Raw genomic sequence first — 111299 nt, 5'->3', positions numbered from 1 at the left:
AGCACGATGACGAAGATGGCGAGCGGGATGTAGATGGTGACGACACGTCGCGGCAGGCTTTGGAGATAATTCATCCCGCCTTCGTCGCCGCGCTTGGAGGTGGTCGTCACTGCCATGGGAAACCCTTCCCGTCCGATGCACTCATCAATCTCGTCCTCCCTGCTGCCAGCGCCGGCGCTGCAGGCCGAAATAACTGAACAGGATGGCCGCCAGCAGGAACGGGATCATCGCCACGGCGATCGCCGCGCCTTCGCCGAGCTGGCCGCCGGAGATGCCGCGCTGGAAGGAGAGCGTCGCCATCAGATGGGTGGCATTCACCGGCCCGCCGCGCGTCAGCACGTAGATGAGCTGGAAGTCGGTGAAGGTGAACAGCACCGAGAAGGTCATGACGATGGCGATGATCGGCGTAAGGAGAGGCAGCGTGACATGGCGAAAGAGCTGCCAGCGATTCGCTCCATCCAGCGTCGCAGCTTCGTAGAGCGAGGGCGAAATGGTCTGCAGCCCGGCCAACAGGGTGATCGCGACGAAGGGGATGCCGCGCCAGACATTGGCGGCGATCACGGAGGCGCGCGCATTCGTGGGATCGCCGAGGAAGTTGATGCGTCCCTCGATCAGGCCGAGTTCCCGGAGCGCCCAGGAGATGATCGAGAACTGGGCGTCGTAGATCCACCAGAAGGCTATGGCCGAGAGCACGGTCGGCACGACCCACGGCAGGAGCACGGCGGCGCGGAAGAAGGATTTGAATGGGAGGTTCTGGTTGAGGATCAGGGCAAGCCACAGGCCAAGCCCGAATTTCAGCACCGAGGCGACGATCGTATAGAGCAGGGTATTGAAAACCGAGAGCCAGAACACGCTGTCCTGCCAAAGCAGCTCGTAATTCTCCAGCCCGATATAGATGCCGGGCCGGCCGATCCGTTCGTCGGTGAAGCCGAGCCACACGCCGAGTCCCAGCGGGTAGGTGAGAAAGAGGAGCAGCAGCACGGCTCCCGGCAGCATGAACCAGAAGCCCAGCCAGTTGTGACTGTTGGCCATGCGCGACAGCAACGACGTGCGCGGATGGGCGCTCGTCAATTCAGGGGCGGTGGACACCATCGAACCATCCCGTTTCTCTTGGCCTTAGGGATGTCTCGGCGGCGCGCCGGGCGCGCCGCCGAGGTCGATGTCAAACCCGATAATAACGGTTCGCCCGCTTCTCCGCCTCGGCGATCGCGTCTTCCGGGGAGGCTTGGCCGGTCACCGCTTTCGCGAACATGTCGACCAGCACGTAGTCGGCCATGGTCGCGGCCGAGGCATAGCCGAGCGGGCCGGCATAACCGTTCGGGCGCAGCGTTTCGGATGCCTTCGCATAGGGCGCATTGTTGGGATCGGCGCCCCACACCGGATTGTCGGCATAGGCCTTCAGCGTCTGGCAGCAATAGCCGGCCGAGGAAGTGATCCATTCCGCCATCTGCGGCTGCTCGAACATGAACTGCAAATAGGCCTGCGCGGCGTTCGGGTATTTGGTGTACTTGAAGATGACCGCGCTGGTCACCTGATAGAGCTCTACGGGCTTGCCCACGGGCCCGACAGGCAGGCTGGCGGTGCGGATATCCTTGGCGATTTCGGCGAGCTTCGGATCGTTCTTCGCCGAATAGTAGGCCGAGATGCCGTTGGCGATGACGGAGAGTTCGCCGGCGAGGAAGGCGCGGTTGTTGTTGACGTCGAGCCAGCTCTCCGTGCCCGGAATGAAGGTCTTGTAGAGCTCGATCGCGTAGTTCACCGCAGCCAGCGTTTCGGGGCTGTTGATCGCCACCTTGCCGTTCTCGTCGACCATCTTGCCGCCGTGGCTCCACAGTAGCCAATGGGCGTAGTTGTTGCCGTCGCCCACGCCGTGGCCGTGGGTGAAGCCGGCCGGATGCCCGTTCTTCTGCAGCGCTTTGCAGAGCTCGAGGAAGCTCGCCGTGTCCTTCGGAAATTCGGAGAAGCCGGCTTCCTTCACCCAGCTCTCGCGATAGACGATGGCGTTGCCGATCGTCGCGAGCGGCAGGCCGATCATGCGCCCGTCCTTGCTGGCATAATCCTTCGGCCCGTCATACCAGCCGCCATATTTGCCGGCGAGAAGATCGCCGAGTTCCGTCACGTCGAGCAGCTTGTCGGGATATTGATGCGGGTCGTCGAACCAGACGAGCATGATATCCGGCCCCGAGCCGACATTGGCCGCCACCGCAGCCTTGGGGCGGATGTCCTCCCAGCTCTCCTTGTCGACGCGCACTTCGACGCCGGTCGCTTCGGTGAAACGCTTGGTGTTGGCGAGCCACTGGTCTTCGTCGCCTTTCACGAAGGGCGACCAGCGCAGCAGGCGCAGGGTCGCGCCTTCCTCGGGCTTGTATTTGAGTTCCTGGGCAATTGCCGGGCCGGCGGCGAAGCGGCCGCCGACGGCGCCGGCGGCGGCCAAACCAGCCGCGGTCTGGAGAACGTCACGCCTTGTGAACTTCATGCTCTGCTTCCTCCTTCGATTATCGTCTTATCGTTGAATGCGCTCCCCGCGCGGCTCGGAGCTGGCCGCGTCTATCCTCGAAATCTTGGGGAATGGGCCGACGATCATGCCGCCCCGGCTTGATGCGCCCGGACCCCGGCGCCGACGACCGAAGATGACTGCGCCGTGGCTGCGTGCGGCGCAGTGGCGGTTCGCGCCTCGGCCGCGCCACATGAAATCCAGGCAGTGTCATTCGTCACTGGCGCCAAAACTCCTCCTTTCCGGAGGATGACTCCGGAAGTTCAGGCTGGACATCGTATGGAAACATGGCACGGCCGGCTGGCAATGCCAAGTTGAGCTTTGGGATCGGTGGTTGGGCCAGGCGCGACTGTGGTCCTTGCGCGGTGGTCAAAGGCCTGAGCAAGGACGCAATGATGGCCTTGACGCGTGGCGAAGCGTGACACTTGTCGACGCCAATGTGCTGCTGGACTTGGTGACCGACGACCCGAACCGGGCAGATTGGTCGATTGCGGGACTGGAGGCAGCTGCTCTTCGTGGACCGATACTGATCAACGATACCATCTTTGCGGAGCTCCCGGTCCGCTACGAAAGCCTCGAGGAGCTCGATGCTTTTCTCGATCGGGCAAGGAGTTGAAATCGCGGCCGTGCCCAGTTGCCGCTTCTCACTCGCGATCTAGGGAGGTACTGCGCTGATTATCCCGTCACCGTGAGCCTGGCGCCGCCTTTGCCAGCCACATTCCGACCAGCATCGCAGGTACGAAGGCGAGCGTTCCAGCCTGGGCAAGTCCGAGAGCGGTCAGGGCGGGGCCGGGACAGAAGCCGCCGAGCCCCCAGCCTATGCCGAACAGCGCCGGGCCGACGATGATGCCACTGTCTATTCCGACCTTCGTAGGCAGATGGAACTTGGCTCCCACGATCGGCTTGCCGCGTCTTAGCACCATTCGGTAGCCGATGAACGCCACCAGCACGGCGCCACCCATGACAAAGGCGAGCGAGGGATCCCAGGTGCCGAAGAGATCGAGGAAGTTCTGGACCTTGGCGGGATCTGCCATGCCCGACACGATCAGTCCGATCCCGAACAGGAGCCCAAGCAGCAGGTTGACCAGGAACGACATGCCTCAAGCTCCGATGGCGTGGCGGACAAGGAACACGGTGGCGAAGCCCGTGGACATGAAGACGAGCGTGGCGACCAACGATCGCAGCGAAAGGCGCGAAAGGCCGCAGACGCCGTGACCGCTGGTGCAGCCATTGCCGTAGACGGAGCCGAACCCGACGAGGAGGCCGGCCACGACCATCAGGGGAATGTTGGATGAAACCGTCTGCGTGATCTCACCGCCGGTGACCGTCGCGACCAACAGGGGCGCAGCGATCAAGCCGACGACAAAACCGAGCCGGGAGGTAAACGCACCGTCGCGATAGGGCGGCAGGAGCCGCCCTGCGATGCCGCTGATCCCGGCAATGCGGCCTTCCCAGGCCATGAGCAGCACGGCCGAAAGGCCGATCATGGCGCCCCCGACAAGGGACGCAAGGGGGGTGAACTCGGTCAATTGCGGATTTCCTGAGCGGAGGGTCTTAATGTTTGGCGGCGGCTTGCACGCTTTCGGCAGGCTCACAGAACATGCGGTACATGACGTCGATGAAGCCGGCGATGCGATCGTCGGCCAGGCGATAGAAGACGGACTTCGATTCCTTGCGGCCCTCGATGAAACCGGCTTCACGCAGTTCCGCAAGCTGCTGCGACAGGCCCGGCTGGCGAATATGGAGCGTATCCTCCAGATCGCGCACGGAACGTTCCCCGTCGACAAGAGCGCAGACGATCATCAGCCGCGTCGGGTTCGCCAGCTTCTTCAGGAATTCGGCGGCTTCCACGGCATTGTCGAGCATTTCCGAAACCGCAGCGGTGGGCGGGATCTTCATCGTCTACTCCCAGGCGGCGCCATCCAGCGCGTCGAGCGGGAATTTCAGATAGCGCTTGCCGTTCGCCTCGGGCTCGGGCAGGCGGCCGCCATCGATGTTCACCTGCAGCGCGTGCAGGATCAGTTTCGGCATCGGCAACGTCTTGTCGCGAGCTTCCCGCAGCACAACGTATTCGGCCTCGGTCTGGCACTTCGAGACATGTGAGTTCGTGTCCCTCTGCTCGGCGACTGTGCTTTCCCACCGTGCCTCGCGCCCATTCGGGCGGTAGTCATGGCCCGTGAAGACGCGCGTTGCGTCGGGCAGCGCCAGGATGTCCTGGATAGACTTCCAGAGCCTGCTGGCACTGCCGCCGGGAAAATCCGCCCGCGCCGTTCCGCTGTCGGGCATGAACAACGTGTCGTGCACGAAGGCGGCGTCGCCGATCACGTAAGTGATCGAGGCGAGCGTATGGCCGGGAGAGAACATGACCTTCGCCGGAAGAGATCCCACCAAAAAGCTCTCGCCAGCCGCGAACAGCTTGTCCCACTGCGAGCCGTCGGCCGGGAAGTCGGGCCAGCCGTAAATATCCTTCCACAGTTTCTGGACCTCGACGACCTTCTCACCGATGGCAGTCGGCGCGCCCGTCTTGTCCTTGAGATAGCGGGCGGCGGAGAAATGGTCGGCGTGCGGATGCGTGTCGAGGATCCATTGCACCGTCAGATCATTCGCCTTGACGAAATCGAGGATGGCGTCGGCGCTGCGCGTAGCGGTGCTGCCGGACTTCTCGTCGAAATCGAGGACAGGGTCTATGATGGCGCATTGATTGGTCGCGGGATCGGCCACGACGTACTGGACCGATCCGGAGCGCTTTTCGTAAAAACCCGTCACCAGCGGTACAATGGCAGCGAGCGTTGCATCGCTGGTCCGGCCCGTGCCTTCCCGGCGATCGCCTGCGCCGGGCGCTGCTTCGGGATCGGCCACTGTGGGCTGAGGCGAATTCCAGAACTTGTCCGAGGCCTTCTTCATTCTATCTACCCTCGCTGCATCTGCTTGTCAAAGTTAGCTAACATCGATTGCAAAAAAATGCAATCGAAATTCTGAAATTATTGCCCAGCTTGCCGTCGGTTTCGCAATTGCTTACGAAATCCACGGATCGTCGATAACGGAGGACCTCCATGCGTTGTCTCTTGCCGATCGCCTTCGGGCTTGCGCTTGTCTCGCCGGCGTTCGGCCAGACCGTCGACGCCGAGGGCGCGGCGCGCCTTTCACAGGATCTCTCGCGCTACATCGGGGCCGATGCCATCGCCAACAGAGTGGTGACCATCGCCCCGGAGGGGAATGCGTACCGGATCATGCTGGAGGTCAACATGCTCGCCGGACTGATCCCGCCCGAGGCGAAGGCCAAGGTCGACGTCGCGCCCTTCTCGGTGCTTGCCAAGCCGCTTGCCGACGGAAAATGGGACGTGAGCGGCGACGGGTTTCCCGCGGGCTCTTTCGAAGCTGACGGGCCGGAAGGCCGCCATTTCATGCAATGGTCGATCGCCGACGGGAAGTTCTCCGGCATTTACGATTCCGCGCTTGCGGCATTCCTCTCACTGGAGGGAACGCAGGGCGGCATGACCATGTCGTCCAGGGACCCCGAGCAGCAGATGCAGGCAAGCACCGGGCGCGGCGGTTTCAGCATGACGGGTGCAGCCTCGCCCGGAGGCGGTGTGGATGTCACCTTCAACCAGACGGCTGCGGATTTCATGCAGACCGTGCAGATCACCGGCGATGCCGGCGGGCCGAGCGTCCCCCTGACGGTCACGTCGGACAATCTGCAGATGGACGGCAATGCCCAAGGCTATCGCACGCGGGCATTGCTTGACCTCCTGGCCTTCGGCGTCGCCCATCCGGACAAGGGCAAGCTTGCCGCGAATGAGGCGGAGTTCAAGGACAGGCTTCTCGCCGCCCTGCCGGTCTGGAACAGGCTGGACAGCACCTATCGTTTCGACAATCTCAAGGTGGACACGCCGCTCGGCGCCTTTCTCGCGCAATCCATGACCGGTGGTTTCGGCATGGATGGCCTCGTGCAGAACGCTACGATCACTTACAAGCTCGGCATGGCCGGCATGACGATGCCCTTGAACGTGGTTCCTGCCTGGACCGTACCCTTGCTGCCGACGGATCTCGACCTCAATGTCAGCAGCGTCGGCTTCAATCTCGAAGCCGCCGCGCGCAAGGTGATCGACGGTCTCGATCTCAACCGTGATCCCATGTTGCCGGATGAAGTCGTCAACAGCATCGCGGCGGATTTCAAGACGAATCCTCCGAAAGTCGTCATCTCGCGCAGCACGGCGAGGAATGCCGACACGGAAGTGGCCGTGGAGGGCGAGGTGACTTTCCCCGCGGCCAAGCCGGAGGCGAACGTTACGGTCGAGATTGCTGGCTTCGACAAAATGATCGAGAAACTCCATGCCGCTTCGAAAAGTGAGCCGAAGATCGGGCAGTATCTACCGATGGCGCTGGTCGCCAAGGGGTTCGGCAAGGCCTTGCCTGACGGTCGCACGCAGTGGGTAGTACAGGCGAAAGCCGATGGATCGGTGAGCGTGAACGGCGTGCGGCTGAAAGGACCCGACTCCTCGTCAGAGGACGGGGCTCAGTAGATCTGTTTCGATTTGTGACCTTTTTTGATCGAGCCGAGACAATCAAGGGTTGCCATGGAGCGCGCGAGAGATAAACCGGAGCGGCACCTGGAGGATCGTTCTTGGAGCGCGTCACTTTCGCTTCATTGCGCAAGCGCGCCGTCACCCTCGCCGTCACTGGCCTTGGCGCGATTCTGGCCGGCGTGGCTTCGCTTTCCTATGCTCTCTATGAAGCCGCAAATCCCGAGCAACTGCCGGTAGTCGTCGCCGGGCAGCCGATCGATACGGGTCGGTGGACGGCCGTGCTGCGCGGTGCGACCTTCCACAAGGCCACGGCCGACGGCTCCACGAAAGACAAGCTTGCCGTGGACGTCGAGCTGACCAATCGTTCGGCCATGTCGAGCGGGACATTCTCGGATCTGTTCACCATCGAGCATCCGCCGGCGGGGCTTGAGAAGCCAGTCTTCCACCTGTGGCGAGACAAGGCGATCGCCGTCACTCTGGAGCCCGACATGCCCGAGCGGGTCGTGGCGATCTGGGAGTGGCCGGAAACGGCGCCTCCTCCCGCCGCGATACGCATCGACGTGGCCGGCCAGATCTACAAGCGACGGGACAACCTCTACGGAGCGCCGGGCTGGTTCGACCGCCCGCCCATAGCCTTGGTCGAACTGTCGGTCTCCACAGGCAAGGGAGATGGGGAGCAATGATCCGGACCGGGGCAAGGCTTCTGGGTTTCCTGGCGGCGGTCCTTATCCTTTATGGATTGCAGAGAACGATGCCAGGTTACGCCGAGATCACAGGGCCGATCGCCGTGACCGGCGGAATCGGCGACAAACTCTCGGCGCGTAACTTCGCTCTGACGGTCGACAAGGTCTCGCTGGCTCGTGAAATCACGGTCGAATCCTTCGGGCGCGAGCGGACCTACACCACGTCGGGTCTCTGGGCACTCGTGGAGGCGCGGGCGGAGGCTGGACGCGAAAGCGTGACGGTCATGGCCGCGCAGTGGCTTGCGCCGAATGGCGCGCGCTATCTCATGAGCGGTCGCCTTTCCAACATGCCCGGTGATATTTCGTCCGACCGGCTCGAGCCAGGGCTACCTCCACGCCAGGTGCTTCTCGTGTTCGAATTCCCGGAAGACCAGGCGAACGGGGCGACGCTCCTCGTGGCTCAAAATGCCTACACTCCGCTCGACAGCGAAATCCGGATCGTGATCGAACTCGACGAACCGCTCCTCGTCGCGAACTCCGCCCGGATTGCCAGGGACGGGGCCGACTGGCGGATGTCGATGCAATGACTGCACTTGCGCCAATGACGTCGCGCGAGCGGCGTACACGGTGGTGGTGCATCGGGACGCTCGTCCTCGTTCTTCCCGCTGCCGTGCTGCTCCATTCCTACGAGGGGGCGCTGGAATGGCGGAAAACCCTCGAGCTCGAGCCGGTCATCGCGCCCAGGGGTGGGAAGGCCTCCTATGCCGGAGCCGAATGGCGCCTGTCGGGCGTTTACAAACTTGCCGTCCCCGGCAAGCCTGCCGCCACGGTGCTAGCCGAAATCGAAGCGACGATTACCGATCCTGCTGTTTTTGCAGCCGGTGGCCCGTGCGAAGTCACGCTGACGGATTCCGAGGGCCGACGCTGGAAGCCATTATTCCTGGCCCCCAGGGCGCTTCGAGAGGCTCGGCCGCAGGTCTCCGACATGCCGTCGTGCAATGTGGCTTTTTCGAATGCGCCAAAAGCAGGGGATCGGATCGCGGTGGCCGAGACATTCACGATCCCGGCCGAACTCGACAGCCTGGATATCGTGATCGCGGTCATGGGCGAGCGCCCGGCCTATCTGCGACTGGAGTAGGTGCTGCCCCTCAGAGCGCAGTCCAGGACCGCCGCGAGCAGGCAGATGCGTAGCACATCGAGCAGAATACCCCCGTCGAGATCGCTCGGACTGCCGAGGAACAGCGTGATTGGGGAAGAGAGAAACTGCCACGTGGTGAGGTCGTGGGGCCCGATCAGCCGCGTCGCGCCGACCCAGGCCCATGCGCCGAGCCACGAGATCGCCTGGTAGGCGATCACGAAGGTGAACAAGGTCGCGATGCTGGCGCTCATCGTCAGCCGCACGCATTTCCACACCGGCGCATAGCGCGACCGATAGCCCGCTATGAAATGGCCGATGAAATCACCAGTCCATTTGCGCCAGCGCGACGCGGCCGCGCGGTCTTCCCTGGAGGGCTTTCCTGAAATCTCGTAGCCGTTGATGATCGCCGCCATCACGAGCCAGACCAACGGAAGCAGAGCGAAGAAAAAAAGGCTCTGCGCTTGGCTCCAGAAGTCCCGCTCGACGAGTTCGACCGGTGTGAAATCTCCGGCGGCGGCGGCCATGGAAACCAGCGATCCCCATGACTGCTCATCGCCTCCCAGGAAGCTGCCTGAGCTGAAAAATTCGATCAATTGATCCTTGAAGGTGCTGAGCGCGTAGAGGCCGATGAACACCCAACTTGCATCGCAGGCCACGACGAGGAAGCGCCAATAGGGCACCTTGACGCGATCGTTCAAGCGCTTTGCCATCCATCGGATCAGCCAGATCCCGGCAATCGAGTAGAAAACCCACCGCGAGCGGGCGAGATCGAGAAAGTTGGCGCTCTCGCCGAAAGGCGTGCGTGCAAGGGCGACGCGCGAATATTCGCGCACCGTGTCAGCGAGGAAACCCCAGGCGGCATAGTAGACGAAAAAGGGCAGGATCGCTGCCGCCGTGACGGCCAATAGCCGCCCTTCCGCCGCGCCTTTCTTCTCTGGCTCCGCTTGGGAAGCGTTGCCGCCGCTCAGCTCGGTGATGCCGGGCAGCGCCGGCCGCAGCACCGAAAACATTGTGACGATGACGGCAAGCTTTACGAGCACTATGAGCGACAGGATGACCATTCCGGCAAGGGCATTGCGCAAACCGGCGGTCACCGCGGCCTCCATCAGGAGATCCCTTGCGATGTAGCCGAACGCGGCGAGAAGCAGCAGTTGCGGCCAGTAACGCATTGCGAGGCAAACCGTAAGATTCAGCGGCCGCGAGACGTCCCCGATCATCGTCATCTGCTTGTGATACGATGACATACCGGTGGGCACAACCCTGAATGGTCTGGTTGGGTTCGGACCCTTCGTGTGCAAGCGGTGAACAAAACGGCTTGACTCCGGGGCGATTTCGCCGCGTATTTGTAAAGCGATTTACTAAAGCGATTTACCGGGTGGAGAATGGACCGACGGGAGATACGCGAGAAGGCCACGAGCCTGAAGGATGTCGCCAGCGCGGCCGGCGTTTCCGTCACGACCGTGTCGCGCCTGCTGAATGGTTCGTTGCTTCTGCCCGAGGACACCCGCAAGCGCATCGAGGATGCGATCCGCGATCTCAACTATCGCCCCAATCCGCATGCCCGCCGTCTCAGCCGCGGCCGCTCCGACACGATCGGGCTCGTCGTACCCGACATCGCCAATCCGTTCTTTGCCGCCTTCGTCGCGGCGGTCGAGGAAGAAGCCGACGGCCGGAGCCTGGCGCTCTCGCTTTTCGCCACGTTGAATCGCACGGGCCGCGAGGTTGCCTATCTCGAGCTTCTCGAGCGCAAGCATGTCGACGGACTGATCTTCGTCACCAACCATCCGGATGACGGAGAGCTGGCCGGGCTCATCAACCGGGTCGGCAAGGTGGTCGTGGTCGACGAGGACGTGCCGGCCGCCCATGCGCCGAAGCTCTTCTGCGACAATATCGAGGGAGGCTACCTCGCCGGCCGCCATCTGGGGGAACATGGTCATCACAAGGTGCTTTTCGTCGGTACCCCCGGAGAGATGTTGAGCGGCAGTCGTCGGCTCGAGGGGCTGCGCCGTGGCCTCGCCGGGCATTGGGGCGGGGGTGCGGCCATAACAAGCTATCGCGGCGCCTACACGATCGAGTTCGGCCGCGAAGCGGCGCAGCGCTTCCTCGCCGAGGGCATGCCCGCCACCGCGATCTTCGCCTCGTCCGACGAGATCACTATCGGGATGGTCGAGGTGTTCCGCGCCAGCGGGGTTTCCATCCCCGGCGACGTCTCGATCGTCGGCTTCGACGATGTCGCGCCGTTCCATCTTTTCGCGCCGCCGATTACCGCTATCCGTCAGCCCGTGCGGGCCATCGGAAAGCGTTCGCTGGCGCTGCTGGCCGAAACGAATTGGCAGGACCTGGCGTCGCCGGCGCCCGAGGAACTGATGCCAGTCGAGATCGTCGTGCGGGAATCCGTTGCCCCGCCCGCGAAGCGATAACGTGCAATGGAACAACCTTTCAGAGGACAATCGACATGACCTGGACGACCACACGCAGGATTTTCACCGCTGCCCTCGGCATCACGGCGCTCGGCATCTTTGGCGGGGCAGTCTCGCCCGTTCTCGCGCAGGACCAGAAGACCTATGCGCTGGTGCAGATCAACCAGCAGGCCCTGTTCTTCAATCAGATCAATGAAGGCGCGCAGAAGGCTGCCGATGCGGCCGGCGCCAAGCTGGTGATCTTCAACGCCAACAACGATCCGGCCGCCCAGAACAGCGCGATCGAGACCTACATCCAGCAGAAGGTCGACGGGCTGATCGTCGTTGCCATCGACGTCAACGGGATCATGCCTGCCGTCAAGCAGGCGGCCGACGCCGACATACCGGTCGTCGCTATCGACGCGATACTGCCCGAGGGCCCGCAAAAGGCGCAGGTCGGCGTCGACAACGCCAAGGCCGGCGCTGATATGGGCGCGCATTTCCTCGATTATGTGAAGACGAACATGGACGGCAAGGCGAAGATCGGCATCGTCGGCGCCTTGAACTCCTATATCCAGAATGTCCGCCAGAAGGGCTTCGAGGATGCAATCAAGGGCAAGGAGGGGATCGAGACGGTCGCCGTGGTCGACGGCCAGAACGTCCAGGACACGGCCCTTGCCGCGGCAGAGAACCTGATCACCGGCAATCCGGACATGAACGCGATCTACGCCACCGGCGAGCCGGCGTTGCTGGGCGCCGTCGCTGCCGTGGAAAGCCAGGGCAAGCAGGATCAGATCAAGATCTTCGGCTGGGATCTGACTGCGCAGGCCATTTCCGGCATCGACAAAGGTTATGTTGCGGCCGTCATCCAGCAGGACCCGGCCGGCATGGGAGAGGCGGCCGTCAAGGCGCTCGACACCATCATCGGGGGTGGCAGCGTCGAAGCCAACATCGCCGTGCCGGTCACGATCGTCACCAAGGACAACGTCGAACCATACCGGGCCGTCTTCAAATGATGGTGTCCAAGGCAGCCATGCCGGCCGGGGCTGAGGGCGCTTCCGCTCCCCAGCCTGCCGGCCGGCCCGGCGACGATGCCGCGCCGCGCGTGTCGTTGCGCGGCATCGTCAAGTCTTTCGGTTCGCATCAGGCTTTGCGCGGCGTCGATCTCGATATCCTGCCCGGCGAATGCCTGGGCCTCGTCGGAGACAACGCCGCCGGCAAATCGACGCTGACCAAGATCATTTCCGGCACCTACATCCCCGATGGCGGCACGATCAGCATAGAGGGTCGGCCGGTCGTGTTGTCCGGCCCCGCCGACGCGCGTGCCCGTAACATCGAGATGGTGTTCCAGGATCTCAGCCTGTGCGACCATATCGACGTGGTGGGCAACCTCTTCCTCGGGCGCGAGCGCACCAAGGGGCTGTTCCTCGACCGCCAGAGCATGATGGACGAGGCACGTTCCATGCTCGACGCGCTGGAGATCCGCATCCCCAGGCTCACCGCCAAGGTGGAGAAGCTGTCGGGCGGCCAGCGCCAGGCCATCGCTATCGCTCGCGCGGCAGCGTTCGACCCCAAGGTGCTCATCATGGACGAGCCCACCTCGGCGCTCGCCGTGGCGGAGGTGGAAGCCGTTCTCGCGCTGATCAATCGCGTCAAGGCGCGCGGCGTCGCGGTTATCCTCATCACACACCGGCTCCAGGATCTCTTCCGGGTCTGCGACCGCATCGCCGTCATGTATGAGGGGACCAAGGTCGCCGAACGCAATATCGGGGAGACGAACCTCGAAGACATCGTCAAGCTCATCGTCGGGGAGGGCGCCCACTGATGACCGCCTACACCGAAAGGGCGAAGGGCACGCCCCTGGCCGATTTCCTAGCTGAGAACGCTCAGATACTGTCGATCGCGATCTTCTTCCTGGCTTGCATCGTCTTCTTTTCCATAGGCACGAGCACCTTCTTCACGCTCGGCAATATCCTCAACATACTGCGCCAGGCCGCGCCCATCCTGATCGTCGCGGTGGCCATGACGCTGGTCATCATCACGGCCGGCATCGACCTGTCGGTCGGGTCTCAGGTGGCGTTGGTCAACGCGCTTGCCGCGATCTTGATGGCCGCGGGTTTCCCGTGGCCCGTGGCGGTGCTTGCCATGCTCGTGCTCGGGGCTCTGATGGGGCTGGGGCAGGGCTGGTTCATAGCATATCAGGGCGTGCCCGCCTTCATCGTCACGCTTGCCGGCCTGTCGATCCTGCGCGGCTTGGCGCTCTACCTGACCCAGGGCTATTCGATCCCGATCGAGAACGTGCCGGGTTTCTTCGCGCTGGGCCGCGGCGAAATCCTGGGCATTCCCGTTCCCGCACTGATTGCCGTGGCGATCGCCATCGTCGGTTATGTGGCGCTGCGCTCCACGCGTTACGGGCGCAGAGTGGTGGCGGTGGGCTCCAACATGGAGGCGGCGCGCCGGGTCGGAATGCCGGCTCGCTGGATCATCGCCTCGGTCTACATGGTCTCGGGCATCTCCTGCGCCATAGCCGGCCTGCTGATCGCGGCCCGCCTCGGTTCGGGCTCGTCCAATGCGGCGGTGGGCTTCGAGCTGCAGGTCATCGCGGCGGTCGTGCTCGGCGGCACTTCGTTGATGGGCGGTCGCGGCACGATCCTCGGCACCGTGCTCGGCACGCTTACCATCGCGGTGATCGGCAACGGCCTGATCCTCATGCACATCTCGCCCTTCTTTACGCAGATCGTGACCGGCGTGATCATCCTCGTCGCCATCTGGCTGAACACGCGCATCTTCAACGCCAAGTTCAGGCTGCCGGGCAGGCCGGGGGGCAAGGCGAAATGAGCGCCGCCCCGCTTTCGCCGGCGCATGTCCGCTCCGGCAGGGTCATGACGGTGGGTGGCCTCGTGCCGGCGGCCGATCTCGGCATGACGCTGATGCACGAGCACATCCTCAATGACTGCCGCTGCTGGTGGCACAAGCCCAAGGAGCCGGAGCGGCAATATCTGGCAGGCGGCTTCGTCTGTATGGAGATCCTATCGGAGCTCCGCCAGGATCCCTTCGTCAACAGGCACAACATCACGCTGGACGACGAAGCGCTGGCGGTGAAGGAACTCGGCCAGTTCGCCGCTGTTGGCGGCCGCACCGTCGTCGAACCGACATGCCAGGGTATCGGCCGAGATCCGCTCGCGCTGCGCCGGATCTCGGCGGCATCCGGTCTCAACATAGTGATGGGTGCCGGATATTACCTCGCGTCCTCCCACCCCGCGAAGGTGGCGGCGATGTCGTCCGACGACATCGCCGCCGAAATCGTGCGCGAGGCGGTCGAGGGCGTCGACGGCACGGATGTGAAGATCGGGCTGATCGGCGAGGTCGGCGTGTCCTCCGACTTCACGCAGAGCGAGCAGAAGTCGCTGCGTGGCGCCGCCCGCGCGCAGAAGCTGACCGGGCTGCCGCTGATGATACATCTGCCGGGGTGGTTCCGGCTCGGTCACAGGGTGCTCGATATGGTCGAGGAGGAAGGGGCGGACCTGCGCCATACGGTGCTCTGCCACATGAATCCGTCGCATGACGATTTCGCCTACCAGTCGTCGCTGGCGGCGCGTGGCGCCTTCATCGAGTACGACATGATCGGCATGGACTTCTTTTACGCCGACCAGCAGGTGCAATGTCCGAGCGACGAAGAGGCCGCGCGTGGGATCGCGCGCCTCATCGACGCCGGCTATCTCGATCGCATCCTCCTGTCGCACGACGTCTTCCTGAAGATGATGCTCACCCATTACGGGGGAAATGGATACGCATTCGTCCCCCGCCATTTTCTGCCACGGCTGAAACGCCACGGCATAGCGGACGCCGCGCTCGAGCGGCTGATGCACGACAATCCCCGTTCGGTCTTCGACGCGGCGGCCTGAAAGGCCGCCATCTGGCCAAGAACAGAAAGTGAGAAATCATATGTCCAAGAAAAAGGTTCTTCTCGTCGGTGAGAGCTGGATCAGCTCGGCCACCCATTACAAGGGCTTCGACCAGTTCGGCAGCGTCACCTTCCATCTCGGTGCGGAGCCGCTAGTGAAGGCGCTGAAGGACACGGAGTACGAGCTCACCTACATGCCGGCGCATGAGGCCGTGGAGAAGCTCCCCTTCGAGATGTCGGGGCTCGACGCCTACGACGCCATCATCCTCTCCGACATCGGCGCGAATTCCCTGCTGCTGCCGCCGGAAGTATGGCTGCATTCGCGCACCGTTCCGAACCGTTTGAAGCTCCTCAAAGCCTGGGTCGAGAAGGGCGGCGGCCTGCTGATGGTCGGCGGCTACTTCTCCTTCCAGGGCATCGACGGCAAGGCGCGCTGGCGCCGCACGCCCGTGGAGGACACGCTCCCCGTCACCTGTCTTCCCTATGACGACCGCGTGGAGATTCCGGAAGGCACTGTAGCGGAGCTCGTCGCAGCCGACCATCCCGTGATGGCCGGGCTGACCGGGGAGGCTTGGCCGCCTCTGCTCGGCGTCAACGAAGTCGAACTGCGCGCCGCTCCCAATGTCGAGCTGATCGCGCGCCTGCCCCAGGACCAGGGTGGCTTTCCGCTCCTGGTGCTCGGCGGCCATGGCAAGGGACGCACCGCAGCCTGGACCTCGGATATCGGTCCGCACTGGCTCTCTCCGGCCTTCTGCGCCTGGCAGGGTTACGGCAGGCTGTGGACGAACATCCTCGGTTGGCTGACGGAAGAACGGTAGGCGAGGTCAGCGTTGCGCCAGGATCGCGCTCATCTCCTCGACGCTCGGAAAGGCGCTCGACGTGCCCTTGCGCGAGACGGTGAGCGCGCTGGCCCTGGCTGCATGAAGGAGCGCCAACTCGTCGAGCCGAGTGCCGCGCAACAGCGCCGATGCCAACGCGACGCCCGTGAACGTGTCGCCCGCCCCGGTCGTGTCTACGGCGGTGGCCGGCGCGGCAGCAACCCGAATTGGGGCACTGCCGCTCCCGCCGAGCAGGGCGCCGCCGCTACCGAGCGTCAGTACCACCTCGCCCACGCCCTGGGCGTGGAGGACCGCGGCGGCGGCTTCTCTCTCCGCGCCGGTCAAGGCACGCGCTTCGCCGGCATTGAGGAAGGCTATGTCGACGAGCGGCCACAGAGCTGGGAAAGCGGGCCGCAGCGGCGATGGATTGAACACCGTCACCATGCCTCGGCCTCGCGCTTCGCGCAGCAGCGCCTTGGTGGTCGCTTCGCTCAGATTGCCCTGGAGGACGGCCATGTCTCCGGCCTCGGCCTGCGCAAGGGCGGCGAGCGCATCCGCGGGTCGAAGATTTTCCGCCGCGTCCGCCGTGGTGACAATGGCGTTCTCTCCGTCCGGTGTCGTGAATATGATGGAGAAGTCGGTGGCGTGGCCCGCCAGCCGGACCAATCGGCTTTGGACCGGCTCGGCGGCGAGCCGTTCGGCGATCGTCCCAGCGCGGAAGTCGTCGCCCACGGGCGCGACAAGGCTTGTCGGGAGGCCGCAGCGCGCCATGACGACCGCCTGGTTCGCGCCCTTGCCGCCGAGATCGCTGGATCCTTGCCGGCCGAAGATGGAGGCGCCGGCCGCCGGCCATTGATCGACCAGAATGGTCTCGTCGATCACTGCATTGCCGATGACATATGCGTGCATGAACACTCTTCCGAAGGACTTTGAAATGCAGGAAATCTCGGACAACACCGCCGGCGCCATAAGGGAAATATTCGGCCGCGACAAGGCGCTCATCGGGATGATCCATTGTCCGGCCTTCCCCGGCGCGCCACGCTACCGCGGTGCTGGCATGGCTTCCATCTACGACGCTTGCATGCGCGACGCGGAAGCCTTGATCGAAGGCGGGCTCCACGGCCTGATGATCGAGAACCACGGTGACATCCCCTTCTCCAAGCCCGAGGACATCGGCTGCGAGACGGCGGCCTTCATGTCGGTCGTCACCGACCGCATCGCACGCGCCACTGGCGTTCCGCTGGGGATCAACGTGCTTGCCAACGCGCCGATCCCGGCCTTCGCCATCGCCATGGCGGGCAGCGCGAAGTTCATCCGGGTAAATCAGTGGGCCAACGCCTATGTGGCGAACGAGGGTTTCATGGAAGGTCGCGCCGCGGAAGCCATGCGCTACCGTTCGCTGCTGCGCGCGGAGCACATCAAGGTCTTCGCCGACAGCCACGTCAAGCATGGCAGCCACGCCATCGTCGCCGACCGCTCGATCACCGAGCTTACGCGCGACCTCGCTTTCTTCGACGCCGACGCGGTGATCGCCACCGGTCAGCGGACGGGCAACGCCGCGACGATCGAGGAGATCGAGGAAATCGCCGCCGCGACCCACCTGCCGCTTCTGGTCGGCTCCGGCGTCGACAAGGCGAATGTCGTCGAGATCCTGAAGCGGACGAACGGCGTAATCGTCGCCTCGTCGCTGAAGGTGGGCGGGGTCTGGTGGAACCCGGTCGATATCGATCGCGTGCGGGCCTTTCGTGCGGCGGCCGAACCGGCGCTCGTGGCCTGACGACATGGCAGGAGACGAGATTGCCATCGACGCCGAGCGCTTCCTCGGCCGTCTCGACGCATTCGCGGCGATCGGCGCGACGCCGGCTGGCGGCGTCAACCGGCAGGCATTCTCGCCGGAAGATCGCCGTGCGCGCCGACTGCTGGCCGAACTTGCATCGGCCCGCGGCTTCAGTGTCCAACAGGACGCGATCGCGAATCTGTTCATCCGTCGGGAGGGTCGGGACGTCTCGCGGCCGCCTTTCCTGATCGGCAGCCATCTCGACAGCCAGCTGACCGGCGGCCGCTTCGACGGCGCGCTCGGCACCCTCGCGGCCTTCGAGGTGCTGGAGGCGATGGAGGATGCCGGCACCGAGACCGCCGTTCCGATCGAGGTTGTCGCCTGGGCGAACGAGGAAGGAAGCCACTATCAGCCGGGCTGCATGGGTTCGATGGCCTTCGTTTCCGGCACAATCCCTGAGGAATGGGCTTCCATGCGCGGCCATGACGGCAGCCTGTTCGCCGATGAATTGAAGGCGACGCTGGAGGCGTTGCCGCAGGCCGCGATGCGGCCTCTGGGTTTTCCGATAACCGGCTATATCGAGCTCCATATCGAGCAGGGTCCATCGCTGGAGCGGGAGGAGATCTCCATCGGCATCGTGGAAGGGATCCAAGGCACACGCTGGCTGGAAGTCACGATGACGGGACAGGCCGCTCATGCAGGCACCACCGCGCTCGCCTTCCGCCGCGACGCCATGGCCGCGACCGTCCACGCCCTCGACCGGCTCTACGCCGAGGTCATGCCGGGCGATGAGCGCGCCCGCTTCACGGTCGGCAAGCTGTCGGTTGCGCCGGGCGCGGTAAACGCCATTCCCGAACGGGTCGTCTTCACCGTCGACCTGCGCCATCCAGCAAGTGCTGAACTGGATCGGCTTGAAGGCCTCATCGAGAGCGCATGCGCCGAGGCCGCGACACAGTACGGATGTGTTTCGGCGCAACGCCGCATCTTCGACATGCCCCCGGCCATCTTTCCCAAGGCGTTGCTCGCCCATCTACGGGAAGCGGCCGATAGCCTCGGGTTTCGGTCGAAGCCGATGCTGTCCGGTGCCTTCCACGATGCACTCTTTGTCGCTCGCGTTGCGCCGGCGGCGATGATCTTCGTGCCCTGCCGGGATGGGCTCAGCCACAACGAAGCCGAGTATGTCGAGCCGCACCATGCGGTCGACGGCGCCCGGATGCTGCTCGCCTCGACGCTCAAGGTGATCGGAGGGTAGATCGATAGCCCAACGGTGAACGGTTAGCCGCCCCGCACGTGTCACGCCCCTCTGGCCTGCCGGCCATCTCCCCCACAAGGGGGGAGACTGGCGGCTTCTGCGTCGGCGATATTCCTGCAACGCCGGCGATTTGCGAAGGCCGACGAGACAGCCAATCTCCCTCCTTGTGGGGGAGATGGCCGGCAGGCCAGAGGGGGGTGCTGCGCCGGCATAGAAAGGATCAATTCTCCGAATGCTGTCTAAGCCGCATCCATCACGCGATCCGGCACGACAACCAGCTTGCCGACGAAATCCTTGGCGATGAAATCGGCCTGGGCTCGGTGGAAATCGGATAGCCGGTAGACGCCGCCGACCAGCGGGCGCAGCTTCTTCTCCTCGATGTAGCGCACGATGCGGCGAAAATCGCCACGGGTGCCCTGCGACGAGCCGTTCAACTGGAGCTGCTTGAGATACATGGTTCTGAGATCGAGCTGGACGACCGGGCCAGCTATCGCGCCCGCAGTGGTGTAGCGCCCTTCCGGTCGAAGGATTCGCAAGAGATCGTTGAACATGGCTCCGCCGACGAGATCGGCCACCACATCGATAGGTTCGCCTTTCGTTGCGTCATGCACGGCCGCCGGCAGGTCGGCCGTTCCGCGTGTGATGACGGCTTCCGCACCAATATCGAGCACCGCCTTTTCCTTGCCCTTGCCGACAATGGCGTAAGGGATCGCGCCCCGTGCTCGTGCAAGCTGGATGATGCCGGAGCCCACGCCTCCGGATGCGCCGGTAACGAGCACGCGCTCGCCGGCCTTGAGCGCAGCGCGCTCCAGCATCTGCTCGCCGGTCAGATAGGCACAGCAGAAGGTCGCGAGTTCGACGTCGGTTAGCTCGGTCGCGACGACATGGGCGTTCTCGGCTGGCAGGGCCATGTACTCGGCATAGCCGCCGTCGCGGCCATGACCCATATAGTCGATGTCGGCGAGACTGTCGTCGTCACGATTGTAGATGGAGAAGTCGACCATCACGCGCTCGCCGAGCCGCGAGGCCGGCACGCCGTCGCCGACGGCAACGATGCGGCCGACCGTGTCGGTTCCCTGGATGCGGGGGAAGCTGAGTGTGTTGCCCTGACGTCTCCAGGTCGAGACTGCGGCGGGATCTTCTTCGGTGCCGTAGGCCCCTTCGCGCACCCAGACATCGGTGTTGTTCATACCGCAGGCTGCGACCTCGATCAGCACCTCGCCCGCGGCGGGCGAGGGCACCGGGACATCGCGCCGATAGGCCAGCTTTTCCGGTCCGCCATGCCCGGTAAGCAGCACGGCGGCCATGACGGAGGGGACAGAAGATTGCGAAGCCATGTTCCTTACAGTCCTGCGAACACGCTCTTCACTGCGTCTGCCGTCTTGTCCACGATCACGTCGGCTTCCCCCTGTGTCAGGCAGAGCGGCGGGGCGAAGCCGAGGATGTCGCCTTGCGGCATGGCGCGGCCGATAACGCCTCGTTCGGCAAGCGCTGCGGCTATCTTCGGCCCGATCTTGTCGGCTGCGTCGAAGAAGATCCGGTCCTCCTTGTCGGCCACGAATTCCACCGCTGCCAACAGGCCATCGCCGCGAACCTCACCGACATGGGCGTGGTCGGCGAGTGCCGCGGTCAATCCGTTTCGGAAATAGGCGCCGGTCTCGCCGGCATTCCGCACGAGATCGAGCTCGTCGATGAGTTCGAGATTGGCGATGCCGGCAGCCGCGCAGATCGGATGCGCCGAATAGGTCCAGCCATGGCCGAGCGAGCCGAGCTTGTCCGAGCCTTCGACGAGAACCCGCCAGACCTTGTCCGAGACGATGACGCCGGAGAGCGGCGCATAGGCGGAAGTGAGGCCCTTGGCAATCGTGATGAGATCGGACTCCATGCCGTAGTGATCGGAGCCGAACATGGTGCCCAGGCGACCGAAGCCCGTCACGACTTCGTCGGCGACCAGCAGCACGTCGTACTTCTTGAGCACCGCCTGGATCTTCTGCCAATAGCCGGCGGGAGGCGGCACGATGCCGCCGGTGCCGAGCGCCGGTTCGCCGATAAAGGCGGCTACGGTCTCGGGTCCTTCGGCAAGGATCAGTTCCTCGAGCTTGTCGGCGCAATGCTGCGAAAACTGCTCTTCGCTCATCGAACGGTCGGCGCGACGGAAGTAGTAAGGGGCCTCCGTGTGGAGGATCGGCGCACGCGGCAGGTCGAAGGCATTGTGGAAGAGCTCCAGCCCGGTCAGCGACCCGGTCATGACGCCCGAGCCGTGATAGCCCCGCCAGCGCGAAATGATCTTCTTCTTCTCGGGGCGGCCAAGCACGTTGTTGTAGTACCAGATGAGCTTGATGTTGGTCTCGTTCGCGTCCGAGCCGGAGAGGCCGAAATAGACGCGGCTCATATTCTTCGGCGCGCGATCGATGATCATCTTCGCGAGCCGGATCGATGCCTCCGTGCCGTGCCCGACATAGGCGTGATAATAGGCGAGCTGGCTCGCCTGGGCAGCGATGGCATCCGCGATCTTCGTGCGGCCGTAACCGACATTTACGCAATAGAGACCGGCGAAGGCGTCGAGGCTGGTGCGGCCCTCGATATCGGTGACATAGACACCCTCGCCGCCCGCCATCACGCGGTTGGGCGCTTCGCCGCGCGCGTGCATGCCCATATGGGTCGAGGGGTGGAAGAAGTGGTCGCGATCCCAGGCGGCGAGTTCGTTCGAGCGGTCAGGCATGTCTTTACTCCAATGATCTGTTTCAGGCTGCGTCCAGGCAGAGATATTTGAGCTCGGTGAAGGCCTCGAGCCCATGACGGGAGCCTTCGCGGCCGAGGCCGGATTGCTTAATCCCGCCGAAGGGGATCGGCGCGCCGGTGATCTTCACGCGGTTGATCGCCACCATGCCGTAGTCGAGCGCCCGCCCCATGCGGAGCTGCCGCGCCCCGTTCTCGGTCACGACATAGGCGACGAGACCGTATTCGGTGTCGTTGGCGCGGGCAATTGCTTCATCCTCGCTGTCGAAGGGCGTAACGGCAGCGACGGGTCCGAAGGTTTCCTCGCGCATGATCAGCGCGGCCGGAGGAACGTCGGCGAGCAAGGTGGGCTCGAAGAACAGCGGGCCGGCGCTGTGCCGTTTGCCCCCGGCAAGGAGGCGCGCGCCGCGCGACAGGGCATCGGCCACATGCTCCTCGACCTTCTGGACAGCGCGCTCATGCATCAGCGGGCCGATCTCGCAGCCATCGACCAGGCCCGGAGCGACCGTCAGGGCCGCTATGCGGGCGGCGAATGCGCGGCAGAATTTGTCGTAGGCCGGACGCTCGACATAGATGCGGTTGGCGGCAAGGCAATCCTGGCCGGACGTGGCGAATTTGGCGTCTACCGCGATGCGTACCGCCTTTTCGATCTCGGCATCGGCGAAGACGATGAGCGGGGCATGTCCACCGAGTTCCATGACGAGCCGTTTCATGGAGGGGGCGCATTTGCCCGCGATCAGCCGGCCGATCTCCGTGGAGCCGGTGAAGCTCATCGCCCGCACACGCTCATCTTCGCACAGCCGGCCGACGATCGCTTCCGCCTGCCCGGTGACGACGTTGAAGACGCCGGAGGGCAGGCCGGCGCGCTCGCCGAGTTCGGCCAGCGCGAGCGCCGAGAGCGGTGTCTGGGAAGATGGGTGGGCGACGACGGTGCAGCCGGCGGCGAGCGCTGCTGCCGCCTTGCGTGTCAGCATGGCCGCAGGGAAGTTCCAGGGCGTGACGAGGCCGACGACGCCGAGCGGTTCGCGGCGCACGATCATCTCCGCATCGGGCAGGTGGCTGGTGACGCTCTCGGCATTCACCCGTTTCGCCTCCTCTGCGTACCACTCGACGAAGGACGCGGCATAGTCGATCTCGCCGTGCGCCTCTGCGAGCGGTTTGCCCTGTTCGAGCGTCATCAGAAGCGCCAGGTCCTCCTTGGCGGCGACGATCAGTTCGTACCATCTGCGCAGGAGCGCGGCGCGTTCCTGGGGGAGGGAGGCACGCCATTTCGGGAACGCGCGGAAAGCTGCATCGATGGCCCGGCCGGTTTCATCCTCTCCCAATGCGGCGACCCAGGCGACGCTTTCGCCGTTGGCGGGATCGCGCACCTCGAAGGTCCGACCTTCGGCGTCCGCGGTCCAGTGCCCGTCGACATAGGCGAGTTCGCGCAGCAGGCGACGGTCGGCCAGCCGGTCGAGCCCGTCGTCGCGGCGCGGCCTGGCGAAATGTGCGGACATGGGAACCTCCCGTTGGTTGTGGGAAGTCTAGGGGCCTTGCCGCGAGAAAGAGACTGTTTCGTCCGGTGCCGATGGATGGATTGGCTGAAGACCTGGCGGTTACCTAGAGAGATTCTCTAGGTGCCAACCAGTTCCGCCACCGGCAGGACGTGGTCCTCCTTCACCGCCTTGGTGACTATATAGGTGAAATAGCGGTCGATGCCGATCTCGCGCTGGAGCAGCGCGTCGACAAGGCGCTGGTAGGCATCGATGTCGGGCGTCATCACCTTGAGGATGTAGTCGACGCCGCCGCCCAGCGCCCAGCAGGCAACGATCTCCGGAATGTCGCGCACGGCCTTCTCGAACCGGTCGAAGTCGGCTTGCCGATGACTGCCGAGCGTCACCTCCATCAGCACGGTGGCGGCGGGCGCGATCTGCCGGATCGCGACGCGTGCATGATAGCCGGTGATGATTCCTGCCTTCTCGAGTTTCCGCAAGCGTAGCCAGCAGGGCGTCGGCGACAGGCCGACCTTTTCGGCGAGCGCCAGCTTGGTGATGCGTCCGTCGCGCTGGATCGCGTCGAGGATCTTGAGGTCGATCGAATCCAGCCTGATCGCCATCGGTCTTTCCATGATTGCGGTGCAATTCACCATGGCGCGGCAAGATTCCCATTGTCAATTGCACTGATTTTGATCTCAAATGAAATCATGACATTGTGGCGTCCCGATCCGAGTCTCATTCGGCGTCCGGCTTATCTTTCGCTGGCCGACCAGTTCGCGCGCGCGATCCATGACGGACGCCTGCCCAACGGGACGCGGCTGCCGACGCATCGGCGGCTCGCTGACGATCTGTCGCTTTCGGTCCAGACGGTGAGCCGCGCTTATGAGGAACTGATCCGCCGCGGCCTTGTGTCCGGCGAGATCGGCCGCGGCAGTTTCGTCCAGACGAGGCAACGCGAGCCGGAGCCGCCCTATCTTCCGGAGCGGCCCGGCGAAGTGATCGACCTGTCGATCCTGAAGCCGGTCTGCGAACCGATGCATCATGAGCGAATAAAGGGCGCTCTGGCCTGGCTGGCGGAAGCGCTGCCGTCGAGTGCCGCGCTCTCCTTCCGGCCGAATGTCATTTTTCCACGACATAGAGCCGTCGGGGTGGACTGGCTCAGGGAGTGCGGTTTGTCCGTCGCGCCCCAGAATATCAGCCTCACCAATGGCGCGACCGCCGGCATGACGGTGGCGCTGATGAGCGTCGCGCCGCCCGGATCGACCGTCGCGACCGAAGCTATCGGCCATCATACACTGGTACCGCTCGCCACCTATCTCGGCTTCAATCTGGAGGGATTGCCGATCGACGGGGACGGCATCGTGCCCGAGGCTTTGGACGAAGCGTGTCATCGCGCGGACATCCGGGCCGTCTTCGTCCAGCCTTCCGTGATCAATCCCACGGCAACGCTGATGAGCGCCGTGCGCCGCGAGGCGCTTGCCGAAGTCGCGCGTCGGCACGACATCGCCGTTATCGAGAACGACGTGCTCGGCCCGTTGGTGGAGGGGAGAGCTCCGCCGGTCGCGGCCTATGCCCCGGAGCGGACGCTCTACGTGACGAGCTTCACCAAGATCACCGTGCCGGGCCTGCGCATCGGCTATCTCGTGGCGCCGGACCGCTATGTTGCGGCGGTCGCCAACCGTCACCTGGTCTCCAACTGGATGGCGACCCCCATGGTCGCTGAAATCGCCTCGCGCTGGGTCGTCGACGGCACCGCCATGGAGTTGGTGCGATGGCAGCGCGAAGCCCTTTCGCGCCGGCATGATATCGCAGCGGAGATGCTGAAGGGCCTCAATTATCTCGCTCACCGCAGCGGCCTGCATGTATGGCTGCCGCTGCCCGATGACCGCACCGAGGAGGGGTTCGTCGCCCAGGCCCGGCTGCAGGGCGTGGCGATCGCGCCCGGCGTCTCGTTCCGGACGGGACAGACCCCGTGGCACCCGGCCGTGCGGATCTCGCTCGGCTCGACGACCGAGGGCGAACTGCGTAGCGGCCTGGGCACGGTTGCCCGGCTGTTGCAGGGAGATCCGGAGCCGCTGCTGCTAGCGATCTAAGCAGTTTCCGCAAAAGTGCCCCACGGTTTTGCGACGAGAACCTGCGACAACAAAAGAGCCTGAGTGGACATTCGCGGGGCAGCCCACGAATGTCTGCTTAGGTTCCGGACGCCTCGAACAGGCGGCGTCCGGAAATATTGTCATGATATTATTTTACCAATTGACATGATTTGCTGACTTCCCCATCGTCAGGGGCATGTCGGCCCCCATCATCGAAATCGACAGCATCACCAAAAGTTTCGGCGCCTTCAAGGTGCTGGACGGATTGTCGATGCAGGTCATGCCGGGTGAGAAGCTCGCGCTGATCGGTCCATCCGGCTCGGGCAAGACCACCATCCTGCGCATCCTGATGACCCTGGAGCGCATCGATGGCGGCCATATCCGCATCGACGGCGAGCAGCTCTATCATGTCGAGCGCGAGGGCAGTCTCGTCCCCGCCGACGAGGGCCATCTGACGCGCATGCGCCGCAAGATCGGCATGGTGTTCCAGCTCTTCAACCTGTTCCCGCACAAATGCGTGCTCGACAATGTCACGCTCGCGCCGATGCTGACCAAGGGCGTCCGGCGCGCCGATGCCGAGAAGCGGGCGATGGAGCTCCTCGATATGGTGGGGATGGCCGACAAGGCCAAGGCCATGCCGGCGCAGCTTTCCGGAGGGCAGAAGCAGCGCGTCGCGATCGCCCGCGCCCTGGCGCTTTCTCCGAAGATCATGCTGTTCGACGAGGTGACTTCCGCCCTCGATCCCGAACTGGTCGAGGAAGTGCTGAACGTCATGCGCAAGCTCGCGGCCGAGACCGACATGACCATGCTGCTCGTCACCCACGAAATGGGGTTTGCTCACGATTTCGCCGATCGCGTCCTGTTTTTCGATCGTGGCCGCATCGTCGAGGAAGGCAAGCCCGACGAGATTTTCCGCCATCCCAAGCAGGAACGAACACAGGCCTTCCTGCGCAAGATCATAGCGGCCGGACACCGGGTCTGATCGCCATGCCGCGGCGTGAGCGCCGCCAAGAGACAGTCTGGAAGAAACAGGAGGAGTTGGGAACATGAGGAAGCTTTTGGGAGTATTTGCCGGCGGGGCCGGCGCAGTCGCACTGGTCGCCGCCTTCCTTGCATCGGCGCCGAGCTCGGCCGACGACGACAAGCTCGAGCAGTTGAAGGCGCAGGGCTTTGCGCGCGTCGCAATCGCCAACGAGCCGCCCTTCACAGCCGTCGCCGCCGACGGCAAGGTCTCCGGCGCCGCGCCGGACGTGGCGCGTGAAGTCTTCAAGCGGCTTGGCGTGCCGGAGATCGTCGCTTCGATATCCGAATATGGCGCGATGATCCCCGGCCTTCAGGCGCGTCGCCACGACGTCGTGACCGCCGGCCTGTTCATGAAGCCGGAACGTTGCGCGGCGGTCGCCTATTCCGAGCCGGTTCTCTGCGACGCCGAAGCCTTCCTGCTGAAGAAGGGCAATCCGAAGGGCTTCAAGAGCTACGCCGACATCGCCAAGGATCCGTCTGCCACGATCGGCGCGCCGGGCGGCGGCACCGAGGAAAAGCTTGCGCTCGATGCCGGCGTGCCACGCGAGCGCGTGATCGTCGTTCCCGACGGCCAGAGCGGTTTGAAGATGGTCCAGGACGGGCGTATCGATGTCTATTCGCTGCCGGTCCTGTCGATCAACGACCTCGTCAAGAAGGCGAACGACCCGAACCTCGAGGTGATCGCTCCGGTGGTCGGCGCGCCCGTCTATTGCGACGGCGCCGCCTTCCGGAAAGGCGACGAGGCCCTGCGCGATGCCTTCGACGTGGAACTCGCCAAGCTGAAGGAGTCCGGCGAATTCGCGAAGATCATCGAGCCTTACGGCTTCTCTGCTGCGGCGGCGATGTCGACCACCCGCGAGAAACTCTGCGCCGCTCAGTAGCAAATGCCGTGACGTCCCGAGTTGCCGCTTACTGTCCTGCCGGACATCTCTCCTCGTGTGGCGGCGAGAGAAACACGGCCGTTTGGGTTTCGCCAGTCGCCGACGGTGGGCGATTGGCGAAGGCGAAGACGACATCGGTCTTCTCTCCGCGAGCGGCGAGAAGGTGCCGGCAGGCGGATAGGGGGCTGGCCCGAAGGGCAATCCCTATTGCCGCCGGTACAAGAACCAATCCTGCAAGCGGAAGGCATTTCACTCTATGACCCAATGGTCCGGCTATCTCGGCCTGATCCTGGACGGCGCGGTCGTGACGATCCAGCTCACGCTGATGGGCTGCGCGCTGGCCCTCGTCATGGCGTTCATAGCCGGGCTCGGAAGGCTGTCGCGCTTCTTCGTCGTGCGGTCGCTCGCGACCGCCTATATCGAATTCTTCCGCGGCACCTCCATCTTCGTCCAGTTGTTCTGGGCCTACTTCGTGCTGCCCTTCGCCGGCTTCGAGCTCACGCCTTTCCAGGCCGGCGTGCTGGCGCTCGGATTGAACGTCGGGGCCTATGGAGCCGAGGTGGTGCGCGGCGCGGTTCAATCGATCGGCAAGGAACAATATGAAGCCTGCGTGGCGCTCAATCTCGGCCGCTGGCAGTCGATGCGCCACGTCATCCTGCCGCAGGCGCTGCTTCTCATGATGCCGACCTTCGGCAACAACGCCATCGAGCTTCTCAAAGCCACGGCTGTGGTCTCGCTGATTTCGCTCACCGACATGACCTTCCAGGCGCAGGTCGTGCGCGCCCAGACCGGCAGCACGCTGGTGCCCTTCGCAACCATCCTGGTGCTCTATTTTCTCATGGCGCTCGCCATCTCCACGTCTATGCGCTGGCTGGAACGGCGCATGGCGCGGGGCATCGACGGGGTACGCGTTTAGCCATGGAGTGGGATTGGGAATTCGTCTGGCAGATCATGCCGACCCTGCTGCAGGGCGTGAAGATCACCATCCTCGCAACGGTCCTCGGCGCGGCACTTGCGGCCGTCATAGGCTTGGCGATCGCGCTTGCGCGCCGCTCGCCGAACAGGATGGTCTCGCGCAGCGTCAGCTTCTTCGCCGAGTTTATCCGCGGCACGCCGCTCCTCGTGCAGCTCTATTTCATCTTTTTCGTGCTGCCCGACATCGGCATCCTTTTGCCGCCGCTAGTGGCCGGCGTCATCGGCCTCGGCCTGCATTACGGAACCTACACGGCCGAGGTCTATCGCGCCGGCATCGAAAACGTGCCGCGCGGGCAATGGGAGGCTGCCAAAGCCTGCAATCTCAGCACGAACCAGACCTGGACGCGCATCATCCTGCCGCAGGCCATACCACCGATGATCCCCGCGCTCGCCAACTATTTCATCGCCATGTTCAAGGAGACACCGCTGCTTTCGGCCATCACCGTGCTCGAGTTGATGAACCAGGCCAAGAGCGTCGCCAACACCTACTATCGCTATGTCGAGCCGATGACGCTGGTCGGCGTGTTCTTCCTGATCATCAGCCTTTTCTCCGTCGGCCTGTTGCGCTGGCTGGAGCGCCGCTACGGAAAGATCGAACGGTAAGCCATGACGGAAATATGTCTCAACACGGCGCGGCCCCTCCTTGATGCGCGCCCGCTTCGAAAAAGGGTCGGGCTGGTCATTCTCGCGACCGACCATACGACCGAACCCGATTTCCAACGCATGGTGGCGAGCGAGCGGATCGGCGTCTATGTCGCGCGGATCTTCTATGCCAATCCGACGACGCCGGAGAACCTGCGCCGGATGCAGCCGGCCTTGACCGAAGGGGCCGCGCTGATCCTGCCCGGCGAGGATCTCGATGCGATCTGCTATTCCTGCAGCTCGGCTTCCGTCGTCATCGGCGACGAGGAGATCGCTGCCGCGATCGGGACGGCGAAGCCCGGCGTGCCCGTGGTGACGCCGACGCTCGCCGCAACGGCGGGCCTGAAAGCGCTCGGCGCGAAAAAAATCAGCATCCTCACGCCTTATACTGTCGAGACCAGCCGTCCGATGGCGGATTATTTCGCCGCGCGGGACTTCGACATAACCAGCTTCACCTGCCTCGGCTTCGAGGATGATCGCGAAATGGCGCGGATCGCACCGGCTTCCCTGGTCGAGCTTGCTCGCTCCGCAATAGCCCCCGACGCCGATGCGCTGTTCATTTCATGCACTGCGCTGCGGTCGGCTTCCGTTGCTGCCGCGATCGAGGAGGCGATCGGTCGACCGGTTGTCACCAGCAACCAGGCGACGGCGTGGAATTGCCTGCGCCTTTGCGGAGACGCCTCGCCACACCCTCGGTTCGGACGCCTGATGACGTTGCCGCTCGAGCGGAATTCGCCATGACCGCTGTCACGCTTCAGGACGTCGAGTCGGCGGCAGCCCGGATTTCTGCTCAGATCGTGCAGACGCAGACGGTGATGTCGCGCTCCCTGTCGGAAAGGATCGGCTTTCCCGTCCATCTCAAGATGGAGCATCGGCAGGCGACTGGCAGTTTCAAGCTGCGCGGCGCCTCGAATGCCGTCGCATCGCTGCCCGAAAGCACTCACGGCGTGGTCGCGGCCTCGACCGGCAATCACGGACGGGCGCTAGCCCATGCAGCCCGCCTCGAAGGCCTCCGCGCCGTTATTTGCATGTCGCGGCTGGTGCCGGGGAACAAGGTCGAGGAGATACGGCGTCTCGGCGCCGAGATCCGCATTGTCGGCAACAGCCAGGACGACGCCCAGGAGGAAGTGGAGAGGCTTGTCGAGGAAGAGGGGTTCGCCATGGTGCCGCCTTTCGATCACCCGGCCGTCATCGCCGGGCAGGGAACGCTCGGCCTGGAGATGCTCGAGGCCGTGCCTGATGTGGATACCGTCCTCGTGCCCCTGTCGGGTGGGGGGCTCGCCGCCGGCATTGCGGCGGCGGTGAAGGGGCTGCGGCCGCGGGCGAGGGTGGTCGGCGTCTCGATGGAACATGGCGCGGCGATGAAGGCAAGCCTGGACGCAGGAAAGCCGGTTCTGGTCGAAGAGGTGCCGACGCTCGCGGATTCGCTCGGCGGGGGCATCGGTCTCGATAACCGACTGACCTTTTCCATGTGCCGCAACCTCCTCGACGAAGTCGTGCTGCTGTCGGAAAGCGAGATCGCCGTCGGGATCCGCCACGCCTACGAAGCCGAACGCGAGGTTGTCGAGGGGGCAGGGGCGGTCGGCATAGGCGCGCTGCTTGCGCAGAAGATCCGGCCGGCCGGTCCGACCGTGGTGCTCGTTTCCGGCCGCAACATCGACATGGAGTTGCACCGGAAGGTCGTCTGTGGGGCGACGTCCCTGGAGGAGGAGCCGACGTCATGAGCGGGATGACGGTGATCACGGAAGCCGAATTGCGGGGGATCGTGAAGCTCGATCTGGACGCCGTCGCCTGTGTCGAGAACGCGTTCCGGGCCTTGGCGACGCTGCCCGTCGCTATGCCGCCGATCATGCGGCTCGACATCCCGGAACATCGCGGCGAGGTCGATGTGAAGACGGCTTATGTGCCGGGCCTCGATGGTTTTGCCGTGAAGATCAGTTCAGGCTTCTTCGATAATCCGAAGCTGGGCCTTCCCAGCGGCAACGGCATGATGATGCTCCTGTCCTCCAGGACGGGCGTCGTCGAGGCGGTTCTGCTCGACAATGGCTATTTGACCGACGTGCGGACCGCCGCGGCCGGCGCCGTGGCGGCAAAGTACCTGTCGCGAGAGGATGCCTCCGTTGCGGCCATCTTCGGCGCGGGTCTGCAGGCGCGGCTTCAGCTCGAGGCGCTGACGCTGGTACGCCCCATCGGGCAGGCGCGAATCTGGGCGCGGGACCTGAAGAAGGCTGCGACCGCGGCCGCTGAGCTGCGCGAGAAACTGGGAATTGCCGTCGAGGCCGCAACCGATCCTGGTCGCGCCGCTGCGGGGGCGGACATCGTGGTGACGACCACCCCATCGGAAAAGCCGCTTCTCCACGCGGTCGAGGCCGGCCAGCACGTGACGGCCATGGGGTCTGATGCCGAGCACAAGAACGAGATCGCACCGGCCGTCGTCAAGCGGGCCGACCTCTACGTGGCCGACAGCGTGAAACAGACGAGGCGGCTCGGCGAACTGCATCATGCCATCGCGGCCGGACTGATGCCGGCCGAAGCCGACGTCACCGAACTCGGCCAGGTGATAGCCGGATTGCGGCCAGGCCGCCTTGCCGCCAACGAAGTCACGCTGGCCGACCTCACCGGAACCGGGGTGCAGGACACCGCGATCGCCACGCTGGCGCGCGACCGGTCGAAAGCCGCCGGTGCCGGCACGACTTTTCAGAACTAGCCGCCGCAAGGCGGGAAACGAGGCCCCCCGAAATGACCATGCCCAATCTCAGATTCACGCGCGAGGAATATGCGGACCGCCTCGCCAAGACCCGGCGCGCCATGGCGGCGAAAGGCATCGAGCTGCTGATCGTCAGCGACCCCTCGAACATGGCATGGCTGACCGGTTATGACGGCTGGTCATTCTACGTCCACCAGGCTGTCATCGTGCCGCCGGACGGGGAGCCGGTCTGGTTCGGCCGTGGCCAGGATGCGGCAGGCGCTAGGCGCACGGCCTACCTCGCCCAGGACAACATCGTCGGCTACGCCGACCACTACGTGCAGTCGACCGAGCGGCATCCCATGGACTATCTGTCCGAGGTACTCGCCAATCGCGGGTGGAGCAGGCTGTCCATCGGCGTCGAGATGGACAACTACTGGTTTTCCGCGGCGGCTTTCGCATCCCTCCAGAGACATCTGCCCAACGTCCGCTTCAGCGACGCCACAGCATTGGTCAACTGGCAGCGCGCCGTGAAGAGCCAGACAGAGATCGACTACATGCGCAAGGCGGCGCGGATCGTGGAAGCCATGCACGCCCGCATCGTCGACAAGGTCGAGGTCGGCATGCGCAAATGCGATCTCGTTGCCGAAATCTACGATGCCGGCACGCGTGGCGTGGATGGGATCGGCGGGGACTATCCGGCGATCGTGCCGCTTCTGCCGTCGGGAGCCGACGCCTCCGCGCCGCACCTCACCTGGGACGACAAGCCGATGCGGGCGAACGAGGGCACCTTCTTCGAAATCGCCGGATGCTACAATCGCTACCATTGCCCGCTGTCGCGCACCGTCTTCCTGGGCAAGCCGACCCAGGCTTTTCTCGATGCCGAGAAGGCGACGCTGGAAGGCATGGAGGCCGGCCTGGCCGCGGCGAAACCCGGCAACACCTGCGAGGACATCGCCAATGCCTTCTTCGCGGTTCTGAAGAAATACGGCATCGTCAAGGACAACCGCACCGGCTATCCGATCGGCCTTTCCTATCCGCCGGACTGGGGCGAGCGGACCATGAGCTTGAGGCCCGGCGACCGCACGGAATTGAAGCCCGGCATGACCTTCCATTTCATGACGGGCCTATGGCTCGAGACGATGGGGCTCGAGATCACCGAGAGCATCCTGATCACCGAAACCGGTGTCGAATGCCTGGCCAACGTGCCGCGCCAGCTCTTCGTGAAGAACTGAGGCGATGATGTCGGCAAAGTCGCTTCGTCCGTCGCCGGTCGCGCCGACCGTCGATCTCGAACGGGAGGGCAAACGGCATGGCTTCCTGCGGCTTCCCTACAGCCGCGACGATTCCGCCTGGGGGTCTGTCATGATCCCCATCGCCGTCGTCAGAAACGGCAGCGGCCCCGTTGCTTTGCTCACGGGCGGCAACCATGGCGACGAATATGAGGGTCCGCTCGCGCTCTTCGACCTTGCCCGGACGCTGGATCCCCGACAGGTATCCGGCACGGTCATCATCGTGCCGGCGATGAACTATCCGGCCTTCCGAACTGGAACACGGACTTCGCCGATCGACAAAGGCAACATGAACCGCACCTTCCCCGGCCGGCCCGACGGAACCGTGACCGAGAAGATCGCCGACTACTTTCAGCGGGAACTCCTGCCGCGCGCCGACATCGTGCTCGATTTCCATTCCGGCGGCAGAACGCTCGATTTCGTGCCGTTTTGCGCGGCGCATATTCTTCCCGACAAGGCACAGGAGGCGAAAGCCTTCGCGGCGGTCGAGGCTTTCTCTGCGCCCTATTCCATGTCGATGCTGGAGATCGATGCCGTCGGCATGTTCGACACGGCGGCGGAAGAGATGGGCAAGGTATTCGTGACTACCGAACTCGGCGGCGGCGGAACGTCCCGTGCCGAGACGGTGCGGATCGCGCGCCGCGGTGCAGCCAACCTGCTGCGTCATGCAGGCATTCTGGAAGGCGAGGTCGAAAGGGAGCGGACACGCTGGCTCGACATGCCGTCGGGCGACTGTTTCTCCTTTGCGGAACATGATGGGATGATCGAGCCCATGGTGGATCTCGGCGGCGCGGTGGAGCGGGGGGAGGTCGTCGCGCGCATTCACGACATAACCCGCACCGGCGGCGAGCCACACGAGATCCGTGCCAAGCTTTCCGGGATGCTCGCCGCCCGCCATTTCCCCGGTCTGGTGAAGGCCGGCGATTGCGCGGCGGTGGTTGCGGTGATGCTCGATTGAAATCATCACTGGCGTGATGGATGACGGCACCGTGGCGCTGCCGTCGGCGGGACGGCTGAACGACAGTGGGCGGGTGAGGAGACGTAGTCGATGAACGCCCCAGCCCGTCCGCCCGTTTCAGTAGACATTGACGGCTCTTATGCCTGGCTTCGTCTTGCGGTTTCGGTGCTTCTGGCCACGATCGGCGGCGCCGGCATGTGGGCGGTTGTGGTCGTGCTGCCGGCGGTGCAGGAGGAATTCGGCGTCGACAGGGCCGATGCGACGCTACCCTACACGGCGACCATGGTCGGCTTCGCACTGGGCAATGTCTTCATGGGCCGGGCCGTCGATCGCTACGGCTACTGGCTGCCCGCGCTTGTCTCCTCGATCATGCTGGCGGGCGGTTTCCTGCTCGCTGCCCGGGCGTCGTCGATCACCGAATTCGGCATCGTCCAGGGCGTGTTGATCGGCACCGGCTGCTCGGCCATCTTCGGGCCGCTGATCGCCGACATCTCGCATTGGTTCGATCGCCGCCGCGGCCTCGCCGTGTCGTTGGCTGCATCGGGCAATTATCTGGCAGGAGCCGTATGGCCCGCCATCATGCCTTTCATCATGGCGGGCGGGGGCTGGCGCTTCACCTATGCGGCCATCGGCATCATCTGCCTGGTGACGATGGTGCCGCTGGTGCTGTTGCTGCGCCGCGCCGCTCCCATCGGCAAGACATCCGAGGCTGGTGTCCACCATGCTCCGCGCGTCATGCCATTCTCGCCGTCGGCCTTGCAGGGGCTGCTGATTGTCGCCGGCCTGAGCTGCTGCGTGGCCATGTCGATGCCGCAAGTCCACATCGTCGCTTATTGCATGGACCTTGGTTACGGCGTCGCACGCGGCTCGGAGATGCTGTCGATCATGCTGGCCGGCGGCGTCGTAAGCCGCATCGCGTCGGGTTTCATCGCCGACAGGATAGGCGCCGTGAAGACGTTGCTCATCGGATCGGCGCTGCAGGGCCTGTCTCTACTCTTCTACATCCCCTTCGACGGCCTTGCCTCGCTTTATGTCGTCTCTCTCGTCTTCGGGCTGTCGCAGGGCGGCATCGTGCCATGCTACGCGATCATCGTTCGCCAATATATGCCCGCCGCCGAGGCCGGCCGGCGCATCGGCCTTGTGATGATGGCGACGATCGTGGGCATGGCTTTGGGAGGCTGGATGTCGGGCTGGATCTATGACCAGACAGGCTCCTATGCGATCGCTTTCCTGAATGGCGTCGTCTGGAACGTGCTCAATCTCGCGGCGATCCTGCTCCTGTTCTGGCGCTCGCGTCCGACCCGCCCGGTTTTCGCGTAGGGTGGCGCGAGATTTGCGTTGACGCGTGGCATCGCCATCGAAGCATCGTGCCCGATGTGACCGAAACGATTGCTAAGATCCGGCCGCCGCCATATTGATGCTTTCGCCGACAAAGGCCGTCATCGAAACGGCGATTCCGCAGGACGACAATGTTGCGTTTTCTGTTCCGCCTCCTGGCCACGATCTCGCTGGCGATCGCTGTCGTCATGGCGGTGCTCGATGCGACACGCACCGTCGCGGCTTCGGCGCTGGTGATGACACCCCTCGTTGAAAGCTGGCTCGCGGTATCGCCGGACACGCTGGCGGCTGCCCGGAAGTTCACGGAGACGACGCTGCATCCGTTGCTGTGGGACCCGGTGATTGCCGGCATATTGCGGATGCCGGGCTTTGCCGTGTTTGGGGCGCTTGCATTGATCCTCTACGTGATCGGCCACCAGCCTGCGAGAAGGGCTGGACGTTTCGCGCCCGAAAGCTGAGGGCTCGGCCTCGCCGATCCCCGGATAAGACGAAGGGAGACTGCGCTATGTTTTTCCTGAGTGACATGCTGAACAGGAAGCTGCAGCTTCCCAAACCCGAGGAGGCGCTACCCGGCCGCGACCGCCCGATGCCGACTGCGTCAGAGCACTATGTCTCGAAACGGCCGTTGAAAGGTCCCTATCCCGACGGGCTCGAAACGGCGATGTTCGGCATGGGGTGCTTCTGGGGGGCGGAGCGCGTGTTCTGGCAAACCGAGGGCGTCTGGGTCACAGCGGTCGGTTATGCCGGCGGCTTCACGCCGAACCCGACCTATCAGGAAACGTGCACGGGCCTGACAGGTCATGCCGAAGTGGTTCTTGTCGTCTACGATCCCAAGATCGTGTCCTATCCCGATCTCCTGAAGATTTTCTGGGAAAGCCATGATCCGACGCAGGGTATGCGCCAAGGCAACGATGTCGGCACCACCTACCGGTCGGCGATCTACACGTTCGGACAAGCGGAGCACCAGGCGGCGCGTGCTTCGCGCGATGCTTACGAGACCGAGCTCCTTAAGGCCGGCCGCGGCCGAATCACTACGGAAATCGAGCCTACCCCCGTCTTCTACTTCGCGGAAGAAGATCACCAGCAGTATCTGGCCAAGAACCCCTATGGTTATTGCGGTCTGAAAGGCACCGGCGTTTCTTGTGCGATTCCGGAGTCGGCAGGAGCATGAGCAAGCGCGGTGCGTCGGTTTCTGAGCCGGGCGAAAAAGCCTTTTTGCTCAAGCAAGTGTCCCGACGGCTTTCCGACTAAAATTTGTGGCAAAGAAGAAACTGAGCAGGTGAAGCGTGGGGGAAGCCACGCTTCACCTGCTTAGATTACAGAACGTCGATCCACCTTTTCCGACAGGCCAAGATTCCGCGTGAATTTTGTTCGGCGGCGTGCAACATTGAACGCCATGAGCGGGGGAGAAAACCCTGCCATGGCCGCCGGCTAGCTGGGTATCGAGGCGGGCGCGGACGGCGTCCAACGGAAGACAACCGACAGGGTGTGGATCACATGAAGCGTATCGTACTCGGCCTTTTGGCCGCAACCGCAATGTCCGTCTCGGCATTCGCCGCGGACGTCAAGCCGGCGATCATCTACGATCTCGGCGGCAAGTTCGACAAATCCTTCAACGAAGCCGCGTTCAACGGCGCCGAGAAATTCAAGACCGAAACCGGCATCGAATACCGCGACTTCGAAATCCAGAACGACGCCCAGCGTGAGCAGGCGCTGCGCAAGTTCGCCGAGGACGGCAACAATCCGATCGTCGTCGTCGGGTTCTCCTGGGCACCGGCGTTGCAGAAGGCCGCGCCCGAGTTCCCCGACACCAAGTTCGCGATCATCGATACGAGTGTGGACGGGCCGAATATCCGCTCGATCGAATTCAAGGAGCATGAGGGCTCCTACCTCGTCGGTGTGCTTGCAGCGATGGCTTCGACATCCAAGAAGGTCGGCTTCGTCGGCGGCATGGATATTCCGCTGATCCGTAAGTTCGGCTGCGGTTATGTCGGCGGCGCCAAGGCGGCCGGCGCGACCGACGTCATCCAGAACATGACCGGCGACACGCCGGCGGCCTGGAACGACCCGACCAAGGGGGGCGAGATCGCCAAGTCGCAGATCGATCAGGGCGCGGATGTCATCTATGCAGCGGCCGGCGGCACCGGCGTCGGTGTGCTCCAGGCGGCGGCCGATGCGGGCAAGCTCGGGATCGGCGTCGATTCCAACCAGAACGGCCTGCAGCCCGGCAAGGTGCTGACCTCGATGCTGAAACGCGTCGACGTCGCCGTCTACAATGCGTTCAGCGATGCAAAGAACGATAAGTTCGAAGCCGGCAAGTACCATCTCGGGCTCGCCGAGGATGGCGTGGACTATGCCATGGACGAGCACAACAAGTCGCTCGTCACCGACGAGATGAAGGCGGCGGCGGAGAAGACCAAGGCCGACATCATCGCGGGAACCATCAAGGTCCACGATTACATGTCGGACAACGCCTGCCCATACTGATCTCAGGCAGGATACGCATGGAACCGCCGGCCCTAGAGCCGGCGGTTTCATTTCCGCCAGGAGGAGCATTGGCAGCCAAGCGGATCACTTGGCGCCGCACAAATGCGGCACAGGGGAAGACGCCGATTGTGACCGAGAACAAGATCTTGCGGATTGCCGCCATCGTCGTGCTGCTCCTGGCCGGCGTCTTCGCCGGTACTCAACTCGGCAAGATCGCGCCGCTGGTCGAGTGGTATCGCAACGACCTCGGCTTCTCCCTGGTGCTGATCGGCTGGCTGACGTCGATGATCGCCATCTTCGTCGCCCTTGTGGCTTTGCCCGCCGGCTGGGCCATCGAACTTGCCGGTATGCGGCGAAGCTTCGTCCTGGCATCCATGCTCCTGGTGGCCGGGGGCCTTGCCCTGGCCGTGCTCCAGGCGCCGACGGCCATACTTCTGGCGCGGATGGTGGAAGGCGTCGGCTATCTCGTCCTGGTCATCGCGATTCCCGCCATAGCGAGTGCCGTCGCTTTGCCGTCATGGCGGGCGCCGGTGCTTGCCGCCTGGGGTGGATTCGTACCGGTTGGGTTTGCCGCGGCGGATTTCCTGGCCGGCTGGGTTCTGCCGGCCGGACCGCAGATTTATCTGCTCTCGGCGACCGTCATCTTCGCGATTCTTGCCGGCATCGCGGCGGCGCTTCTTGCCCGCGTGCGGGACTGGCGGGAAGAGAAGGGTTCGTCCTCGGCCACAGCCACGGGCGATTCCTTCAGGGCAACGCTCAGCGGTCCGGTCATCCTGGTGGCTGTGGCCTTCGGCATCTATGTCGTCCTTTCCGTCGGCTTCTTCACCTTTATGCCCGCCTTCATCGCCAGCGGACGTTCGACCATCCTGTTCTCGGCCGGCATTGTGGCTCTGCTGGTTCCACTGGGAAACTTTGCGACCAGCGTGCTCGTCCGGGGGCGCGACGGACGCTTTGCGGCCATGCTCGCGGCCGGGGGCTTCGGGGTGACCGCGGCCGTGGCGGTCCCGGCCTTCGCCGCGGATGCAGCCATGCTGGCGACGGCTGCGATCATCCTCCTTGCCGTTTCGGGCGGTGTCACGGCGTCGGCCCTCTTCGCCAGCGTTCCCTTCATCGTGCCGCGCGCCGGTTCGGCCTCGGTGGCGATCGGGCTGATCGCGCAGACTGGAGGCTTCGCCACCGTCTTCGGACCGCCCCTTGCGGGTCATGTCATCGATGATCATGCATGGACTGGCTTTGGCTGGTTCATGGCCGCCTGGGCCGTGATCGGCATTGCGATCCTGACGCCTCTCCTCCTTCCGCGGCGTAGCGAGGTCGCTCGAGGCAAGCCTTTGTGAGCCTCACCAAAACCGGGCAGTCGCCAACCCTGCCAAGTAGCCTGCGACGCATGCGATGACCAGCAAGACGGTGATCTTCGGCGTGCTGAAGCCGGCGGCCCCGACGTCCGGCCTGGTCATGGTGGCAGGGGCGTGTCTGGCGGTGCGCATCTGCGGCAGTTCCCCGATGCGCGTCGCTATCGCGCGCCAGAATCCGGGCTCCACGGCGCGAGCCGGATTGAGGTCGAGCAGGTGCATGCGCTCGGCAACCCGCAACACGGCGTCGCGGAAGGCGGGATCGATCTCGAGATCGCGTTCCGCCCGCTGCCGATCGCCCTCCTCCATCAGGCCCAGCACGTAATTGCCGGCCCGCGCCATGAGGTCTGCCTCCCGCGTCATGGTCCTCCCCCAATTTTCGCATCGAATGTCCCAATTCCGATGCCCTGTCCCGGCCGCGACAATTACCAGTGCGGCGGTTTCGTCACCTCATGCGCCGGAGCGCTCTGCTCCTCCAGGGCCAGGAACCTGTCGGTAAGCGCATCGAGCTTCTTTTGCAGCCTTTCGATCACCTTCCATTGCTCGGCGATCTCGCCGGACAGTTCCTCGATGATCCTTTCTTGTTCGGCCGTGCGGATCTCCAGCGTCGTGAGGCGGTCTGCGGAAGAACTCATGAGCAGCACCTCCAAAGGGCAGCAAATGTCATGCCTAACGCATGTCTCCCGAAAGTGTGCAGCGGCTTCGGGAAAAAAGACATGCGCAAATCAAGAACCTACAGCGCGTCGCGTGAATCCTTTTTCACGCGACGCGCTGTAGGTCTTTGTTCGAAATTGACAAGCGGGAGGGGTTTTGTCGAGAGTGACCGGAAGGGCCGCGCCAATTGGCAAGGGGAAGGCGGCGTGCTACGTCATTTGACCAAACGATAAAAAATGGGAGCGGGGCCGACGCATGGCTGAGGCTGCGATCGAGCTTATCGGCATCAACAAAAGCTTCGGAGTGGTGCATGCCAACCGGGACATCCATCTGGAGATTCCGCGTGGCACCATCCACGGCATAATCGGTGAGAACGGCGCTGGCAAGTCCACGCTGATGTCGATTCTCTACGGCTTTTACCAGGCCGACAGCGGCGAGATAAAGGTCGGCGGCAAGCCGACGGCGATCAAGGTGCCCAATGACGCGATAGCGGTCGGAATCGGCATGGTGCACCAGCATTTCATGCTGGTCGAGAACTTCACCGTGTTGGAGAACGTCATCCTGGGCGCGGAAGGGGAGGCTCTTCTGAAGAGCTCCATCGCCAAGGCCCGCTCGGAGCTGCAGCGTCTGGAACGCGAATACGGCCTCGAGGTCAATCCGGACGCCATCATCGAGGAGCTTCCCGTCGGCCTGCAGCAGCGCGTGGAGATCCTCAAGGCGCTTTATCGTGGCGCGGAGATCCTCATCCTCGACGAGCCGACGGGCGTTCTGACGCCAGCCGAGGCCGACCATCTGTTCCGCATCCTTCGCCAGTTGAAGGAGCAGGGAAAGACGGTGGTGCTGATCACCCACAAATTGCGCGAGATCATGGCCATCACCGACAATGTGTCGGTGATGCGGCAGGGTGCAATGGTGGCGACCCGCCAGACCGCCAAGACCACGGTCGAGGAGCTCGCAGAGCTCATGGTCGGCCGCAGGGTCCTTCTGCGGGTGGAAAAGGGCGAGGCGCGCCCCGGCGCCGTCAAGCTCGCCGTCGATGGCCTGACGGTCGAGGATTCGCGCGGCGTCACCATGGTGAAGGACGTGTCCTTCGACGTGCGGGGCGGCGAGATCGTCGGCATTGCCGGCGTTGCCGGCAATGGCCAGTCCGAGCTGATCGAGGCGATCTCCGGCATCCGCAGGGCCGTTTCGGGCACGATCCTGCTTGACGGCAAGCCGATCGAGGTCGCAGGCCGTGCCGATCCGGGCGAGTTGCGCGATCGAGGTCTCGCCCATGTCCCGGAAGACCGCCATCATGTCGGGCTGGTGCTGGCTTTCGAAGAGCGGGAGAACTCCATCCTCGGCTATCACGATGATCCGAAATATCTGAGGGGACCGTTCCTCAATGCCGAGGCGATCCTCGCCGACGCCAAGGAGAAGATCGAGAAATACGATATCCGCCCCAGCAGCCCACGCCTCAAGACGGCCAATTTCTCAGGTGGCAACCAGCAGAAGATCGTGCTCGCTCGCGAGATGGAAACAGACCCTGGCGTCCTGGTCGTCGGACAACCGACACGCGGCGTCGATGTCGGAGCCATCGAATTCATCCACAAACGGCTGATCGCTATGCGCGACCAGGGCAAGGCGGTGCTGCTGGTGTCGGTCGAGCTCGATGAGATCCGCTCGCTCTCCGACCGCATCCTCGTGATGTTCGATGGTCGTATCGTCGGCGAGCGCGCGGCCGATGCGACCGAGGGGGAATTGGGTCTGCTGATGGCCGGAGTGGAACCTCGGGAGGCCGCCGAATGAGCACGCCTTACGCCAAGCTGCCGGCCTGGGCCGACTATGGCCTGATCCCGCTGATCAACCTCGCTGTGGCCTTCATCGTCGCGGGACTTGTAGTGCTTCTGGTCGGCGAGAACCCGCTGCGCGCCGCCGTCATTCTATTCGAAGGCGCTTTCGGCAGCGGCCAGAACATCGCCTATACCTTGTTCTACGCGACCAATTTCATCTTCACCGGCCTTGCCGTGGCGGTCGCCTTCCATGCCGGCCTGTTCAACATCGGCGGCGAGGGGCAGGCCTATATCAGCGGGCTGGGCGTAGGTCTGGTGGCGCTGAGCTTCGACGCCGTCTTCCCATGGTGGCTCACCTTCCCGATCGCCATTGTCGGCGCGGCCGCGACCGGGGCGCTGTGGGCGCTGATCCCGGCTTATCTGCAGGCCAAGCGCGGCTCGCACATCGTCATCACCACGATCATGTTCAACTTCATCGCCGCCAGCGTCATGGTCTACATGCTGGTGGACGTTTTGAAGCCGGCCGGCTCGCAAGCGCCGCAGACGCGCGACTTCCTGGCCGGCGCGCAACTGCCGAAGCTCAACTGGATGCTTGAAGCGCTCGGAATGTCGGTGCGCTCGGCGCCGCTCAACATCGCCTTTCTCCTGGCGCTCGTCATGGCGGTCCTTGTCTGGGCGCTGATCTGGCGCACCAGGCTCGGCTACGAGATCCGCACTTTCGGCTTCAGCCCGAAGGCGGCCCGGTATGCCGGCATCAGCGAGACCAAGATCATCATCGTCACCATGGTCATCTCGGGGGCTCTCGCCGGCATGATGGCGCTGAACCCGATCCTCGGCGACCAGCATCGCGTCGCCCTTGACTTCGTGTCGGGTGCCGGTTTCGTGGGCATCGCCGTAGCATTGATGGGACGCTCCCATCCCCTAGGCATCGTGCCGGCGGCGATCCTCTTCGGCATGCTCTACCAGGGCGGCGCCGAACTCGCCTTCGAGATGCCCAACATCAGCCGCGACATGATCGTCATCATCCAGGGTCTGGTCATCCTGTTCGCCGGGGCGCTGGAAAACATGTTTCGGCCGGCCGTCCAGACGGCTTTCGCCTCCCTCAGCCCGCGATCGGTGGGTATGCCGGCGGTGAAGGGAAGGGGCGCGTAGCATGGATGTCCTGGTCCAACTTCTCGACGCCACCATCCGGGTGTCGGTGCCGCTGTTGCTCGCCTGCCTTGCCGGGCTCTATTCGGAACGCGCCGGTATTTTCGACATAGGGCTCGAGGGCAAGATGCTGGCCGGCGCCTTCATCGGCGCGTCGGCCGCCGCCGTCACAGGCTCGGCCTGGCTGGGGCTCCTGGCGGCCATCCTCATCGCCACCTTCTTCGCGCTGGTCCACGGCTTCGCCTCGATCACCCATCGCGGCAACCAGATCGTCTCCGGCGTTGCCATCAACTTCATCGCTGCGGGATCGACCATCATCCTCGGGCAGGCCTGGTTCAGGCAGGGGGGGCGCACGCCGCCCCTGAGCGGCCCCGCCCGCTTCGAGGCGATCACGCTGCCTGGCGCCGAGGCGCTGCGCGGCGTGCCGGTCGTCGGCACGATCTATTCCGAGCTCATCTCCGGCCATTCGCTTCTGGTTTATATCGCCTTCCTGATGGTGCCCTTCACTTGGTGGGTGCTGTTCCGCACCCGTTTCGGCCTGAGGCTCCGGGCCGTCGGTGAGAACCCGGCGGCGGTCGACACGGCCGGCATCTCCGTGGCATGGCTGCGCTACCGCGCCGTGATCTGCACCGGCATCCTGACAGGTGTCGCAGGCGCCTATCTGGCCGTCGCGCAGAATGCCGGCTTCGTGAAGGACATGACCGCCGGCAAGGGCTTCATCGCGCTTGCGGCGCTCATCTTCTCAAAATGGCGGCCGGTGCCGGCGATGTTCGCCTGCCTGCTCTTCGGCTTCCTGGAGGCCGCGTCCATTCGTTTCCAGGGCATGCCCTGGCCGGTCATCGGTAAGGTGCCCGTACAGCTCATCAATGCGCTGCCCTTCATCCTCACGGTCATCCTGCTCGCCGGCTTCATCGGCAAGGCGATTCCGCCGCGCGCCGGCGGCGTGCCCTATGTGAAGGAGCGCTGAGCTGTCACGCGATCTCTTCGAGGCGGCCCGTGCCGCCATGGCCAAGGCCTATGCGCCCTATTCCAAGTTCCCCGTCGGTGCCGCGCTGCGCACGGAGGACGGCCGCATCTATTCCGGCTGCAACATCGAAGTCGCTTCCTATCCCGAGGGCTGGTGCGCAGAGACGACGGCTCTCGGCCATTACGTCATGGGCGGTGGCGGCAAGATCACGGAGATTGCGGTCGTGGCGGAACGGATGGCGCGCGTCACCCCGTGCGGCGGCTGTCGGCAACGGCTGGCGGAGTTCGCCGGCGCCGACGCGAAGCTCTATCTCTGCGACGAGACCGGGGTCGTCGAAACCGTGCCCATGGGCGCGATGCTGCCCTATGGCTTCGAAGGCGAGGTCCTGAAATGAAGGAAGCGATCGACAGGCTCGTCGAAAGGCTGGAGGGGCTGGCTCCAAAGACGGCTCTGGTCCTCGGTTCCGGCCTGGGCGGCCTGGTCGACGAGGTCGAGGGAGCCGAGCGCATTCCCTATTCGGAATTGCCCGGCTTTCCCCTAAGTGGCGTTACCGGCCATGCGGGTGCGGTCGTGGCAGGCCGCTTTGCCGGCGCGCCGATCCTGATGCTCGCGGGTCGCGCGCATTATTACGAGCATGGAAACGCCGCGGCCATGCGGCCGGCGCTGGAGGTGCTGGCGGGCATCGGCATCGACAAGCTGATCCTGACCAACGCCGCCGGCTCGCTGGAGCCCGAGATGCCGCCCGGCTCGATCATGCTCCTGACCGACCACATCAACTTCTCCGGTTCCAACCCGCTCTTCGACGAGCCGACCGATCGGCGCTTCGTCGGCCTGACGGAGGCTTATGACTTGACGATGCGGGCCGCGTTCGAGCGCGCTGCCGAGGCCACGGGAACGGAGCTTCACAAGGGCGTCTATATGTGGTTTTCCGGACCGTCCTTCGAGACGCCGGCGGAGATTCGCATGGCGCGCCTTCTCGGCGCGAACGCGGTGGGCATGTCGACCGTTCCCGAAGTGATTCTTGCCCGTTTTCTCGGCCTGCGGGTCTCCGCTTGCTCGGTCATCACCAATCTAGCGGCCGGCATGACCGGGGCGGAGCTCTCGCACCAGGAAACCAAGGACATGGCTCCGCTGGGTGGCGCCCGCCTCGCCACGGTTCTGCGCAAAATCTTCGCCGACGGCATGCTGGACTGATGCATGTCGCCCAAAAGTGTGCAGCGGTTTGGGCTTAACGACATGCCTAAAAAACAACAGCATAAAGCATATCGCGCGAATCCCAATTCGCGCGATATGCTTTAGGTCTGCCGTCATGCTCCCTCAGGAAACCATCCGCAGGAAGCGCGACGGCGAGCATCTCACTGCCGCGGAGATCGCGGAGTTCGTTGCCGGCATCGCTCCGGGGCGTATCACCGAAGGCCAGATGGCCGCGCTTGCCATGGCCGTCTTCTTCAACGGCATGAGCCGGGACGAGGCGGTGGCGCTGACACTCGCTATGCGCGATTCCGGCGACGTGCTCGACTGGTCGGACCTGCCGGGTCCGGTGACGGACAAGCATTCGACCGGTGGCGTCGGCGACAATGTCTCGCTGATGCTCGCCCCGATCGTCGCGGCTTGCGGCGCCTATGTGCCGATGATCTCCGGCCGCGGCCTCGGCCACACCGGCGGCACGCTGGACAAGATGGATTCCATTCCCGGTTATGTGAGCCAGCCGGACAATGCCCTGTTCCGCAACACCGTTCGAACCGTCGGCTGCGCCATCATCGGCCAGACCGCCGATCTGGCGCCGGCCGACAAGCGCTTCTATGCCGTCCGCGACGTGACGGCGACTGTGGAATCCGTGCCGCTCATCACCGCCTCCATCCTGTCGAAGAAGCTGGCTGCCGGGCTCCAGTCGCTGGTGCTCGACGTGAAGCTCGGCAATGGCGCCTTCATGGCGAGATCGCGTGACGCCGCGCAGTTGGCCACGAGCCTCGTCGAGGTGGCGAATGGAGCGGGCCTGAAGACGACGGCGCTGATCACCGGCATGAACGAACCGCTGGCGTCTGCCGCCGGCAATGCGCTCGAAGTCCGCAATGCTTTGGACTTCTTGACCGGAAGAGCGCGAGATCGCCGCCTGCTCGACGTCACGCTGGCGCTGGCGGCCGAGATGCTGGTGTCGGCGGGACTGGCAGGATCGAACAGGGAAGCGATGAAGCGGGCCGTCGCAGCGCTTGACAGCGGCAAGGCGGCCGAGATCTTCGGCCGGATGGTCTCCGCACTCGGCGGGCCAGCCGATCTCGTGGAGCGCGCCGACCAGCATCTCGGCAAGACCAAGGTGGAACATGCAGCGATCGCGAAGCGGGATGGCTTCGTGACCGGCATTTCAACCCGCGATATCGGTCTTGCCGTCGTGGCATTGGGTGGCGGCCGCACGCGGCCGGAGGATGCCGTCGATCCCGCGGTGGGGGTTACGGGATTCATGCCCGTCGGTGCGGAGATCAGAGCGGGGGAACCTTTGGCGATGGTTCATGCGCGCTCGCGGGACGAGGCGGAACAGGCGGCAGCCGTCATTCGTGATGCCTATACGATCAGCGAAGCGAAACCGCCTCTACAGAAAGCAGTGATCCGTCGCGTGGCGCTACGCTGAGGCTGGCGCACCAGCCGCTACTGCACCATCACGAGCGTGCCGTTCTTGATCTCGAACTTCCCCAATCGATTGAGGAAGTTCATGCCGATCAGCGTTCCGCTGAGCGCCTTGTCCTCGAGCACCACTGCCTGGACCTTGTCGATCACGATGCGGCCGATCTGCAGATTGTCGATCGTGGCCGTGGCCGCCTTTGTCGGCCCGTTCGCCGTCTCGACCTTGTATCTGAATTCATGGGGGCGGAGCGAGATTCCGATCTTTCGGGCGGTGGAGGCGTTGATCGCGACAAGCGTGGCGCCTGTATCGATCATCGCCGGGAGCAGTCGCCCGTTCAGGCGGAAGTCGGCGGTGAAGTGACCGCGCGGATCCGCCGCGAGCTCGAACTTGCGGCCGAGCGGCGCGTTCGTGACAGGCGCGCGCGTCGATGCGATCGCCGAGACCTGCTGGCGGTCCGGTTCAGGCTCGCCGATCACCGCGCTCAGCATCGTTGCCAATGCTTCCGGATTGCTCTGATAGAGAGTCGGAACGGCTGCGGAAACCCCCGCTGAGATACCGACGATGAGAAACTTGCGCAGCATGGTCACGCCCTGAATTTCGGCTATGACACTACGCATATCCGGGTATGCGTCTGCTTAATGCGGGCGGCCGTGAAATGACCTTCGGCCAGAAAACCGAAGGATGCGTTAACAGCGGGTTAAAAGCATGTCTCCCGAAAGCGTGCAGCGGTTTCGCGAAAAAGACATGCGTAAAAGCAAGACGCTACAGCGCGTTGCGTGAAGCTTTTTTACGCGGCGCGCTGAAACGGGCTATTTGGTGCCGTACATGCGGTCGCCGGCATCGCCCAGTCCAGGCACGATATAGCCCTTCTCGTTGAGGCGATCATCGATCGCGGCGGTGAAGACGGGCACGTCCGGATGCGCCTTGGTGAAACGCTCGATGCCTTCCGGCGCTGCCAGCAAGCAGAGATAACGCATGTTCGTCGCCCCGCGCGCCTTGAGTAGGTCGATGGCCGCTATTGCCGAGTTGGCCGTGGCCAGCATGGGATCGACGACGATGACCAGCCGGTCGCCGAGATCGCTCGGCGCCTTGAAGAAATACTCCACCGCCTGCAAGGTTTCATGGTCGCGATAAAGACCTATATGGGCCACGCGCGCCGCCGGCACGAGATCGAGCAGCCCCTCCAGCAAGCCGTTGCCCGCGCGCAGCACCGAAGCGAACACCAGCTTCTTGCCCTCCAGCGTCGGCGCCTCCATCTCCTGCATCGGCGTTTCGATCCTGGTGGTGGTGAGTTCCAGGTCGCGTGTCACCTCGTAGCCGAGCAGCAGGGAGATCTCGCGCAGCAGCCGACGGAAGCCGGCGGTGGACGTTTCCTTGTTGCGCATGATCGTCAGCTTGTGCTGGACAAGCGGATGGTCGACGACGGTAACGCCCTTCATTGGGTCTTCTCCTGGAAACTTGGCGGCCGGCGCAATTCTACCGGCTGGATGCCTCGGGAAAAACGGCTTCCTCTCCTCCAACCACAATTTTGTCGGCGAAGTCCAGAGCGCCGCGCGCCCATCCGGATGCGCAAAGGGCCGCTCTGCTACTTCTCGTGCCGGCGTTCAGCGCGTTCGGGCGGGCTCCGCCAAGCGAGCGAGCAGAGCTGCCCTGGTCTTCTTGTCGACGAAGGCCGCCTCGACCGCGGTGCGCGTAATCGCGGTTAGAGATCGGTCGTCGAGGCCGAAATGCTCCTTCGCCACGTCGTATTCGCGTTTCAGCGTGGTCCAGAAATAGGGCGGGTCGTCGGAATTGAGCGTGACCCTGCAGCCGGCGTCCCTGAGCTTCATGAAGGGATGGCTTGCGTAGCTGTCGAACACCCTCAGCACCACATTGGAAACCGGGCAGCATTCCAGCACCACGCCCTGCTCGGCGATTCGTTTTACCAAATCGGCGTTCTCGATCGCCCGCACGCCGTGGCCGATGCGCGAGGGTCTGATATGGTCGAGGGCCGCCGCCACGCTTTCCCAGCCGCCGAACTCGCCAGCGTGAATGGTGATGCCGAGGCCGGCTTCCCGCGCGATCTCGAAGGCTCGAACATAGTCTTCCATGTCGCCCTGTCGCTCGTCGCCGGCAACCCCGAATCCCGTTACGAGCGGGTGACCGCAGCGCGCCGCGAAACGTGCCGCCGCCTCGATCGACTCCACGCCGAAATGACGCACGCCGGTGACGATCATGCGGCCCTCGATGCCGGTCTTGGCTTTGGCCCGCTCGATGCCTTCGCCCAGCGCAGCCGTGTAAGCGGCCGGCGAAAGCCCGGCCCTGCGGGCGTGGTCGGGCGATGTGAAGATTTCCGAATAGATCGCGCCGTCGCGCGCGAGGCTGGTAAGATAATGCTCGGCAAGCAGCACATAATCCTCTTCGCTGCGGAAGAGGTCGGCCGCGAAATCGTACGCGGCGAGGAAGCTGGTGAAATCGTGCCAGACGAACGAGCCGTCACGGATGAAGGGCGTAGGATCGGCATTGTACTTGCGGGCCTGGCGGATGACGAGGCCAGGGTCTGCCGCACCTTCGATGTGGCAGTGCAATTCCGCTTTCAAAGTCATGCGCGCCCCCGTAGTGCTTGCCCCAAGCGCGGTCGTTCGCCGCGCCTTAAACAATAGCGCCGGCCAGCCTGATCGGCTATGGTCCGGCCGAACCTGCCTGGAACACGAAAATGTCAGAACAAAGGACCACCGCCGCGGGCGGCATGGAAACATCCTACGGTTTCAGGGATGTCGGCATCGGCGAAAAACAGCCGCTGGTGAACGAGGTCTTCCACCGTGTCGCCAGCCGCTACGACCTCATGAACGACCTGATGTCGGGCGGGTTGCACCGGCTTTGGAAGGACGCCATGGTCGGCTGGCTCAACCCGCCCAAGCATCCAGGCTGGAAGGTGCTCGACGTGGCCGGCGGCACCGGTGACGTCGCCTTTCGCATCATCGACGCGTCCCACGGTCACGCCCATGCCACGGTGCTCGACATCAACGGCTCGATGCTGGCTGTCGGCCGGGAACGCGCCGCACGACGCCGGCTCGAGGCGAACACGGATTTCGTCGAGGCCAATGCGGAAGAGCTCCCCTTCACCGACGACACGTTCGACGCCTACACGATCGCTTTCGGGATCCGCAACGTTCCGCGCATCGAAACGGCGCTGGCAGAGGCCTACAGGGTGCTCAAGCCTGGTGGCCGTTTCCTTTGCCTCGAATTCTCCGAGGTCGACATGCCGATGCTCGACAAGATCTACGAGACGTGGTCGTTCGAGGCCATCCCACGCATCGGCAGGCTGGTCGCCGGTGACGGCGAACCTTATGCCTATCTGGTGGAATCGATCCGCAAATTCCCGAACCAGCAGAATTTCGCCTCGATGATATCGGGCGTCGGCTTCGACCGCGTAACTTTCCGCAATTATTCCGGAGGCATAGCGGCGCTCCATTCCGGCTGGAAGCTTTGACGGGTCGCATTGGATGAACACCCCAGGAGCTTACTTCCGGCTGGTGCGGGCCGGCTGGATCATGGTGCGCGAAGGGGTGGTGGCCGCTCTTCCGGGCGATCAACTCGCCGGCTTTCCAAAATTCGCGTGGAACACAGCGCGGCTTTTCGCCCGTCGCCGCGCGATGGGCAAGGATCGTTCGGAGCGCCTGTCCAGGGCGATCGCGCGGCTCGGCCCTTCCTACGTCAAGCTCGGCCAGTTTCTCGCCACACGCCCCGATGTCGTCGGCACCGAGATGGCGGCCGACCTGGCGCTGCTGCAGGACCGGATGGAGACCTTCCCGAAGGTGCAGTCGATCACCGCGATCGAAGGGTCACTTGGCCGGCCGGCCGGTGAGCTCTATCTGAGCCTCGGCGACCCCGTGGCCGCCGCCTCGATCGCTCAGGTTCATGAGGCGGAAGTGGAGCGGGACGGCGTCGTCTCCCGGGTGGCGGTCAAGGTGATCCGGCCGGGTGTGCGCCGCCGCTTCTTCCGGGATCTCGAAAGCTATTTCCTGGCGGCGCGGCTGCAGGAAAAATACATCCCGTCGGCCCGCCGGCTCCGCCCCGTGCAAGTCACCGAGACGCTCGCTCAGACGACCAAGATCGAAATGGATCTTCGTCTCGAAGCGGCGGCACTGTCGGAACTTGCCGAGAACACGAAGGGCGATCCCGGCTTCCGCGTGCCGTCCGTCGATTGGGAGCGCACCGGCCGCGACGTGCTCACCATCGAATGGATCGACGGCATAAAGCTCAATGACCTGGAGGCCTTGCACGCCTCGGGGCACGATCTCAGGGCGATCGCGGCGAACCTTGTCCAATCGTTCCTCAGGCATACGTTGCGCGACGGCTTCTTCCACGCCGACATGCATCCCGGCAACATGTTCGTGGACGCGGCCGGCACCATCGTCGCCGTCGATCTCGGCATCTCCGGCCGGCTAACCAAGAAGGAACGGCGCTTCCTGGCCGAGATCCTCTATGGGTTCATCAGGCGCGACTACAGGCGCGTCGCGGAAGTGCATTTCGAGGCGGGCTATGTGCCGGCCAAGCACGACATCTCGGCTTTTGCCCAGGCTATCCGCGCCATAGGCGAGCCGATTCATGGCCAGCCCGCCGAAACCATCTCCATGGCCAAGCTTCTCACCCTGCTCTTCGAGGTGACCGAGCTGTTCGACATGGAGACGCGCCCGGAACTCGTGCTCCTTCAGAAAACGATGGTCGTTGTCGAAGGCGTTGCGCGCACCCTCGATCCCGCCTTCAACATGTGGAAGACCTCGGAGCCTGTGGTCGGACATTGGATCGCGGAAAATCTCGGGCCCCGCGGCCTGCTTTCCGATGCGCGCGAAGGTGTTGCGGCCCTTGTGTCCTTTGCCCGCCAGGCACCGGAACTCGCCGCCCGCACCGAGAAGCTCACACGCGAGATCGACGCCATGGCCGAGCATGGCCTGCGCTTCGACGAGGGCACGGCCAAGGCGATCGGCAGGGCCGAAGCGCGGCATACGCGCTCCGGCCGCATCGCCCTGTGGGTGATTGCGTTGACGCTGTTGTTCATTGCTTGGAAGCTGGTCTGACGTGCTTTCAATGACAGCAACGCTGTCATTGAAAGCCTATTGCTCTCGGCATAGATTTTGCCGGGAGGAGAAACAGATGGGTACGTTGACGATCCGCAATCTCGACGACCGTGTTAAGCGGGAGTTGCGCAAGCGAGCCGCCGAGCATGGTGTATCGATGGAACAGGAGGCGCGAGAGATCCTTGCCAGGAGCGTCGGCGCGGTAGCCGCAAGTCGACGCAAGCCCACGATCGAAGAATTGACCCGGTTGGGCGTGAAGCCCACGCAGCCATTCGACCTCAAGAGACTGACGGATGAGATGTGGGACGAGGGCCTTGCGTGATAGCTTTCGCTGTCGACACGTCGGCCCTGATGGCGGTCCTGAACGACGAGGCCGACGCCATGGCTTACAGGCAGGCCTTCCACGAGGCCGATGAAATGGTCGTCGGCACAGCGACATTGTTCGAAGCGGGGTGCGTCGTTTCCCGAGGCAAACTGCAGAGCGGACATCTGCGTCTGGAGATGTTGGTGGAACGACTTTCGCCGACCGTCGTCGCATTCGATCTCGATCAGATGGCCGTCGCCCGATCGGCCTATCTTCGCTTCGGGCGGGGAAGTGGTCATCCCGCCAGCCTGAACATGGGGGATTGCTTCGCCTACGCATTGGCAATGACGCGGCAATTGCCGCTTCTTTTCAAGGGCGATGATTTCATCCATACCGATATAGTGCCGGCACTGAAGCTACCGGAGACATGACCCTATGACCCTTTCCGGCAAGCGCATCCTCCTGATCATAGGCGGCGGCATAGCGGCCTATAAGAGCCTCGACCTGATCCGTCGCCTGCGCGAGCGTGGAGCATCGGTGCGTTGCGTCATGACGGCCGCGGCCCAGCAATTCGTGACGCCGCTCGCCGCCGGCGCGTTGTCGGCGGATCACGTGTTCACCGATCTTTTCGACCGGCAGGACGAACAGGATGTCGGCCACATCCGCCTGTCGCGCGAGGCGGACCTCCTTGTGGTGGCGCCGGTCACCGCCGATCTGATGGCCAAGGCGGCCAACGGTCTGGCCGACGATCTCGCTTCGGCGGTCCTGCTTGCCACCGACAAGAAGGTGTTGATGGCGCCGGCCATGAACCCGCGCATGTGGTCACATCCCGCCACGCGCCGCAATCATGCGACGCTCGAACGCGACGGTGTCGCCTTTGTCGGGCCGGGCACGGGCGAGATGGCGGAGGCAAAGGAGGCCGGTGAGGGGCGCATGGCTGAGCCGCTGGAGATCGTCGCGGCGGCTGAAGCCATGTTCGATGCAGGGCAAAAACCGTTGGCCGGCAGGAAAATCATCGTTACGTCCGGTCCGACCCATGAGCCGATAGATCCGGTCCGCTACATCGCCAACCGTTCATCCGGCAAGCAAGGGCATGCGATCGCGGCCGCTCTTGCCAGGCTCGGCGCCGATGTGCGGCTGGTTTCAGGGCCCGTGGCTCTTCCGGACCCAGCCGGTGTAAAGACGAGCCATGTCGAGACTGCGCGCGAGATGCGCGATGCCGTCGAGGCGCTGCTGCCGGCCGACGCGGCAGTCTTCGTGGCGGCAGTAGCCGACTGGCGCACCGAGAATTCCGCCGCGGAGAAGATCAAGAAGGTTGCCGGTGAGGGCCCACCCTCGCTCAAGATGATCGAAAATCCCGACATTCTGTCGACCGTTGGTCATCATGCACGCCGTCCGGATCTCGTTGTAGGCTTTGCCGCGGAAACGCAGGACGTCCTCAAGAACGCCGAAGCCAAGCTGAAGAAGAAAGGCGCGGATTTCATCGTCGCAAATGATGTGTCGCCCGCCGGCGGCGCCATGGGAGGCGATCGCAATCGTGTCAGGATCGTCACAAAGGGAGGGGTGGACGAATGGCCGGAAATGACCAAGGACCAGGTAGCGGAGCGACTTGCGGCGCTGATCGCCGAAAGGCTGGAGGCAAATCCCACCTGATGGCTACGCCTTCGCTCGCGATCTCAACCACGGCCCCATGCTATCGCTTCCTTCGATGAGCCGAAGACGATGCCCATAACCATTCCTGTTCTGGAGAGCCCCAGGCTCGTGTTGCGCGGGCATCGGCCCGAGGATTTCGAGGCGCATTCGGCCATGTGGGTCGACCCTCTCGTCACGCGTTTCATCGGCGGCCAGCCTTTCCCCCGTGACCAGGCATGGGTGCGGTTCCTCCGTCATGCCGGCATGTGGCAGGTCATGGGCTTCGGCTTCTGGGCCATCGAGGAAAAAGCGACGGGTCGGCTGATAGGCGAGGCCGGCTTCCACGAGTTGCGTCGCGTTATCGAGCCCAGTATCGAAGGCTCGATGGAGACAGGCTGGGCGCTTCGGCCGGAAACCCAAGGCAAGGGGCTCGCCACCGAGGCGGTCAACGCCCTACTTGCCTGGGGGACGGAAAAGTTTCCTGGCAAGCGCGCAACCTGCCTCATCGAGCCGGACAACATCGCCTCGTTGCGGGTTGCGGCCAAGACCGGCTTCCGCGAATTTGCCCGCACCTGCTTCCAGGGGAAGCCGGTCATATTGCTCGAAAGGTAAATCGCCCCGCCTGCCTATTTTTCCGACCAGGCGGGGCACTTACTCATGCAGTGGGCTGCTTGGTCTTGCGAAGGTAAGGCAGGATCGTCTCGAAGGCCCCGAAGCGCTTGATCGCGTCTTCGTTGGAAACGGCGGCCGTGATGATCACATCCTCGCCCTGCTGCCAATTGGCCGGCGTGGCGACCTGGTGCTTCGCCGTCAACTGAATGGAATCGATCGCCCGCAGGATCTCGTTGAAGTTGCGGCCGGTCGTCATGGGATAGGTCAGCACCAGCTTGATCTTCTTGTCCGGCCCGATGACATAGACCGAGCGGACGGTGGCGTTGTCGGCCGGAGTCCGGCCGGCTGCGCTGTCGCCGGCGTCCGCCGGCAGCATGTCATAGAGCTTCGCCACTTTCAGGTCGCGGTCGCCGATCAGCGGATAATCGACGGCATAGCCGGTAGCCTTCTGGATATCGTCCTTCCAGCGAACGTGGTCCTCTACCGGATCGACCGAGATGCCGATGATCTTGGCGTTGCGTTTCCTGAAATCGTCTTCCAGCCCGGCCATGGTGCCGAGCTCGGTGGTGCAGACGGGTGTGAAGTTCTTGGGGTGAGAAAACAGCACCGCCCATCCGTCCCCGATCCAGTCATGGAACTGGATCGTGCCATGCGTGGTTTCCGCGGTGAAGTCGGGCGCGGTGTCGTTGATGCGTAGGCCCATGGGTGTCTCCTCTAGCGTAGAATTTTCCCCATCATAGCGCAATTCGGGCCCGTTTCGAGAACGAAGCCGACCATTTTCGTCGTTCCTTGGAATGGGCATGGCTCATTCCCTTTCGATGACGGGAAAAATTTCCTCTGGCGACCCGGCTCTCGGTTCCGACGGGTGCAGCCTCCGCCCGCTCGACGGCCGAAGGCTTAGACGAAAGAGGGTGGTTCGCCCTGATCCCGCCACAGCTCGCCCTTACCGCCATCGCATGTTCTTCCGCCTTCTTGCCATTCTGCCGCTGGTTCTTCTCTGCGCCTGCGCCTCCTCTCGGCCAATCGCTACCGGGCAAGACGTGCCGACGGTTGCCGAGCCTCTGCCGCCTGAAATCAAGCCGCTGACGATGGAACAGGAAGAGCAGGCGAACGCCTTGGGCACGACCTGACGAGATCCGGTACAGAGGCTGGGCAAGGGGAGCAATCGCGTTGCCGTGGGCCGTCGTGCCGTCTGATGTCGAACTCGCGCCCATACCCGAGGATCCCGCCTATACCTGTGTCTACACCGACGGCGGCCCGGTGCTCGTCAACCGCGGCGGCCGCAGAGTGGTGTGGGTGCAGGGCGGATAGCGAGGGCGGGCCAAGCGCCAAGTGCACTTGTATAAGGTAGAAAGGTCGGCCTGGCACAACGCAGCCGGCCTTTTCCGTGCGTTGAAGCTGCGCTATGGCCTGCATGACCGACCATGCTGGATCGTCCCTGATGGATGCAGTTTCCTCCTCCGCGCTTTTCCTGGGCATCGATACCGGCGGCACCTATACCGATGCAGTCCTGTGGTCGGAACTCGCAGGCGTCGTCGCCAAGGCCAAGGCACTGACGACGCGGCACGATCTCGCTGTGGGAATTTCGGGGGCGGTCGACGCGGTGCTTGAAACGGCCGCCGTCGACCCCGCCGCCATCAAGCTGGTATCGATGTCGACCACGCTTGCCACCAACGCGCTTGTGGAAGGGCAGGGCGGCCGTGTCGCGCTGGTCATGATCGGGTTCTCCCAGGCGGACCTCGCCAGGGATGGCCTGCAAAAGGCACTCGGCAGCGATCCCGTGATTTTCTGCCCCGGCGGGCATGACGTCCATGGCAACGAGCAGCCTCTGGATCTGGAGGTTCTGAAAGAAGCGTTGCCGGCACTGGGAACGGCCGTTTCGAGCTTTGCCGTCTGCGCTTATTTCGCCACCCGGAATCCCGCTCACGAGATTGCCGCGCGCGATCTGATCCGCGAGCGGACCGGCCTTCCCGTCACCGCCAGCCACGAATTGTCGGCCAAGCTGGGGGGGCCGAGACGGGCGCTGACGACGCTCCTGAACGCCCGCCTCGTTTCCATGATCGATCGGCTCGCCGCGGCGACCGAAGGATTTCTGGCGCGGCGCGGCATAACGGCGCCGCTGATGGTCGTTCGCGGCGACGGCGCGCTGGTCTCGGCGGCTTTCGCCCGCCAGCGTCCGATCGAGACGATCCTCTCCGGCCCGGCCGCGAGCCTCGTCGGCGCATGGCATATGACGGGCCTCGATGATGCCGTCGTGTCCGACATCGGAGGCACCACGACCGACGTCGCGGTCCTGGAAGGCGGTCGCCCGCGTCTCGATCCCGAGGGTGCCACGGTCGGCGGTTTCCGCACCATGGTCGAGGCCGTCGCCATGCGGACTTTCGGTCTTGGCGGGGATTCGGAAGTCTCGCTGGAGGATCGCGGGCTGACGCCTAGGCTTCTGCTCGGTCCGCGCCGGCTCGTGCCGCTTGCGCTCCTCGGCATGATGCACGGCGAAACGGTGATCGGCGAGCTCGAGCGGCAGTTGCGGGCGCCCAATTCCGGGCGGATGGACGGGCGCTTTGTCCTGCGCACAGGCGTTCCCGACCGTCTCGCCGCGGGGCTCGCCACTGCCGAGGCCAAGCTCTACGACCAGATCACGAGGGTGCCGCAGCCGCTCGACCGGCTCCTTGTCTCGACGGCCCAGAACGCCACCCTCGTACGGCTTGTGGCGCGGGGCCTTGTCCATATCGCGGGATTCACACCGTCGGATGCCGCCCATGTGCTGGGACGGCAGACGAACTGGGATCCCGCGGCCGCGCGCCTCGGCGCTCAGCTGTTTGCTCGCCGCCGCGACGGACGGGGCCAGCCGATCGCGACGACCGCCGAGGAGATCGCCGAACGCGTGCTCGCGGCGCTCACCCGCTTCTCGGCCGAGGCGATCCTCGAGACCGCTTTCGCCGAAGACGGGCTCGACGGAGCCGTGACGGTCGCCCACGCGCTTGTCCAGCGGGCGGTCGACGGCCATGGCGGTATTGCCCGGCTGACGGTTGCGCTCGATCGGCCGGTCATAGGCCTCGGTGCTTCTGCCCCCCTTCATTACGCTGCGTTGCCGCAACTCGTGGGCAACCGGTGCCTGGTGCCGGCCGACACCGACGTGGCCAACGCCGTGGGGGCCGTCGTCGGCCAAGTGCGGATTTCCGTCGAGGCCCGGGTGAGCCAACCGGAAGAAGGAATATTCCGTATCAGCGCCGGCGATGTGATACGCGATTTCATCGACGAAGATGACGCCATGGCTGCAGCCGAAGCCGAAATCCGCAACCTTGCCTCGGACCGGGCTCAGGCGGCAGGGGCTGGCATCGCCGAGATCGTGATGTCGCGCGATGTCAAAAGCGCGACGGTGGAAGGGCGGCGCACCTTCGTGGAGGCGATCCTCGTCGCAACGGCCAGTGGTCGCCCACGCATAGCGGCTTGATATAGCCTGAGCAGGTTCGGAAGCTGTCCCACCGTTTTCCGACAAAAACCTTCGGCGAAACAGAGGGCTGAGCAGATGATGTGCGGGGCCAAGCCGGGCGTCATCTGCTCAGGGCGAATTGACCCGCCTCCTTCGGCATGTCAAAGGCCGGCTGACCAAGAACTTCGCCAATGACTTGGAGATGCATTGATGACCGACCGCGTCGAAATCGCCGGCCTCAGGATTGCGGGTCAGCTGCGAGATTTTATCGAGGCCGAGGCGCTGCCCGGCACTGGGATCGACGCGAATGCGTTCTGGCAGGCCTTCTCGGCGATCGTGCATGATCTGGCGCCGAAGAACCGGGCGCTGCTGGCCAAGCGCGACGCGCTGCAGCAGAAGATCGACGACTGGTACCGGGCCAACGGCGCGCCCACGGACATGGCCGCCTACAAGGCCTTCCTCGCCGAGATCGGCTATCTCCTGCCGGAGGGGCCGGCCTTCAGCGTGACGACCGCCGATGTCGATGCCGAGATCGCCGAACTGGCCGGGCCGCAGCTCGTCGTGCCGGTAATGAATGCCCGCTATGCCCTCAACGCCGCCAACGCCCGCTGGGGCTCGCTCTATGACGCGCTCTATGGCACCGACGCCATCCCGGAGACCGACGGCGCCGAAAAAGGCAAGGGCTACAATCCGACGCGCGGCGCTAGGGTGATCGCCTGGGCGCGCGATTTCCTGGATCGCGCCGCGCCGCTCGACGGCGTTTCCTGGCAGGACGCGCGTGGCTTCTCGGTCAAGGACGGAGCGCTCCTGGTGAGGCTCGACGGCGGGCGTGCGGCCGGCCTCGCGAACCCAGCGCAATTCGCCGGCTATCATGACGATCCGTCGGTGCAGGGCCAGCTCCTGCTCAGGAACAACGGCATCCTGATCGAAATCCTGGTCGACCCCACCTCGACCATCGGCAAGGATGATCCTGCCCATATCTCCGATGTCTGGCTGGAATCGGCCTTGACCACCATCATGGACTGCGAGGATTCGATTGCCGCCGTCGATGCCGACGATAAGGTCGTCGTCTATCGCAACTGGCTCGGCCTGATGAAGGGCGATCTCCAGGAGGAGGTCACCAAGGGCGGCAAGAGCTTCGTGCGCAAGCTCAATCCCGACCTCGACTACCGTGCGCCCGACGGCTCCACTTTCCAGTTGCGCTGCCGCTCGCTGATGCTGGTCCGGAATGTCGGCCACCTCATGACCAATCCGGCGATCCTCGACCGCGACGGCAACGAGGTGCCGGAAGGCATCATGGACGCCATGATCACCAGCCTGATCGCGCTGCACGATGTCGGCCCCAACGGCCGTCGCAAGAACTCGCCGGCCGGCTCGGTCTATATCGTCAAGCCGAAGATGCACGGGCCCGAGGAAGTGGCCTTCGCGGTGGAGATTTTCGGCCGCGTCGAGCAGGCCCTGGGAATGAGGCCCAACACGCTGAAGATGGGCATCATGGACGAGGAGCGGCGGACCACCGTCAATCTGAAGGAGTGCATCCGCGCCGCCAAGGAGCGCGTGGTGTTCATCAACACCGGTTTCCTCGACCGCACCGGCGACGAGATCCACACCTCGATGGAAGCCGGACCGATGATCCGCAAGGGCGACATGAAGAAGGCGGCCTGGATCGGCGCCTATGAGAACTGGAACGTCGACACCGGCCTGGAATGCGGGCTGTCCGGCCATGCCCAGATCGGCAAGGGCATGTGGGCGATGCCCGACATGATGGCGGCGATGCTTTCCGAGAAGATCGCCCATCCCAAGGCGGGTGCCAACACCGCCTGGGTGCCGTCGCCGACGGCGGCGACGCTGCATGCGACCCACTATCACGCGGTCGACGTCAAGGCCGTGCAGGCGTCGCTCAAGGGCCGCGCCAAGGCCAGGCTCGACGACATCTTGTCGGTACCGGTGGCGGTGCGTCCCAACTGGACGCCCGAGGACATCCAGAAGGAACTCGACAACAACGCGCAGGGGATCCTGGGTTACGTCGTGCGCTGGATCGACCAGGGCGTCGGCTGCTCCAAGGTGCCCGACATCAATGACGTCGGGCTGATGGAGGATCGCGCCACGCTGCGCATCTCCTCCCAGCACATCGCCAACTGGCTGCATCATGGCGTGTGCAGCCAGGCCCAGGTGATGGAGACGATGAAGCGCATGGCGGCCATCGTCGACGGGCAGAATGCCGGCGATTCGCTCTACCGCCCGATGGCGCCCGACTTCGACAAGTCCATCGCCTTCCAGGCGGCCTGCGACCTCGTCTTCCAGGGCCGCGTCCAGCCCAACGGCTACACCGAGCCGGTGCTGCATCGGCGGCGGCTGGAGCTGAAGGCGCATAATCGCTGAGATGACGGCACTCTACGTTGCCCCCCTCTGCCCTGCCGGACATCTCCCCCACGAGGGTACGAGATTCACACATCCGGCGGAGCTTTCTGGAGCACCCCTCATCCGACCGCGCTTGGCGCGGCCACCTTCTCCCACAAGGGGAGAAGGAGGAGTTTTGCAGAAGCGCTCCTGCCAATCGCAAATGCTGGCGATTGGCAGGAGCGCTGCGGCCGTCTTGCCTTCTCCCCTTGTGGGAGAAGGTGGCCGACAAGCTTGTGACGCGGCTAAGCCGCGGCACAAGCGCCGGAGGTCGGATGAGGGGTGTTCCAGAGACCGCCGACGATCCGTGAGATGTGTGAATGTCGTAGCCCCTTGTGGGGGAGATGTCCGGCAGGACAGAGGGGGGCAACATAGAGCTCCTTCGGCTGACCCATGAAGCTGCTCGCCGTCGACAGTGCTGCCAATCTCTGCGCGGCCTGCGTTTGGGACACGGCGGCAGGCCATGAGCTCGGTCGTTCCGTCGCCGATATCGGCAAGGGACACGCCGAGCGCCTGATGGCGACGATCGCCGAGGCGTTGCAGGCCGCTGGCGCGGATTATTCCGAACTGGGGAGCTTGGCAGTCTCGACCGGACCGGGATCGTTCACCGGCGTCCGGGTCGGCGTGTCGACCATTCGCGGCCTGGCGCTGGCTCTCAAAATACCGTCGATCGGGGTTACCACGCTGGATGCCATCGCCGCTGAAGCCGGGGACGCTTTCCCCAATCGGCCGATTATGGTGGCGATCGATGCCGGCCGGGGCGAACTCTATGTGGCTCTATACGATGCCGCGGGCAAAATGAGCTATGATGCCTGCGTGCTGAGTTTCGCGGACGCCCTTGCCGTTGCGGTCGACGCTGCTCCCGTCGTGTGCGGAACGGCGGCGGAGAAGATCGCGCAGGCGGCAGGGCCGCTGGCGCTGGACACCGGTCTCGCGACTGCGACCGCGGATATCGCGACCTTTGCGCGGCTCGCCGCGCTGCGCGGCCCTTCGCCGCATAAGCCGGCACCCGTTTACCTGCGCGAGCCCGACGCCAAGCCGCAGTCTGGCTTCATCTTGCCGAGGTCGCGCGCATGATCCGATTTCCTTTCCTGCGACCGAAGCGGGATTATTCCGTCGCGAGACTGACTGGTGAGGACGCGGGGGCGATCGCGCTTCTGCATCGGCAGGATTTCGTGCGCCCTTGGAGTGACGACGAATTCGCGTCGCTGCTCGCCCAGGACACCGTCTTCGGATTCACCGTACTCGAAACCGGCAGGGCCAGCGCCGGTCCCGTCGGCTTCGTGCTGGCGAGACTGGCGGCGGGCGAAGGAGAGATCCTGACGGTGGTCGTCGCCCGCGCTCATCGGCGCCAGGGTCTGGGCTGGCAACTCATGGATGCCGTGCTGCGGGAGCTGCATGCGGAGCGGGCAGAGGCTCTGTTCCTCGAGGTGGACGAAACCAATATTGCAGCCCTCCACCTCTACAGGCGCCTCGGCTTTCAGGAGGTCGGCAAGCGGCCGGCCTACTATCAGACGGCAGGAAGCGGTCGGTCGGGCGCGCTTGTCATGCGCCGCGATCTTCGATAGCGCGCCGCGCTTCCTTGGTCGTGAGCAGGCACCCTACGATTTTGTAACTTGCATTTGCGCGACGTCAGGCATTTTCACTTGGGCTTGAATGCTGGAACCGAAGGCGTTGGGTGGGAAACGGTTGGCGAGATGATCGGAACGATCCGCACGATATTGGGGCTGCTGGGCATCGTTGCAATTACCCTCTGGGTGATCGTGGTGCAGACCTTCGCCATGAAGACGGGTCTGATCGACGAGCATCGCTGGCCGCGCTGGTGGCACACAAACATGTTGCGCATGCTGGGCATCCGTGTCCATCCGCATGGCGAGATGGCGCGGGAACGGCCGCTTCTGATCGCGGCGAACCATATCTCCTGGACCGACATCATGGCGCTGGGCTCGCTCGGCCATGTCACCTTCATCGCCAAGTCCGACATGGCGCGCTGGCCGTTGATCGGCTTTCTGTGCGGGCTCCAGCGCACCATCTTCGTCGAGCGGGATCGCAGGCGTAAATCCGGCGACCAGGCCTCGGAAGTCGGCCAGAGACTCGCCGGCAATGCCGCCGTCGTGCTGTTCGCCGAGGGCACGACCTCCGACGGCAATTTTCTGTCACCCTTCAAGAGCACCCTTTTCGCCGCTGCCGATATCGCGCTCGCGGCAGGCAAGGTGGAGAAGATGTACATCCAGCCGGTGGCGATCGCCTACACGCGGCTGCACGGCCTGCCCATGGGCCGCCGTCATCGCATGGTTGCATCCTGGATCGGCGACGCCGATCTGGTTCCGCATATCTTCCGCCTGCTGCGCGAGGGCGCCATGGACGTCCATGTGAGCTTCGGCGCGCCGGTGGAATATACGCCCGGCAGCAACCGCAAGCAGGCGGCGCGGCACGCGCAGGAAGAGGTCCGCGCCATGATGATCGAGCGCCTGCGTCTTTCGTAGGAACGAACGGCCGCACGAAAGCGTCTGTTTTTTGTCGTGGAGAAGCGTTAAAAGCCGCCGAATGGAAATGAGCGATATTGGCGAGCGCGAGGCCGCCCTTCCCCTCGAGACGCGACCGGCGGCGACCAGGAAGGTCTTTGTCAAGACTTATGGCTGCCAGATGAACGTCTATGATTCCCAGCGGATGTCGGATGCGCTGGCGGCCGACGGCTATGCCGCGACCGACGCAATCGAGGACGCCGATCTCGTTCTCCTCAACACCTGTCATATTCGCGAGAAGGCTGCCGAGAAGGTCTATTCCGAGCTTGGCCGCATCCGCAAGCTGAAGGCGGAGCGCCAGCAGGCCGGTCGCGAGATGATGATCGGGGTAGCCGGCTGCGTCGCGCAGGCCGAAGGGCAGGAGATCATCCGCCGCTCGTCCGCGGTCGACCTCGTGATCGGCCCGCAGACCTATCATCGCCTGCCCGAGGTGGTGCGCAAGGCACGCGAGGGCGAGAAAGTCGTCGAAACCGACTACGCGATCGAGGACAAGTTCGAGCATCTGCCGCAGCCGCGGCGGGCCGAGGTGATCAAGCGCGGCGTCACCGCTTTCCTGACGGTGCAGGAAGGTTGCGACAAGTTTTGCACCTTCTGCGTGGTTCCGTATACCCGCGGCTCGGAAGTGTCGCGCCCGGTTTCGCAGATACTGGCCGAGGCGGAGCGCCTGGCGGAAGCCGGCGTGCGCGAGGTCACGCTGCTTGGCCAGAACGTCAATGCCTGGCATGGCGAAGGCCCTGACGGCAAGCCGTGGGGGCTGGGGCGGCTGCTTCATCGGCTGGCCGAGATCCCGGGTTTTGCCCGCTTGCGTTATACGACCAGCCATCCCCGCGACATGGATGACGAGCTGATTTCGGCCCATCGCGATCTCGATGCGCTGATGCCTTACCTCCACCTGCCGGTCCAGGCGGGATCCGACCGTATCCTCAAAGCGATGAACCGCCGCCACACCGGCGCTGACTATCTCAGGCTGATCGAGCGCATCCGCGCCGCGCGGCCCGACATCGCGATGTCGGGCGATTTCATCGTCGGCTTTCCAGGCGAGACCGAAGCGGATTTCGAGGATACGCTGGCGATCGTGCGCGAGGTCCGCTACGCCCAGGCCTTCTCCTTCAAATATTCCCCGAGGCCGGGCACGCCCGGGGCCGATATGCGGGACCACATCGCCGAGGAGATCAAGGACGAGAGGCTGCAACGGCTGCAGGCGCTGCTCAACAAGCAGCAACGCGAGTTCACCGAGAGCCTCGTCGGCAAGACCATGTCGACGCTGATCGAGAAACCGGGCCGCCATGCCGGCCAGCGGGTTGGTCGCTCGCCATGGTTGCAGCCGGTGATTGTTGATGAAAAGGCTGGCGGAATCGGTGACGTTGTCACCGTCCGAATCACGGGCGCAGGCACCAACAGCCTGTACGCCCAGGCAGTCTGAGCAGGTTTCGGAAAAAATGTCCCACGGTTTTCCGATAAAAACTTGCGGCAAGAGAAGAGAGCCCCGGCTACCAATAGGAGAGATGGTTGAGCGCTAGCGAACTGAAGAACGTGCCCTCCGGGGCATCGGACATGGCGCACATCGTTCTGACCTTCGACAACAACAAGCTCGCAAGCGCCCTCTACGGCCCGTTCGACGAGAATCTCGCTCGGCTGGAGCAGAAGCTCGGCGTCGACATCCGCTCGCGCGGCAATCAGCTCACGATCAAGGGCAGTCCGACGGCAGCCGAGCAGGCGCGTCGCGCGCTCGACCATCTCTATGGCATCCTTCAGAAGGGCACGGATCTCGCGCAATCGGACGTCGACGGGGCGGTGCGCATGGCCATCGCCGCCGACGATCAACTGACGCTGCCGACGCTGGAGCGCAAGGGCAAGATGGCGGCCGCGCAAATCGCGACGCGTAAAAAGACGATCTATGCGCGCTCGCTCAATCAGGACGCCTACATGCGAGCGCTGGAGCGATCCGAGATGGTTTTCGGCATCGGACCGGCCGGCACCGGCAAGACCTACCTCGCGGTGGCGCATGCGGCCATGCTCCTGGAGCGCGGTCTCGTCGAGCGCATCATCCTGTCGCGTCCGGCGGTCGAGGCGGGCGAACGTCTGGGGTTCCTGCCTGGCGACATGAAGGAGAAGGTCGATCCCTACCTGCGCCCGCTCTATGACGCCCTCTACGACATGATGCCGGGCGACAAGGTGGAGCGCGCGATCACCGCGGGCGTCATCGAGATCGCGCCGCTTGCCTTCATGCGCGGGCGCACCCTCGCTCATGCCGCCGTCATTCTTGACGAAGCGCAGAACACCACGCCGATGCAGATGAAGATGTTCCTGACCCGCCTCGGCGAGAATTCCCGTATGATCGTCACCGGCGATCCCACGCAGATCGACCTGCCGCCCAACACCAAGTCCGGTCTCGTCGAGGCGCTGCGGATTCTCGACGCAGTGCCGGGCATCGTCACCGTTCGCTTCAATGAGAAGGATGTGGTGCGTCACCCGCTCGTGGCCGAGATCGTTGCGGCCTATGACCGTGACGCGAAGATGGCGCGCGGCCTGGGAGCCACAGACAACTGACATGGCCGGGAATAGCAATTCCGGTGCGGGTGTCGCGCGCAGCGCCCCGCGGGTGGAGATCGATCTTCTGGTCGAAGCCGAGGGCTGGCTGCCGCCGGACGAACTCGAGGCGATCGCACGCAGGACCGTCGATGCTGCGCTCGCGGAACTCGGCACCCATGGCGAGGTGCCGAGCGAGCTCAGCCTGGTGTTCTCCAACGATGCCGGCATCAAGGAATTGAATGCCGGCTGGCGCGGTAAGGACAAGCCCACCAACGTCTTGTCGTTCCCGGCTTTCGCCATCGCGGCGGGAGATCCGCTTCCGCCCATGCTGGGCGACATCGTGCTTGCGATCGAGACGATTTCGCGCGAATCTTCTCTCGAAAAGAAGCCGTTCGAACACCATCTCATCCATCTTGTCGTCCACGGTTTCCTGCATCTTCTCGGCTACGACCACGAGACCGATGAAGAAGCGGAGGTCATGGAGGCGATGGAACGACGGGTTCTGGCGAGGCTTGCCATTCCCGATCCGTATGCTTAACAGGAAAAGGCTGATCAAGCCGGAAGATGATGAACGAGAACCTGAAGACCGCCGCGGGCCCTGAGACGGGCGAGACCAAGGGGTCGAGCCAGAAGGAAGAGGGCCCGAGTACCGTCGGGCAGCAGGCCGATCGGCCGTCGCTGCTCGAACGCCTCACCGGCTTCTTCCGCCATAGGAACGGTTCGAACCTGCGCGAGGATCTGGCCGACGCCCTTGCCGAAAACACCTCCGACGAGGCGGATTTCTCCGCCGGCGAACGGGCAATGCTCAACAACATCCTGCGCCTGCGGGAGGTGCGGGTGGAGGACGTTATGATCCCGCGCGCCGATGTAGAGGCGGTGGAGCTATCCACCACGTTGGGTGAACTCCTGAACCTCTTCGAGCAATCCGGCCATTCGCGCATGCCGGTTTACGCCGAAACCCTCGACGATCCGCGTGGAATGATCCACATACGTGACGTGCTGGCCCATATCACCAAGCAGGCGCGAGCGAAGAAGGGGCGCACGAGCCGGAAGGCCGATGCCGTCCGTGCGCTCGATCTTGGCAATGTCGATCTCACCAAGACGATCGGCGAGCTCAATCTCATCCGCACGGTGCTGTTCGTGCCACCCTCCATGCTCGCTTCCGACCTCATGGCCCGAATGCAGGCAGCGCGTATCCAGATGGCATTGGTCATCGACGAATATGGCGGCACCGACGGCCTGGCCTCGCTTGAGGACATCGTGGAGATGGTCGTCGGCGACATCGAGGATGAGCATGACGAGGACGAACCGCTGATCACCCAGTCCGGCGACGGCGTGTTCATCGTCGACGGCAAGGCCGAGATCGAAGACGTCGCCAAGATGATCGGCGATACTTTCAAGCCCGGCGAGCATGGCGAAACCGTGGATACGATCGGCGGCATGATCTTCAACACGTTGGGCCGCGTGCCGGCCCGCGGCGAGGTCGTGCACGCAATCCCCGGTTTCGAGTTCCATGTCCTCGACGCCGACCCGCGGCGCGTGAAGAGGGTCCGCATCGTCAGCGACCAGAAGGCGGAGCGGCGGCGGCGCGCCGCGCAGCCGGCGGCCAGCGAAGGGTGACGGGCCTGTCGCAATCCCGCCGCGCGTTAGATCGCGCGCCATGTGCCGGTAGCTTGCGACCGTGATTCTCGTTTCGAATATCGATGGCCACCCTGACAGCCGGCTGGAGCGCCTCGCCGGCAGGCTCGTCCTGCTTTCCGGATGGCGGCGTGCCCTCGTCGCCTTTGCGGCGGGAGGCTTTGCCGTTCTTTCGGTGGCGCCCTACGATTTCTTCGCTGCCTGCTTCGTTTCCTTCCCCGTTCTGGTCTGGCTCCTGGACGGGGCGACGGCCGAGCCCTCCGCCCGTGCCCTGGCCCGGTTGGTGCCTGCCTTCTCGATCGGCTGGTGGTTCGGCTTCGGCTATTTCGTCTTTGGCCTGTGGTGGGTCGGCATGGCGATGCTGGTCGAGGCGGATAGTTTCGCCTGGGCGCTCCCCATCGCCGTCCTGGTGCTGCCGGCGATCATGTCGGTGTTCTACGGTTTGGCGACGGCCCTGGCCCGCGCTTTCTGGACCGACGACATCGGGCGGATCGCGGCCCTGGCCGCCGCCTTCGGTCTCGCGGAATGGCTGCGCAGCTTCGTATTCACCGGGTTCCCGTGGAACCCGATCGGCTACGCGGCCATGCCCGTGCCGCTCCTGATGCAGTCGGTGGCGGTGGTCGGCGCGCCGGGCATGAACTCGCTTTCGGTCTTCGTCTTTGCCATGCCTGCGCTGCTCGCCGGGCGGCGGCATCGGCGCATCGGCGGCGCGCTCGCGGCCGTCCTCGTCCTTGCCCATCTCGGCTTCGGGTTCCACCGGCTCGCGCCGGCCGGCGACAGCGACGCGCGCACGCTGACCGTGCGGATCGTTCAACCTTCCATCGACCAGGCGACGAAGCTCGACGGCACGGCGCGCGACGACGTTTTCCGGACGTTGCTGAGGCTCTCCGCGGCGCCGCCACAGGAGGGCGCCGAGCCGCCGCAGCTCATCCTCTGGCCGGAGACGTCGGTTCCTTTCCTCTTCACCGAGCGGCCCGACGCTTTGACTGCCCTGGGGCAACTCCTCGGCGAGGGCCAGATGCTGATCGCCGGCGCCGTGCGCGCCGAGGGGAAGGCAGGAGCCGATCAGGCGACGCGTTATTACAACTCGGTCGTTGCGATCAACGACGTCGGCGAGATCGTCGACGCCGTCGACAAGATACACCTCGTCCCCGGTGGCGAGTACTTGCCCTTCGAAGGGCTTTTCCAGAGGCTGGGCGTCGACCGCATAGTGCCGATGCCTTTGAGCTTCTCGGCCGGCACCGAGCGGCATGCGGTCGCCCTGCCGGGCGGCCTTGGGGCAGCGCCCTTCATCTGCTACGAGATCATCTTTCCCGATCTCGTGTCGGAGGGGGTGGCGGGTGCCGACCTCGTCATCAATGTCACCAATGACGGCTGGTTCGGGGATACGCCGGGCCCCTATCAGCATTTCCGCCAGGCGCAGATCCGGGCCGTCGAGACCGGCCGAACTCTCGTCCGGGCGGCCAATACGGGGATATCCGGCGTTATCGACGGAAAAGGCCGCGTCATCGATGCGCTCGCCATCAATGTTCGTGACGTAATCGATATTTCCGTGATGATCGGCCCGCCGCGACCGATGCCCTGGGGGAACCCGACGACGAACGGTCTCGTTATCATGGCTCTGCTGGCGACCATTGCCTGTGGGTTGAAACTACGCCAAAGGATGGGGGTCGATTGACACAGCGTATATTAGAAATTCATATTATATGCGCTCCACGTCTTGCCGACCTGATTGCCGTGATATTGGGGCCATGGATTTGGATGATCGGCGGGCAGGGGGGCTAAACATAGACAAGCCGAAGAAAACGGCGAGGATAAAATGATAGAAAATAAGAAGAAGCCTAACCCGATAGACGTGCATGTTGGAGGCCGCATACGCCTCCGGCGCAATATGCTGGGAATGAGCCAGGAAAAACTTGGAGAAAACCTGGGCATCACATTCCAGCAGATACAAAAGTACGAGAAGGGGACAAACCGGGTAGGCGCGAGCAGGTTGCAGGCGATTGCCTCCATCCTCAATGTTCCGGTCTCGTTCTTCTTCGAGGATGTGCCGGGACGTGAAGGTGCCGAAGCAACTGGTCTGGCGGAGGATTCCACGACCTATGTTGTGGATTTCCTGAACAGCGCCGAGGGCATTCAGTTGAATCGCGCCTTTGCTCGCATCTCCGAGCCGAAGGTCCGCCGCAAGATCATCGACCTCGTCAAAGCTTTGGCGCAAGAGGCCGAGGAATAGCTGCTTCCGGTCCGGAATCCGGGCCGGCATTGCGGGAACGGCAAGGCTTGCGGATTTCCGCAAGGGTGGTTGTTTCTTGTTTCGCCAGCCCCCAAATACTGTTTCAGTTTCTGGACCCGTCTTGACGGGATCGATTGGCATTGGGTACAGCTCCAGCGCCACCATCGACGCTTCCGCCGATTTTCTTCAAGAGGGGACACCCGTGTCACGGCAAGACTATCTTTTCACCAGCGAATCCGTTTCCGAAGGCCATCCTGACAAGGTCTGCGACCGCATCTCCGACGAGATCGTCGATCTGGTCTACCGGGAAGCCAAGAAGACAGGCATGAACCCGTGGGATGTGCGCGTCGCGTGCGAGACGCTCGCCACGACGAACCGGGTGGTCATCGCCGGTGAGGTGCGTGTGCCGCACACCTTGCTCAAGAAGGACAAGGACGGCAATGTCGTCCATGACGCGAACGGCAATCCCGTCATCAATCCCTCCAAGTTCCGCTCGGTTGCGCGCCGTGCGATCCGCGACATCGGTTACGAGCAGGACGGCTTCCACTGGAAGAACACCAAGATCGACGTTCTGCTCCACGCCCAGTCCGCGGATATCGCGCAGGGTGTCGACAAGGCGCAGGACGCCAACGCCGAGGGCGCAGGAGACCAGGGCATCATGTTCGGCTACGCCTGCCGGGAAACGCCCGATCTCATGCCGGCGCCGATCTACTACAGCCACAAGGTACTCGAGCTCCTTTCCGCCGCCCGCCGGTCCGGCCAGGGTGAGGTGGCCAAGCTCGGACCCGATGCCAAAAGCCAGGTGACCGTGCGTTATGTCGGCGGCAAGCCTGCCGAGGTAACCCAGATAGTGCTTTCGACGCAGCACCTGGACCCGAGCTGGGATTCCAAGAAAGTTCGCAGCGTTGTCGAGCCTTACATCCGTGAGGCTCTCGGCGATCTGAAGATCGCGCCCAATTGCGCTTGGTACATCAATCCGACGGGCAAATTCGTCATCGGCGGCCCTGACGGCGATGCCGGTCTGACCGGCCGCAAGATCATCGTCGACACCTATGGCGGCGCGGCTCCTCATGGCGGCGGTGCCTTCTCGGGCAAGGACACCACCAAGGTCGACCGCTCGGCCGCCTATGCCGCGCGCTACCTCGCGAAAAACGTCGTTGCCGCCAAGCTCGCCGATCGTTGCACGATCCAGCTCTCCTACGCGATCGGCGTCGCCCAGCCGCTGTCGATCTATGTCGACCTGCATGGCACCGGCAAGGTCGAGGAAGCGACGCTGGAGACGGCGCTGCGCGAGGTGATGGACCTTTCGCCTTCCGGCATTCGCCGGCATCTCGACCTCAACAAGCCGATCTACGCCAAGACGACCGCCTACGGCCATTTCGGCCGCAAGCCTGGCCGCGACGGGTCCTTCGCGTGGGAGCGGACGGACCTGGCCAAGACGCTGAAGGATGCCGTGGCCAAGGAAGCCGTGGCCGCCTGATCGGGACTTGTCTGTCCGATGAGCGCTGAACGGCGCAGCCGCGCCACGGAGGCTTTTTTTGGACGCCGCCGTGGCAAGGGCCTCCGCCCTCTGCAGGCTGCGGCGCTTGAGGGCTCGCTTCCCCGCTACAAGATCGAACTAAGCGCGCCGCCGCCGGCGCGCTTGGAGACGATGTTCGGGACTGCCGTCCATTCCGTACGCCTGGAGATCGGCTTTGGTGGCGGAGAGCATCTGCTCTCCGAAGCGCGGTGCCACTCCTCGACCGGCTTTATCGGCGTCGAGCCTTTCGTCAACGGCATGGCGAAGCTGATGCTGGCGCTGGCAGACGAGCCCATGGGCAACATTCGCGTCCATGACGACGATGCGACCCAGCTGTTGGACTGGCTGCCGGATGGCAGCCTGTCTGGAATCGATCTGCTCTATCCCGATCCATGGCCGAAGAAGCGCCACTGGAAACGCCGTTTTGTCGGCAGGGTCAATCTCGACCGCTTTGCCCGCGTGCTGAAGCCCGGCGGCCTGTTCCGCTTCGCCTCCGATATCGACACTTATATCAACTGGACTCTCCTGCATTGCCGCGCGCACGAGGCGTTCGCGTGGCAGGCGCACTGGTCGGGCGACTGGCATCAGCCTTATGAGGGCTGGCCCGGAACACGCTACGAGGCCAAGGCCATCCGCGAAGGACGGCCGCCGGCCTATCTGACCTTCGTCCGCAAATAGCGCCTGTTGACAGGCAGCTCAAAGCGTATGTCCAATGCAAGAGCCTTGTTAGAGGAGGAGTACGACCATGCGAAAACTGCTTTTGGCAGTCGCCGGGGTAGTTCTTGCCGGCCAGGCCTGGGCCGCCGACTACAAGATCATGGCGCCCGCCGCTCCCGGTGGAGGATGGGACCAGACCGCGCGCTCGATGCAGACGGCTCTCCAGGACGAGAAGATCTCCTCGAGCGTCCAGGTCACCAACGTTCCCGGCGCCGGCGGAACGATCGGCCTCGCACAGTTCGTCAACCAGGCGAATGGCGATCCCTCGCAATTGATCGTTGGCGGTTACGTAATGGTGGGGGCGATCCTCACCAACGACTCGCCGGTATCCCTCGACCAGGTTACGCCCATCGCCCGCCTCACGGGGGAATATGAGGCGATCGTGGTTCCCGCCTCCTCCGACATTACGACGATGGCGGACCTGGTCGCCAAGCTGAAGGCGGACCCCGGCTCGGTCTCCTGGGCCGGCGGCTCGGCCGGCGGTACCGATCATATCACCGCCGGCCTCGTGGCTAAGGCGGTGGGGGTCGACCCAAGCAAGATCAACTACATCGCCTATTCCGGCGGGGGTGAAGCGCTGGCGGCGATCCTCGGCAGCCAGGTCACGGCAGGTATCTCCGGTTACAGCGAGTTCGCTTCCCAGATCGAGGCCGGCACGCTGCGGCTTCTCGGCGTTTCGAGCGACGCGCGCCTCTCCGGCATCGATGCGCCGACCTTCAAGGAGGGCGGCGTCGATGTCTCCATCCAGAACTGGCGCATGGTCGCCGCCGCTCCGGGCCTCAGCCCCGAGCAAACGGCCGCGGTCAATACCGACATCGAGAAGATGGTTAAGTCGGCCACCTGGCAGAAAACGCTCGCCGACAAGGGATGGGCAGACACCTATCTCGCCGGGGACGAGTTCCGCGCACAGCTCGCTAAGGACATCGCCGCCACGTCGGTCATCCTGAAGGACATCGGTCTGGTGAAATGAGCGAAGGCGGCGAGCACCGGCCGCGGCAGCGACCAGATCGCGCGGCTCTGGTCGTCGCGGCGGTGCTGGCGATCGTCGCTATCGTGATTGGATGGAGCACGGCCAAAATGGGCGGCGCGGCAAGCTACTCCCGCATTGGTCCGACGACCTTCCCCTATGTGATCGCAGCCGCCTTTTTCGGGCTCGCCGTATGGACTGCCGTTGCCGCGTTCAGGGGCGAGTTTCCCGAACGCGAGAGGCAGGAGCTGGGCCCGATGGTCTGGATCGTCGGCGGGCTCGCCGCGCAGATGCTGCTTCTGAAGATAGCCGGTTTTTCGATCGCGACGGGGCTTCTTTTCGCGGCGACAGCGCGCGGTTTCGGACGCGGCCCGCTCTGGGCGGCGATACCGTTGGGCATAGTCTTCGCCGGCTTGATCTGGCTCGTTTTCGCGCAAGGCCTGTCGCTCGCCTTGCCGTCCGGGCCTTTCGAACAAATTCTTCTTCGGATCGTCGGTGCGATCGCCGATCTTTTCCGGGGCTCGGTCTGATGGGAACCTTCGATCTGCTGTGGCAGGGGCTCGCGGTTGCTGCGCAGCCCGTCAATCTCCTCTATGCCCTGATCGGAGTAACGTTGGGCACGGCCGTCGGCGTGCTGCCCGGTATCGGTCCGGCCCTGACCGTCGCCCTGCTCTTGCCCGTCACCTACAAGCTCGATCCGGCAGGATCGCTCATCATGTTCGCCGGCATCTACTATGGCGGCATGTATGGCGGCTCGACGACCTCGATCCTGCTCAATACGCCTGGCGAAAGCGCTTCGATCGTAACGGCCCTGGAGGGCAACAAGATGGCTCGCGGCGGTCGTGGGGGCCCGGCCCTGGCGACCGCCGCGATCGGCTCCTTCGTTGCCGGATTGCTCGCCACGATCGGTCTCGCCTTCATGGCGCCGTGGGTGGTGAGGCTCGCGCTGTCCTTCGGTCCGGCCGAATATTTCGCACTGATGGTGCTGGCCTTCATGACGGTGTCGGCGGCGTTCGGCGATTCCACCCTGCGCGGCCTGACATCGCTGTTCATTGGCCTGGCGCTCGGCCTGATCGGGATCGATCTGCAGACCGGGCAGGCGCGTCTTAGTTTCGGCGTTCCGGACCTGCTCGACGGGATCGAGGTGACGACGCTTGCCGTGGCCCTGTTCGCGGTCGGAGAGGCGTTGAGCGTCGCATCCCGCAAGGGTGCGGCCGAGCAGAGGATCGAACCGGTACGCGGTTCCGTCTGGATGAACCGGGAGGACTGGGGCCGCTCCTGGAAGCCGTGGCTGCGCGGCACGGCGGTCGGCTTTCCGATCGGCGCCATGCCGGCCGGCGGCGCCGAGATCGGCACGTTTCTGTCCTATTCCATGGAGAAGCAGCTCGCCACAAAGCCGGAGGAATTCGGCAAAGGCGCGATCGAGGGCGTCGCAGGGCCTGAAGCCGCCAACAACGCCTCGGCCGCCGGAACGCTCGTGCCCCTGCTCACGCTCGGCCTGCCAACCACGGCGACAGCGGCGATCATGCTCGCAGGTTTTCAGCAATTCGGCTTGCAGCCGGGGCCCCTGCTCTTTGCCACGAATCCGCAGCTCGTCTGGGGACTGATCGCCAGCCTGCTCGTCGCCAATCTCATGCTGCTGGTACTGAACCTGCCGCTGATCGGCCTATGGGTGAGATTGCTCGCCATTCCCCAGCCCTGGCTCTATGCCGGCATTCTGGTCTTCGCGACGCTCGGCACCATCGGAGCCAATCCATCGACCTTCGAGCTCGGGCTGCTCCTGGCTTTCGGATTGATGGGCTATTTCCTGCGGCGTTTCGGTTATCCGATCGCGCCGGTGGTGGTCGGCCTCATCCTCGGCCCGCTCGCCGAACAGCAGCTGCGCCGGGCGCTGGCCATCAGCCAGGGCGACCCGACGATCCTTGTCTCGTCGCCGATCGCGCTCGTGCTGCTTTTGCTTGCGGCTACCGCCGTCGTGCTGCCGATCGTGCTCAGGGCACGCGGCAAGGGCAAGATGCTCGCGCAGCTCGGCGGCGACGAGGACTGATCGGACGGAACGGAACGACGATGTCGAGCGCGAGTGCTCAGTAACGTCCGATCCGGCGGAATTGGTCCGGGTCGATCCCGAGGCCCATGAGGTTGTGCGCCTTTGGCTGCCGGCGTTGCCGCACGGCAGCCGCCACCGCAAGCGCGTCACCGATGACGGACATGATTTCGAGGACCGCGGGGCGTCTTTGAGGACTGGACATGATCTTTTCCTTTTGCTGCGCTGCACAATACATATGCCTCCGCCCGTTCGGCAGGCAGGGTGTCCGGCGCAGGGCTCCCATGCGGCAGGCGCAGGCGTAGCGGATATCGTTCTGTGGGCGGGCTGGGCTTGAAAAGACTGCGCCCATAGGCTATCTACCTGATAAATTCTTGGTCGTTATGACGAAGAGTGGGTCCGACCGGTCCCGCTCTTTTTTGTTTCATGGCGGCTCTCCAGGAGAAAGCATGACGGAAACCGTCAAGGACGAACATTCGAGCGACGACCGCATCATCCGCGAGACCGGTATCGATGCGCGTGTGGCGCTTATCGTCGAGCCCGTGCTCGAGGGAATGGGATATCGCCTGGTGCGGGTGCGCCTGTTCGGCCAGAACGGTCTGACGCTGCAGATCATGGCCGAGCGCGAAGACGGCACCATGACCGTGGAGGACTGCGAAGAGGTCAGCCGGGCGCTTTCGCCGGCGCTCGATGTGGAAGATCCGATCGAGAAGGCGTATCATCTCGAGGTTTCGTCGCCCGGCATCGACCGTCCGCTGGTCCGCAAGTCGGATTTTTCGACATGGCTCGGCCATCTGGTCAAGATGGAGACGTCGATCCTCGTAGCCGATCGCAAGCGTTTTCGCGGCAAGATTGCCGAGGCCGACGACGAAGGCGTGCTGATCGAGCGGGATCAGGCCAGCTACGGTGACGCGCCCACGGTGCGCATACCGTTTGAGGCTATCTCCGAAGCCAGGCTCGTGCTTACCGACGATCTCATCCGGGACGCGCTGAAGAAGGACAAGAAAGCGCGTCAGGAGGCCAAGAGACGCCGTGGCGAGCCCGCCGAAGACGAAACCGACGAAGACGAAACCGAAACGGATAATTGACGCAGCACCCGCGGCCGTGAAGGCGCGGGAATTGCAAGGGAGACCAAAATGGCAGTCAGTGCAAACAGGCTGGAGCTTCTGCAGATCGCCGACGCGGTGGCGCGGGAGAAGGCGATCGACAAGCAGATCGTGATCGCCGCGATGGCCGATGCGATCCAGAAGGCCGCGCGCTCCCGCTATGGACAAGAGACCAACATCCGCGCCGACATCAATCCGAACACCGGCGAGATGAAGCTGCAGCGGCTGATGGAAGTCGTCGACAATGTCGAGGAATACGCCCGGGAGATCTCGCTCGCGGATGCGCGGCTGCGCAATCCGGACGCCCAGCTCGGCGACTTCATTGCCGAACAGCTCCCGCCCATGGATTTCGGCCGTATCGCCGCGCAGTCGGCGAAGCAGGTCATCGTCCAGAAGGTGCGTGAGGCCGAGCGTGACCGCCAGTACGAGGAGTACAAGGACCGTATCGGCGAGATCGTCAACGGTACGGTCAAGCGGGTCGAGTACGGCAATGTGATCGTCGATCTCGGTCGGGGCGAGGCGATCATCCGGCGTGACGAGCTGATCCCCCGCGAGAACTTCAAGTATGGCGACCGCGTGCGCGCCTATGTCTACGACGTGCGTCGCGAGCAGCGCGGCCCGCAGATTTTCCTGTCGCGGACCCATCCGCAGTTCATGGCGAAGCTGTTCACCATGGAAGTGCCGGAAATCTATGACGGCATCATCGAAATCAAGTCGGTGGCCCGTGACCCTGGCTCCCGCGCCAAGATCGCGGTGGTCTCGCGCGATTCCTCGATTGATCCGGTCGGCGCCTGCGTCGGCATGCGCGGTTCGAGGGTGCAGGCCGTCGTCGGCGAGCTCCAGGGCGAGAAGATCGACATCATCCCGTGGTCGCCGCAAGCCGCGTCCTTCATCGTCAATGCGCTGCAGCCGGCCGAAGTCGCCAAGGTCGTGCTCGATGAGGATGCCGAGCGGATCGAAGTGGTGGTTCCCGACGATCAGCTTTCCCTCGCGATCGGCCGCCGCGGCCAGAATGTCCGTCTTGCCTCCCAGCTCACCGGCTGGGACATCGACATCCTGACCGAGCAGGAGGAGAGCGAGCGGCGCCAGAAGGAGTTCGCCGAGCGTTCGACGCTTTTCATGGAAGCGCTCAACGTCGACGAGATGGTCGGCCAGGTGCTCGCTTCCGAAGGCTTCACCAGCGTCGAGGAAGTCGCCTATGTCGATTCCGACGAGATCTCGTCGATCGACGGCTTCGACGAGGATACGGCGAGCGAGATCCAGGCGCGCGCCCGGGAATATCTGGAGCGGATCGAGGCCGAGCAGGACGCCAAGCGCAGGGAACTCGGCGTCATGGACGAGCTTCGCGAGATTCCCGGGATCACTACCGCTATGATGGTGGCGCTCGGCGAGGACGGCGTGAAGTCGATCGAGGACTTCGCCGGCTACGCCGTCGACGATCTCGTCGGCTGGAAGGAACGCAAGGATGGAGAGACCAAGCTCTATCCTGGCGTGCTTGCCGATCATGGCGTTACCCGCGCCGATGCCGAGCAGATGGTCGTTGCCGCGCGCCTCAAGGCCGGCTGGATTTCCGAGGAGGAAACCGCCGAGCCGGAAGAAGCTGCCGAAGCGGCCGGTGCGTGACGTGAGCGCGAGGCGGATCGGAGACTCTCTTGGACGAGATGAACGAGCGCACCTGCATTGTCAGGCGCAAAAGCGCCGAGCCCGATGAGCTGATCCGCTTCGTCGCAGGTCCGGATTCCGCGGTCGTTCCGGACCTGAAGCGCAACCTGCCCGGCAGGGGATGCTGGGTGACGGCCGACCGAAAGCATGTCGAGCTTGCCGTTGCGAGGAAGCTCTTCGCGAGGGCGTTGAAGGCCGATGTCACGGCGTCGCCCCAGCTTGCCGATATGGTTGACGCCCTGATGGCGAAGTTCGCACTCGGTGCGCTGGGATTGGCCCGAAAAGCCGGCGCGCTGGCACTTGGTGCCGCAAAGGTGGAGGCCAGTGTGCGCTCGGGTGCGGCAGCCGCCGTCATCCATGCCGACGAGGCATCGGAGGACGGCGTTCGCAAGATCACCCAGGCTCGGCGCGCGGTTGTCCATCTGGGTGGCCCTGCGATCCCCGCATACAAACTTTTTTCGGAACACGAATTGGGTTTGGCATTAGGGGGTACAAATGTGATACATGCTGCCGTTCTCGCGGGAGACGCGGGAAAGGTGGCCTTGAAGCGCATGGCTGCGCTCGACCGCTACCGGGGCGGCTCCCCGGATGAAGTGGCAATGCGTGCGGCAGTTGCCGAAGACGAGAACGCCGCAGAGGACACGGAATGAGCGATACGAAATCGGGTGATGACAAGACGTTGAGCGTCAACACGAAGAAGACCTTGACGCTGAAGCGCCCGGGCATGGAACAGGGTACCGTGCGCCAGAACTTCTCGCACGGCCGCACCAAGGCGGTCGTCGTCGAGACCAAGAAGCGCAAGTTCTCTCTGCCGGGTGACCGGCCGGAGCCTGCCGTCGTGCAGCCGCTGAAGCCGAAGCCTGCCGTGACGGTCGCGCCGCCGGTCAACGAAGCGCCGCGCCCCGCGCCGGTCGAGCGTTCGGGCATGGTCTTGAACGATCTCTCGACCAACGAGATGGAGGCACGCCGCCGTGCGCTCGAGGACTCCAAGGCCCGAGAGGTCGAGGAGCGCCAGCGTGCCGCCGAGGACGCGCGTCGCCGCGCGGAAGAGGAAGAGCGCCGCCGTCGCGAGCGTGAGGAATCCGCTCGCCGGCAGGCCGAGGAGGAAGCGAGGCTCAAGGCCGAAGCGGAATCGCGCCGACGTGCCGAGGAGGAGGCTCGTCGCAGGGTGCCTCCTGCCGCGGAGGTCGTGGAGGACGATGAGGCGAAGCCGAAGCGGGCGCCTTCTTCCAGTCCTGCCGCTCCGGTCCGTCGCGTCGCCACGCCGGAGGTCGCGCGTCCCACCCGCACCAAGGGTGATGACGACCGTCGCCGCGGCAAGCTGACGCTCAACAGCGCTCTGTCCTCGGAGGACGGGGATGCGCGGTCACGCTCGCTTTCGGCGATGCGCCGCCGCCAGGAGAAGTTCAAGCGCGCGCTCCACCAGGAGCCGCGGGAGAAGATCGTGCGTGAAGTGACCTTGCCAGAGACCATCACCATCCAGGAGCTTGCGGGCCGTATGTCGGAGCGCGCCGTGGACGTGGTCAAGTTCTTTATGAAACAGGGCCAGATCATGAAGCCCGGCGACGTCATCGACGCCGATACGGCGGAGCTGGTCGCCTCGGAATTCGGTCACACGGTTCGCCGCGTTGCCGAATCCGACATCGAGGAAGGCCTGTTCGATATCGCCGACCGCCCGGAGGACTTGAAGCCGCGTCCGCCGGTGGTCACCATCATGGGCCATGTCGACCACGGCAAGACCTCGCTGCTCGACGCCATACGCAATGCCAACGTCGTGTCGGGCGAAGCGGGCGGCATCACCCAGCATATCGGCGCTTACCAGGTCGAGAAGAACGGTCAGAGGATCACCTTCATCGACACGCCCGGCCACGCCGCCTTCACGGCGATGCGCGCGCGCGGCGCGCAGTCGACCGACATTGCGATCCTCGTGGTCGCGGCCGACGACAGCGTGATGCCGCAGACGATCGAGTCGATCAACCACGCCAAGGCGGCCGGTGTGCCGATCATCGTGGCGATCAACAAGATCGACAAGCCGACGGCAAATGCGCAGAAAGTGCGCACCGAGTTGCTACGCTACGAGGTGGTCGTGGAGTCCATGGGTGGCGAGACCCTCGAGATCGAGGTCTCGGCGACGAAGGGCACGAACATCGACAAGCTGCTCGAGGCGATTCTGCTTCAGGCTGAAATCCTCGACCTGAAGGCCAATCCCGACCGCACGGCGGAAGGCGTGGTCATCGAGGCAAAGCTCGACAAGGGGCGCGGCCCGGTGGCGACCGTGCTGATCCAGACGGGTACCCTCATGCCCGGCGACATCATCGTTGCCGGTAACGAATGGGGTCGCGTCCGCGCCTTGGTCAACGACCGGGGCGAACACCTCGCCGAAGCGCCGCCTTCAATGCCGGTGGAAGTGCTCGGTCTTCAGGGCACGCCGATGGCCGGTGACCGTTTCGCCGTCGTCAACAATGAGGCGCGCGCCCGCGAGATCACCGAGTACCGCCAGCGCAAGGCGCGCGACAAGGCGGTGGCCAAGCACGCCACCCAGCGCGGCTCGCTGGAGCAGATGATGTCGCAGCTCCAGGCGAGTGGGGTGAAAGAGTTCCCGCTTGTCATCAAGGGCGACGTGCAGGGGTCGATCGAGGCCATCACGACGGCGCTGGACAAGCTCGGCACGGACGAGGTTCGCGCGCGCATCGTCCACGCGGGCGCCGGCGGGATCACCGAAAGCGATGTGTCGCTGGCCGAGACGTCGAACGCCGCCATCATCGGCTTCAACGTCCGCGCCAATGCCCAGGCGCGCCAGGCGGCCGAACAGGCCGGCATCGAGATCCGCTACTACAACATCATCTACAACCTTGTGGATGACGTGAAGGCGGCAATGTCGGGCCTGCTTTCGCCGGAACGCCGCGAGACGTTCCTTGGCAACGCCGAAATCCTGGAGGTCTTCTCGATCACCAAGGTCGGCAAGGTTGCCGGTTGCCGAGTGACGGAAGGCAAGGTCGAGCGCGGTGCGGGCGTCCGCCTGATCCGCGACAACGTGGTCATCCACGAAGGCAAGCTGAAGACGCTCAAGCGTTTCAAGGACGAGGTCGCGGAAGTTCCCGCGGGCCAGGAATGCGGCATGGCGTTCGAGAACTACGAAGACATTCGCCAGGGCGACATCATCGAGTGCTTCCGCGTGGAGCATGTGACCAGGACGCTGTAACAGTGGACGGGCGGCCGATGGTGCATCGGCTGCCCGTCTTTCGTTCGGTTCGGGTCGCGACGCAGGTCGTTACACGGCGTATGGCTCGTCAGCGAAGAGAATGCCCTTGACGCCTGGCCATGCGCCCGGATGCGGGCCAATTCGATGGTCGATAATGAGATAGGGCGGCAGCCATTCCATTAGGACGCGGGGCGAGCTCCGGATCCATCTCGGAAGTCTCCGCTATCAAGAATCTATACCGTTGGCAGCTTGCGTGTCCCCACGGATGCGCGACGACTGTTGAACACAAGAGGCCAAGACAATGAAGGCGGTGAGCAAGGGAGGCGTATCCCAGCGGCAACTCCGTGTGGGCGAGCAGGTGCGCCATGCGCTTTCGGATCTGCTGCGGCGAGGGGAAGTTCGCGACGACCTCATCGAGACCGCGGTCATCTCCGTCTCGGAAGTCCGCATGTCGCCGGACCTCAAGATCGCCACCGCCTTCATCTCGCCGCTCGGCGCAAAGGATGATGGGGCGATTGTCGCGGCTTTGAACCGCAACGCGCGCTTCATCCGCGGGCGCGTGTCCCCGGCTCTGCGCCAGATGAAATACATGCCGGAGTTCCGCTTCCGGCTCGACACCAGTTACGACAATTTCGCCCGGATCGATGAGCTTCTGCGTTCGCCCGAAGTGGCGCGCGACCTCGACGGTGAAGACGACAAGGAGAAGGAATAGTGTCCCGCCGCGGCAAGAAGAAAGGCAGGCCGATTTCCGGCTGGGTGGTACTCGACAAGCCTATCGGCATGGGCTCGACCGAAGCCGTTTCGAAGGTCAAATGGCTGTTTCAGGCCGAGAAGGCGGGCCATGCCGGTACGCTCGATCCCCTTGCTTCCGGCATGTTGCCGATTGCGCTCGGCGAGGCGACGAAGACCGTGCCCTATGTCATGGATGGGGCCAAGGTCTATCGGTTCAAGGTCGCCTGGGGCGAGGAACGCACGACCGACGACCTCGAAGGTGCGGTTTCTCGGTCCTGTGACAAGCGCCCCTCGGAAGCCGATGTCCGGGCACTCCTGCCCAGATATACCGGGATTATCCAGCAGACGCCGCCGCAATTTTCCGCCATCAAGATCGGCGGCGAACGTGCCTATGACCTCGCCCGGGAGGGCGAGGCCGTGGACATCCCGCCCCGCGAGGTCGAGATCGGGCGACTGGACATCGTCGCCATGGATCGCGATTCCACCAGCTTCGAGGTTGAATGCGGCAAGGGAACCTATGTTCGTTCCCTGGCCCGCGACATGGGGCGCGATCTGGGCTGCTATGGTCATATTGCGCAGTTGCGGCGCGTCGAAGTCGAACCCTTCACCGAAGAGGACTTCGTCACTGTCGCGGAGCTCGAGGCCGCTGCCGCCGAAGGTCGTCCGGCCGAGGACGATACGCAGACGCTACGCTCCTTCGATGCCATCGATGCGCTGGTGATCGATACGGGCGCCGCGCTCGACTGTCTCCCGCAGGTCACCGTGGGGGACGATGCCGCCGCCAGGCTCAGGCTCGGCAATCCGGTGATCGTCCGGGGTCGCGATGCGCCGGTCGAGGCCGAGGAGGCCTGCGCCATGGCGCGCGGCAAGCTGGTGGCGATCGGCGCCATCGAAGCCGGCATGTTCAAGCCCAGGCGTGTATTCGCGGGCTGACAAAAAGACATGCGCAAATCAAGAACCTACAGCGCATTACCTGAATCCTTTTTCCTGCGACGCGCTGTAGGATGATAGTTCGAGGGTAAAAGCGCTGGCTTTTCCTCTGGAATTGCACTATATGCGCCGCAACATTGCGCTGGAAGCGCTTTGTCCGTTGGCCCCCGCTGGACGACATCCCGGCCGTGGGCGTCTTGTTCCTCCAGATCGAAAGGGAAAGAATCCGATGTCGATTACTGCCGAACGTAAGCAGGCTCTGATGACCGAATTCGCAACCGCCAAGGGCGACACCGGTTCGCCGGAAGTTCAGGTTGCCATTCTTTCCGAGCGCATCAAGAACCTCACCGAGCACTTCAAAGGCCACGTGAAGGACAACCATTCCCGCCGCGGCTTGCTGAAGCTCGTTTCCCAGCGTCGTAGCCTTCTCGACTATCTCAAGCGGAAGGACGAGGCACGCTACCAGACGCTGATCGAGAAACTCGGGCTGCGTCGCTAAGAAAACCGACCGGCGGGCTTTCCTCGAAAAGGCCCGCCGGTCGCGCATTTGGGCCCGACACGATTGCGCAGGCCCGACCGGATCCGGATTTTCAGGGGAACTTCCGGAACCGCCCATGGGACCGGTCATGGGGCAGGATTGCAGGAAGCCCGGGGCGTTCACGCGACGCCGTCTCCGGACCTCCCGTTGTCTTGCCCGTGGCTTGTCCGAAGCAGCGCGGCCAGGCGGCAACGTCGTGCCGGGATGCTTCACCAGAACAGGCGCCGCCTTCGGGCATGGCGCCCAACGAAGTCTGGGTAGGGGGAACCGCACGGGAATCCGCGCGGCCCTTCCCGTATATGAAGGACAGGACATGTTCAATCAACACAAGGTCGAAATCGAATGGGGCGGCCGTCCGCTCATCCTCGAGACCGGCAAGATCGCGCGCCAGGCAGACGGCGCGGTGCTCGCCACCTACGGCGAAACCGTCGTGCTTGCCACCGTCGTTTCGGCCAAGGAGCCGAAGCCCGGCCAGGATTTCTTCCCGCTGACCGTCAACTATCAGGAAAAGACCTATGCCGCGGGCAAGATCCCCGGTGGCTACTTCAAGCGCGAGGGTCGTCCGTCGGAAAACGAGACGCTGGTGTCGCGCTTGATCGACCGGCCGATCCGCCCGCTCTTCGCGGAAGGCTACAAGAACGACACCCAGGTGATCGTCACCGTCATGCAGCACGACCTGGAGAACAATCCGGACATCGTGTCGATGGTCGCCGCTTCCGCAGCGCTCACCCTCTCAGGCGTGCCGTTCATGGGACCGATCGGTGGCGCCCGCGTCGGCTATATCGGCGGCCAGTACATCCTCAACCCCCATATCGACGAGATGCCGGAATCCAAGCTGGATCTGGTCGTCGCCGGCACCGGCGAGGCCGTGCTGATGGTGGAGTCCGAGGCACGGGAACTGCCCGAGGATGTCATGCTCGGCGCCGTGATGTTCGGCCACCGCGGCTTCCAGCCGGTCATCGAGGCCATCATCAAGCTGGCAGAGGCTGCCGCCAAGGAACCGCGCGAGCACAATCCTGAAAGCCTCGCCGAACTCGAAGCCGAGATGCTGGCGATGGTCGAGACTGATCTGCGGGCAGCCTACAAGCTCACAGTCAAGCAGGAGCGCTACGCGGCCGTCGACGAGGCGAAGGCCAAAGTCAAGGCGGCCTTCGCTGCGGAAGGCGAGGAAGCGCCGAAGTGGTCGGCCGAGCAGGTTGCCACCGTGTTCAAGGAGTTGCAGGCGAAGATCGTTCGCTGGAACATCCTCGACACCGGCTCCCGTATCGATGGCCGTGACCTGAAGACAGTGCGTCCGATCGTTGCTGAAGTCGGCCTCCTGCCGCGCACGCATGGGTCTGCGCTGTTCACCCGCGGCGAGACGCAGGCGATCGTCGTTGCGACGCTCGGCACGGGCGAGGACGAGCAATTCGTCGACGCGCTGACCGGCATGTACAAGGAGACCTTCCTTCTCCATTACAACTTCCCGCCCTTCTCCGTGGGCGAGACTGGGCGTATGGGTTCGCCTGGTCGTCGCGAGATCGGTCACGGCAAGCTCGCCTGGCGTGCCATCCACCCGATGCTGCCGGCCCAGGAGCAGTTCCCCTACACGATCCGCGCCGTCTCCGAGATCACCGAATCCAATGGATCTTCGTCGATGGCGACTGTCTGCGGCACCTCTCTTGCCCTGATGGACGCCGGCGTGCCGCTGGCCAGGCCGGTTGCCGGCATCGCCATGGGCCTGATCAAGGAAGGCGAGCGTTTCGCCGTGCTGTCGGACATCCTCGGCGATGAAGACCACCTCGGCGACATGGACTTCAAGGTGGCCGGAACCGGCAACGGCATCACCTCGCTGCAGATGGACATCAAGATCGACGGTATCACCGAAGAGATCATGAAGGTCGCCCTCGATCAGGCCAAGGACGGCCGCCTGCATATCCTCGGCGAGATGGCTCACGCCATCAGCGAAGGCCGCAAGGAACTCGGCGAATTCGCTCCGCGCATCGAGGTGATGCACATCCCCACCGACAAGATCCGCGACGTGATCGGTTCCGGCGGCAAGGTGATCCGCGAGATCGTGGAAAAGACCGGCGCCAAGATCAACATCGAGGACGACGGCACGGTGAAGATCGCTTCGTCGAACGCCCGCGAGATCGAGGCAGCCCGCAAGTGGATCCACACCATCGTGGCCGAGCCGGAAGTCGGCGAGATCTACGAGGGCACGGTGGTCAAGACGGCCGATTTCGGCGCCTTCGTGAACTTCTTCGGCCCGCGTGACGGCCTTGTTCACATCTCCCAGCTCGCCAATGAGCGTGTCCAGAAGACGACGGATGTCGTCAAGGAAGGCGACAAGGTCTATGTGAAGCTGATGGGCTTCGACGAGCGCGGCAAGGTTCGCCTGTCCATGAAGGTCGTCGACCAGCAGTCCGGTAAGGAGATCGTGAGGGAGAAGAAGGAAGAAGGCGAGGAAAGCGCCGCCTGATCTCTTCGACCGCCGATATTATGAACGGGCGCGGCGCCGAGCCGCGCCCGTTTTCATGAGAGGAGGATGCGGCGACACCATGAGCCGAGACGCGCAGAAGACGCTCTTCCATCCATTCGAGACCGCAGAATTGATGGCGCCGGACGCCGGTGCCAAAGTACTTTTCCTTGGCGCCGAGCCTGGCTTCCGCCTGCCGGAGGGCTTCACCGCGAGGCTATCGCTGGTGCAAGGCTTTCGACCTTTCTTTCGCTCCCTGGAGGCTGCCGGCCAGCGGGTGGCGCCGGTCGCCGGCGAGGAAACCTACGACATGGCTCTGGTGCTTACCGGCAGGCATCGCGGTCGCAACGAAGCGCAGATTGCCGACGCGCTGGAGCGTGTGGCCGCGGGTGGGATCGTGCTTGTCGCCGGAAGCAAGGACGAGGGCATCGGCAGCCTGCGCAAGCGCGTCGCCGGCTTGGTCGAGCTCGACGGCATGTCGCCGAAATATCATGGTCTGGCTTTCTGGTTCCGGCGCCCGGCCGATTCGAATGGCCTGATCTCCGCCTTGCGCGAAGGCAATCTCGGAAATCTGGTCGACGGACGTTTCTTCGCCGCGCCGGGCATGTTCTCGCACGACAGGATCGACGCCGGTTCGCGGCTTCTACAGCGGTGCCTGCCCGGAGATATCGGGGGCAGGGTCGCCGATTTCTGTGCCGGCTGGGGCTACCTCGCGGTCGAGCTTGCCGATCGGTTTCCTGGCCTCAAGGAGCTCGATCTCTACGAGGCTGACTACGAATCGGTGGAGGCGGCCCGACGCAACCTGGCTGCGCGCACGCTGCCGGTCCGTTTCTTTTGGCACGATCTTCTGTCCGAGCCGGTAACGGAACGTTACGACGCCATCGTGATGAATCCGCCTTTCCACCAAGGCAAGGCGGCGGAACCGGGGATCGGACAACGGCTGATCGGCGTCGCCGCCAAAAGTCTCCGCAAAGGGGGGCGCCTGCTCCTGGTTGCGAACCGGCAGCTTCCTTACGAGCAAACCATTCGCGCCGAGTTCGAAAGCTTCGAGGAATCGGCGCGGGACGAGAGCTTCAAGGTTCTGACGGCCCGGCGGTGAGGACTGTCTCACGAGGCTTGCTCGCGACGTCGACTAAGGCATGTCTCCCGAAAGTGTGCGGCGGTTTCGGGAAAAAGACATGTGCAACCAAGATCCTACAGCGCGTCGCGTGAATCGAATCATTTCTCACGCGACGCGTTGTAGGATCCGGCGGCGCAGACGGGATCAGTCGCGCGCTTCGTCCGCCTTCTTCAGTTCCTCGAGCGTCGGCATGGAGACGATGTGATAGCCGGAATCGACATAGTGGATCTCGCCGGTCACACCGGAAGACAGGTCGGATAGCAGATAGAGCGCCGAACCGCCGATCTCTTCGATCCCTACCGTCCGGCGCAGCGGCGAATTGCGCTGCTGATAGGAGAACATGTGCCTGGCGTCGGAAATGCCGGCACCGGCGAGGGTGCGCACAGGTCCTGCCGAGATGGCATTCACGCGAATGCCGCGCGGACCATAGTCGTGTGCAAGATATCGCACGCTGGCCTCGAGGCCTGCCTTGGCCACGCCCATCACATTATAATTGGGCATGACGCGGACCGACCCGGCATAGGTGAGGGTGATCATCGATCCGCCCTGCGACATCAGCGCGGCGGCCTTGCGCGCGACTTCCGTGAACGAATAGCAGGAAATGACCATCGTCCGGACGAAGTTCTCGCGGGTCGTATCCGCGTAGAGGCCCTTGAGTTCATTCTTGTCGGAGAAGCCGATGGCATGGACGATGAAATCGACGCCGCCCCATTCCTGGCCGAGACGGTCGAAAACGCTGTCGATCGAGGCGCTGTCCTCGACGTCGCAAGGCAGTACCAAAGCGGTGCCCAGCCTCTCCGCGAGCGGACGCACGCGCCGACCGAAGGCCTCGCCCTGGTAGGTGAAGGCCATGGTCGCGCCGTGCTCGGCAAGTCGTTGCGCAATCCCCCAGGCGATCGAATGGTCGTTGGCGACTCCCATGACGAGGCCGCGCTTGCCCTTCATCAATGCTTCCATGTGGGAGGCCTCAGGCGTCGTAACGCTGGAACACCAGCGTGGCGTTGGTCCCGCCGAAACCGAACGAGTTGGACAGGACCGTGTCGATCTTGGCGTTGTCGATGCGCTTGCGCACGATCGGCATGCCTTCGAATTCCGGATCGAGCGTCTCGATATGGGCGCTCTCGCCGATGAAGCGTCCCTGCATCATCAGGATGGAATAGATCGATTCCTGGACGCCGGCAGCCCCCAGGGAATGACCCGTCAGGGACTTGGTCGACGTGATGTTCGGCAGCTCGTCCCCGAACACTTCCCGGATCGCATTCATCTCCCTGGAATCGCCGACCGGCGTCGAAGTGCCGTGCGTGTTGATGTAGTCGACGGGGCCGGAAACCGTGGCAAGCGCCTGGCGCATGCAGCGCACCGCGCCTTCGCCTGAGGGAGCGACCATGTCGTAGCCGTCGGACGTGGCTCCGTAGCCGACGACCTCTGCGTAGATCTTGGCACCGCGCGCCTTGGCGTGCTCGAGTTCCTCAAGCACCAGTACGCCCGCGCCTCCGGCGATGACGAAGCCGTCGCGATTGAGGTCGTAGGCCCGCGAGGCGGTCGCGGCGCTGTCGTTGTACTTGCTCGACATGGCGCCCATGGCATCGAACAGGTTCGACATCGTCCAGTCGAGATCCTCATGGCCTCCGGCGAAGATCATGTCCTGCTTGCCCCACTGGATGAGTTCGTAGGCATTGCCGATGCAGTGAGCAGAGGTCGAGCAGGCGGAGGAGATCGAGTAGTTGACGCCGTGGATCTTGAACCAGGTGGCGAGCGTCGCCGAGGCGGTGGACGACATCGCCTTGGGGACGGCGAACGGTCCGATGCGCTTGGGGCTGCCCTTCTCGCGGGTGATGTCGGCCGCCTCGACGATGATACGCGTCGAAGGGCCGCCGGATCCCATGACGATGCCGGTGCGCTCGTTGCTGATCTCCGCCTCGGTCAGAGCGGCATCTGCGATTGCCTGGTCCATGGCGACATGGTTCCAGGCGCCGCCCTTGGACAGAAAGCGCATGGCCCGACGGTCCACCATCTCGGTCGGGTCGAGCGTGGGGGCGCCCCAGACCTGGCAGCGGAAACCATGGCCGGCGAATTCCTCGGAGAAGCTGATTCCGGATTTCGCCTCGCGCAACGAGGCCTGAACCTCGGCGGCTTTGCTGCCGATGGAAGACACGATACCGAGGCCGGTTACTACTACCCGTCTCATCTAGCACTCCATGGTTCTGCGATACACGCCGGCTGCTCCGGCGGTCCTCAGGCTGCCGCCTGCTTGAACAGGCCGACCCTCAGATCGCTTGCCTTGTATATGGTTTCGCCATCGGCCTGCAGCCAGCCATCGCCGATAGAAAGGACGAGCCGCCCACGCATGACACGCTTGAAGTCCACGCCGTAGACGACCTTGCGCACGGATGGCGTCACCATGCCGGTGAATTTGACCTCGCCCGTCGAGATCGCGCGGCCCTTGCCCGGCTCTCCGAGCCAGCCGAGAAAGAAACCGCTCATCTGCCAAAGCGCGTCGAGGCCGAGGCAGCCCGGCATGACGGGATCGCCGAGGAAATGGCAGGCGAAGAACCAGAGGTCCGGTTTGATGTCGAGTTCGGCGCGGATATAGCCCTTGCCGAATTCACCGCCTTCTTCCTGGATGTCCGTGATCCTGTCGAACATCAGCATCGGCGGGGCCGGCAATTGTGCGTTGCCGGGGCCGAACAACTCCCCACGTCCGCATGCCAGCAAATCTTCGTAGCCGAAGGCATTCTTCCGTTCCGGCATGAATCCATTCCCCGTCTTGGTGGGCGGCGCAAAGCCTTTGGTCGGTTCGTTCCCTATCACAGTCCGTTTCAGACGGGAAACCGCCGCATGCGCTTATATCGCCTGACAGCGACGGTCAACGTGCCACGCTTGATCGCCCGCCCGCGACCGAATATATGTCAGCAGGAATACGGAGTATTCTGCTCCGGATTTGACGTTTCGATGTCGACCCTGGGAAGTGTATCGGATCGATGTATCCGTTCGAAGGAAAAGAAGTGGTGCCTGTGGAAAAACGCGTGCGCGATGCCGGCCTTCGGCCGACCAGGCAGCGTATTGCGCTGGCCGATCTTCTGTTCGCGAAAGGCGACCGCCATCTCTCCGCAGAGGAACTGCACGAGGAGGCGCTCGCGGCGGGCGTCCCCGTTTCGCTGGCGACGGTCTACAACGCGCTTCACCAGTTCACCGAGGCCGGCCTGCTCCGCATCCTGGCGGTAGAAGGGTCGAAGACCTACTTCGACACCAACACGTCCGATCATCATCACTTCTATATCGAAGGCGAAAACAAGATCTTCGACATCGCCGAAGGTCCGGTCCGCGTGGTCAACCTGCCCGAGCCGCCGGAAGGAATGGAAATCGCCAATGTCGATATCGTGGTGAGACTGCGGCCGAAGAAGTCGTGAACGGTAATGGTGAATAGAGACGCGTGTCTCTACGCTATGACCATGTTGGGCCGCATGTCTCACGGCCATTCACAATTGACCATTCACCCTGAACGAGTCCGGAAGGACTAGGAGGCCGTCTGAGAATTCGCTCCGGCGGGGCAGATGGCGTGGTTTTCGAGAACCGGGGTGGAGCGTACATGAAGTACGTGGGCATCGGCAGCGCAGAAAAACCGCGTCAGATGTCCGTCGGAGTATCAAACGGTCTCTAAGGAATCCTGCACCTAATCCTTGATCGTTTCGCCGGGATAGGCGCCCCAGATGAGCGACTGGGAAAGCCAGCCGACGTGCCCCTGGAAGCTCATCTCGCACCAGTTGCCATTGCAGGACTTGATCGTTCCGATCACCCCCGGTTCGATCACCGCGACCGTCGGCGCGCCCTTCTCGGGCTTGTCCAGAAGAGGGATCTGCGCATCTTTGCCGCGCTGCCATGGAGCGGCGATGCCGGTTCGCTTGCCCGAAAGCAGCGACTGGTTGATCCAACCCTCGGCGCCGTCCGCATCGCGTACACGGCGCCAATTGTCGTATTCCTGGATGATCTCCATCGGCAGGCCGGGTTTCATATACATCCAGTCGACGGCGTAGTTGAGGCCGGGCCCGATTCGCGAATTGACCTTCCCGGATTTCAGGCTGACGAATCGCGGCAGGGGCAGGCCACTGGGACCTCGGGCCACGCTCTGAATGGGTGCCGGCTGTTCGCTGGGAGCGGCGAGGGCAGGGGAGATGAGCGCGGCGCCGAGCAGCATCGCGCCGGCAACCACGCGCAGTGACACGGAACCAGACACTTCGTACCTCACATGTCGGCGCCGACCCGTCACCCGGTTGGCGCCCCCTTTTTCTTTGTCTTCGGCCCGGTCGCTTGTTACACAGGCTGGGATGCCCAGGCCGGTTCCAAGTTTCGCCGTTCTTGGTTAAAGAGGTCTGAACAGGATCCGGAACAGAGGAAACAATGGCCGGCAGGAAAAAGCCACTGGTCGTCATCACGCGCAAGCTGCCCGACCAGGTGGAAACGCGCATGCGTGAGCTTTTCGACGCCAGGCTGAATATAGACGATCGGCCGATGACCCAGCCGGAACTGGTGGCGGCGGTCAAGGAAGCCGACGTGCTCGTTCCGACCATCACCGACCGCATTGACGCCGCTCTGCTCGCCCAGGCCGGGCCGAGCCTCAAGCTCATCGCCAATTTCGGCAACGGAGTGGACCACATAGACGTGCCGGCGGCGGCCAAGGGCGGAATCACCGTCACCAATACGCCGAATGTTCTGACCGAAGACACGGCGGACATGACCATGGGCCTCATGCTCACGGTGCCGCGCCGGCTCACCGAAGGCGCCAACGTGCTGCGGGACGACGGCAAATGGGCGGGCTGGTCGCCAACCTGGATGCTCGGACGGCGCATCTGGGGCAAACGCCTGGGCATCGTCGGCATGGGGCGGATCGGCACCGCCGTCGCCCGCCGTGCCAAGGCTTTCGGCCTGTCCATCCACTATCACAACCGCCATCATGTGGCGCCGGCGATCGAGGACGAGCTCGAAGCCACCTATTGGGAGAGCCTCGACCAGATGCTCGCCCGCATGGACATCATCTCGGTCAATTGCCCATCGACGCCGGCGACCTTCCATCTCCTGTCGGCCAGACGCCTGGCCCTGATGCAGCCTTCCGCCTATATCGTGAACACTGCGCGCGGCGACATCATCGACGAAAATGCGCTCATCCAGATGCTTTGGGACGGCAAGCTCGCCGGTGCCGGGCTCGATGTTTTCGAGCACGAGCCTGCAGTCAATCCGAAGCTTTTGAAGCTTGCCGCAAAGGGCAAGGTGGTGATCCTGCCCCATATGGGATCTGCCACGATCGAGGGCCGTATCGACATGGGCGAGAAGGTGATCATCAACATCAGGACCTTCTACGACGGCCACCGTCCGCCGGACCGGGTACTGCCCAACAGGGTATAATCCCTTACGCGGCTGCGACGAGGCCGTCTGCGCTCACCGACACGTCGCGATCGGAAAATTGGCGATGCTCGTCGCGGCCGATGCGGAGCGCGATCGGAGCCTGCCATCCCATCTCGCGAGCGACGATTAGGCCGAGCAGCAGGATAGCGTCGGCTTGATGGAGCACGATCGCCGCCGGCGCGCGCCCTGCATGGACGAGTTCGAGCAGCACGGCCGAAGCCGACGAAGAGCCGATCGTGCCCGGAAGGAAGAGCACGCGGCCGGCTATGTCCAGGCCATGCTGGGGGTGTCGCACGTCGATGACGCGGCCGGTCCGCGGATCGACACCGCCCCAGAAGCTTATCGGCGCCGCAAGGACAAGGGCAAGCCCTTGAACTGCCGGACCCGGTACAAGGACGTGTCCCTGTGTGACGGTCATTGCAGGCCGTCCGTGATCACGGGTATGCCCGTTACAGCGCTTTCCACGCAATCGGCCAGCGAAGCATAGAGCACCTCGTAGCCGGTGTTGCCCGGCCCGTAGTGGGCGAACTTGCCGGAGTTCGTCATCAGCACGCCGCCTGGCCGGTCCGGCAGGATCGGGGCTACCACCACGCAGGTATCGGCAACAACGATTACGCCGGCGGCCTCCAGCCGCTGGCGCCGGCCGGCCGCCTCGATCGCGGAAAGGGCATGCCGGCCCGTGCAGGCATGGATCGGGATGGCGAGCTTGCGTCCCGCGATCAGATGCTCCAGGCGGTCGAACTCCGCCGGCGAGAGATGCGGGCTGCCGATCGCGATCGCGTCGATCCGATCAGCTTTGACCGCCGTCGATAGCCGCAGCCGGGCTTCGCGCACCATTTGGGGCGTGACCGCGACGATGGTCTCGGCAGGCTTCCCCGCGAGTGCGGCAGCGACATTGGGTGCCTCGGGTGTGATGCCTGCGATATGAAAGAGCCCCACTGCCCCCGACGAGGCGGCTGCGGCCCCGAAGGCCTTCAGGGCATCTTCTCCCGGGCGATGCGCCACCCCGGTCACGACACCGATCGCATCGCCTGCGAGGCGACCATAGAGGCTGCCAAGGATAGGCCAGGCGATCTCGGATTCGAGGAAGCCTCCGGGCAGTCCGCCCACATCGAAAGCCAGCGTAGCCCTACGGTTCTCCGGCCGGTGCAGGCCGTAATCGGGCGCTCGGGCAGCGATGGCGCAGGCAATGTCGAGGAAATCGCCATAACGGTTCGTCCGCGCTCCAAGCACGGAGTTGCAGAAAACGACGGCGTTGGACTCGCCCCAGGCCACGTCCGTTCCAAAAGCGGGCCGATGGCCGGCCTGATAGGGCGCACAGGTCCAACTCGGTTCGCAGCCGAGGGCGACATAGGCTTCCATCATTCGGCGTGCCATGCCTTGCTCGGCTTGGCCGAGGCGACCCTTCGAGCAGCCTGTGAGATCGAGCGCTCCGACATTGAGTGTTGCCCGCACGCCCACCCTCGCGCCGCCTCCGACCAGCCGCGCGGCGAAAAGGGTCCCGGAATCGCCATGATAGAGCGCCCCGTCTATATGGGCCGAAGCGATCGGGATGAGGCGAGGGGCGCCGAGCAAGGCCGCGCTGTCGGCGACGATACGCATGGCGACGGCAGCGCCCTCGCCATCGCGGCCTGAGGCGATGGCTCGTTCCTCGGCCGTCAGGGCGAGGGTCATGCCAGGGCCTTGCGCATGGTGATGGAGGTGGGCCTGTCGAAGCCGGGATGCGCCTTGCGCACCACTTCCTGGAAGCCCAGCCTTGCGAAGGCGGCTTGATTGCCGTGGAGTTCGACGCGAGTCTCGAGCTCGAGAGCATTCTTTCCGGCGGCGCGGGCGAGCGTTTCGGCCGCATCGACGAACCGGCGCCCCAGACCTTGAGATTGCAGAGCTGGTTCGATCGCGAGCTTGCCGAGGTAGAGGTGGTCGCCGCGATCGGCAATGAACAGGCATCCAGCGAGCTGGTCGCCTCGGTATGCCAGCAGCAGTCTTTCCTGCCGCGCCCTGGCTTGGAGTGTCTGAGGAGTGAGACGATGGGCGGAGGATGGCGGGTCGATTACGCCGTCCATATAAGCGAAGGACCTGAGGATGAGGTCGAGCAATGCCTGCCAGTCGTCGAATCGCTCGGGCCGACTGACGATGCTCAGGTCCTCCCCGCGCATTTCTTAACCCGCGTGCTTGTAGCGGACGATATCGAAGCGGGCCGCCAGCGCGTCGTAAAGGAGAAGACGTCCGACGAGCGGCTCGCCTATCCCGGCGATCAGCTTGATCGCCTCCATGGCCTGGAGCGTACCCATCACGCCCGTCAGCGCGCCGAGCACGCCTGCTTCGGCGCAGGAGGGCACCAGGCCTGCCGGCGGCGGCTCCGGGAACAGGTCGCGATAGGAGGGGTTCGGCTGCCCCCCGGAATCCTGCTCGTAAGGCTTGAGGACAGTGAGCGATCCGTCGAACCGCCCGACGGCTGCATGGACGAGCGGGCGCTTCTCCTTGGCGCAGGCGTCGGCGACGGCATAACGTGTCTCGAAATTGTCGGACCCGTCGACCACCAGGTCATAAGCCGCGACGAGCGCGCCCACATTGCCGGCTTCGAGCCGCAGATCGTGTCTTTCGACGATTGTGTGCGGGTTGATGCGCAGGATTGCCGCCGCGGCGCTCTCCGTCTTGCGTCTTCCAACGGCGGACGCATCGTGGACCACCTGACGATGCAGATTGGACAGGGAGACGGTGTCGTCGTCGATGATGCCCAGCGTTCCGACGCCGGCAGCCGCCAGGTATTGTAGGACAGGCGCCCCGAGACCTCCGGCACCGACCACCAACACCCTTGCACGTTTCAGTTTCTGCTGACCGGGACCGCCGATTTCCGGCAGCACGATATGGCGCGCGTAGCGTTCGAGCTCTTCGGGAGAGAAATTCGGTTCATGTCGGTTCATCCTGCGGAAGATAGGATGCCCCGCCGCGAATGTCAGCGTATTTCGCTCACCGTTCCTTCGCTGACGGTCAGGAACTGGGCCTTCCCCTCGAGGGCGGAGAAGAGCACGGGGTCCGTGCCCGTCATGAAGGCCTGACAGTCCAGCTCTTCGAGGATCTGGAAGAGTGCGGCGCGGCGGCCGGCGTCGAGATGCGCAGCGACTTCGTCCAGGAGGAGGATCGGGACGGCGCCGAAGACCTCGCCGCACAGGCGTGCATGCGAGAGCACGATGCCGATGAGCAGCGCCTTCTGTTCGCCCGTCGAGCACAACTCGGCCGGCATATCCTTTGGAGCATGCCGCACCAGCAAGTCGGAGCGATGCGGGCCGTCGAGAGTGCGGCCAGCGGCGCGGTCACGCCAGCGATTTTCGGCAAGAAACGCACGGAATGCCTCCTCGACTTCGATGGCGGGTCCCATGCCCATGCGATCCTCCAGCGTCCCTGAAACCGCCACCGTCGCCCGCGGGAACGGGCCGGTATCCGGCAGGCGCTCGATCATCGCCGACAGGAGGCGGACGGTTTCGACGCGCGCCGCGGAGATCGCTGTCCCGGTCTCGGCCATCTGCGCCTCGATTGCATCGAACCAGGCTCCGTCGCGCGATTCCTCCGAGAGCAGGCGGTTGCGTCCGCGCATCGCCTTTTCATAGTCGAGGGCACGCTGGCCATGGCCGGGATCGGTCGCCAACACCAGCCGGTCGAGGAAGCGTCGCCGGTCCCCGGGCGGGCCGGTGAACAATTGATCCATCGCCGGGGTGAGCCACGTCACCCGGAGCCATTCGAGCATGTCTTCCGCCGATTTGGCGGGCGCACCGTTTATGCGCACCTTGCGGCCGGTCTCGTGGCCGGTCCCTCCGCCGATGCCTGTGCCGATATCGCAGGTGCCGAGAGGACCCTCCACACGCGCGTGCACCACGAAACCGTCGCTGCCGTCCCGCGCGATCTCGCCATAGGCGGCGCGGCGCAATCCTCGTCCCGGCGTCAGCAGGGAGATCGCCTCGAGCAGGTTCGTTTTTCCCGCGCCGTTGTTGCCGGTGAAGACGACCGAACCTGGTTTCAACGCAAGCGTAACGCCGGAATAGTTCCGGAAATCTGTAAGCGACAGCTTACTTATATGCGTTTGCATTTCCGGCATGGGCCGGACCGCCGCTCGTTCGACAGCCCATCTAGGCTAGACGCGCATCGGCATGAGCACGTAGAGCGCGTCGTCGTCCGTCATGTCATGGATGAGGGTCGGCGATCCGGCGTCCGCCAGCAGAAACTTGGCCTCGCTGCCCGAAAGCTGCGCGGCCACGTCGAGCAGATATTTGGCGTTGAAACCGATCTCGATCGGTTCCGACGCGTAGTCGGCCGCCAGTTCCTCGGTCGCGCTGCCGGAATCCGGATTGTTGACTGCAAGCGTCACCTGGCCATCGGCGATCGACAGCTTCACGGCCCGCCCGCGTTCGGACGATATGGTGGAAACACGGTCGACAGCCGCCGCGAAGCTCTGCCGATCGATGATCAGCGTCTTGTCGTTGCCGGTCGGGATCACACGCTGATAATCGGGGAAGGTGCCGTCGATCAGCTTGGAGGTGAGAACGACGCTACCGATCGTGAAGCGGATCTTGCTTTCAGAAAGTTCGACGGTAATGGCGACGTCGGGATCGTCGACAAGTTTCAGCAACTCGCTGACGGTCTTGCGCGGGATGATGATGCCGGGCATGCCCTCGGAGCCAGCCGGAGCGTCGATCTCGGCCCGTGCCAGGCGGTGTCCATCGGTCGCGACTGAGCGCAGCTTCAGCTTTCCGCCCGTCTCATGTGTATGCAGGAAGATGCCGTTGAGATAATAACGCGTCTCCTCGGTCGAGATGGCGAACTGGGTCTTCTCGATGAGAGCCTTGAGGGCCGGCGAATCCAACCGAAAGGTATGCGAGAAGGAGCCGGCCGACAGTTCCGGGAAATCCGATTGCGGCAGGCACTGCAGGCGGAAGCTCGACCGCCCGGAGACGACCGACATGGCATTGCCGTCCTCGTCGGTCTTGAGCATGACCTCGGCGCCGTCGGGCAGCTTGCGTACAATTTCGTAGAGAAGGTGGGCCGGCACTGTGGTGGCGCCCGTCTGCTCCACCACCGCGGGGGTGGCTTCGGTGATCTCGAGGTCGAGGTCGGTCGCCTTCATTTCGAGGCTGGCGCCGGTGGCGGTGAGCAGCACGTTCGACAGGATAGGAATCGTGTTCCGCCGTTCCACCACGCGATGAACATGGTTCAGGGACTTGAGGAGGTTCGAACGTTCAAGGACCACACGCATGACGGGCCGATCTCGCTTCAGACTGACATTTCGATTTCCGGACAAAGGCTACGCCGCGAAAGGCCGCAAATGGCACAGAATCGAAGCAAAATGACAGCAAATCACCCGGAAACGCAAGCCCGACCCGGGCCTTCGCGGCACATCTTCCGCCTTTCTGGGGATAATGAAGAGCCTGCTTCATCCGAAGCATTGTACCCGAACAGGGTATCGGTCCTGCGATGTGGCCGAGACGCACTGCGTCTCCCAAGCGCGGGCAAAATCGAAGCGCTGTGCCTCCGTGCTGGCGCACGGCGCTCCGGTTCTTCTAAAAGCATGCCGCGCGAATTGGGATTCGCGCGGCATGCTTTTTAGCTGTTGTTTTATGCATGTCGTTTGCCCAGACCGCTGCACACTTTTGGGCGACATGCATTGGCCGGGCCTCAGGCCTGATCGGTGATCAGGCGGCGCAGGAGCTCGAGTTCCTGCGCCAATGTATTGTCGGCGCCGGACAGATCCTCGATCTTGCGAACGGCGTGGAGCACTGTCGTATGGTCGCGCCCTCCGAACCGCCGCCCGATCTCGGGCAAAGAGCGGGGGGTCATCACCTTGGACAGGTACATGGCGACCTGCCGCGGCTTGACGATGGTGCGTGTGCGCCGGTTGGAGAGGAGTTCCGTTTTGGACACGTTGTAGTGGCGCGCCACGATGCGTTGGATGTCCTCGATTCGGACTCGCTTGGGCTCGCCGGAGCGATAGATGTGACCGAGGATCTCATCGATGCGATCGATGGTGAGCTGAGGCTCGAAAGACTGACGGAACAGAAGCTGGTTGAATGCGCCTTCGAGTTCACGTCCGCTGCCCGTTACCGTACGGGCGACATGGGCCAGGATGTCTTCCGAGATGGAAAGTGTCGAATCCTCCGCCTGGGCACATGCCAACCTTTGGCGGAGCATGGTGAGGCGCATGGCGAAGTCGGGCGCCGCCATCTCCAGGGAGACGCCGCCATTGAGTCGCGACCGCACTCTGGGTTCGAGCGATTCGAGTTCCGCTGGCGGCCGATCGGCGGCGACGACGACCTGCTTGGCGCTGTCGAGCAGCATGTTGATCAGGTGGCAGAACTCGTGCTGGATCGACTTGCCCTGCAGGAATTGCATGTCGTCGATGATCAGCAGATCGATATCGCGCAACTGCTCCTTGAGGGTCAAAGCGTTGTTGTCGCGGATTGCGGTGGCGAAGCGCCACATGAAATATTCGGCCGTCAAATAAACGACACGCGACTGGGGGTTGCGCTTCAGCGACTCGGCCGCGATCGCCTGCAGCAGGTGTGTCTTGCCGAGGCCCACCGTCGCGTGGAGGAACAGCGGATTGAAACGTACGGCGTTCGGGGCCTGTTCGGCCACCGCGCGGGCCGCCGCGAAGGCAACCCTGTTCGAGGCGCCTTCGACGAAGGATTGGAAGGTGTAGCGAGCATCCAGCGGGGAACCGAGCAGTCGCTGCCGAGCATCGGCCTCCACCGCCGGACGGGGGCCGGCTTGGCGCTCGGGGCGCACATTGGCAAGCGTGCCCGATCCCAGAGCGGTCTGTGGCTTGGCGCTTTTGCGGACAGCGGCGTCGTCGGATTCCGGCGAAGAGCGACCATTGCGCGTCGCAGACCGGACGACGAACTCTACTTTGAGAACGTCGGGACGTTCTTGCTTCCAGATTTCGGTGACAAGGTCGAGATAGTGGCCATTGATCCACGACTTCAGGAAGGCGGTAGGAACAGAGATGCGCACCAGGCCTTTCGAGGTTTCGGCGAGCTTCATGCGCGCGAACCAGCTTGAGTAAACTTCGGCGCCGAGCCGGGCCCGCAACTGAGTCTTCACACGCTCGAAGATCTTCTCAGCCGCATCCGATTCCTTGGCCTCGCAACCGCCGACAATATCTCGTTCAAAAGGAAAGGCTGATTTGACTTCCCTTTCAATGCCGCTCTGCATCTCGCAATCCCCGTTGTTGGCATTCATTATGACCGGTCAGCCGCGTGCGCTGCGTCTTCCGGCTTATCCTCGTATATTTTTCCACCTCTGTTTCAGGTGGCCGTAATCCCTTCCTTCGTTTCTCCGTCGCCGTCCATGGCCGGAACCCCTCCGCGACCCCTCGAATGTGAGCTTTCCGCGAGGCAAGCAGGATCGATCTCTGGCGAGAAGCCAGAGCAAACTCCGTGACTTACCTGCAGGTCGTCCCACGCGCATCGAAAGGCACGGCTTCGCCCTCCGCGGCTTTGCCGCGTGCCATCCCATCCGCCTTTTTGGCTAGTTCGCCGAGCCCGAGGCTCGTCCTTTCGATGCACAGACACTACAAAAATCGTCGTGGAAAGGGCAAGGGCGCGGCTAATGGTTTTTTTACGATTCTGGACATGGCGGCGGCCGAATTTGCGGCGCATGCCGGCACCAAACTGGAGAAATCGTTCTGATTCAAAACCTTCGTGCGCAGGCCGGGAGATTGCCCCGGGCGAAGAAATATTTTCAAAAAAAGCGCTTGACAGAGCGCTGCCTGAGGGCGCCCCCGCACGACGTGGACAAGCTGTGGATAAGCATTGACAAGGCACTGAATACTCTACGCAAAACACAATGACACAATTTGGGCGTCGCGGAATTCGCGGCGGCCATTTTTACCGAGGCCGGCGGCTATGCCGGCAAACAAGTGGAGGGCACCCGAAAGACAAAATCGGGCGTGCGTTGCCAAGTCTTTGCTCGGCAAACAAAAAAACCCGGCGGCGCGGCCACCGGGCCAGACTATCCGAAGCTTATCTGAAGATCAGTTGGCGAGCGTCTTAAGACGCTGGGCGAGCCGAGAGACCTTCCGCGACGCGGTATTCTTGTGGAGAACGCCCTTGGTGGCGGCCCGCATCAATTCCGGCTGAGCTGCCTGGAAGGCGGCCGTTGCCGCGGCCTTGTCGCCGGCAGCCAATGCTTCCTCGACCTTGCGGACGAAGGAGCGAACGCGAGACCGGCGGTTCTTGTTGATCGCCGCGCGGCGAGCGATCTTGCGCGTAGCCTTTTTGGCCGAGGAGGTGTTGGCCATGATGCCTCTCTATGATCTATCGAGTGGCGCCCGAACTGCACATCGCGTGGGCGCAAAAAACAGGCGGGACAGCCAAGGCCGTCCCGGTTGAGGGGGCTTATAGTGTAGGTTTTGCGAGGCGTCAACGCCGCAATTCCCCCGAAAAGCCCTCCGCTGCCACGCATCAGCGATTGCGGAAATTCGCTGTCCTTTTCTCCGAAAAGGCCGCCATGCCTTCTTTCTGGTCGTCGAGCGCGAACATCGAGTGGAAAACGCGGCGCTCGAAACGCAGCCCTTCCGCCAGGGTGGTTTCGTAGGCACGGTTAACGGCTTCTTTTGTCATCATGACCGCGGGCTGCGATAGGTCGGCGATCTTGACCGCCGCTTTCAGCGCCTCTTCCACGACCTCGCTTGCCGGGACCACACGCGAGACGAGTCCGCATCGCTCGGCTTCCGCCGCGTCCATCATCCGGCCGGTCAGGCACATGTCCATGGCTTTTGACTTTCCGACGAAACGGGTGAGCCGCTGCGAGCCGCCCATTCCGGGCATGACGCCGAGCGTGATCTCGGGCTGGCCGAACTTGGCGTTGTCGCCGGCGATGATGAAGTCGCACATCATGGCGAGTTCGCAGCCGCCGCCCAGCGCATAACCCGACACGGCCGCGATGATCGGCTTGCGGATACGGGTCAATCCCTCCCAGCCGGCGAAGAAGTCCTCCATGTAGACGTCGATGTAGGACTTGGCCTGCATTTCCTTGATGTCGGCGCCGGCGGCGAAGGCTTTTTCGGAGCCTGTCAGAACGATGGCGCCGACCTCCGGGTCGGCCTCGAATGCCTGGAGAGCCGCGATCACGTCCTGAAGCACCTGGGAATTGAGTGCGTTGAGCGCCTTCGGACGGTTGAGCGTGACCAGCCCCACCTTGCCGCGCGTTTCGACCAGAATCGTCTCATAGGCCATCATTGTCTCCTCTTTCTCGGGCTATCGCTGACAGGTTGGGCAATAAAAGGTCGAGCGCCCGCTCTGGACGAGGCGGTGGACGACGCCGGAACAGCCCGGACGCTTGCAAGCTTCGCCTTCGCGGTCATAGACGCTGAAAGTGTGCTGGAAATAGCCGAGCGAGCCGTCGGCCTGAACATAGTCGCGCAAGGAGGATCCTCCTGCCGCGATGGCGTCGGCGATCACGTCACGCACCGCCTGCGCCAAACGCTCGGCCCGCACCGAGCGTGCACCGGGTTTGGCCGAGATCGTACCGGCGGCGCGGCGCGGCGACAGGCCAGCCCGCCACAATGCCTCGCACACATAGATGTTCCCCAGACCCGCGACCAGGCGTTGGTCGAGCAGCGCGGCCTTCAAAGGCGCGGCGCGGCCGCGGAAGAGATCGCTGAGGAGATTTCCGTCGAGGCTGTTACCGGTGGGCTCGACACCGAGCCCGGCCAGCATCGGGTGTTCGCGCCAGGTCGCCTCCTCGCTCAGCAGCATGAAACCGAACCGGCGGGGATCGTTGAAGATCACGCGCGCCTTTTTGCCATCCGGCGCGGCGACATGGAAAACGACATGGTCATGCGCGGTGTCCTTGGAGCGCGCGTAGTAGAAGTCGCCGGGCGTTCCAGCCGGGCCGCCCGCTTCCACGCTGCCTGCCTCCACCCGGAAAGAGCCGGACATGCCGAGATGGCAGATCAGCACCGGACCGCCATCAAGATGCGCTGTCAGGTATTTCGCTCGCCGCCCCAGCGAGGTGACGCGACGTCCTGAGATCCGGTCGACGAATTTCTCGGGAAAGGGGTAGCGTAGATCGGGCCGCCTTGTCTCGACATGCTCGATGACGGATCCTTCAAGCACGGGCTGAAGGCCGCGCCGCACCGTTTCGACCTCGGGAAGCTCAGGCATTGCCGGCCATTGTGCGGCGGAAGGATATCCCATGCGGCCCCGGGGCAAGACCGAGATGTTCTGCCACCGTCTCGCCAATGTCGGCGTAGGTCCGCCTGAGCCCCACGGCGCCTCCCGGAAGGCCTGGCGCCAGGCCGAAAATCGGTACGCGCTCGCGCGTATGGTCGCTCCCCCGCCAGGTCGGGTCGCAGCCATGGTCGGCTGTCAGGATCAGCAGGTCGCCTGGGCGAAGCTGGGCTAGCGCCTCCGGCAGGCGGCGATCGAAGGCCTCGAGCGCTGCTGCATAACCGGCGATGTCGCGGCGATGGCCGAAAAGCGTATCGAAATCGACGAAGTTGGCGAAAACGAGATCGCCATCGCCGGCCTCGTCCATGGCGCCGAGGGTCACATCGAAAAGGGCCATGTTGCCGGCCGCCTTGCGGACCTCGGTCACGCCGCGATGGGCATAGATATCGCCTATCTTGCCGATGCCGATAACCTTGTTGCCGGCTGCCGCCACGCGATCGAGCAGCGTCGGTTCGGGAGGGGGAACGGCGTAATCGCGACGGTTGGCGGTACGTTCGAAGTTGGCGGCCGTCTCGCCTACGAAGGGCCGCGCGATCACCCGGCCTATATTGAGGGGGTCCACCAGCCTACGCACCGTCTTGCAAAGCTCGTAGAGACGCTCCAGTCCGAAATGGGCCTCATGCGCTGCGATCTGTATGACGGAGTCGGCCGACGTGTAACAGATCGGCTTGCCTGTGCGGACATGTTCCGCCCCCAGCCTTGTGATGATTTCGGTGCCCGAGGCGTGGCAATCGCCGAGTATGCCCGGCACCTTCCCGTCGCGGATGATGGCTGCGGTCAATTCGGCGGGAAACGTCGGCTCGGTGAGAGGGAAGTAGCCCCACTCGAACGGCACGGGGAGGCCGGCGATCTCCCAATGGCCCGACGGGGTGTCCTTGCCGCTCGAAACTTCCTCGGCCGCGCCGAAGAAGGCCGAAGCCGCGGTGGCGGCGCCGAGCTTGCCGGGGACCCTGCCGGTCGCGGCCTTCGCCGCTTCGCCGAGCCCGAGCGACAACATGGTCGGTATCGACAGCGGTCCTTCCCGCAATCCTTCCCTGTCGCCTTGCCCCTCGCGGCAGGCCTTGACGATATGGCCGAACGTGTCAGACCCGTCGTCGCCGAAGCGGGCTGCGTCAGACGCGCCGCCGACGCCGAAGGAATCGAGAACGAAGACGAAAGCACGCGCCATTTCGAGAGCCGACCTCATGCAGGGTGGTCAAGACATAGAGCATTTTGCAGCGAGGTGGAAACACCTGGCGTCGCACTAAGGCTCCCGTTCAAGTGGATTTTTGGAAAGCGCCGAATAACTTCTTATAGTAAATATTTTACTTCGCGATCACTCAAAAGAAACCCGCCATTTTAATAGATCCTCAAAACCGATGCAGTAATCAGTCGGTTTAGGGGGTAATATGGTGGCCAGCAATAGAGTCCAATCGCTGTCGGAGACTGGCGCGTGCCGTTCTGTGCCGCAGAGGGGGCTTCTCCGAAGGGTGCGTTCGAACGGTCTCTGCAAGCGTTTGACGCGCTGCATCTCGAACGATGCCGGAGCGACCGCTGTCGAATTCGCGATCGTGGCACCTATCCTGATGTTGATCCTGTTTGGCATCATCGAGTTCGGACTGATCTTTGCGGCCGACATCCTGCTCAAGAACGCGACTTACGACGCATCCCGAGCGGGCAGGACGGGGTTTGTCGCGGAAAATTCAACCCAAGATGCGATGGTGCGCGCGATCCTTCGGAACGAGGCGGGTGTTCTGATGGATGCCGACAAGATCACCATTGAGAGCGCCGCCTACACCGGATTTGACACGCTGAAGAAGCCCGAACCCTTCATCGATGCGAACGGGAACGGCAAACGCGACGACGGCGAGAACTTTACGGATGTGAACGGCAACGGTGTCTACGATACCGATCAGGGTCGGGCAGGATACGGCGGAACCAGCGAGGTGGTCCTCTATACCGTGTCCTATCCCTGGAGGTTGTTCACGCCTCTGGTCGGCAGGTTGGTCGGCACGGACGGCGTGTTGGCCCTGACGGCGACCGCTGTCGTCCAAAATGAGCCCTACTGATGTCAGTCTTTCGCATGTTGGCCCCGTTGCTGCTGCTCGCTCGCCGTTTCGTCCGGCGGGAAGAGGGTGTTGCCGCGACAGAGATGGCGCTGATTACCCCAATGCTTCTGGTGTTGTTCCTGGGCAGCACCGAGACCGGGTTGTTGGTCCGGATGCATTTCCAAGCGGCGCATATGGCTTCAACCGTCGCCGACGTGATCGCACGGTACAAATCCGTCACATCGGCGGACATCTCCGGTATCTTCGCGGTATCGGCCGAGGTGATGGGCACCGGGGACTTCGACGAGAACGGCACCGTGGTTCTGTCGTCGATCGCAACCGACGACAAAGGCAATGCGACGGTCGCATGGCAGTGCGCGGGCGGCAAATTGGGAAGCAACAGCCGTATCGGAACCACGGGGAAGGCGGCAAGTCTCCCGAGCGGGCTCGCTCTGGGCAAGAACGATAACATCATCGTTGCAGAGATCTTCTATCGGTATACGCCGCTCCTGGGCTGGACCGCCCCTGGGATGACCCTGGCCTACAAGACAGCTCTCTTCCGGCCGAGGCTCGGCGATCTGACGACGGCACCGGGCTGTTAAGGGGGGTACGGCAATTGAACTTCATTGCTCGCAGGTTGCCGATGTCGATGCGTCGTTTCCGATCGCGGCTCTTCCAATTCGTGCGCCGCCAGGACGGAGGTGTCCTGCCACTTGCCGCTGCCTCCATGGTGGCTCTGATCGGAGCAGTGGGCCTGGCGGTCGACGGAGGCCGCCTGGTGCTCATGCATTCCAGCCTTCAGCGCGCGATCGATGCCGGTGGGCTATCCGCCGTTGCCAAGCTGGGAACGACGACGCTCGACGATGAAGTTCGCAAATTCACAGCGGTCAATTTCGCCGACGGCTACATCGGCGCGAATATCACTTCCCTGACGTCGGCGCTGAGCTCCGACAAGAAGACCCTGACCGTACAGGCCGCGGCGACGGCCCCAACGACGTTTATGAGCCTCTTCGGTATCCACACCATGTCGACCAGTGCCGAAACCGTGATCGAACGCGCTGTCGGCGGCCTGGAACTTGTCCTGGTTCTCGACAACACCGGCTCCATGGGCGGCAGCCCTCTAAGGGATCTGAAAACCGCCACGAACTCGCTGCTCGATATCCTTTTCGGAGATCAGGTCGTAGGCGAAAAGCTCTATGTGGGCGTCGTTCCGTTTTCGCAGAGCGTGAATATCGGTGCCACTCATTCGGACTGGCTGACGCCTGGATCGCTCAAGGGACTCGATTGGGGACCGACGAAGTGGGGCGGCTGCGTGGAAGCGCGCGCGGATGGCTACGATGAGACCGATGATGTGCCGTCGATGAAGACGTTCGCACCATACTATTGGAAGGACAGCGACAAAAACCGCTGGCGCAACTCCAAATCCAGCTTGGGCCAATCGCTCGGTCCCAACAAGCATTGCCCGGCCGAAGTGACGCCTATGACCTCGACCAAGAGCAAGCTTGTCACTGCGGTCAGGGACATGGAGGCAGTCGGCAATACCCACGTCAACTATGGTGCTGTCTGGGGCTGGCGTATGCTCTCGCCTAAATGGCGAGGCCTGTGGGGTGGCGACATGAACAACAATGAATTGCCACTGGATTACGGCACCGAGAGCATGAACAAGGCCGCGGTGATCATGACGGATGGCGAGAACACGATGACGAGTACCACCTACACAGCCTATGGCTGGTTGGAGGAGAAGAGATTAGGGACTGATAGATCCTCGGAGGCCGTCGGCGAACTCAACGACAGGCTTGCTGCGGTTTGCACGGCGATGAAGAACGCGGGTATCATCGTCTATACGATCGCCTTCAATCGTCCGGGTAAGTCCATCGAGGATCTTCTGAGGGGATGCGCGACACAACCCGCTTTCTATTTCAATTCGCCCAGCGGCAGCGATCTCAAGACTGCCTTCGAGCAGATCGGCGGCTCTCTCTCGAACCTGCGGGTCAGCAGATAGTTGTTTCGTCTCTATCTGGTGTCAGTGCAGTAGCGAACGTTTGCGCGTTTCGTCTGTCGGCGGGAAAGCGCTTGCCGTTTAAGCTTTGCCATGCGGCTGACCGCTACTGGCTCGCGTTCATTTCGCCTTCGGACGCCCGCTCGGCCTCGCCCTTGTAGGAGCTTTCGCAATAGGGCGTGCAAGAAAGGGTCTGGACTTCCGCCCTGCGGTAGACGCGCACGGAGTTCGGGTCGTGCCGGGAGACGACGACCTGCTCGTCGACGATGGGGCTTCCATCCTTGTCCAGGACCACGAGATTGGTGACCCCGAAACCCTTGCCTGTCAGGACAATGGTGGTGGCGTCCTGCACCGAGGCGTCGGCGATCGCCGGATTTCCGATGACGATCGTATCGGCAGGCCGCGCGATCCTCACGATCTTGGCCTGATTCATGATCACCTGGATGCCGGCTTCGGCGAAAGCTGCCGGCACGCCGGATAGGGCGGAGAGGAGAACCAGCGCGCCGAAGGCTTGCAAGGTCACGTGCCGTGCCATTCTCGATCTCCTGAAGCGGGATTGCTCAACGGAGCATGAACGGGATTGGTGAACCAAGGGTTAAGCGGTGCCGCCCATGGCTGGATGCGCGCTTCACCGCCGGTTAACGCGGTACGCGTAGGGTCGCGATATCCGCTAGCCACCGAGGACTGCAATGCTCGAAGCGTCGATCCTGATCGTCTTTCCCTTCTGCATGGCCTTCGCGGCGGTTTCCGACATGCTGTCGATGACGATCGCCAACCGGGTACCTATTGTTCTTGTAGCCGGCTTCGCCGTCATCGCACCCCTGACCGGCATGGATTGGCAGTCCTTCGCCATGCATTTCGCCGCCGGCGGCATGGTGCTCGCCGTGACGTTCGGGCTCTTCGCGATCGGAGCCATGGGCGGGGGCGACGCCAAGCTTCTGGCCGCCACGTCGCTCTGGTTCGGCTTCGGCGTAGAATTGCTGCAGTATGTGGTGGCGGCTTCCTTTATCGGCGGCCTGCTGACAATCGGCATAATGAGCTTTCGCAGCTCCTTTCTTGCCGCTTTCGTCTCCCACAACATGTTCCTGCGCCACATCGCGAACGCCAAGCTAGGCATTCCCTACGGCATCGCGCTCGGCATTGGCGGCCTCTTGACCTATCCGTCGTCGCCCTTGATGGCATGGGCATTGGCGCGCATCGCCGCCAACTGATCGGACGCCGGCCGCATAGCGCCGTTCGCAACCTCCGATTAATCGTGATCGTAAGCGTTCCGTTAACCATAAGTTGACCATTGCCCCCGCAATGTCCCGTTCGGCTAGGGTAAATTTCGGGTGCGGGGTGCGGAAAAAATGGCAGCATCCAGGCTGATCATTCTTGGCGTGGCGGTGGCTGCGGCCAGTGGTGCCGGCTATGTCGCCAAGAACATGGCGATTGCAACACCGCAGGACGTTGCAGCGCTGGTGCCGCAAGAACCGGCACTGCGGCTTGCCGACGTGCTGGTGCTGGCCAGCGACGTTCCCATGGGAGCGCCTGTCGGCGACGCGTTGGCGTGGCGCGCTTGGCCCGCGGACGGCATCAACGATAATTTCATCACGCGTGACGGCGATCCGGAAGCTATCGACAAGCTGAAGGGCTCCCTTGCCCGTGTGGCCATGTATGCCGGCGAGCCGCTGCGCCGAGGCAAGCTGGTCGGCGAGGGACAAAGCTTTATGTCGTCTATACTGCCTTCGGGCAGTCGCGCCATTGCCACCCAGATCTCGGCCGACACTTCGGCGGGCGGTTTCATCCTTCCCAACGATTATGTCGATGTCATCATGACGCGTCGTTCGCAAAGCGCCGCGACCGGAGATGGTTTCGTTACCGAGACAATCCTTCAAAACATTCGCGTGCTGGCGATCGACCAGACGATCCAGGAAGATGAGGACGGCAAGAAAGTAAGGGTCGGCCAGACCGCCACGCTGGAACTCACCCCGCAGCAGGCAGAAATCATCACGGTCGCGCAACAGATGGCCGATCGCCTCACCCTTTCGCTCCGATCCGTTGCCGACGCCCAGGAGCGGTCGACCGGTGATGCCGACTATCTCGTATCCGGAAACGGTCGGCGCGGCACCGTGCGACTCATCAAGTCCGGCGAAGTTTCCGAAGTGGGCGCCAGGCGATGAGCGGAACGATCATGAGCGCTCCAGCAGGACAGCCCCGCTCCCTGGCGCGCATCTGCGCGACCGTGGCCTTCGCGGTTCTGGCGGCTCTCTCCACAAGCAATCTGGCGGTGAGCGCCGAATCCGGGGTCAGCATCGGATCCTCGAGGACGGCCAGCCAGCGCATCAAGCTTGGCCTCAACAAGTCGGTCGTGATCGACCTGCCGGCCGACGCCTATGACATACTCGTCGCCAATCCCGCCGTCGCCGATGCCGTGACGCGTACTGCACGGCGCATCTACCTGTTCGGCAAGTCGGTCGGCGAGACCAACATCTTCGTTTTCGGTTCCAATGGCGAGCAGATCGTCAGCCTCGACCTCGCCGTGGAGCGCGACGTAGCCGGCCTTGAGGACTATCTGAAGCGCTTCATTCCGAATTCCGACATCGATGTCGAACTGCTGAACGACAATGTGGTGCTTTCCGGCACGGTCGAAACGCCGCTTGATGCGCAGCGTGCCGCGCGGCTTGCAGAAGTTTTCGTCAGCGGCGGCGAGGCCACCACGGGTCAATATTCGCAGACAGCGGCCGGTGGTTCGGTCAATGGCGGCGTCGACATCAACAATCCGGATTCCGAGCGCCGCACCAGCCAGATCGTCAACCTGCTTAAAATTATCGGTGAGGACCAGGTGACGCTGAAGGTCACCGTGGCGGAAGTCAGCCGCAACGTTATGAAGCAACTCGGCGTCAATATTGTCGGCTCCAACCAGAGCAATGGGATCAGCTGGAGCGCTCTGTCCGAAAACTCTTTCGGCTTGGGCAAGCCACAATCGGCCTCGACTCTGGGTTTGGGGACCTCCACCCTGGCGGCCTACGTCAACGCCATGGAGCAGGCCGGCGTCATGAAGACGCTTGCCGAGCCCACTCTCACGGCGGTTTCCGGAGAAAAGGCGACGTTCAAAGTTGGTGGCGAGTTCAATATCGTCAGGGGTCGTTCGAGCGCCGTCTCCGAAGACAATCAGGAAGGTGCGACGACTTACGATATCCAACAGCTCGAATACGGGATCGGGCTCGAGTTCCTGCCTGTTGTCCTCTCGCCGGGACGCATCAGCCTCAAGGTGAGGACCGCAGTCTCGGAGCCGACGACCGAAGGCTCCGTGCAGCTCGAAGCCGGCGGCCGGCAGTTCGGCTCCAATATCATTTCGATCCGCAAACGGCTCGCCGACACCACGGTGGAACTGCCCTCCGGCGGCTCGATGATGATCGCCGGCCTCGTCCGCGACGATATCCGCCAGGCGGTGAACGGCCTGCCGGGTCTGGCCAAGATTCCAGTGCTCGGCACGCTTTTCAGGAGCCGCGACTTCGTCCGGAACGAAACGGAGCTCGTCGTCATCATCACGCCCTATCTCTCTCGTCCGGTCGCCCGCGCGGAGCTGGCGAAACCCGACGACAACTTCAACGCGGCGAGTGATGGCGCGGGCATGTTCCTCGGTCGAGTCAACCGGGTCTACGGCACCATGCAGACCAACAGACCGAACGGCCGGTACCACGGCGTCGTCGGTTACATCTACAAATAATGGGAACGGCCATGGCTGAAGCGGCATTCCAGATCCAGGCGGCGAAGACGGCGATCGACCGGCCGCGTTTTCTGAGCCTCGCCTTGCCGGCACTGGCGCTCGCCGCCTCGGCCGTGCTGGCCGGCTGCGCGCAGCGCGACAGCATAACGGTCGGCTCGGTTCCGGACGACTATCGCACCAATCATCCGATCGTCATCGCCGAGAAAGAAGAGAAGCTCGACCTGCCCGTAGCCGCGAGCGACCGCGGAATGACCCGCACGCAGAAGGTTGCGATCGAGGGCTTCCTGGCCGGTTACGACAGGAGCGCCGCGCCGGTTGTTCGCATCATTACCCCTTCGGGAGGGCAGAACGATGTCGCTGCCTCGCGCGCAACGTCCGACATTGCCCGGCTCCTGCGGTCGAACGGGGTGCCGGACGGACGCATCGCCTTCCTCTCCTATCAGGCCGGCCCCGCGGAGACCGCGGCGCCCGTGCGCATAGCCTATTCCGCCATGAGGGCGCAGACCGGCAAATGCGGCCGCTGGCCGGACGACCTGCTGAAGACATCCGAGAACAAGCACTACGCCAATTTCGGATGCTCCTATCAGAACAACCTCGCGGCGCAGCTTGCCAATCCGGCTGACCTGTTGGGTCCGCGCAAGCCGACCGAAATCGATCCCGAAAACCGTGCCGACGCCATCGACCAATACAAGGCGAGAGCGATTGCGCGTGATTTCGAGACTACATCCGAAGTGACCTACTGAGAAGCGGACAATGACGAATCCTGCCTACAAGCAGATGATCGAGAAAGAGCCCGCGACCTCTCAGGACGCCGCGGTCCTGCAGTCGCTTCGGCCGGTCCCGCGCATCTCGATCCAGGCCTTCTGCGAGAGCGAAAGCGTTGCCGACCCCATCGGGCGGGCGGCCGGCGATCGGCGCATGTCCAAGACGCATCTCAAGGTTCACATGGGCGGCGTCGCGGCGGCGATCGACTATTACCAGACCGCCCCGACCCCCAATCTGGTGATCCTGGAAACGCGAGGGGAGCCTAGGGAACTGCTGGACTCCTTGCGCCGCTTGGCCGAGTGCTGCGACCCCAGCACGAAGGTCATCGTCGTGGGCCACTACAATGATGTCTGGCTCTATCGCGAGCTCATCCGTTCCGGCGTGTCCGAATATGTCGTGGCGCCGGTCTCGATGGCCGATATCGTCAGCGTCGTCTCGGCGATCTTCGTCGATCCCGAAGCGGATCCGATAGGCAGGTCGATCGCATTCGTCGGCGCCAAGGGCGGGGTAGGCTCCTCGACAATCGCCCACAATGTCGCCTGGGCGATGTCGACGCTGTTCAAGTCGGAGGTCGTGGTGGCCGATCTCGACCTGGCCTTCGGCACCGCCAATATCAATTTCGACCAGGATCCGGTCCAGGGCATCGCCGAGGCCGTCTTCGCACCCGAGCGGGTCGATGAAGTGTATCTCGACAGGCTGCTTGCCCAATGCGCCGAGCGCCTGTCGCTCCTGGCGGCGCCCTCCACGCTGGACCGCGTCTATGATTTCGACCCCGACGCTTTCACGCAGATCATCGAGGTCGCGCAGCGCAGCGCGCCGCTCCTTGTGCTCGACGTCCCACATGTCTGGAGCGGCTGGGCGAAGAGCACGCTGATGCAGGCTGACGACGTGGTCATCACGGCGACGCCGGAACTGGCGAATCTTCGCAACACGAAGAACCTCATCGACATGCTGAGAAAGCTCCGGCCGAACGACGCCCCGCCGCGGCTGATCGTAAACCAGACCGGCGTTCCCAAGAGGCCGGAGATCTCGGCTGCGGACTTCGCCGAGCCGCTTGGCGTGACGCCCATGGCTGCGATCCCCTTCGATGCGCAGCTCTTCGGCAATGCGGCCAATAGCGGGCGCATGCTGGGCGAGTTGGCAAAGCAAAGCCCCATCGCTCAGACAATCAACGAGATCGCCCACGTCTTGACCGGCCGCAGCGAGATCAAATCACGGCGCAAGCCGGGTCTTTCCGGACTCCTCGGCAGGCTGAAGCTGAAAAAGTGATAACCTTGGCTATTCGCGACCATGTTCGGCAAGAGAGGCACTGAAAGCCCCGGGCGCGGGGATCCGGCTTTCCGGCCGCCTGCGGCGTCGCCGGACCGGATGGAGGCGGTCCGGCCGGTGCAGGCAGCGCCGGTGCAGGTGGCAGTGCCGATGGCTGCGGCGCAGCCCATCGCATCCGAGCCTCCGCGCGCCTCGCCGCGCGAGCGCAGCGAGAACTACTACGACACCAAGTCGCAGGTGTTCTCCGCGCTTATCGATACGATCGATCTTTCGCAACTCGCCAAGCTCGATCCCGACAGCGCCCGCGAAGAAATCCGCGATATCGTCAACGACATCATAGCGATCAAGAATTTCGCCATGTCGATCGCCGAGCAGGAGGAACTGCTCGACGATATCTGCAACGATGTTCTCGGCTACGGCCCGCTGGAACCGCTTCTGGCGCGCGA

At 63.7% G+C, this 111299-nt stretch carries 113 protein-coding genes and 2 pseudogenes (2 of these 115 cut by a window edge); 79 read left to right on the top strand and 36 right to left on the bottom strand.

The features are described 5' to 3' along the window. The 3 genes from ACCO56_RS18375 to ACCO56_RS18365 form a co-directional block, all read right to left on the bottom strand. Positions 1-116 carry the 5' portion of a carbohydrate ABC transporter permease gene (locus ACCO56_RS18375; RefSeq protein WP_433642260.1) on the bottom strand. It extends 772 nt beyond the left edge of the window, so only the first 116 of its 888 coding nucleotides appear in the window; the start codon lies at positions 114-116; the stop codon falls past the left edge of the window. A gap of 28 nt (positions 117-144) precedes the next feature. Next, positions 145-1032, bottom strand: coding sequence for a carbohydrate ABC transporter permease (locus ACCO56_RS18370; protein WP_433642403.1), 888 nt, complete (start codon positions 1030-1032; stop codon positions 145-147). Positions 1033-1162: 130 nt separating this feature from the next. Next, positions 1163-2476, bottom strand: a complete 1314-nt coding sequence (locus tag ACCO56_RS18365; protein ID WP_433642259.1) for an ABC transporter substrate-binding protein — start codon at positions 2474-2476, stop codon at positions 1163-1165. A 436-nt stretch (positions 2477-2912) separates the two neighbouring features. Between ACCO56_RS18365 and ACCO56_RS18360 the strand changes: the two are divergent. Beyond that, a pseudogene (locus tag ACCO56_RS18360) lies at positions 2913-3101 on the top strand (DNA-binding protein); the annotation flags it as partial. Positions 3102-3177: 76 nt separating this feature from the next. Here ACCO56_RS18360 and ACCO56_RS18355 read toward each other — a convergent pair. From ACCO56_RS18355 to ACCO56_RS18340, 4 genes are read right to left on the bottom strand one after another with little or no spacing between them, the layout of a single operon-like run. Continuing rightward, the gene (locus tag ACCO56_RS18355) at positions 3178-3591 is read right to left on the bottom strand and encodes a DUF6691 family protein (protein ID WP_433642258.1); all 414 of its coding nucleotides are present in this window, start codon (positions 3589-3591) and stop codon (positions 3178-3180) included. Between the two features lie 3 nt (positions 3592-3594). Further along, entirely contained in the window at positions 3595-4023 is a 429-nt protein-coding gene (locus ACCO56_RS18350) for a YeeE/YedE family protein (protein WP_433642257.1), read from the bottom strand. A gap of 25 nt (positions 4024-4048) precedes the next feature. Beyond that, positions 4049-4393: an ArsR/SmtB family transcription factor gene (locus ACCO56_RS18345; protein WP_433642256.1), complete on the bottom strand. Its 345-nt coding sequence runs from the start codon at positions 4391-4393 to the stop codon at positions 4049-4051. 3 nt (positions 4394-4396) lie between these two features. After that, positions 4397-5398 (bottom strand): MBL fold metallo-hydrolase, encoded by a 1002-nt coding sequence (locus tag ACCO56_RS18340; RefSeq protein WP_433642255.1) that lies wholly within the window; start codon positions 5396-5398, stop codon positions 4397-4399. Positions 5399-5547: 149 nt separating this feature from the next. Here ACCO56_RS18340 and ACCO56_RS18335 point away from each other — a divergent pair, with 149 nt between their 5' ends. From ACCO56_RS18335 to ACCO56_RS18320, 4 genes are all read left to right on the top strand, one after another. Next, complete coding sequence (locus ACCO56_RS18335; RefSeq protein WP_433642254.1) at positions 5548-7017, top strand: hypothetical protein; 1470 nt, start codon at positions 5548-5550, stop codon at positions 7015-7017. 101 nt (positions 7018-7118) lie between these two features. Continuing rightward, positions 7119-7703 carry a hypothetical protein gene (locus ACCO56_RS18330; RefSeq protein ID WP_433642253.1) on the top strand — a complete coding sequence of 195 codons (585 nt, stop codon included), beginning with the start codon at positions 7119-7121 and terminating at the stop codon, positions 7701-7703. Beyond that, positions 7700-8290 carry a hypothetical protein gene (locus tag ACCO56_RS18325; protein ID WP_433642252.1) on the top strand — a complete coding sequence of 197 codons (591 nt, stop codon included), beginning with the start codon at positions 7700-7702 and terminating at the stop codon, positions 8288-8290. Before ACCO56_RS18330 ends, ACCO56_RS18325 begins: the two co-directional genes overlap by 4 nt. Next, positions 8287-8841, top strand: a complete 555-nt coding sequence (locus tag ACCO56_RS18320; RefSeq protein WP_433642251.1) for a hypothetical protein — start codon at positions 8287-8289, stop codon at positions 8839-8841. Before ACCO56_RS18325 ends, ACCO56_RS18320 begins: the two co-directional genes overlap by 4 nt. On the opposite strand, the gene ACCO56_RS18315 is transcribed toward ACCO56_RS18320, so the two are convergent. Then, complete coding sequence (locus ACCO56_RS18315; RefSeq protein ID WP_433642250.1) at positions 8823-10058, bottom strand: hypothetical protein; 1236 nt, start codon at positions 10056-10058, stop codon at positions 8823-8825. The two genes, ACCO56_RS18320 and ACCO56_RS18315, sit on opposite strands and share 19 nt — an antisense overlap. Before the next feature lie 165 nt (positions 10059-10223). Here ACCO56_RS18315 and ACCO56_RS18310 point away from each other — a divergent pair, with 165 nt between their 5' ends. From ACCO56_RS18310 to ACCO56_RS18285, 6 genes are read left to right on the top strand one after another with little or no spacing between them, the layout of a single operon-like run. After that, positions 10224-11261, top strand: a complete 1038-nt coding sequence (locus ACCO56_RS18310) for a LacI family DNA-binding transcriptional regulator (protein WP_433642249.1) — start codon at positions 10224-10226, stop codon at positions 11259-11261. 35 nt (positions 11262-11296) lie between these two features. Next, positions 11297-12256: a substrate-binding domain-containing protein gene (locus ACCO56_RS18305; protein ID WP_433642248.1), complete on the top strand. Its 960-nt coding sequence runs from the start codon at positions 11297-11299 to the stop codon at positions 12254-12256. A gap of 17 nt (positions 12257-12273) precedes the next feature. Then, positions 12274-13065 (top strand): ATP-binding cassette domain-containing protein, encoded by a 792-nt coding sequence (locus ACCO56_RS18300; protein ID WP_433642401.1) that lies wholly within the window; start codon positions 12274-12276, stop codon positions 13063-13065. Continuing rightward, positions 13065-14078 (top strand): ABC transporter permease, encoded by a 1014-nt coding sequence (locus ACCO56_RS18295; RefSeq protein WP_433642247.1) that lies wholly within the window; start codon positions 13065-13067, stop codon positions 14076-14078. Before ACCO56_RS18300 ends, ACCO56_RS18295 begins: the two co-directional genes overlap by 1 nt. Further along, positions 14075-15145, top strand: a complete 1071-nt coding sequence (locus ACCO56_RS18290; protein ID WP_433642246.1) for a phosphotriesterase family protein — start codon at positions 14075-14077, stop codon at positions 15143-15145. Before ACCO56_RS18295 ends, ACCO56_RS18290 begins: the two co-directional genes overlap by 4 nt. Positions 15146-15185: 40 nt before the next feature. Next, a complete protein-coding gene (locus tag ACCO56_RS18285; protein ID WP_433642245.1) occupies positions 15186-15962 on the top strand; it encodes a glutamine amidotransferase in 777 nt (258 codons plus the stop codon). A 6-nt stretch (positions 15963-15968) separates the two neighbouring features. Here ACCO56_RS18285 and ACCO56_RS18280 read toward each other — a convergent pair whose 3' ends face one another. Continuing rightward, positions 15969-16871 (bottom strand): PfkB family carbohydrate kinase, encoded by a 903-nt coding sequence (locus tag ACCO56_RS18280; protein WP_433642244.1) that lies wholly within the window; start codon positions 16869-16871, stop codon positions 15969-15971. Between the two features lie 25 nt (positions 16872-16896). Between ACCO56_RS18280 and ACCO56_RS18275 the strand changes: the two genes are divergently transcribed. Continuing rightward, entirely contained in the window at positions 16897-17739 is an 843-nt protein-coding gene (locus ACCO56_RS18275) for a BtpA/SgcQ family protein (protein WP_433642243.1), read from the top strand. A 4-nt stretch (positions 17740-17743) separates the two neighbouring features. Then, complete coding sequence (locus ACCO56_RS18270; RefSeq protein ID WP_433642241.1) at positions 17744-18991, top strand: Zn-dependent hydrolase; 1248 nt, start codon at positions 17744-17746, stop codon at positions 18989-18991. Between the two features lie 239 nt (positions 18992-19230). Here ACCO56_RS18270 and ACCO56_RS18265 read toward each other — a convergent pair whose 3' ends face one another. The 4 genes from ACCO56_RS18265 to ACCO56_RS18250 all read right to left on the bottom strand — a co-directional run bounded on the left by ACCO56_RS18265 (position 19231) and on the right by ACCO56_RS18250 (position 23828). Then, positions 19231-20328 carry an alcohol dehydrogenase family protein gene (locus tag ACCO56_RS18265; protein WP_433642240.1) on the bottom strand — a complete coding sequence of 366 codons (1098 nt, stop codon included), beginning with the start codon at positions 20326-20328 and terminating at the stop codon, positions 19231-19233. A gap of 5 nt (positions 20329-20333) precedes the next feature. After that, the gene (locus ACCO56_RS18260; RefSeq protein WP_433642239.1) at positions 20334-21713 is read right to left on the bottom strand and encodes an aspartate aminotransferase family protein; all 1380 of its coding nucleotides are present in this window, start codon (positions 21711-21713) and stop codon (positions 20334-20336) included. Positions 21714-21735: 22 nt separating this feature from the next. After that, positions 21736-23229 (bottom strand): NAD-dependent succinate-semialdehyde dehydrogenase, encoded by a 1494-nt coding sequence (locus ACCO56_RS18255; protein ID WP_433642238.1) that lies wholly within the window; start codon positions 23227-23229, stop codon positions 21736-21738. A 116-nt stretch (positions 23230-23345) separates the two neighbouring features. Beyond that, a complete protein-coding gene (locus tag ACCO56_RS18250) occupies positions 23346-23828 on the bottom strand; it encodes an Lrp/AsnC family transcriptional regulator (protein WP_433642237.1) in 483 nt (160 codons plus the stop codon). 87 nt (positions 23829-23915) lie between these two features. Between ACCO56_RS18250 and ACCO56_RS18245 the strand changes: the two genes are divergently transcribed. The 15 genes from ACCO56_RS18245 to ACCO56_RS18175 all read left to right on the top strand — a co-directional run bounded on the left by ACCO56_RS18245 (position 23916) and on the right by ACCO56_RS18175 (position 38917). Then, the gene (locus tag ACCO56_RS18245; protein WP_433642236.1) at positions 23916-25301 is read left to right on the top strand and encodes a PLP-dependent aminotransferase family protein; all 1386 of its coding nucleotides are present in this window, start codon (positions 23916-23918) and stop codon (positions 25299-25301) included. A 196-nt stretch (positions 25302-25497) separates the two neighbouring features. After that, on the top strand, positions 25498-26283 hold the full coding sequence (ehuA, locus tag ACCO56_RS18240; RefSeq protein WP_433642235.1) for an ectoine/hydroxyectoine ABC transporter ATP-binding protein EhuA: 786 nt from the start codon (positions 25498-25500) through the stop codon (positions 26281-26283). Between the two features lie 64 nt (positions 26284-26347). After that, positions 26348-27205: an ectoine/hydroxyectoine ABC transporter substrate-binding protein EhuB gene (gene ehuB / locus ACCO56_RS18235; RefSeq protein WP_433642234.1), complete on the top strand. Its 858-nt coding sequence runs from the start codon at positions 26348-26350 to the stop codon at positions 27203-27205. A gap of 256 nt (positions 27206-27461) precedes the next feature. Continuing rightward, on the top strand, positions 27462-28121 hold the full coding sequence (gene ehuC / locus ACCO56_RS18230; RefSeq protein WP_433642233.1) for an ectoine/hydroxyectoine ABC transporter permease subunit EhuC: 660 nt from the start codon (positions 27462-27464) through the stop codon (positions 28119-28121). Positions 28122-28123: 2 nt separating this feature from the next. Continuing rightward, positions 28124-28783: an ectoine/hydroxyectoine ABC transporter permease subunit EhuD gene (gene ehuD, locus ACCO56_RS18225; protein ID WP_433642232.1), complete on the top strand. Its 660-nt coding sequence runs from the start codon at positions 28124-28126 to the stop codon at positions 28781-28783. Positions 28784-28786: 3 nt separating this feature from the next. Further along, complete coding sequence (gene eutA, locus ACCO56_RS18220) at positions 28787-29563, top strand: ectoine utilization protein EutA (protein ID WP_433642231.1); 777 nt, start codon at positions 28787-28789, stop codon at positions 29561-29563. Continuing rightward, entirely contained in the window at positions 29560-30546 is a 987-nt protein-coding gene (gene eutB, locus ACCO56_RS18215; protein WP_433642230.1) for a hydroxyectoine utilization dehydratase EutB, read from the top strand. The genes eutA and eutB overlap by 4 nt, the downstream gene beginning before the upstream one ends. Then, positions 30543-31529 carry an ectoine utilization protein EutC gene (eutC, locus tag ACCO56_RS18210; protein WP_433642229.1) on the top strand — a complete coding sequence of 329 codons (987 nt, stop codon included), beginning with the start codon at positions 30543-30545 and terminating at the stop codon, positions 31527-31529. Before eutB ends, eutC begins: the two co-directional genes overlap by 4 nt. Before the next feature lie 32 nt (positions 31530-31561). Then, the gene (gene doeA / locus ACCO56_RS18205) at positions 31562-32743 is read left to right on the top strand and encodes an ectoine hydrolase DoeA (RefSeq protein ID WP_433642228.1); all 1182 of its coding nucleotides are present in this window, start codon (positions 31562-31564) and stop codon (positions 32741-32743) included. 7 nt (positions 32744-32750) lie between these two features. Further along, a complete protein-coding gene (gene doeB / locus ACCO56_RS18200) occupies positions 32751-33758 on the top strand; it encodes a N(2)-acetyl-L-2,4-diaminobutanoate deacetylase DoeB (RefSeq protein WP_433642400.1) in 1008 nt (335 codons plus the stop codon). A 90-nt stretch (positions 33759-33848) separates the two neighbouring features. Further along, the gene (locus ACCO56_RS18195) at positions 33849-35078 is read left to right on the top strand and encodes an MFS transporter (protein WP_433642227.1); all 1230 of its coding nucleotides are present in this window, start codon (positions 33849-33851) and stop codon (positions 35076-35078) included. Between the two features lie 149 nt (positions 35079-35227). After that, entirely contained in the window at positions 35228-35554 is a 327-nt protein-coding gene (locus tag ACCO56_RS18190; RefSeq protein ID WP_433642226.1) for a hypothetical protein, read from the top strand. Between the two features lie 47 nt (positions 35555-35601). Continuing rightward, on the top strand, positions 35602-36267 hold the full coding sequence (msrA, locus tag ACCO56_RS18185; RefSeq protein WP_433642225.1) for a peptide-methionine (S)-S-oxide reductase MsrA: 666 nt from the start codon (positions 35602-35604) through the stop codon (positions 36265-36267). A gap of 326 nt (positions 36268-36593) precedes the next feature. Next, complete coding sequence (locus tag ACCO56_RS18180; RefSeq protein WP_433642224.1) at positions 36594-37583, top strand: BMP family lipoprotein; 990 nt, start codon at positions 36594-36596, stop codon at positions 37581-37583. A gap of 68 nt (positions 37584-37651) precedes the next feature. Further along, positions 37652-38917 (top strand): MFS transporter, encoded by a 1266-nt coding sequence (locus tag ACCO56_RS18175; protein ID WP_433642223.1) that lies wholly within the window; start codon positions 37652-37654, stop codon positions 38915-38917. A 3-nt stretch (positions 38918-38920) separates the two neighbouring features. Here the strand turns inward: ACCO56_RS18175 and ACCO56_RS18170 are convergent, their stop codons facing one another. Further along, a complete protein-coding gene (locus ACCO56_RS18170) occupies positions 38921-39295 on the bottom strand; it encodes a hypothetical protein (RefSeq protein WP_433642222.1) in 375 nt (124 codons plus the stop codon). Between the two features lie 62 nt (positions 39296-39357). Next, a complete protein-coding gene (locus tag ACCO56_RS18165) occupies positions 39358-39567 on the bottom strand; it encodes a SlyX family protein (RefSeq protein ID WP_433642221.1) in 210 nt (69 codons plus the stop codon). 274 nt (positions 39568-39841) lie between these two features. On the opposite strand from ACCO56_RS18165, the gene ACCO56_RS18160 reads away from it, so the two are divergent. The 6 genes from ACCO56_RS18160 (at position 39842) to deoA (ending at position 46100) form a co-directional block, all read left to right on the top strand. Further along, a complete protein-coding gene (locus ACCO56_RS18160) occupies positions 39842-41374 on the top strand; it encodes an ABC transporter ATP-binding protein (protein ID WP_433642220.1) in 1533 nt (510 codons plus the stop codon). Next, positions 41371-42510, top strand: a complete 1140-nt coding sequence (locus tag ACCO56_RS18155; protein ID WP_433642219.1) for an ABC transporter permease — start codon at positions 41371-41373, stop codon at positions 42508-42510. Before ACCO56_RS18160 ends, ACCO56_RS18155 begins: the two co-directional genes overlap by 4 nt. Before the next feature lies 1 nt (position 42511). Next, a complete protein-coding gene (locus ACCO56_RS18150; protein ID WP_433642218.1) occupies positions 42512-43474 on the top strand; it encodes an ABC transporter permease in 963 nt (320 codons plus the stop codon). A gap of 1 nt (position 43475) precedes the next feature. Further along, positions 43476-43868, top strand: a complete 393-nt coding sequence (cdd, locus tag ACCO56_RS18145) for a cytidine deaminase (RefSeq protein ID WP_433642399.1) — start codon at positions 43476-43478, stop codon at positions 43866-43868. Further along, entirely contained in the window at positions 43865-44668 is an 804-nt protein-coding gene (locus ACCO56_RS18140) for a purine-nucleoside phosphorylase (RefSeq protein ID WP_433642217.1), read from the top strand. The genes cdd and ACCO56_RS18140 overlap by 4 nt, the downstream gene beginning before the upstream one ends. A gap of 115 nt (positions 44669-44783) precedes the next feature. Beyond that, positions 44784-46100 carry a thymidine phosphorylase gene (deoA, locus tag ACCO56_RS18135; protein WP_433642216.1) on the top strand — a complete coding sequence of 439 codons (1317 nt, stop codon included), beginning with the start codon at positions 44784-44786 and terminating at the stop codon, positions 46098-46100. Positions 46101-46117: 17 nt separating this feature from the next. On the opposite strand, the gene ACCO56_RS18130 is transcribed toward deoA, so the two are convergent. The 3 genes from ACCO56_RS18130 to ACCO56_RS18120 form a co-directional block, all read right to left on the bottom strand. Further along, complete coding sequence (locus tag ACCO56_RS18130; RefSeq protein ID WP_433642215.1) at positions 46118-46711, bottom strand: TIGR02281 family clan AA aspartic protease; 594 nt, start codon at positions 46709-46711, stop codon at positions 46118-46120. A gap of 192 nt (positions 46712-46903) precedes the next feature. Next, positions 46904-47533, bottom strand: coding sequence for a uracil phosphoribosyltransferase (gene upp, locus ACCO56_RS18125; protein ID WP_433642214.1), 630 nt, complete (start codon positions 47531-47533; stop codon positions 46904-46906). Between the two features lie 165 nt (positions 47534-47698). Further along, positions 47699-48679, bottom strand: a complete 981-nt coding sequence (locus ACCO56_RS18120) for an adenosine deaminase (protein ID WP_433642213.1) — start codon at positions 48677-48679, stop codon at positions 47699-47701. Between the two features lie 110 nt (positions 48680-48789). Between ACCO56_RS18120 and ubiE the strand changes: the two genes are divergently transcribed. From ubiE to ACCO56_RS18090, 6 genes are all read left to right on the top strand, one after another. Next, positions 48790-49566, top strand: a complete 777-nt coding sequence (ubiE, locus tag ACCO56_RS18115; RefSeq protein WP_433642211.1) for a bifunctional demethylmenaquinone methyltransferase/2-methoxy-6-polyprenyl-1,4-benzoquinol methylase UbiE — start codon at positions 48790-48792, stop codon at positions 49564-49566. Positions 49567-49579: 13 nt separating this feature from the next. Beyond that, positions 49580-51154, top strand: a complete 1575-nt coding sequence (gene ubiB / locus ACCO56_RS18110; protein WP_433642210.1) for a 2-polyprenylphenol 6-hydroxylase — start codon at positions 49580-49582, stop codon at positions 51152-51154. A gap of 76 nt (positions 51155-51230) precedes the next feature. Further along, complete coding sequence (locus ACCO56_RS18105) at positions 51231-51476, top strand: FitA-like ribbon-helix-helix domain-containing protein (protein ID WP_433642209.1); 246 nt, start codon at positions 51231-51233, stop codon at positions 51474-51476. Continuing rightward, positions 51473-51889: a type II toxin-antitoxin system VapC family toxin gene (locus tag ACCO56_RS18100; protein ID WP_433642208.1), complete on the top strand. Its 417-nt coding sequence runs from the start codon at positions 51473-51475 to the stop codon at positions 51887-51889. Before ACCO56_RS18105 ends, ACCO56_RS18100 begins: the two co-directional genes overlap by 4 nt. A gap of 4 nt (positions 51890-51893) precedes the next feature. Next, entirely contained in the window at positions 51894-53111 is a 1218-nt protein-coding gene (coaBC, locus tag ACCO56_RS18095) for a bifunctional phosphopantothenoylcysteine decarboxylase/phosphopantothenate--cysteine ligase CoaBC (RefSeq protein WP_433642207.1), read from the top strand. Positions 53112-53180: 69 nt separating this feature from the next. Next, positions 53181-53702 carry a GNAT family N-acetyltransferase gene (locus ACCO56_RS18090; protein WP_433642206.1) on the top strand — a complete coding sequence of 174 codons (522 nt, stop codon included), beginning with the start codon at positions 53181-53183 and terminating at the stop codon, positions 53700-53702. A gap of 43 nt (positions 53703-53745) precedes the next feature. Here ACCO56_RS18090 and ACCO56_RS18085 read toward each other — a convergent pair whose 3' ends face one another. Further along, positions 53746-54405: a peroxiredoxin gene (locus ACCO56_RS18085; protein WP_433642205.1), complete on the bottom strand. Its 660-nt coding sequence runs from the start codon at positions 54403-54405 to the stop codon at positions 53746-53748. A 482-nt stretch (positions 54406-54887) separates the two neighbouring features. On the opposite strand from ACCO56_RS18085, the gene ACCO56_RS18080 reads away from it, so the two are divergent. The 17 genes from ACCO56_RS18080 to ACCO56_RS18000 all read left to right on the top strand — a co-directional run bounded on the left by ACCO56_RS18080 (position 54888) and on the right by ACCO56_RS18000 (position 73713). Further along, positions 54888-55013 (top strand): DUF1236 domain-containing protein, encoded by a 126-nt coding sequence (locus ACCO56_RS18080; protein WP_433642204.1) that lies wholly within the window; start codon positions 54888-54890, stop codon positions 55011-55013. A 130-nt stretch (positions 55014-55143) separates the two neighbouring features. Further along, positions 55144-57156 carry a hydantoinase/oxoprolinase N-terminal domain-containing protein gene (locus ACCO56_RS18075; protein WP_433642203.1) on the top strand — a complete coding sequence of 671 codons (2013 nt, stop codon included), beginning with the start codon at positions 55144-55146 and terminating at the stop codon, positions 57154-57156. Between the two features lie 189 nt (positions 57157-57345). Beyond that, positions 57346-59517, top strand: a complete 2172-nt coding sequence (locus ACCO56_RS18070; RefSeq protein ID WP_433642202.1) for a malate synthase G — start codon at positions 57346-57348, stop codon at positions 59515-59517. A 411-nt stretch (positions 59518-59928) separates the two neighbouring features. Continuing rightward, entirely contained in the window at positions 59929-60612 is a 684-nt protein-coding gene (gene tsaB / locus ACCO56_RS18065) for a tRNA (adenosine(37)-N6)-threonylcarbamoyltransferase complex dimerization subunit type 1 TsaB (RefSeq protein ID WP_433642201.1), read from the top strand. After that, positions 60612-61103 carry a GNAT family N-acetyltransferase gene (locus ACCO56_RS18060; RefSeq protein WP_433642398.1) on the top strand — a complete coding sequence of 164 codons (492 nt, stop codon included), beginning with the start codon at positions 60612-60614 and terminating at the stop codon, positions 61101-61103. The genes tsaB and ACCO56_RS18060 overlap by 1 nt, the downstream gene beginning before the upstream one ends. Positions 61104-61232: 129 nt before the next feature. Continuing rightward, positions 61233-62021: a lysophospholipid acyltransferase family protein gene (locus ACCO56_RS18055; RefSeq protein ID WP_433642200.1), complete on the top strand. Its 789-nt coding sequence runs from the start codon at positions 61233-61235 to the stop codon at positions 62019-62021. Positions 62022-62088: 67 nt separating this feature from the next. Beyond that, a complete protein-coding gene (miaB, locus tag ACCO56_RS18050) occupies positions 62089-63483 on the top strand; it encodes a tRNA (N6-isopentenyl adenosine(37)-C2)-methylthiotransferase MiaB (protein WP_433642198.1) in 1395 nt (464 codons plus the stop codon). 131 nt (positions 63484-63614) lie between these two features. Then, positions 63615-64610: a PhoH family protein gene (locus ACCO56_RS18045; protein WP_433642397.1), complete on the top strand. Its 996-nt coding sequence runs from the start codon at positions 63615-63617 to the stop codon at positions 64608-64610. A 1-nt stretch (position 64611) separates the two neighbouring features. Next, entirely contained in the window at positions 64612-65130 is a 519-nt protein-coding gene (ybeY, locus tag ACCO56_RS18040) for an rRNA maturation RNase YbeY (RefSeq protein ID WP_433642197.1), read from the top strand. Between the two features lie 29 nt (positions 65131-65159). Then, positions 65160-66212, top strand: coding sequence for a hemolysin family protein (locus ACCO56_RS18035; RefSeq protein ID WP_433642396.1), 1053 nt, complete (start codon positions 65160-65162; stop codon positions 66210-66212). 103 nt (positions 66213-66315) lie between these two features. Further along, complete coding sequence (lnt, locus tag ACCO56_RS18030) at positions 66316-67908, top strand: apolipoprotein N-acyltransferase (protein ID WP_433642395.1); 1593 nt, start codon at positions 66316-66318, stop codon at positions 67906-67908. A 141-nt stretch (positions 67909-68049) separates the two neighbouring features. After that, a complete protein-coding gene (locus ACCO56_RS18025) occupies positions 68050-68463 on the top strand; it encodes a helix-turn-helix domain-containing protein (protein WP_433642196.1) in 414 nt (137 codons plus the stop codon). A gap of 202 nt (positions 68464-68665) precedes the next feature. After that, positions 68666-69943 carry a methionine adenosyltransferase gene (gene metK / locus ACCO56_RS18020; RefSeq protein ID WP_433642194.1) on the top strand — a complete coding sequence of 426 codons (1278 nt, stop codon included), beginning with the start codon at positions 68666-68668 and terminating at the stop codon, positions 69941-69943. Between the two features lie 18 nt (positions 69944-69961). Beyond that, positions 69962-70660 (top strand): tRNA (guanine(46)-N(7))-methyltransferase TrmB, encoded by a 699-nt coding sequence (gene trmB / locus ACCO56_RS18015; protein WP_433642193.1) that lies wholly within the window; start codon positions 69962-69964, stop codon positions 70658-70660. 67 nt (positions 70661-70727) lie between these two features. Next, on the top strand, positions 70728-71669 hold the full coding sequence (locus ACCO56_RS18010; protein WP_433642192.1) for a Bug family tripartite tricarboxylate transporter substrate binding protein: 942 nt from the start codon (positions 70728-70730) through the stop codon (positions 71667-71669). After that, positions 71666-72196, top strand: a complete 531-nt coding sequence (locus ACCO56_RS18005; protein WP_433642191.1) for a tripartite tricarboxylate transporter TctB family protein — start codon at positions 71666-71668, stop codon at positions 72194-72196. The genes ACCO56_RS18010 and ACCO56_RS18005 overlap by 4 nt, the downstream gene beginning before the upstream one ends. Further along, on the top strand, positions 72196-73713 hold the full coding sequence (locus ACCO56_RS18000; RefSeq protein WP_433642190.1) for a tripartite tricarboxylate transporter permease: 1518 nt from the start codon (positions 72196-72198) through the stop codon (positions 73711-73713). The genes ACCO56_RS18005 and ACCO56_RS18000 overlap by 1 nt, the downstream gene beginning before the upstream one ends. A gap of 37 nt (positions 73714-73750) precedes the next feature. On the opposite strand, the gene ACCO56_RS17995 is transcribed toward ACCO56_RS18000, so the two are convergent. After that, positions 73751-73915, bottom strand: coding sequence for a hypothetical protein (locus ACCO56_RS17995; protein ID WP_433642188.1), 165 nt, complete (start codon positions 73913-73915; stop codon positions 73751-73753). Between the two features lie 244 nt (positions 73916-74159). Between ACCO56_RS17995 and rimP the strand changes: the two genes are divergently transcribed. The 9 genes from rimP to ACCO56_RS17950 all read left to right on the top strand — a co-directional run bounded on the left by rimP (position 74160) and on the right by ACCO56_RS17950 (position 85437). Further along, positions 74160-74798 carry a ribosome maturation factor RimP gene (rimP, locus tag ACCO56_RS17990; protein ID WP_433642187.1) on the top strand — a complete coding sequence of 213 codons (639 nt, stop codon included), beginning with the start codon at positions 74160-74162 and terminating at the stop codon, positions 74796-74798. Positions 74799-74846: 48 nt separating this feature from the next. Beyond that, the gene (gene nusA / locus ACCO56_RS17985) at positions 74847-76439 is read left to right on the top strand and encodes a transcription termination factor NusA (protein ID WP_433642186.1); all 1593 of its coding nucleotides are present in this window, start codon (positions 74847-74849) and stop codon (positions 76437-76439) included. A 38-nt stretch (positions 76440-76477) separates the two neighbouring features. Then, positions 76478-77128, top strand: a complete 651-nt coding sequence (locus tag ACCO56_RS17980) for an RNA-binding protein (RefSeq protein ID WP_433642394.1) — start codon at positions 76478-76480, stop codon at positions 77126-77128. Next, entirely contained in the window at positions 77125-79680 is a 2556-nt protein-coding gene (gene infB, locus ACCO56_RS17975; protein WP_433642184.1) for a translation initiation factor IF-2, read from the top strand. The genes ACCO56_RS17980 and infB overlap by 4 nt, the downstream gene beginning before the upstream one ends. 301 nt (positions 79681-79981) lie before the next feature. Continuing rightward, entirely contained in the window at positions 79982-80392 is a 411-nt protein-coding gene (gene rbfA, locus ACCO56_RS17970; RefSeq protein ID WP_433642182.1) for a 30S ribosome-binding factor RbfA, read from the top strand. Beyond that, entirely contained in the window at positions 80392-81345 is a 954-nt protein-coding gene (gene truB / locus ACCO56_RS17965; protein ID WP_433642180.1) for a tRNA pseudouridine(55) synthase TruB, read from the top strand. Before rbfA ends, truB begins: the two co-directional genes overlap by 1 nt. A gap of 226 nt (positions 81346-81571) precedes the next feature. Then, a complete protein-coding gene (rpsO, locus tag ACCO56_RS17960; RefSeq protein WP_433642179.1) occupies positions 81572-81841 on the top strand; it encodes a 30S ribosomal protein S15 in 270 nt (89 codons plus the stop codon). Positions 81842-82193: 352 nt separating this feature from the next. After that, entirely contained in the window at positions 82194-84341 is a 2148-nt protein-coding gene (gene pnp / locus ACCO56_RS17955; protein ID WP_433642178.1) for a polyribonucleotide nucleotidyltransferase, read from the top strand. Between the two features lie 79 nt (positions 84342-84420). Beyond that, positions 84421-85437, top strand: a complete 1017-nt coding sequence (locus ACCO56_RS17950) for a class I SAM-dependent methyltransferase (RefSeq protein WP_433642177.1) — start codon at positions 84421-84423, stop codon at positions 85435-85437. A 165-nt stretch (positions 85438-85602) separates the two neighbouring features. On the opposite strand, the gene fabI is transcribed toward ACCO56_RS17950, so the two are convergent. Genes fabI through fabA form a run of 3 tightly spaced genes read right to left on the bottom strand, consistent with a single transcriptional unit; the run spans position 85603 to position 88209 of the window. After that, the gene (fabI, locus tag ACCO56_RS17945) at positions 85603-86415 is read right to left on the bottom strand and encodes an enoyl-ACP reductase FabI (protein WP_433642175.1); all 813 of its coding nucleotides are present in this window, start codon (positions 86413-86415) and stop codon (positions 85603-85605) included. 10 nt (positions 86416-86425) lie between these two features. Beyond that, complete coding sequence (gene fabB / locus ACCO56_RS17940; RefSeq protein ID WP_433642173.1) at positions 86426-87646, bottom strand: beta-ketoacyl-ACP synthase I; 1221 nt, start codon at positions 87644-87646, stop codon at positions 86426-86428. Positions 87647-87693: 47 nt separating this feature from the next. Next, positions 87694-88209, bottom strand: coding sequence for a 3-hydroxyacyl-[acyl-carrier-protein] dehydratase FabA (gene fabA, locus ACCO56_RS17935; protein WP_433642171.1), 516 nt, complete (start codon positions 88207-88209; stop codon positions 87694-87696). 230 nt (positions 88210-88439) lie between these two features. Here fabA and irrA point away from each other — a divergent pair, with 230 nt between their 5' ends. Beyond that, a complete protein-coding gene (gene irrA / locus ACCO56_RS17930; RefSeq protein WP_433642169.1) occupies positions 88440-88868 on the top strand; it encodes an iron response transcriptional regulator IrrA in 429 nt (142 codons plus the stop codon). A 263-nt stretch (positions 88869-89131) separates the two neighbouring features. Here irrA and ACCO56_RS17925 read toward each other — a convergent pair whose 3' ends face one another. After that, positions 89132-89692: an SH3 domain-containing protein gene (locus tag ACCO56_RS17925; RefSeq protein ID WP_433642167.1), complete on the bottom strand. Its 561-nt coding sequence runs from the start codon at positions 89690-89692 to the stop codon at positions 89132-89134. A gap of 164 nt (positions 89693-89856) precedes the next feature. On the opposite strand from ACCO56_RS17925, the gene ACCO56_RS17920 reads away from it, so the two are divergent. Further along, entirely contained in the window at positions 89857-90858 is a 1002-nt protein-coding gene (locus tag ACCO56_RS17920; RefSeq protein ID WP_433642165.1) for a 2-hydroxyacid dehydrogenase, read from the top strand. A 4-nt stretch (positions 90859-90862) separates the two neighbouring features. Here the strand turns inward: ACCO56_RS17920 and ACCO56_RS17915 are convergent, their stop codons facing one another. The 7 genes from ACCO56_RS17915 to dnaA all read right to left on the bottom strand — a co-directional run bounded on the left by ACCO56_RS17915 (position 90863) and on the right by dnaA (position 98061). Continuing rightward, the gene (locus ACCO56_RS17915) at positions 90863-91276 is read right to left on the bottom strand and encodes an aconitase X swivel domain-containing protein (protein ID WP_433642163.1); all 414 of its coding nucleotides are present in this window, start codon (positions 91274-91276) and stop codon (positions 90863-90865) included. Beyond that, complete coding sequence (locus tag ACCO56_RS17910) at positions 91273-92532, bottom strand: aconitase X (RefSeq protein ID WP_433642162.1); 1260 nt, start codon at positions 92530-92532, stop codon at positions 91273-91275. The genes ACCO56_RS17915 and ACCO56_RS17910 overlap by 4 nt, the downstream gene beginning before the upstream one ends. Further along, a complete protein-coding gene (locus ACCO56_RS17905; protein ID WP_433642161.1) occupies positions 92529-93014 on the bottom strand; it encodes a GNAT family N-acetyltransferase in 486 nt (161 codons plus the stop codon). Before ACCO56_RS17905 ends, ACCO56_RS17910 begins: the two co-directional genes overlap by 4 nt. Before the next feature lie 3 nt (positions 93015-93017). Continuing rightward, positions 93018-93782 carry a molybdopterin-synthase adenylyltransferase MoeB gene (locus tag ACCO56_RS17900; protein WP_433642159.1) on the bottom strand — a complete coding sequence of 255 codons (765 nt, stop codon included), beginning with the start codon at positions 93780-93782 and terminating at the stop codon, positions 93018-93020. Positions 93783-93814: 32 nt separating this feature from the next. Next, positions 93815-94951: a DNA replication/repair protein RecF gene (gene recF, locus ACCO56_RS17895; RefSeq protein ID WP_433642158.1), complete on the bottom strand. Its 1137-nt coding sequence runs from the start codon at positions 94949-94951 to the stop codon at positions 93815-93817. Between the two features lie 36 nt (positions 94952-94987). Next, entirely contained in the window at positions 94988-96106 is a 1119-nt protein-coding gene (dnaN, locus tag ACCO56_RS17890) for a DNA polymerase III subunit beta (protein ID WP_433642156.1), read from the bottom strand. 419 nt (positions 96107-96525) lie between these two features. Further along, the gene (gene dnaA, locus ACCO56_RS17885; RefSeq protein WP_433642155.1) at positions 96526-98061 is read right to left on the bottom strand and encodes a chromosomal replication initiator protein DnaA; all 1536 of its coding nucleotides are present in this window, start codon (positions 98059-98061) and stop codon (positions 96526-96528) included. A 224-nt stretch (positions 98062-98285) separates the two neighbouring features. On the opposite strand from dnaA, the gene ACCO56_RS17880 reads away from it, so the two are divergent. Further along, positions 98286-98537 (top strand): hypothetical protein, encoded by a 252-nt coding sequence (locus ACCO56_RS17880; RefSeq protein WP_433642153.1) that lies wholly within the window; start codon positions 98286-98288, stop codon positions 98535-98537. A gap of 167 nt (positions 98538-98704) precedes the next feature. After that, the gene (locus ACCO56_RS17875; protein WP_433642151.1) at positions 98705-98878 is read left to right on the top strand and encodes a hypothetical protein; all 174 of its coding nucleotides are present in this window, start codon (positions 98705-98707) and stop codon (positions 98876-98878) included. 3 nt (positions 98879-98881) lie between these two features. Here the strand turns inward: ACCO56_RS17875 and rpsT are convergent, their stop codons facing one another. The 4 genes from rpsT to ACCO56_RS17855 all read right to left on the bottom strand — a co-directional run bounded on the left by rpsT (position 98882) and on the right by ACCO56_RS17855 (position 102249). Continuing rightward, complete coding sequence (gene rpsT / locus ACCO56_RS17870) at positions 98882-99148, bottom strand: 30S ribosomal protein S20 (protein ID WP_433642150.1); 267 nt, start codon at positions 99146-99148, stop codon at positions 98882-98884. A 163-nt stretch (positions 99149-99311) separates the two neighbouring features. Continuing rightward, positions 99312-100085 carry an enoyl-CoA hydratase gene (locus ACCO56_RS17865; protein ID WP_433642393.1) on the bottom strand — a complete coding sequence of 258 codons (774 nt, stop codon included), beginning with the start codon at positions 100083-100085 and terminating at the stop codon, positions 99312-99314. Between the two features lie 21 nt (positions 100086-100106). Then, positions 100107-101015 (bottom strand): bifunctional DNA-formamidopyrimidine glycosylase/DNA-(apurinic or apyrimidinic site) lyase, encoded by a 909-nt coding sequence (gene mutM / locus ACCO56_RS17860; protein ID WP_433642149.1) that lies wholly within the window; start codon positions 101013-101015, stop codon positions 100107-100109. Then, entirely contained in the window at positions 101008-102249 is a 1242-nt protein-coding gene (locus tag ACCO56_RS17855) for a phosphopentomutase (protein WP_433642148.1), read from the bottom strand. The genes mutM and ACCO56_RS17855 overlap by 8 nt, the downstream gene beginning before the upstream one ends. A 220-nt stretch (positions 102250-102469) precedes the next feature. Here ACCO56_RS17855 and ACCO56_RS17850 point away from each other — a divergent pair. The 3 genes and pseudogenes from ACCO56_RS17850 to ACCO56_RS17840 form a co-directional block, all read left to right on the top strand. Continuing rightward, positions 102470-102721, top strand: a pseudogene (locus tag ACCO56_RS17850) (TadE/TadG family type IV pilus assembly protein); the annotation flags it as partial. A gap of 407 nt (positions 102722-103128) precedes the next feature. After that, positions 103129-103710, top strand: a complete 582-nt coding sequence (locus ACCO56_RS17845; protein WP_433642147.1) for a TadE/TadG family type IV pilus assembly protein — start codon at positions 103129-103131, stop codon at positions 103708-103710. 41 nt (positions 103711-103751) lie between these two features. Then, the gene (locus ACCO56_RS17840; protein ID WP_433642145.1) at positions 103752-105110 is read left to right on the top strand and encodes a pilus assembly protein TadG-related protein; all 1359 of its coding nucleotides are present in this window, start codon (positions 103752-103754) and stop codon (positions 105108-105110) included. A gap of 103 nt (positions 105111-105213) precedes the next feature. Here the strand turns inward: ACCO56_RS17840 and ACCO56_RS17835 are convergent, their stop codons facing one another. Then, complete coding sequence (locus ACCO56_RS17835) at positions 105214-105642, bottom strand: pilus assembly protein N-terminal domain-containing protein (protein ID WP_433642144.1); 429 nt, start codon at positions 105640-105642, stop codon at positions 105214-105216. Between the two features lie 154 nt (positions 105643-105796). On the opposite strand from ACCO56_RS17835, the gene ACCO56_RS17830 reads away from it, so the two are divergent. From ACCO56_RS17830 to ACCO56_RS17805, 6 genes are all read left to right on the top strand, one after another. Next, positions 105797-106318 (top strand): A24 family peptidase, encoded by a 522-nt coding sequence (locus ACCO56_RS17830; RefSeq protein ID WP_433642143.1) that lies wholly within the window; start codon positions 105797-105799, stop codon positions 106316-106318. Positions 106319-106456: 138 nt separating this feature from the next. After that, entirely contained in the window at positions 106457-107269 is an 813-nt protein-coding gene (gene cpaB, locus ACCO56_RS17825) for a Flp pilus assembly protein CpaB (protein WP_433642142.1), read from the top strand. A gap of 11 nt (positions 107270-107280) precedes the next feature. Continuing rightward, positions 107281-108819 carry a type II and III secretion system protein family protein gene (locus tag ACCO56_RS17820; RefSeq protein ID WP_433642141.1) on the top strand — a complete coding sequence of 513 codons (1539 nt, stop codon included), beginning with the start codon at positions 107281-107283 and terminating at the stop codon, positions 108817-108819. Positions 108820-108830: 11 nt separating this feature from the next. Continuing rightward, positions 108831-109562 carry a CpaD family pilus assembly protein gene (locus tag ACCO56_RS17815; RefSeq protein ID WP_433642140.1) on the top strand — a complete coding sequence of 244 codons (732 nt, stop codon included), beginning with the start codon at positions 108831-108833 and terminating at the stop codon, positions 109560-109562. Positions 109563-109572: 10 nt separating this feature from the next. After that, positions 109573-110853, top strand: a complete 1281-nt coding sequence (locus ACCO56_RS17810; RefSeq protein WP_433642139.1) for an AAA family ATPase — start codon at positions 109573-109575, stop codon at positions 110851-110853. 21 nt (positions 110854-110874) lie between these two features. Next, positions 110875-111299, top strand: partial view of a CpaF family protein gene (locus ACCO56_RS17805; protein ID WP_433642138.1) — the beginning only. 1045 nt of this gene lie beyond the right edge of the window; 425 of the gene's 1470 nt are visible here — the first part of the coding sequence; the start codon lies at positions 110875-110877; its stop codon lies beyond the right edge, outside the window.

Origin of the sequence: Mesorhizobium sp. 1B3 (assembly GCF_050958605.1) — a bacterium.
GTDB lineage: Bacteria > Pseudomonadota > Alphaproteobacteria > Rhizobiales > Rhizobiaceae.
This window is presented reverse-complemented; position numbering and strand designations above follow the sequence as displayed.

Excerpts from the sequence above, each read along its gene's own strand:
- ACCO56_RS17980 (WP_433642394.1), top strand. The coding sequence starts at position 76,478 with ATGAACGAGCGCACCTGCATTGTCAGGCGCAAAAGCGCCGAGCCCGAT.
- ACCO56_RS17815 (WP_433642140.1), top strand. The coding sequence starts at position 108,831 with ATGGCTGAAGCGGCATTCCAGATCCAGGCGGCGAAGACGGCGATCGAC.
- ACCO56_RS18365 (WP_433642259.1), bottom strand. The coding sequence starts at position 2,476 with ATGAAGTTCACAAGGCGTGACGTTCTCCAGACCGCGGCTGGTTTGGCC.
- ACCO56_RS18035 (WP_433642396.1), top strand. The coding sequence starts at position 65,160 with ATGAACGAGAACCTGAAGACCGCCGCGGGCCCTGAGACGGGCGAGACC.
- eutC (WP_433642229.1), top strand. The coding sequence starts at position 30,543 with ATGAGCGGGATGACGGTGATCACGGAAGCCGAATTGCGGGGGATCGTG.
- rpsO (WP_433642179.1), top strand. The coding sequence starts at position 81,572 with ATGTCGATTACTGCCGAACGTAAGCAGGCTCTGATGACCGAATTCGCA.
- ACCO56_RS17840 (WP_433642145.1), top strand. The coding sequence starts at position 103,752 with ATGTCGATGCGTCGTTTCCGATCGCGGCTCTTCCAATTCGTGCGCCGC.
- infB (WP_433642184.1), top strand. The coding sequence starts at position 77,125 with ATGAGCGATACGAAATCGGGTGATGACAAGACGTTGAGCGTCAACACG.
- rimP (WP_433642187.1), top strand. The coding sequence starts at position 74,160 with ATGACGGAAACCGTCAAGGACGAACATTCGAGCGACGACCGCATCATC.
- ACCO56_RS17995 (WP_433642188.1), bottom strand. The coding sequence starts at position 73,915 with ATGTCCAGTCCTCAAAGACGCCCCGCGGTCCTCGAAATCATGTCCGTC.
- upp (WP_433642214.1), bottom strand. The coding sequence starts at position 47,533 with ATGAAGGGCGTTACCGTCGTCGACCATCCGCTTGTCCAGCACAAGCTG.
- ACCO56_RS18005 (WP_433642191.1), top strand. The coding sequence starts at position 71,666 with ATGAGCGAAGGCGGCGAGCACCGGCCGCGGCAGCGACCAGATCGCGCG.
- ACCO56_RS17820 (WP_433642141.1), top strand. The coding sequence starts at position 107,281 with ATGAGCGCTCCAGCAGGACAGCCCCGCTCCCTGGCGCGCATCTGCGCG.
- recF (WP_433642158.1), bottom strand. The coding sequence starts at position 94,951 with ATGCCGGAAATGCAAACGCATATAAGTAAGCTGTCGCTTACAGATTTC.
- ACCO56_RS17830 (WP_433642143.1), top strand. The coding sequence starts at position 105,797 with ATGCTCGAAGCGTCGATCCTGATCGTCTTTCCCTTCTGCATGGCCTTC.
- ACCO56_RS17920 (WP_433642165.1), top strand. The coding sequence starts at position 89,857 with ATGGCCGGCAGGAAAAAGCCACTGGTCGTCATCACGCGCAAGCTGCCC.
- ACCO56_RS18370 (WP_433642403.1), bottom strand. The coding sequence starts at position 1,032 with ATGGCCAACAGTCACAACTGGCTGGGCTTCTGGTTCATGCTGCCGGGA.
- ACCO56_RS18280 (WP_433642244.1), bottom strand. The coding sequence starts at position 16,871 with ATGCACGCATATGTCATCGGCAATGCAGTGATCGACGAGACCATTCTG.
- ACCO56_RS18105 (WP_433642209.1), top strand. The coding sequence starts at position 51,231 with ATGGGTACGTTGACGATCCGCAATCTCGACGACCGTGTTAAGCGGGAG.
- ACCO56_RS18085 (WP_433642205.1), bottom strand. The coding sequence starts at position 54,405 with ATGGGCCTACGCATCAACGACACCGCGCCCGACTTCACCGCGGAAACC.
- eutA (WP_433642231.1), top strand. The coding sequence starts at position 28,787 with ATGACGGAAATATGTCTCAACACGGCGCGGCCCCTCCTTGATGCGCGC.
- ehuC (WP_433642233.1), top strand. The coding sequence starts at position 27,462 with ATGACCCAATGGTCCGGCTATCTCGGCCTGATCCTGGACGGCGCGGTC.
- ACCO56_RS17865 (WP_433642393.1), bottom strand. The coding sequence starts at position 100,085 with ATGGCCTATGAGACGATTCTGGTCGAAACGCGCGGCAAGGTGGGGCTG.
- ACCO56_RS18045 (WP_433642397.1), top strand. The coding sequence starts at position 63,615 with ATGGCGCACATCGTTCTGACCTTCGACAACAACAAGCTCGCAAGCGCC.
- ACCO56_RS18190 (WP_433642226.1), top strand. The coding sequence starts at position 35,228 with ATGTTGCGTTTTCTGTTCCGCCTCCTGGCCACGATCTCGCTGGCGATC.
- ACCO56_RS18070 (WP_433642202.1), top strand. The coding sequence starts at position 57,346 with ATGACCGACCGCGTCGAAATCGCCGGCCTCAGGATTGCGGGTCAGCTG.
- rbfA (WP_433642182.1), top strand. The coding sequence starts at position 79,982 with ATGAAGGCGGTGAGCAAGGGAGGCGTATCCCAGCGGCAACTCCGTGTG.
- ACCO56_RS18260 (WP_433642239.1), bottom strand. The coding sequence starts at position 21,713 with ATGCCTGACCGCTCGAACGAACTCGCCGCCTGGGATCGCGACCACTTC.
- ACCO56_RS18180 (WP_433642224.1), top strand. The coding sequence starts at position 36,594 with ATGAAGCGTATCGTACTCGGCCTTTTGGCCGCAACCGCAATGTCCGTC.
- nusA (WP_433642186.1), top strand. The coding sequence starts at position 74,847 with ATGGCAGTCAGTGCAAACAGGCTGGAGCTTCTGCAGATCGCCGACGCG.
- ubiB (WP_433642210.1), top strand. The coding sequence starts at position 49,580 with ATGAACACCCCAGGAGCTTACTTCCGGCTGGTGCGGGCCGGCTGGATC.
- ACCO56_RS18340 (WP_433642255.1), bottom strand. The coding sequence starts at position 5,398 with ATGAAGAAGGCCTCGGACAAGTTCTGGAATTCGCCTCAGCCCACAGTG.
- ubiE (WP_433642211.1), top strand. The coding sequence starts at position 48,790 with ATGTCAGAACAAAGGACCACCGCCGCGGGCGGCATGGAAACATCCTAC.
- ehuB (WP_433642234.1), top strand. The coding sequence starts at position 26,348 with ATGAGGAAGCTTTTGGGAGTATTTGCCGGCGGGGCCGGCGCAGTCGCA.
- ACCO56_RS18130 (WP_433642215.1), bottom strand. The coding sequence starts at position 46,711 with ATGCGTAGTGTCATAGCCGAAATTCAGGGCGTGACCATGCTGCGCAAG.
- miaB (WP_433642198.1), top strand. The coding sequence starts at position 62,089 with ATGAGCGATATTGGCGAGCGCGAGGCCGCCCTTCCCCTCGAGACGCGA.
- ACCO56_RS18245 (WP_433642236.1), top strand. The coding sequence starts at position 23,916 with ATGACATTGTGGCGTCCCGATCCGAGTCTCATTCGGCGTCCGGCTTAT.
- ACCO56_RS18165 (WP_433642221.1), bottom strand. The coding sequence starts at position 39,567 with ATGAGTTCTTCCGCAGACCGCCTCACGACGCTGGAGATCCGCACGGCC.
- ACCO56_RS18075 (WP_433642203.1), top strand. The coding sequence starts at position 55,144 with ATGGATGCAGTTTCCTCCTCCGCGCTTTTCCTGGGCATCGATACCGGC.
- ACCO56_RS18090 (WP_433642206.1), top strand. The coding sequence starts at position 53,181 with ATGCCCATAACCATTCCTGTTCTGGAGAGCCCCAGGCTCGTGTTGCGC.
- ACCO56_RS18140 (WP_433642217.1), top strand. The coding sequence starts at position 43,865 with ATGAAGGAAGCGATCGACAGGCTCGTCGAAAGGCTGGAGGGGCTGGCT.
- ACCO56_RS18150 (WP_433642218.1), top strand. The coding sequence starts at position 42,512 with ATGGATGTCCTGGTCCAACTTCTCGACGCCACCATCCGGGTGTCGGTG.
- ACCO56_RS18320 (WP_433642251.1), top strand. The coding sequence starts at position 8,287 with ATGACTGCACTTGCGCCAATGACGTCGCGCGAGCGGCGTACACGGTGG.
- coaBC (WP_433642207.1), top strand. The coding sequence starts at position 51,894 with ATGACCCTTTCCGGCAAGCGCATCCTCCTGATCATAGGCGGCGGCATA.
- ACCO56_RS18325 (WP_433642252.1), top strand. The coding sequence starts at position 7,700 with ATGATCCGGACCGGGGCAAGGCTTCTGGGTTTCCTGGCGGCGGTCCTT.
- irrA (WP_433642169.1), top strand. The coding sequence starts at position 88,440 with ATGTATCCGTTCGAAGGAAAAGAAGTGGTGCCTGTGGAAAAACGCGTG.
- mutM (WP_433642149.1), bottom strand. The coding sequence starts at position 101,015 with ATGCCTGAGCTTCCCGAGGTCGAAACGGTGCGGCGCGGCCTTCAGCCC.
- ACCO56_RS18255 (WP_433642238.1), bottom strand. The coding sequence starts at position 23,229 with ATGTCCGCACATTTCGCCAGGCCGCGCCGCGACGACGGGCTCGACCGG.
- ACCO56_RS18010 (WP_433642192.1), top strand. The coding sequence starts at position 70,728 with ATGCGAAAACTGCTTTTGGCAGTCGCCGGGGTAGTTCTTGCCGGCCAG.
- ACCO56_RS18000 (WP_433642190.1), top strand. The coding sequence starts at position 72,196 with ATGGGAACCTTCGATCTGCTGTGGCAGGGGCTCGCGGTTGCTGCGCAG.
- dnaN (WP_433642156.1), bottom strand. The coding sequence starts at position 96,106 with ATGCGTGTGGTCCTTGAACGTTCGAACCTCCTCAAGTCCCTGAACCAT.
- ACCO56_RS17855 (WP_433642148.1), bottom strand. The coding sequence starts at position 102,249 with ATGGCGCGTGCTTTCGTCTTCGTTCTCGATTCCTTCGGCGTCGGCGGC.
- doeA (WP_433642228.1), top strand. The coding sequence starts at position 31,562 with ATGACCATGCCCAATCTCAGATTCACGCGCGAGGAATATGCGGACCGC.
- ACCO56_RS18290 (WP_433642246.1), top strand. The coding sequence starts at position 14,075 with ATGAGCGCCGCCCCGCTTTCGCCGGCGCATGTCCGCTCCGGCAGGGTC.
- ACCO56_RS18160 (WP_433642220.1), top strand. The coding sequence starts at position 39,842 with ATGGCTGAGGCTGCGATCGAGCTTATCGGCATCAACAAAAGCTTCGGA.
- ACCO56_RS17910 (WP_433642162.1), bottom strand. The coding sequence starts at position 92,532 with ATGACCCTCGCCCTGACGGCCGAGGAACGAGCCATCGCCTCAGGCCGC.
- ACCO56_RS18250 (WP_433642237.1), bottom strand. The coding sequence starts at position 23,828 with ATGGCGATCAGGCTGGATTCGATCGACCTCAAGATCCTCGACGCGATC.
- ACCO56_RS18170 (WP_433642222.1), bottom strand. The coding sequence starts at position 39,295 with ATGACGCGGGAGGCAGACCTCATGGCGCGGGCCGGCAATTACGTGCTG.
- ehuA (WP_433642235.1), top strand. The coding sequence starts at position 25,498 with ATGTCGGCCCCCATCATCGAAATCGACAGCATCACCAAAAGTTTCGGC.
- ACCO56_RS18305 (WP_433642248.1), top strand. The coding sequence starts at position 11,297 with ATGACCTGGACGACCACACGCAGGATTTTCACCGCTGCCCTCGGCATC.
- ACCO56_RS17835 (WP_433642144.1), bottom strand. The coding sequence starts at position 105,642 with ATGGCACGGCACGTGACCTTGCAAGCCTTCGGCGCGCTGGTTCTCCTC.
- ACCO56_RS18195 (WP_433642227.1), top strand. The coding sequence starts at position 33,849 with ATGAACGCCCCAGCCCGTCCGCCCGTTTCAGTAGACATTGACGGCTCT.
- ACCO56_RS17845 (WP_433642147.1), top strand. The coding sequence starts at position 103,129 with ATGTCAGTCTTTCGCATGTTGGCCCCGTTGCTGCTGCTCGCTCGCCGT.
- pnp (WP_433642178.1), top strand. The coding sequence starts at position 82,194 with ATGTTCAATCAACACAAGGTCGAAATCGAATGGGGCGGCCGTCCGCTC.
- ybeY (WP_433642197.1), top strand. The coding sequence starts at position 64,612 with ATGGCCGGGAATAGCAATTCCGGTGCGGGTGTCGCGCGCAGCGCCCCG.
- fabB (WP_433642173.1), bottom strand. The coding sequence starts at position 87,646 with ATGAGACGGGTAGTAGTAACCGGCCTCGGTATCGTGTCTTCCATCGGC.
- deoA (WP_433642216.1), top strand. The coding sequence starts at position 44,784 with ATGCTCCCTCAGGAAACCATCCGCAGGAAGCGCGACGGCGAGCATCTC.
- ACCO56_RS18270 (WP_433642241.1), top strand. The coding sequence starts at position 17,744 with ATGGCAGGAGACGAGATTGCCATCGACGCCGAGCGCTTCCTCGGCCGT.
- fabA (WP_433642171.1), bottom strand. The coding sequence starts at position 88,209 with ATGCCGGAACGGAAGAATGCCTTCGGCTACGAAGATTTGCTGGCATGC.
- ACCO56_RS18265 (WP_433642240.1), bottom strand. The coding sequence starts at position 20,328 with ATGGCTTCGCAATCTTCTGTCCCCTCCGTCATGGCCGCCGTGCTGCTT.
- ACCO56_RS18335 (WP_433642254.1), top strand. The coding sequence starts at position 5,548 with ATGCGTTGTCTCTTGCCGATCGCCTTCGGGCTTGCGCTTGTCTCGCCG.
- dnaA (WP_433642155.1), bottom strand. The coding sequence starts at position 98,061 with ATGCAGAGCGGCATTGAAAGGGAAGTCAAATCAGCCTTTCCTTTTGAA.
- doeB (WP_433642400.1), top strand. The coding sequence starts at position 32,751 with ATGTCGGCAAAGTCGCTTCGTCCGTCGCCGGTCGCGCCGACCGTCGAT.
- ACCO56_RS17905 (WP_433642161.1), bottom strand. The coding sequence starts at position 93,014 with ATGCGCGGGGAGGACCTGAGCATCGTCAGTCGGCCCGAGCGATTCGAC.
- ACCO56_RS18120 (WP_433642213.1), bottom strand. The coding sequence starts at position 48,679 with ATGACTTTGAAAGCGGAATTGCACTGCCACATCGAAGGTGCGGCAGAC.
- ACCO56_RS18275 (WP_433642243.1), top strand. The coding sequence starts at position 16,897 with ATGCAGGAAATCTCGGACAACACCGCCGGCGCCATAAGGGAAATATTC.
- ACCO56_RS17915 (WP_433642163.1), bottom strand. The coding sequence starts at position 91,276 with ATGACCGTCACACAGGGACACGTCCTTGTACCGGGTCCGGCAGTTCAA.
- ACCO56_RS18315 (WP_433642250.1), bottom strand. The coding sequence starts at position 10,058 with ATGATCGGGGACGTCTCGCGGCCGCTGAATCTTACGGTTTGCCTCGCA.
- ACCO56_RS18295 (WP_433642247.1), top strand. The coding sequence starts at position 13,065 with ATGACCGCCTACACCGAAAGGGCGAAGGGCACGCCCCTGGCCGATTTC.
- cpaB (WP_433642142.1), top strand. The coding sequence starts at position 106,457 with ATGGCAGCATCCAGGCTGATCATTCTTGGCGTGGCGGTGGCTGCGGCC.
- ACCO56_RS18345 (WP_433642256.1), bottom strand. The coding sequence starts at position 4,393 with ATGAAGATCCCGCCCACCGCTGCGGTTTCGGAAATGCTCGACAATGCC.
- ehuD (WP_433642232.1), top strand. The coding sequence starts at position 28,124 with ATGGAGTGGGATTGGGAATTCGTCTGGCAGATCATGCCGACCCTGCTG.
- ACCO56_RS18055 (WP_433642200.1), top strand. The coding sequence starts at position 61,233 with ATGATCGGAACGATCCGCACGATATTGGGGCTGCTGGGCATCGTTGCA.
- ACCO56_RS18155 (WP_433642219.1), top strand. The coding sequence starts at position 41,371 with ATGAGCACGCCTTACGCCAAGCTGCCGGCCTGGGCCGACTATGGCCTG.
- ACCO56_RS18285 (WP_433642245.1), top strand. The coding sequence starts at position 15,186 with ATGTCCAAGAAAAAGGTTCTTCTCGTCGGTGAGAGCTGGATCAGCTCG.
- ACCO56_RS18300 (WP_433642401.1), top strand. The coding sequence starts at position 12,274 with ATGCCGGCCGGGGCTGAGGGCGCTTCCGCTCCCCAGCCTGCCGGCCGG.
- ACCO56_RS17950 (WP_433642177.1), top strand. The coding sequence starts at position 84,421 with ATGAGCCGAGACGCGCAGAAGACGCTCTTCCATCCATTCGAGACCGCA.
- rpsT (WP_433642150.1), bottom strand. The coding sequence starts at position 99,148 with ATGGCCAACACCTCCTCGGCCAAAAAGGCTACGCGCAAGATCGCTCGC.
- ACCO56_RS17810 (WP_433642139.1), top strand. The coding sequence starts at position 109,573 with ATGACGAATCCTGCCTACAAGCAGATGATCGAGAAAGAGCCCGCGACC.
- msrA (WP_433642225.1), top strand. The coding sequence starts at position 35,602 with ATGTTTTTCCTGAGTGACATGCTGAACAGGAAGCTGCAGCTTCCCAAA.
- eutB (WP_433642230.1), top strand. The coding sequence starts at position 29,560 with ATGACCGCTGTCACGCTTCAGGACGTCGAGTCGGCGGCAGCCCGGATT.
- fabI (WP_433642175.1), bottom strand. The coding sequence starts at position 86,415 with ATGGAAGCATTGATGAAGGGCAAGCGCGGCCTCGTCATGGGAGTCGCC.
- ACCO56_RS18025 (WP_433642196.1), top strand. The coding sequence starts at position 68,050 with ATGATAGAAAATAAGAAGAAGCCTAACCCGATAGACGTGCATGTTGGA.
- ACCO56_RS18355 (WP_433642258.1), bottom strand. The coding sequence starts at position 3,591 with ATGTCGTTCCTGGTCAACCTGCTGCTTGGGCTCCTGTTCGGGATCGGA.
- tsaB (WP_433642201.1), top strand. The coding sequence starts at position 59,929 with ATGAAGCTGCTCGCCGTCGACAGTGCTGCCAATCTCTGCGCGGCCTGC.
- ACCO56_RS17900 (WP_433642159.1), bottom strand. The coding sequence starts at position 93,782 with ATGAACCGACATGAACCGAATTTCTCTCCCGAAGAGCTCGAACGCTAC.
- ACCO56_RS18310 (WP_433642249.1), top strand. The coding sequence starts at position 10,224 with ATGGACCGACGGGAGATACGCGAGAAGGCCACGAGCCTGAAGGATGTC.
- trmB (WP_433642193.1), top strand. The coding sequence starts at position 69,962 with ATGAGCGCTGAACGGCGCAGCCGCGCCACGGAGGCTTTTTTTGGACGC.